Source organism: Micromonospora sp. NPDC049257 (assembly GCF_040678915.1).
Taxonomy (GTDB): Bacteria; Actinomycetota; Actinomycetes; order Mycobacteriales; family Micromonosporaceae; genus Micromonospora; species Micromonospora antibiotica.
On record NZ_JBFAQU010000010.1, the window covers coordinates 1 to 111,722 of the forward strand.

The window sequence follows — 111,722 nt, forward strand, 5'->3', positions numbered from 1 at the left end:
CGCGTACTGGATCTTCGCCGACCGGTTCGTCGCGGTCGACCACCGGGACCGGCAGACCTACCTGGTGGCCCTCTCCGACGGCAGCGAGGGCAGCGCCGGGCCGGAGACTGGGCGCGGGACCGTCGTCGACGACGTCAGTGCATCGCGGTCAGGGCCGCCGCCTCCTGCTCGGCCCGTTCGTCGCCACTGACCTCGTGCAGCGGCTTCTCCCGGATGAACAGGACCGCGATCAGGGCGAGCAGGGCGATCGGGGCACCGATGAGGAACAACTCCGAGGTGGCGGTGGCGTACGCGTCCCGCACGATCGCCAGGACCGGGGCGGGCAACGCGGACAGGTCGGGCACCTCGGTGGTGCCACCGCCGGTGGCGCCGGCGGCCGGGCCGAGCCGCTCGATCATCAGGCCGGTGACCCGGTTGGCCAGCACCGCGCCCAGGGCGCTGACCCCGATCGCCCCGCCCATGCTGCGGAAGAAGGTCAGCACCGAGGTGGCCGCGCCCAGCTCGTGGGCGGGCACGTCGTTCTGCGCGGCGAGGACCAGGTTCTGCATGAGCATGCCCACGCCGGTGCCGAGCACCGCCATGTAGAGCGAGAGCAGCGGTACGCCGGTGTCGGCGTCGATGGTGCTCAGCAGCAGCATCCCGACGGTCATCACGGCCGCCCCGACCACCAGGTAGACCTTCCACCGGCCGAACCGGGTGATGAGCTGACCGGCGACGGTGGAGGAGACCAGCAGGCCGAGGATCATCGGCAGGCTCATCAGGCCGGCGACGGTAGGCGACTTGCCCAGCGAGGTCTGGAAGTACTGCGACAGGAAGACCGTGCCGCCGAAGAGGGCCACCCCGACCAGCACGCTGGCGACCGTGGTCAACGTGACGGTACGGCTGCGGAAGATGCGCAGCGGGATGATCGGCTCGGGCACCCTCGACTCGACCCAGACCGCCAGGGCCAGCAGCACCAGCCCACCGACGACCATCAGCGCGGTCCAGCCGGAGGCCCAGGCGAACCGGTGCCCGGCCAGCGACGACCAGACCAGCAGGGTGGACACGCCTGCGGTGATCAGCAGGGCGCCCCACCAGTCGATGCGCGCCTTGCGGCGGACCACCGGCAGGTGCAGGGTGCGTTGCAGCAGGACGATCGAGATGAGGCTGAACGGCACGCCGATCAGGAAGCACCACCGCCAGCCCAGCCAGGAGGTGTCGACCATGACGCCGCCGATCAGCGGGCCGGCGATCGTGCCGACGCCGAACACGGCGCCGAAGATGCCGGCGTACCGGCCCAGTTCCCGGGGCGGGATCATGGCAGCCATCACGATCAGCGCCAGGGCGGTCATCCCGCCGGCGCCGACGCCCTGCACGATCCGGCTGGCGAGCAGGGTCTCCACGTTGCGGGCGAGCCCGGCGATCAGCGAGCCGAGCACGAACAGGCCGAGCGACAGCTGGATGAGCAGCTTCTTGCTGTAGAGGTCGGCCATCTTGCCCCACAGCGGCACGGTGGCGGTCATCGCCAGCAGCTCGGTGGTGACGATCCAGGTGTAGACGGTCTGGCTGCCGTGGAGTTCGGCGATGATGCGTGGCAGCGCGTTCGCCACCACCGTCGAGGCGAGGATCGCCACGAACATGCCCACCATCAGGCCGGAGAGTGCCTGGAGGATCTCCCGGCGGGACATCCGGCCGGCACCCGCCCCGGTCGGCGGGATCGGCTCGGCAGTTGCGGTCATGACACGTTTCCTCACGGGGTGCGGTGCACGCCCGGCGCGGTCGCGCCGGGCTGGTCGGTGGCACGGGGGTCGGGCAGCCCGGCGGCGACGGCGGCGAACGCCTCGTCGAGCAGTTCGGCCAGGGAGCGGGACCCGCCGCCGGTGGCCCAGCGGACCATCGCGGTCCGCAACGCGGCTCCGGTGACCGCCACCACCAGGGCGGGATAGCCGTCGTCCGGCGAATGGCCGGTGCGCGCCGCGAGCGCCTCGACCATGGCCTGCTCGGTTGCCGCGTTGCCGGAGACCAGCCGGGCCAGCAGCACCGGGTGCTGCATCACCACCTGCATCCGCAGCAGCCACAACGCGGCGTCACCCTCCACCTCGTCGATCACGCCGGACAGGGCCGACCGGATCGCCGTCAGCGCCGGCACCTGCGCCGGTACGGTGGCCAGCGCCCGCAGCACCCGTTCCCGGTCCCCCTCGGTGTCGCCGACCAGCGCGTCGTCCTTGGTGGCGAAGTAGTTGAAGAAGGTCCGGGCGGAGACGTCCGCCGCCTCGCTGATCTCCTCGACCGTGACCTGGTCGAGCCCCCGCTCGGCGACCAGGCGCAGCGCGGCGGCGGCCAACGCGGCGCGGGTCTGACGCTTCTTGCGGTCCCGCCGCCCGAGCCCTTCGTCGATGGTCATGTGCTGGAGCCTAGGAACAAAGATGCAGCCACTGCAAACTTGCATGGTGTGACATGAAACTCGGCCGGCCGCAGGTGAGCTTCCCCGTCCGGCGGTCCGGCGGTCGGCGGCATCGGTCGGCTGGCCGACTCGGGAACCCGCCGGGCCGGTGCCGCGACATAGCCTCGACGGCACCACATCACGGCGGACAGGGACCGGAATGCTCCTCGCGAACGACATAGACGACCTGGCCGGCGCCGCCGCCCGGGGCGAGCCGGGTGCCCTCGACGCGCTGCTGACAGCGGTGCGCCCCGAGGTGCTGCGGCTCTGCGGCCGGCTGCTGCCGCACCGGGAGGACGCCGAGGAGGCCTGCCAGGACGCCCTGCTCGCGGTGACCCGGGGCATCGACCGGTTCGAGGGCCGGTCGTCGTTCCACACCTGGCTCTACCAGCTCACCGCCAACCGGGCCCGCTCCACCTACCGGGCACTGCGTCGACGCTGGCAGGTCGAGGCCGATGGGGTGCCGCTGCCCGACCCACCCGACCCCCGGCGCACCAGCGTGGTCGCCGGCACCCGGCTCGACCTGCTCGACGCGTTGGACGCGGTCCGCCCCGAGGTCGCCGAGGCGCTGACCCTGCGCGACGTGCTCGGCCTGCCCTACCGGGAGATCGCCACCCTGCTCGACGTGCCGGAGGGCACCGTGAAGTCCCGGGTCCACCTGGCCCGCCGGCAGGTCCGGCAACGGCTGACCGGTGAGTGAGCGCCCCTGGCCGGGCCGGCTGCTGATCACCCTGCTGGCGCTCGTACCCGTGACGGCCTGCGGACCGACCCCGGTCGCGCCGCTGCCGGTCCGGTCGGCGACCCCGACGGTCGCCCCCGCGACCCCGACCGCCCCGACCGCCCCGGCCACGGCGGTACCCACCTCGGCCGGCCCGGTCGTCAGCGCCGTCAGCGCGCCGTCGGCCCGGCACACCCCCTCGCCGCCACGCCGGACCCCGACCGCCGGCACCCGCCCGCCGTCGACGAGCCCCCGGCCGCAGGCCTGCCTCGGCCCGGTCCGCTACGACCTGGTGGTCTCCGACACCGAGTTGGCCCTGTTGAAGTCGCTCTGCCTGAGCGTCGGTGGGGTGCTCCGCATCCAGGGGATCGGGCCCGGCGAGGTCGAGGTGGACCGGGAGGACCTGGTCTCCAGCCACTACGAGGCCGGGGTGGTGGACATCCGCTTCGTCCACTCCGGCACGGTGCAGGTGACCATCCCGCAGGGCGGCAAGACATATCCGGTCACGGTGGTGGTGGTCTAACCGTCGGCCGGGCGGACCCGTACCCCGGCCAGCAGCGTGTCGACGAACTCCGGCCCGCCGCCCGGGGGCGGGACGATCTGCGCATAGAGCAGGCCGTCGCGGCCGGCGCGGGCCGCCGCCTCGACCAGCACCGGACGCCCCGCCGGGCAGCTGAACCCGGCGACCACCCACTCCACGCCGCCCCGCCGGGTGCGCCGCACGGGCCCGGCCACGCAGTCGGCGTGCGGGCGTTGCGCGACGAAGTCCGCCGGGGTGGTCTGCCGGGCCAGGCCGGCGGAGAGCCCGACGAAGGCCCCGGGCACCGTCGGGTCGGTCGCCCACCGGCCGGGGTCGGGCGAGACGACCAGCGCCGGTTCGAGCCGCCCCCGCTCGTCGTACCGGCCGGCCCAGCCCGTCCCGGCGGCCCGCCAGCCGGCCGGCAGGGTGACGCTCACCGGGCCGCTGCGACCCCGCCCGGCGTCCGGCGCGGGGGCGCCTGCGTCGCCGGCGGTCACCCCCACCGCGACGAGCACCAGGGCAGCGGCCCCGACCAGGCGGAGCCGGTGGGCCGCTCCCCGCCGGAACCCCGACGGCCCCGCCACCACCCGATCTGCCCGACCCGCCCGATCCGCATGGTCCGCGCCGACCGCGCGACCCGCGCGACCCGCGCGGTCGGCGCGGTCACGGTGGAGAGCGCGGCCGGCCCGGCCGGGGCGGGGAGCGTCGTCGGCGGACCCGGTCCCCGGTGGCAGTGCTCCCGCCGGGCCCGGGTCGCCGGGCCGGCGGATGGCTTGGCGCAGCGCCGCCCGGAAGGCGTCCGCGTCGCAGTGACGGTCGGCGGGGCGGGGTGCGGTGGCCCGCCGCAGCACCGCCGCCACCGGCGCGGGCACCCCGGCCACGCGCTGGTCGGGGCCGCCGAGCAGCCGCAGGCCGAGCCGGCCCAGCCCGAACACGTCGCTGCGGGTGTCCACCACGGCGAGGGGATCGTCCTGCTCGGGCGCCATGTAGCCGGGGGTGCCGGCGCGGGCGGTCAGCCCGGAGGCGGCGGCGAGCGCCTTGGCCAGCCCCAGATCGGCGATGACCACCCGCTCGCCGTCGGCGGTCGAGGTGAAGAGCACGTTGCCCGGGGTGAGGTCGCGGTGCACCACCCGCTGGCGGTGCAGCACGGCGACCCCGGCGGCGATCTCGTCGAGCAGGGCCAGGGCCACCGGCACCGGCAGCGGTCCGGCGGCCAGCCGGTCCCGCAGACTGCCGCCGTCGGCCAGGGCCAGCACCGCGTACGGTCGGCCGTCGGGCAGTTCACCGACCGCGTGCACCCGCGCCAGCCGGGGGTGGTCGAGTCGCCGCAGCAGCCGGGCCTCGTCCCGGAATCGTTCCCGTACCCGCAGGTCGTGGCTCCAGTTCTCGGCGAGCACCTTGATCGCCACCCGGGAGTCGAGGACCGGGTCGTGGCCGAGCCAGACGGTCGCGAAGGAGCCCGCGCCGAGCAGCCGCTCGATCCGGTAGGAGCCGATCCACGCCGGAGTGCTCATCGCCCCACCCCCACCGCACGGTAGCCGGCATCGACCGCTGTCGGCGTCCGGGGCATCCGGGACCTGTCAGGAAACCGACGAACGGAATCCGGCCGGGCGGAGACCAACAGCACGACAGACCCGTACCTGCGAAGGAGTGCCGTCATGCGTCGTCTTCCCACCATCCTGCTCACCGGCGTGCTGGCCGTGGCCGCCGCCGTCGTCCCGGCCGGGCCGGCCGGGGCCGCCGGGCCGGGCCCCGGGGTCCGGCCCGGCGCCACCGTGGCCCTCTCGCCGGACCGCCCGGCCGGCAGCACCGACCTGCTCAGCGTCCGGGGGGCGGGACCGTTCCGGATCGGCGCGTCACTGACCCGGCTCACCTCGGCCGGACTGATCGACTGGACGGCCCTCGACTGCGAGGGCGTGGTCACGGCCGGCGTCACCGGTGAGTGGGCAGGTGTGATCATGGTGGCCTTCCGCAACGGGCGGCTGGTCGAGGTGGGCACCGCCACCGCACCGCCCCGCTCGCCGGCCGGGGCGAGCGTGGGCATGTCCTGGGCCGAACTGGAGCAGATCTACGGTCCGCGGGGCGCGCTGATCCACAACGACGCCGGGGACGCCACGGCCTACCTGGTGCGGTTCGGCAACCGGGTCGAGCTGTTCACCGGGCACCCGATCCGGCCGGGTGTCGGCTACTTCCAGGTCGGGCTGGCGGATCACGTCGAGCGGGCCTTCCGCCAGGGCCACTCCTGCTGACCGCCGGTCCGGGCCGGGGCGTCGGGGGTTCTCCCCGACGCCCCGGTTCGCATGGTGGCATCGCCAACATTGCTGTCGTCCTCGACATTAGTGTGTGTCACACAGTATGGTGTGACACATGATTAGCGAGGAGGTCCTGCGGACCCATCTCCAGGAGCTGCGTCGCGGCACGGTGGTGGTGGCCAGCCTGCTGGCCCTGCGCCAACCCGGCTACGGCTACGCGCTGCTGCAACGCCTCACCCGGCACGGCTTCCCGGTCGACGCCAACACCCTCTATCCCCTGCTCCGACGACTCGAGGAGCAGGGGCTGCTGACCAGCGAGTGGAACACCCAGGAGAGCCGACCGCGCAAGTTCTACCGCACCAGCGCCGACGGAGAGACGGTCCTGGCCCGCCTGCTCGACGACCTCGCCGCCGTACAGACCTCCGTGACCGGGCTGATCGAAGGAGCCGACCGATGAACACCCTGACCGACCGCTACCTCGCGGCGACGCTCCGCTCGGTGCCCGCCGAGCGTCGGGACGAGATCGCCACCGAGTTGCGCGCCTCGATCGAGGACATGATCGAGGACCGGAGCGGCGGCGGCCAGCACACCGCCACCGCCGAGCGGGAGGTGCTCACCGAGCTGGGCAACCCGGACCTGCTGGCCTCCCGGTACGCCGACCGCCGGCTCCAGCTCATCGGCCCGACCTACTACCTCGTCTGGCTCCGGCTGCTCAAACTGCTGCTCAGCTTCATCCCGGCGATCGTCGGCACGGTCGTCGTGGTCGTCGAGGTGGCACAGGGCAACGGCTTCGGCGCCATCGGCCGGGGGATCGTCGTCGCCATGCAGGTGGGCGTGCAGATCACCTTCTGGCTCACCCTGACGTTCGCCCTCATCGAACGCTGCCAGCCGGGCACCACGATGCCCGGCTGGACCGTCGACCAGCTCCCCGACGTACCCACCCACCGGGACGTCTCCCTCGCCGACACCGTCGCCTCGGTGGCCATGCTGGCGCTGACCATCGGATACCTGCCCTTCCAGCACTACCAGTCGTGGGTGCACGACACCGACGGCGGCAACATCCCGATCCTCGACCCGGCGCTGTGGTCGTTCTGGCTGCCGGCGCTGATCGTGGTGCTGGCCGCCAGCATCGGGTTCGAGATCGTCAAGTACCGGACCGGACGCTGGACCTGGCCGCTGTTCGGGGTGAAGGGCCTGCTCGACGTGGCGTTCGCGGTGCCGGTGGCCTGGCTGGCGCTCTCCGACCGGCTGCTCAACCCGGCCCTGGCCGACCGGCTGAGCTGGCTCGCCGACCAGGACAACCGGGACACCCTCGGAGTCGTCATCGCGCTGAGCGCCGCCGGGGTGGTGGTCTGGGGGCTGATCGACAGCGCCGTGAAGACACGCCGCCAGACGCGCTGAAAGAACCAGCACCCGACGGGCCCGGCGTACCCACGCCGGGCCCGTCGCACGGTCCGGGAACCCCCGGCCCGCGCGGGGGCGGGTCAGGTCAACACGGCACGGCAGCCCAGCCGGGCGGCAGCTGCGGCACCGGCCAGGACGGCTCCGGCCGCCAGTGCGCCCAGCCCTCGTCCCACCACCGCTGCCCCGCGTCGAGCAGCGCGGCGATCCGGTCCCCCTCGGCCCGGATCGCCTGTGCCATGCCCGGGTAACGCCCCTCGACGAGGCGCTGGGCGAACAGCTCCACGTCCTTGAAGACGTACCGGTCGGCGTCCGCCGCCCACCACAGGTCCAGCTCGTGGTCGAGGGTGTCCACCCCGATCGGGGTACGCCGCAGCGGGTCCTGGAGGTTGAAGTACCAGCCGGCGAAGGTGCGGTCCGGCCCGGTCCAGAAGACGTCGACCGAGTGCGCCTCGCCCGGGCGGTGCAGCATCAGCTTGCCGTGCCCGGACCACGCGGTGTGCCCCGCCGTCTGCCACGGGTGCCGGCCGCAGGGGAATTCGCCGTGCTCCGGGAAGCCGAACTCGGCACCCGGCGGCAGATAGAGCGCCAACAGGTCGTCGGTGTCCGCCACGCAGATGGTGGGGCAGCCGAACCAGACCTCACCACGCAGGATCTCCCGCCGGACGACCACGTCGCCCGGCGGGAACCGGTGTGCCGGCACGACCGTCAGGCGTCCACCGCCGCCATCACGTCGTCCGAGACGTCGAAGTTGGCGTAGACGTTCTGCACGTCGTCGCAGTCCTCCAGCACGTCGATCAGCTTGAAGATCTTGCGTGCGCCGTCCTCGTCCAACGGCACGTTGACGCTGGGGATCAGGGCGGACTCGGCCGACTCGTACTCGATCCCGGACTCCTGCAGGGCGGTGCGGACCGCGATCAGATCGGTCGGCTCGGAGACCACCTCGTACGCCTCACCGAGGTCGTTGACCTCCTCGGCCCCGGCGTCGAGGACCGCCATCATCACGTCGTCCTCGGTGGTGTCGGCCTTGGGGACGATCACCACGCCCTTGCGGGAGAACATGTACGACACCGAGCCGGCGTCGGCGAGCGAACCACCGTTACGGGTCAACGCCGTGCGGACCTCGGTGGCGGCCCGGTTGCGGTTGTCGGTCAGGCACTCGATCAGCATGGCCACGCCGCTCGGGCCGTACCCCTCGTACATGATGGTCTGCCAGTCGGCGCCACCGGCCTCCAGGCCGGAGCCGCGCTTGACCGCGCGGTCGATGTTGTCGTTCGGGACCGAACTCTTCTTGGCCTTCTGGATGGCGTCGAAGAGGGTGGGGTTACCGGCCGGGTCACCGCCGCCGGTGCGGGCCGCCACCTCGACGTTCTTGATCAGCTTGGCGAACATCTTGCCGCGCTTGGCGTCGATGACGGCCTTCTTGTGCTTGGTGGTCGCCCATTTAGAGTGGCCGGACATCTCGTACCTCCGTCTGTTGACTCACGCCTCGCGTCGGCTGGCCGCGCCGACTCCGGGCCAGCACCGGCCGCGTTGGAGGGCTGCGACGGGCAGTGCCCGCGCCGAACCGCGGCAATCCTACCGAGAGCACCCACCCCGCCGTCACACCCGGCGCGGCACCGCCACCAACCCGCGCGGAATTGCCCCTTTCGCCGGGAGATGGGCGGCTCAGTGGGCGGCCCCGACCAGGTCGGCGAAGTAACGGTGCAGACGCAGGTCCCCGGTCAACTCCGGATGGAACGACGTCGCCACCAGGTTGCCCCGGCGGACGGCGACGATGCGGTCGACGGCCGGACCCCCGGTGACCCGGCCCAGCACCTCGACGTCGGCATCGACCCGCTCGACCCAGGGGGCGCGGATGAACACGGCGTGGAACGGCCCGCCGTCGATCCCGGTGATCTCCACCGGCGCCTCGAACGAGTCGACCTGCCGACCGAACGCGTTGCGTCGCACCGTCATCGCGATGCCGGCGAAGCCCCGCTGGTCGGGACGGCCGTCCAGCACCTCGGTGGCCAACATGATCATCCCGGCGCAGGACCCGTAGACCGGCATCCCGGCGGCGATCCGCTCGTCGATCGGCGCGCGCAGCCCGAAGATGTCCACCAGCCGGCTCATGGTGGTGGACTCCCCACCCGGGATCACCAGCCCGTCGACCGCGTCCAGCTCGGCTGGCCGGCGCACCGCACGGGCGTCCGCGCCGACCCCGGCGAGGGCGGAAACATGCTCACGGACGTCACCCTGGAGGGCGAGCACCCCGATCACCGGTCCACCCACGTCCCCTCCTCCCGCGCCACCGGCAGCAGCCCCGACCCAAGCCTCACCAACCGCGCTCGGCCAACCGGTGCGGCTGGGGGATCTCGTCGACGTTGATGCCGACCATCGCCTCACCCAGGCCCCGGGACACCTTCGCCAGCACGTCCGGGTCGTCGTGGAAGGTGGTCGCCTTGACGATCGCGGCGGCCCGCTGCGCCGGGTTGCCGGACTTGAAGATGCCGGAGCCGACGAAGACGCCCTCCGCGCCGAGCTGCATCATCATCGCGGCGTCGGCCGGGGTGGCGATGCCCCCGGCGGTGAACAGCACCACCGGCAGCTTGCCCGTCTCGGCGACCTCCTTGACCAGGTCGTACGGGGCCTGCAACTCCTTGGCCGCGACGAACAGCTCGTCGGCCGGCAGGGAGCTGAGCCGGGCGATCTCCTGCCGGATCCTCCGCATGTGCATGGTGGCGTTGGAGACGTCCCCGGTGCCCGCCTCGCCCTTGGAGCGGATCATGGCCGCGCCCTCGGTGATCCGGCGCAACGCCTCACCCAGGTTGGTCGCGCCGCACACGAACGGGACGGTGAACGCCCACTTGTCGATGTGGTTGGCGTAGTCGGCCGGGGTGAGCACCTCGGACTCGTCGACGTAGTCGACGCCGAGGGACTGCAGGACCTGTGCCTCGACGAAGTGACCGATCCGGGCCTTGGCCATCACCGGGATGGACACGGCCGCGATGATGCCGTCGATCATGTCCGGGTCGCTCATCCGGGACACGCCACCCTGGGCGCGGATGTCGGCCGGCACCCGCTCCAGCGCCATGACGGCGACCGCACCGGCGTCCTCGGCGATCCTGGCCTGCTCGGCGGTGACCACATCCATGATCACGCCGCCCTTGAGCATCTCGGCCATGCCGCGCTTGACGCGGGCGGTGCCCCGGACCTGGGGGGCATCGGCGCTCGGGGACGTCGTTTCGGACATGGTCCATCACTCCTCGGACGTGCTCGGGGGCTGGCTCCGGCTGATGCTATGACGCCCCGGACGCCGCTCCGACAGCCAATCGGCCCCACGGTGGCCTGCCCTGTGGCCCCCGTCACCCCGGCTCGACCCGGGCCGGTGCCGCCCGCCCCGGCGACCCGCCCGCCACCGCGACCCGAGCCGCCACCGCGACCCGAGCCGCCACCGCGACCCGGGGCCGCCACCGCGAAAGGGGCCGCACCGTCGGGCAGCAACCGGTCGGCAGCCCCGGTCAGCCCGCCGGGACGTCGGCGGGCAGGGCCAGGGTGGGGTCGTCGATGTCGAAATACCGCGGCCAGGGGTGGCGGCGGCCCATCCGGCACACCCGCACCAGCGGTCGGCTCCGCGCGCTACGCGCGTCCCGCACCAGGTCGGTGTGCACCTGCCGGGACAGCGCCAGCCGCCGGCTCGCCGCGATCACCGCCCCGCAGGAGGGATCGGCCGGGTCCAGCCGGGCCGCCCGCAGTTGCCGGGTGAGGTCGTTCTCCGCCGCCTCCCGCTCCTCGGGGACGGCGTCCAGGGCGATCCGCGCCGCCGCGTACAGCTCCACGCCGTGGCGCTGCTCGGCCAGCACCGCGGCGGCGGCGGCCCGGCGCAGCAGATGGGCGTCGAGCGCGCGGGCCGCCGACTCCGCCCGGGTCTGCAACCGCTCGACCCGGCCCGCCGTCCAGACCAGGTAGACCACGACCAGGGCGACGACGACCACGGCGACCGACACCGCCCACAGCTGCGGCACCGTCGGGGTCACCGCGGACCACCCAGCCCCGCCCACTCCTGGTCGATGACCCGACCGTCGGTGGCCTCGATGGCCGCCGCGTAGACCTCCACCACCCGACGGGCCACCACCGGCCAGTCGTAGTGGGCCACCACCTGATCGCCGCAGGCGCTCAACGCGGCCCGCTGCGCCGGGTCGTCGAGCAGCTCCGCCAGGACGGTCCGCAGGCCGGCCGGGTCACCGGTCGGGAAGAGGCGACCGGCCCGCCCGCCGTCGAGCACCCGCCGGAACGCGTCCAGGTCGCTGGCGACCACGGTCGCGCCGGCCGCCAGCGCCTCGGTGAGGATCATGCCGAACGATTCGCCGCCGGTGTTCGGGGCGACGTAGAGGTCGACGCTGCGCAGCATCCGGGCCTTGTCGACCTCGGAGACCAGACCGAGGAACGTCACCCGGTCGCGTAGCTCCGCCGGGAACCGCCCGAACAGGTCGTCCGGGTCACCCGGTCCGGCCACCAGCAGGCGCAGCCCCGGCCGGTGCGCGGCCAACGCGACGAAGGCGTCGCGCAGGATCGGGAAACCCTTGCGGGCCTCGGTGAACCGGCCGAGGAAACCCAGCGTCCCGCCGCTGCCGGTGGCGCACTCCCCCGGCCAGCCGGGCAACGGCTCGACCCCGGCGAACTTCGCCACCGCCACCCCGTTGGGGATCTCCACCGCCCCGCCGTCCATGTGCTCGACCTGCACCTTGCGGGCCAACGCGCTGACCGCGATCCGGGCGGTGATCCGCTCCAGCAGGATCTGGAGCACCCCCTGGGCGGCGGCGAGCACCCGGGACCGGGTCATCGCGGTGTGGAAGGTCGCCACCACCGGCCCCCGGGCGGAGAGCACCGCCAGCATCGACAGGCTCGGGGTGAGCGGCTCGTGCACGTGCAGCACGTCGAACTCGCCCCGGGTGAGCCAGCGCCGCACCCGGGCGGTGGAGACCGGCCCGAACGCGATCCGGGCCACCGAACCGTTGTACGGCAGCGGCACCGCCCGCCCGGCGGAGACCACGTACGGCGGCAGCGTCGACTCCTCGTCGGCGGGGGCCAGGACACTCACCTCGTGCCCCAGTCCGAGCAGCGCCTCGGCCAGGTCCATGACGTGGTTCTGCACCCCGCCCGGGACGTCGAAGGAGTACGGGCACACGATGCCGATCCGCACTGGCGCCCCCTCCCCTCAGACCGAACCGGCGCTGGCCGGGGGCGGCGCCGCGGTGGACCCGCCGTCGGTGGAGCCCCGCTGGTCCAGCCACATCCGCTGCAACATGTGCCAGTCTTGCGGATGACGGGCGATGCCCGCCGCCAGACAGTCGGCAATCCGCTGGGTCAGCACCCGGACCCGCTCGTCCAACGGTGCGCTGTCCGGGTCGGGCACCGGCAGCGGGCCCTCCAACTGCGCGCGCGGCATCTCCGGTTCGTACCACAGCGACGCCACGTAGAGCGGGGCGCCGGTGCGGATGGTCAGCAGGGCGGGCCCGGCCGGCATCCGGGTACGGCCGCCGAAGAAGTCCACCTCGATGCCCCGGGCGGACAGGTCCCGGTCGGCCAGCAGCGGCACCACGGTGCCCGCGCCGAGCCGGTCCACCAGCACGTCGAAGGCGGGCCGGGCACCGCCGTGGGTGGGCAGGATCTCCATGCCGAGACCCTCGCGGAAGGCGAGGAAGCGCCGGTAGACGCCCTCCGGCTTGAGCCGCTCGGCGACCGTGGTGATCGGCAGGCCGGCGGCGGCCACCCAGGCGCCGGCGGCGTCCCAGTTGCCGGCGTGCGGCAACGCCACCACCGCGCCCCGGCCGGCCGCCACGTCGGCGACGAGCAGCTCCGACCCGCCGAGGTCGAACCCGTCGAGGATCTGCTGGCGGCTCAGCGAGGGCAGCCGGAACGCCTCCATCCAGTACCTGGCGTACGACCGCAGACCCTGCTTGACCAGTGCGTCCAGCTCCGCCTCGGGCAGATCGGGGCCGACCACCCGGCGCAGGTTGGCGCGCAGTCGGGTGGCGCCCTTGCCCCGGGCGCGGTGGGCGCGGTCGGCGCCCGCCTGGAAGGCCGCGGCGACCACGGGCCGGGGCAGCGCGCGGGCCAGCCGCCAGCCGGCGACGTAGCCGAGTTCGGTGAGGTTCACTCGGGGCCGGCCAGTTGCGCCTGCCGGTAAACGTGGGCCACCCGCTGGCCGACCGTGAAGATCGACACGGCGGCGAGCAGCCAGAGCGAGATCTCCAGGGCCGGGCCGACCCCGAGGCCGGTGAGCAGCCCACCGACCCCGACGATCAGCAGCCGTTCGGTGCGTTCCGCGACGCCCACGTTCCCGCTCATCCCCAACCCCTCGGCGCGGGCCTTGACATAGGAGACCAGCCCTCCGGCGGCCAGGCAGATCAACGCGGCGGCCACCCCGGAGTGGTTGCCCTCGGTGGCCAGCCAGTAGGCGACCGCGCCGAACACCGCACTGTCGGAGACCCGGTCCATCGACGAGTCGAGGAACGCGCCGAACCGGGTCGAGCCGCCGCTCATCCGGGCCATCGTCCCGTCGAGCATGTCGGTCAGCGCGAAGAAGGTCACGATCAGCGCTCCGGCCACCAGCTGGCCGCGGGCACCGAACCCGAGCGCGCCGACGAGCACGCCGACGGTGCCGGCCACGGTGACCGCGTTGGGGGACACACCGGCGCGGAGCAGACCGCGCGCGACCGGCTCCACGACGCGGGTCATCCCCGCGCGGGCCGTCACTTGGAAGATCTTCGCCATGGCGGTCCCACGATAACGGCCGGCAGTGCCGCGCGATACGGCCGGTCGCCCGACCCGCCCGACGAGACTTGTGCGGGGTCCGTCGACGGGTGTGGGATCGGGGCGGAAGGTGAGCCAGCTCACCACCTCGCCCGTTGACCGTTCGCCGGTCGCCGGGCCACCGGAGGATATCGCCGCGGCACCCGACCGGGCCGCTCCCCGTCGTGCGCGGCGGTCGCCACCCACCACCGGCTCAGGGAGGTGCGCCGCGATGGCGCAGAAGAACCAGGACCAGGGCGCCACCGGTGACACGCCGGTGGTGACCACGCCCGACCGGGTACGCAACGTGGTGCTCGTCGGACACTCCGGCGCCGGCAAGACGACCCTGGTCGAGGCGCTGCTCGCGGCCACCGGCACGATCGACCGGGCCGGCACCGTCGCCGCCGGCACCACCGTCTGCGACCACGACCCCGCCGCGGTACGCCAGCAGCGCTCGGTAAGCCTCGCCTGCGCCCCGCTGGTGCACGCCGGGGTGACGGTCAACCTCTTGGACACCCCCGGGTACGGCGACTTCGTCGGCGAGCTGCGGGCCGGGCTGCGGGCCGCCGACGCGGCGCTGTTCGTGGTGTCCGCCGTCGACGGGATGGACGCCGCCACCGCCGCCCTCTGGGAGGAGTGCGCCGCCGTGGACCTGCCGCGCGCCGTGGCGGTCACCCGGCTGGACCACCCGCGCGCCGACTTCGACGAGGCGGTGGCGCTGTGCCAGCGGGTCTTCGGAGACAACGTGCTCCCGCTGCACCTGCCGATGCTCGGCGACGACGGCGAGGCGGTCGTCGGGCTGCTCGCGTTGATCACCCGGCGGGTGCACGACTACTCGGCCGGGCTGCCCGCCGACGTCCGGGAGCCGGACCCGCAGCACCTGCCGGCGATCACCGAGTCCCGGGGTGAGCTGATCGAGGGGATCATCGCCGAGAGCGAGGACGAGACCCTGATGGACCGCTACCTCGACGGCGAGGAGATCGACACCGACGTGCTGGTCACCGACCTGGAGCGGGCGGTCGCCCGGGGCCACTTCCACCCGGTGACGCCGGTCTGCGCGGCCACCGGCGTCGGGCTGGACGTGCTGCTCGACGCCCTGGTGTCGGCCTTCCCGTCGCCGCTGGAACGCGAGGTCCCGGCGGTGACCGGGGTGGACGGCTCCCCCCGCCCGCCGCTGGACTGCGACCCGGACGGCCCGTTGGTCGCCGAGGTGGTCCGGACCACCGTCGACCGGCACGTCGGCCGGGTCTGCCTGGTCCGGGTCTTCTCCGGCACGCTGCGCCCCGACCAGACGGTGCACGTGTCGGGGCACGGGCTGGTCGAGCGCGGCCACCCCGACCACGACGCCGACGAGCGGGTCGGGCACGTCTACCGCCCGCTCGGGGCGGCCCTGCGCGAGGTGGACGCGTGCGTCGCGGGCGACATCTGCGCGATCACCAAGGCGGGCAGCGCGGAGACCGGCGACACCGTCTCGGCGAAGGGGGAGCCGCTGCTGATCGCGCCCTGGGAGATGCCGGAGCCACTGCTGCCGGTGGCGGTGGCCGCCCGGAGCCGGACCGACGAGGACGCCCTGGCCCGCAACCTGGGCCGGTTGATCGTCGGCGACCCGACGCTACGGCTGGAGCGCAACCCGGACACCCACCAACTGGTGCTCTGGTGCATGGGCGAGGCACACGCCGACGTGGTGCTCGACCGGCTCCGGGCCGGCGGGGTGGAGCTGGACACCGAGCCGGTGCGGGTGCCGTTGCGGGAGACGTTCACGGCCGCCGCCACCGGACACGGCCGGCACGTCAAGCAGTCCGGCGGGCACGGTCAGTACGCCGTCTGCGACATCGAGGTGGAGCCGCTGCCCCGGGGGGCGGGTGTCGAGTTCGTCGACCGGGTGGTCGGCGGGGCGGTGCCGCACCACTACGTACCGGCGGTGGAGAAGGGTGTCCGGGCGCAGCTGGCCCGCGGGGTGGTCGCCGGGCATCCGGTGGTGGACGTGCGGGTGACCCTGGTCGACGGCAAGGCGCACAGCGTCGACTCCTCCGATGCCGCGTTCCAGGCGGCCGGCGCGCTCGCCCTGCGCGACGCCGCCGAGCGGGGCGCTCCGACCCTGTTGGAGCCGGTCGACGAGGTGGTGGTCCGGGTCGCCGACTCCTCGGTCGGTGCGGTGCTGGGTGACCTGTCCGGCCGGCGGGGCCGGGTGCTCGGCACCGAGGTCGACCCGGACGTCGAGGGCCGCACCCTGGTCCGGGCCGAGGTCCCCGCCCAGGAACTGCTGCGCTACGCCGTGCAGTTGCGGGCCCTGACCGCCGGCACCGGCACCTTCCGCCGCACCTTCGCCCACTACACCCCCACCCCCACCCCGAAATAACCACCCCACCCACCCCCAACCCCCCACCGCCCACCGCCCACCGCGTCGATCATGGAGTTGTGGTGGGGGATAGGCCCCATATGTCGCTTACGCGGGGCCCCACAACTCCATGATCGACGGGGGTGGGAGGTGGCGGGGGTGGGGGACGGGAGGTGGAGGGGTCAGGGGCGGGCGGCGGGGACGGGGGGTAGTGGCCAGTGGGGGCGGTCGGCGTCCCGGAGGGCGGCTGTACGCAGGGCGGCGAGTTGCCGTTCCACCTCGGCGAAGTGGTCCGGGGTGAGCGGGCCGAGGCGCAACGCGGCGGCGTTCTCCTCGACCTGGGCGACGGTACGGCAACCGGGGATCGGCACCGTCCGGTCGCTGCGCGCCCAGAGCCAACCCAGCGCGCCCTGGACCAGGGTCCGCCCGTCGGCGGTGAGCGCGCCCCGCACGGCGGTGACCCGACGCAGCCACTCCGGTGCGGGTCGACCGCTGCGGAACCACTCCAGCCAACCCGGCGCCACTCCCCGCACGTCGTCGCGGGGCAGCGTGGAGCCGTTGGTGTACTTGCCGGTGAGCAACCCCATCGCGAGCGGCCCCCGGTTGACGCTGGCCAAGTCGTGCTTGTCGCAGGCGGCCAGCATCACCGGGGCGTCGCGCAGCACCGACAGGCTGTGCTGGATGGCCGTGGCGTGCGGAGCCGCCTGGGCGAACCCGGCGGCCCGGTCGGCCCGGTCGGTGCTCCAGCCGTACGCCCGGACGAGTCCGTCGGCGACCAGTTCCTCGCAGGTGCCGACCAGCGCCTCCACCCGCGGCAGCGGGAGGTCACCCAGGTGCAGCTGGTAGAGGTCGATCCGGTCGGTGTCGAGGCGGCGCAGCGAGTCGACGACCGCCCGCCGCAGGTACACCGGGGAGGCGTCCTCGCCGGTGGCCTGCCGGGACCGTTCGTCGAAGGTGTACCCCCATTTGGTGGCGATCACCGCCTCGTCGCGGCGGCCGGCCAGCGCCCGGCCGAGGACCCGCTCACTGTGCCCCGCGCCGTACGTGTCGGCGGTGTCGAAGAAGGTCACCCCGAGGTCGAGCGCGCGGCGGACGGCCCGCACCGACTCCTCGTCGTCGACCGCGCCCCAGCCCAGCGGTTGGGTGCCCTCGGCCCAGGGGCCGCCGATCGCCCAGCAGCCCATGCCGAGGGCGCTGACCTCGATGCCGCTGCGACCCAACATCCGTGTCGTCACTGCCATCGCCGCATCGTGTCACCTTCGGGACGCGTGGGGAGACGAAGCTGACGCATCGTGCCCGATCGACCACAAGCGACACCGCCGGCACGGCACGGCGGATGGCGGCGCGGACTTCGCCGACCCCGCCGGTCGGCACACGCCGTCGCGGGCGGTGAAGGCGGGCAGGGTGGCACCGGACGACGGCGACCCACCCGGCCCACCGGTGGCGACGCGGACACCGGACGACGGCGACCCACCCGGTGGCGGCACGGACGACGGCGGCCCGCCCGGTGGTGCCGGGGCCCGCCGGGTGATCAGCGGGGCAGGGCTCGGGCCAGCGGCACCGGGGTCGACTGCCCAGGCCAACGGCCGGTAAGGGTGGCGGCGGCCGGCCCGTCTTCGGGCAGTCCGGCACCGGGCAGCCGGCGGGCGACGAGCAGGTCGACGGTGTCGGTGCCGATGCTGGTCGGGTCGTCGTCGCCCACCTGGCGTACCGCGCCGACGACGGGGGCCCCGACGTTGCCGGTGCCGGCCACCGTCATGGACGGCTCGCGGACTTCCCGCACTCCGTCGATCTCGAAGTACTCCTGCGCCTGACCGGTGCCGGTGAGGATGGCGGCGGCCAGGACGGCGGCGTAGACCGGGTCGCCGCACCCGTCGTAGACCCAGCGGGGGCCGAGCACCGAGTGGTGGGTGGTGCCGACCAGCCACTCGTCGGCGTCGGCCAACGGCGCGTCCCGGTAGGTCAGCGGGACCTGGTAGACCGGGCCGGCGTCGACCCGTACCAGGATCGTCTCGATACCGACGGCACCGGCGGGGTCGTCGAACCGGTAGGCGGCCACCCGGACCGGCTCGCCGGCCGCCGGCCCGGAATACCAGCGCCGGCCCGGCAGCCAACCGGCCAGGAGTTCGAGTTTCGTGGGGCGGATCTCCGCCTGGTGCAACAACGCCATGATCACATCCTAGGAGTCGCCACACCGACCGCCGCACCCGTCACGCAGGCCCGGCCCACCGACCCGCGCCCGACCCGGACGTGCCGTCACGCGGCCCCGGCACACCGGCCCGCGCCGGACCCGGGGGTGCCGTGGCGGGTGGCCCGGGCCGCCGGCCGGGACGGCCAGGCGCGGGCGAGCAACTCGCGGACAGCCCGGGCCGCCGCTCAGGACGGCCAGGCGCGGGCGAGCAACTCGCGGGTGTCGGAGAGCAGTTGCGGGAGCACCTTCGTCCGGCCGATCACCGGCATGAAGTTGATGTCCCCACCCCACCGGGGCACCACGTGCTGGTGCAGGTGGGCGGCGATGCCGGCGCCGGCCACCCCGCCCTGGTTCATCCCCAGGTTGAACCCGTGCGCGCTGCTGACCTGCCGGACCACCCGCATCGCGGTCTGGGTGAACGCCGCCAGCTCCACCGTCTCGGCCTGGTCGAGGGCGGTGTAGTCGGCCACGTGCCGGTAGGGGCAGACCAGCAGGTGCCCCGGGTTGTACGGGTAGAGGTTGAGCACCGCGAAGACGTGCTCACCCCGGGCCACCACCAGGCTCCGCTCCGGCGGCAGGCCGGGGGCCAGGCAGAACGGGCAGCCGGCGGGCTTCTCGTAGCCGCCCTCCGGCCGGTCCTCCCCCGAGATGTAGGTCATCCGGTGCGGCGTCCAGAGCCGGTCGAGCCCGTCCGCCAGTCCGTCGTCCGCCGGGCCGTGGTCCGTGTCGCCGTCGAGGTGCCGCTCCGCCCCAGTCACACCGCCGATCCTACGATCTCCCGCGCCGACCGCCACCGGCCGTGGGTACGCGGCCGGTGGCGGGCCGGGGTCAGCTGCCGGCGGACGGCCCCGAGTTGGTACGCGAGGAGACCACGTCGAGCACGTGGGCGACCGCCTCGGCGACCGGCACCCCGTTGCGCTGCGAACCGTCGCGGTAGCGGAACGACACGGTGCCGGCGGCCACGTCGTCGTCCCCGGCGATCACCATGAACGGGATCTTCTGCTGCTGGGCGGTGCGGATCTTCTTCTGCATCCGGTCGTCACCCGCGTCGACCTGGGCCCGGATGCCTTCGGCGCGCAGCGCCGCGACGAAGCCGTGCAGGTACTCGGTGTGGTCTTCGCGGATCGGGATGCCGACCACCTGCACCGGCGCCAGCCAGGCCGGGAAGGCTCCGGCGTAGTGCTCGGTGAGCACCCCGAAGAACCGTTCGATCGACCCGAACAGGGCCCGGTGGATCATCACCGGCCGCTGCCGGCTGCCGTCGGCCGCCTGGTATTCCAGGCCGAACCGCTCGGGCAGGTTGAAGTCGACCTGGATGGTGGACATCTGCCAGGTCCGGCCGATGGCGTCCTTGGCCTGGACGGAGATCTTGGGGCCGTAGAACGCCGCGCCGCCCGGGTCGGGCACCAGGGTGAGGCCGGATTCCTCGGCGGCCGAGCGCAGCGCCTCGGTGGCCCGCACCCAGTTCTCGTCGGTGCCGACCGACTTGTCCGGGTTACGGGTGGACAGTTCGAGGTAGAAGTCGTCCAGGCCGTAGTCGCGCAGCAGCTCCAGGACGAAGGCGAGCAGCGACTTCAGCTCGCCGGCCATCTGCTCCTCGGTGCAGAAGATGTGCGCGTCGTCCTGGGTCATGCCCCGGACCCGGGTCAGGCCGTGCACCACGCCGGACTTCTCGTACCGGTAGACCGTGCCGAACTCGAACATCCGCAGCGGCAACTCCCGGTAGGAGCGGCCCCGGGACCGGAAGATCAGGTCGTGCATCGGGCAGTTCATCGGCTTGAGGTAGTAGTTCGCCCCCTCGACCTCCATGGGGGGGAACATCCCGTCGGCGTACCAGTCGAGGTGCCCGGAGACCTCGTACAGGTGGCCCTTGGTGATGTGCGGGGTGTTGACGAACGAGTAGCCGGCCTGCTCGTGCTTGATCCGGGAGTAGTTCTCCATCTCCCGGCGGATGATGCCGCCCTTGGGGTGGAAGACCGCCAGGCCGGAGCCCAGCTCGTCGGGGAAGCTGAACAGGTCGAGGTCGACGCCGAGCTTGCGGTGGTCGCGCCGGGCGGCCTCCTCCAGCAGCTTCAGGTACGCCTTCAGCTCGTCGCGGGTCGGCCAGGCGGTGCCGTACACCCGCTGGAGCTGCGGGTTCTTCTCCGACCCCCGCCAGTACGCGGCGGCCGAACGCATCAGCTTGAACGCGCCGATCAGCCGGGTGTTCGGCAGGTGCGGGCCCCGGCACAGGTCCGACCAGCAGACCTTGTCCTCACCGGCGGCGAGGTTGTCGTAGATGGTCAGCTCGCCGCCGCCCACCTCCATCACCTCGCTGGTGTCCAGCCCCTCGCCCTTGACCTCGATCAGTTCGAGCTTGAACGGCTCAGCGGCCAGCTCGGTGCGGGCCTCGTCCAGGCTGTCGAAGCGGCGGCGGCGGAACCGCTGGCCGGACTTGACGATCTCCTGCATCCGCTTTTCCAGCTTGGCCAGGTCGTCGGGCTGGAACGGCTTGTCGACCGCGAAGTCGTAGTAGAAGCCGTTCTCGATCGGCGGGCCGATGCCCAGCTTGGCCTCGGGGAAGACGTCCTGCACGGCCTGGGCGAGCACGTGGGCGGTGGAGTGCCGCAGCACGTTCAGGCCGTCCGGCGAGTCGAGGCTGACCGGCTCGACGGTGGTCTCCTCGGCGGGTGCCCAGTCCAGGTCACGCAGCTGGCCCTGCGGGTCGCGGACCACCACGACCGCCTTCGGGCCGGCGGCGGGCAGCCCGGCCGCGGCCACCGCGTCGGCCGCCGTCGTCCCGGCGGCCACGACGACGGGGTCGGCCACGACGGGGGTACGGGGTGCGGACACGGTGAACTCCTCAACGGCAGGCGGCACGGATGGGCCGGACGCGCCGGCTGCTTCGATGCTATCGGTCCCGCCGTCGCCCCCGGTCGCCGGGAAAGGAAGCCCGGTCGCGGTATCGACCCGCACCGGCGTTGAACCTTTCCGGCCCGCCGTCCGAACTACCAGGTGTGGCCGGAGCCGGTGTCGGCCGCGGCGAGACGGATGGGGGCGGAAGATGGCGACGACCCGTGGTGGCGCCCGGCGGCGTCGGACCGTACTGGTGCTGGCGGCGGTGGCGGCCGGGGTGTTCGGCGCCCCGACCGCGGCGTCGGCGGACGGGGTGACGTCCAGCCCGGGTCAGGCGGTGCAGGGCGACGCGGTGGAGTTGACCTTCGTGGTGCCCGAGGAGCGGCCTGGCGCGCGCACCGAGAAGATCGAGTTCAGGCTCCCGCCGGATGCCCCGATCGGCGAGGTCTACCCGCTGTCGGTGGACGGCTGGGCACCACTGATCACCTCCCGCGACCTGGACGCGCCGGTCGCCGGGATCCACGCCCCGTCGGTCAGCACGGTGACCTCGGCGGTGGTCTGGACCCGGGGTGCCGGACCGGCGGTGTCGGGTCCGGCGCGACTCTCGGTGGCCATGGGCCCGCTGCCGCAGCTCGACCGGATGACCTTCGAGGTGGTGCAGACCTACTCCGACGGCACGGTGGTGCGCTGGGCCGACCCGGTGGGGGGTGGGCATCCCGCCCCGACGCTGGCACTGGTGCCACCCGCCCCCGGTGCCGCCCCCGGGCACCACGGCGGGGCGGCCGACGCGACGGACGCCCAGTCCGCCCCGGACGCCGCCGCACCGACGGAGGGCGACGGCGGCCCCAGCGCCGACCTGCTGCTCGGCGGTGGCCTGCTGGTCGGGTTGGGCGGCGGCGCGGCGATCGGCTGGGTGGCGAGCCGCTCCCGCCGTCGGGCCGCCGCCGACACGGAGCCCACCGGGGACACGGAGCCCGCCGGGGACACGGAGCCCGCCGGGGCCGACGACCCGACGTCGGACACCGACCGCGCCCCGGTCGGGCGCACCCCTTCCGACCAGGGCTGGCGGCTCGACGAGCACGTCCCGACCGACCACGCCGACACCGACGCCGAGCAGGTGGCAGCGCGCTGAGCAGGTGGCAGCACGCTGAGCAGATGCCAGCGCCGAGCTGGTGGCAGCAGCTGGCGGCGCGCTGAGCACCGACCGGGTGGCAGCACGCGGAGAGCCGAGGGACCCGCCGCAGGCCGAACGCGGAGCGGGCGGTCTCAGTCCAGCCAGGTGGGGAGCGCCTCCCGGGCGGCCACCCAGTCGGTCGGCACCCCGCCGGGCGTGCCGACCCCGGTGTGGCCGCCGATGATCCCGCCGACGATCGCTGCGGTGGTGTCGACGTCCCCGCCCGCCTCGACGCAGGCACGGATGGCGGCCGGGTAGTCGGCCAGGTGGGTGGCGACCACCCAGAGGGTGAAGGCGACGGTGTCCTGGGCGGTGACCCGGGAGCCGTTACCCAGGGCCGCGACCGCTTCGTCGAGGGGGCGGCCGAGCAGACCGGCCGCCCGGCGTGTCCCCCGGTGCACCTCGGTACTCGGGTCGAGGGCCCCGGCGACGGTGGCGAGCAGCCGGGTGACGTCGGGACGGTGCTCCCCCTCAAGCCGGGTCCGGGCGGCGAGTGAGGCGGCGACGGCCACCGCCACCGCTCCCGCGACCCCCTCCGGATGGGCGTGGGTGACCTCGGCGCTGGCGCGGGCCCGGGTCGCCGCCCGGGTGGTCGAGTCGGCAAACCACGCGCCGAGCGGGGCGACCCGCATCGCGGCGCCGTTGCCGCAGGAACCCTGACCGTCGAAGGCCGACGCGGCGGCCACCGGCCACGGGGTGCCGGTGCGGATCAACCGCAGGATCGTCACCGCACCCGGGCCGTAGCCCCGGTAGGGCTCGGCCCGGGTGGCGAAGGCCAGCGCCAACCGGTCGGGGTCGACGTCGCCGTGGGTGGCGAGTTCGGCAAGTACCGAACAGGCCATCTCGGTGTCGTCGGTCCACTGCCAGGGCGGCGGGGGCAACCGGCCGGCCGCGAGGTCGTCGGGCCGCCGGCCCGGGACGAAGAACTGGGAACCGAGGGCGTCGCCGACGGACAGCCCGGCCAGGCTGTCCCGGGCCAGCGCCAGCCGTGCGTCGGGAAAGAGGGTGAACGGCATCGTCGTACCAGTTTGCCCGGTTCACGGGTCCGTCGCAACGCACCCGACTTGCCACGGGCAGTACGGTGCTGACGTGGCCACCGTGCTCCTGGTCGAAGACGACCACGTCGTCCGCGGCGCGATGCTGCGCTCGCTCAGCGAACGGGGGCACGCGGTGCACGCGGTCGGGACAGCCCTGGACGCGTTGCGCCGGGTCGCCGCCGAGACCCCCGATCTGGTCGTGCTCGACCTGGGCCTGCCCGACCTGGACGGTTCGGACGCGTTGCGGATGCTGCGCGGCATCACCGACGTACCGATCATCATCGCCACCGCCCGCGACGACGAGCAGTCGGTGGTCCGGTTGCTGCGGGCCGGCGCGGACGACTACATGGTCAAGCCGTTCACCGGCGCCCACCTGGACGCCCGGATCACCACCGTGCTGCGCCGGGTCGGCCGGGCCAGCCGGACGGTGGCCCCGGCCGTGCACACCGTCAGCGGCCTGCGGGTGGACGTGGGCGAACGCAGTGCGGTGCTCGACGGGGAGCCACTGGCGCTCACCCGCAAGGAATTCGACCTGCTGGCGTACCTGGCCGCACGACCTGGCCGGGTGGTGTCCCGGCGGGAGCTCTTGGAGGAGGTATGGCGCCAGCCGTCGGTCGGCGAGGACCAGACCATCGACGTGCACCTGTACTGGCTGCGGCGAAAGATGGGCGAGTCCGCGGCGAAGCCGCGCTACCTGCGCACCGTGCGGGGGGTGGGGTTCCGGCTGGTGGCCCCCGACTGAGGACGGCGCTGGCCGCCCTGACGGCCGGCATGTGCGCGCTGGTCGCGTCGGCGTTCCTCGTTCCGCTCGGGCTGACCCTGCGCGGTGAGGTCCGGGAGGAGGCGCTGGCCGACGCGGCGCGACGCGGCGCGATGGTCACGGGCGCGCTCGCCGTCAGCACCGCCCCGGCGACGGTCCGCCGCGCGGTCGAGGCCACCGGTGACGACCCGGCGACCCGCCCGGTGGTGCACGGCCTGGCCGGGGAGCAGCCCGCCGGCCGGGCCTCCGCCGAGGATGTGGAGCGGGCCCGCGCCGGGGAGCAGTCGCGGGTCGTCGACGTCGACGGTGGGCTGGTGCGGCTCGACCCGGTGGTGCTCGACGGCCGGGTCGCCGTGGTCGAGGTCTTCGTGCCCGCCGCCGTCCTCGACGAGGGGGCGGGTGGCACCTGGCTGCTGCTCACCGGGGTGGCCGTGGCACTGGTCGGCGCGGCGGTGGTCGTGGTGGACCGGGTCGCCGCGCGCGCCGTCGACTCCACCAGGGGGCTGGTCCGCGCCGCGCTCGCCGTCGGCGACGGTGACCTGGGGGTACGGGTCGAGCCGAGCGGTCCCCGTGAGCTGGCCGAGGCCGGGTACGCGTTCAACCGGATGGCCGACCGGCTGGTGGCGGCCCGCACCGACGAGCGGGAACTGGTGGCGGACCTGTCGCACCGGCTGCGTACCCCGTTGACGGTGTTGCGGTTGGACGCCGAGGGGCTGGACTCCGACGACACCAGTGTCGGCTCGTTCAGCCCGGCGGAGCTGGACCGGCGGCGCACGATCCGGCGTATCCGGCAGGCGATCGTCACCCTGGAGGGCGAGATCGACGTCCTGATCAAGACGACCCGTAAGTCCGTCGCGCACGAGGCCGGGCCGGCCGAGTGTGACGTCAGCGAGGTGGTCCGGGACCGGATGGTGTTCTGGGCGGCGCTGGCCGGCGACCAGAACCGCCCGCACCGGGTCAGCGGCGCCCAGTTCCGGATTCCGGTGCTGGTGCCCCGGGCCGAGCTGGCCGCCGCCCTGGACGCGGTGATCGGCAACGTCTTCCGCTACACCCCGCAGGGCACCGCGTTCGAGGTGGCCGTCTCCCGTCGGGACGGTTACGTGGCGATCCGGATCGACGACGCGGGGCCGGGCATCGCCAACCCGGACCGGGCGTTGCGGCGTGGTGCCAGCGGCCAGGGCTCGACCGGGCTGGGGCTGGACATCGCCCGGCGGGTGGCGTTGCAGGCCAACGGCTCGGTGAGCCTCGACCGGGCCCGGCTGGGCGGGGCGAGTGTGGTGATGCTGCTGGCCGATCCGCAGGCGACGCCCCGGCAGGTCAACCGGTTCGGTCTGGTGGGCCGGATGGCACGCGAGGCACGCGAGCAGAAGGGTGGCCGCCGCTGGCCACGGCCGCGTCCGACCGACGACTGAGCGCCGCCTGCGGGCCGGGTCGCGCCGGCCGTGACTGTGCTGCGGCGCAAGGTTTCCTTAGATCCGGATTAACGACGGCGACGCGGGACGTGCCGGCTGACAGGATCTGTCCGAACCCATCAGTTCCACCGGCCTGTCGCCCCTGACACCCACCGGCCGGTGGATCGGTACGCGCGGCGGGGGCACGGTCCCCCACACCAGCTCCCGCCGCGTGTACACCACTTCTCCCGACCCCGTGGTGGGTCAGTGGGCCGCCACGAAGGCGTCGATCTCGGCGATGATGCGGGCTTGGCCGGCCGGGTCGAGGAACGAGGCGGACACCGCCTGGCGGGCCAGCGCGGCGAGCCCGTCGGGGCCGGTGTCGAGCAGTCGGGCGGCGACCGCGTACTCGTCGTTGAGGGTGGTGCCGAACATCGGCGGGTCGTCGGAGTTGATGGTGACCCGCACCCCCGCGTCGACCAGTTGCCGCAACGGGTGCTCCTCGATCCGGGCGACGGCCCGGGTGCGCACGTTGGAGGTCGGGCAGACCTCAAGCGGGATGCGCCGCTCGGCCAGGTGGGCGAGCAGCTCCGGGTCCTGCGCGGCGGAGATGCCGTGGCCGATCCGCTCGGCACCCAACTCGCGCAGGGCGTCCCAGACGGTCTGCGGGCCGGTGGTCTCCCCGGCGTGCGGGACCGAGTGCAGCCCGACCGCCCGCGCCTGGTCGAAGTACGGCTTGAACTGCGGCCGGGGTACGCCGATCTCGGGGCCGCCGAGGCCGAAGGCGACCAGCCCGTCGGGGCGCTCGTCGAGGCTGATCCGCAGGGTCTCCTCGGCTGCCGGTAGGCCGGCCTCGCCGGGGATGTCGAAGCACCAGCGCAGCGCGATGCCGAAGTCGGCCTCGGCGCGGCGGCGGGCGTCCTCGATGGCCTCGCAGAACGCCGGTGCGGGGATGCCCCGGCGCACGTGCGAGTAGGGGGTGACGGTCAGCTCGGCGTAGCGGACCTGCTGGCGGGCCAGCTCGCGGGCCACCTCGTGGGTGAGCAGCCAGACGTCGTCGGGGTCGCGGATGAGGTCGACGACGCTGAGGTAGACCTCGATGAAGTGGGCGAAGTCGCGGAACGCGAAGTAGTCGGCGAGGGCGTCCGGGTCCGCCGGGACGGGGCTGCGTCCCTCGTGCCGGGCGGCCAGTTCGGCGACGATCCGGGGGGACGCGGAGCCCACGTGGTGCACGTGCAGCTCCACCTTGGGCAGTTCGGCGATGAAGGCGGACAGGTCGGTCACTGCTGCTCCTCTTGACGGGCACCCGTACGGGCGACCACGAAGATCCGACGGAACGGGAAGTACACCTGACCCTGCCGTACCGGGTACGCGCGGGCCAGCAGCATTCCCAGCGCGGCGCGGAAGTCGGCCAGGCCGGTGTCGTCCAGCACCGCCCGGACGGGGCGCAGGGCGGTGCCGTCGAGCCAGCTCAGCACGGGGTGCTCGGCGTCGACGGGGGCGGGCAGCCGGTGCAGGTAGGTGGTCTCCCAGGCGTCGACGGCGCAGCCGGCGGCGGTCAGCGCGGTGGCGTACCCGGCCGGGTCGTCGACCGGCGCCTCGCGCAGCAGCGGCCGGACGGTGGCCGCCCAGCGGCGGTCGGCGGCGACCTCGCGCAGCGCCCGGTGCGAGGGCCCGGCGAAGTTGCCGGGGACCTGGAAGGCGAGCCACCCGCCGGGCGGCAGCTCGTCGGCCCAGCGGCGTAGCAGGGCCGGGTGGTCGGGCACCCACTGGAGCACCGCGTTGGCGACCAGCACGTCCACGTCGGGGGCGGGCCGCCAGTCGGCGACGTCACCGACGGTGAAGTCGACGGTGGTGTCGAGCGTGCGGGCCCGGTCGATCATCTCGGGGGACGAGTCGAGGCCGGCGATCCGGGCGGCCGGCCAGCGGCGGGCGAGGGTCGCGGTCAGGGTGCCCGGCCCGCACCCGAGGTCGACGACGGCGCGTGGGTGCTCCGCCCCGACCCGGGCGAGCAGGTCGTGGAACGGCCGGGACCGTTCGTCGCCGTAGCGTAGATAGCTGGTCGGGTCCCACATGACTACCCCCATACCGTACGTACGTTTTGTTGCGACGGTACGGCCCACGCTGCGCCCCGGCAACCTGGTCACTAGGCTTCACCACATGGAACAGCGCAGCTTCGACCGGCTCGGCCGGCAGGTGGGTGTGGTCGGTCTCGGGGCCTGGCAGCTCGGCGCGGACTGGGGACAGGTCAGCGAGAGCGACGCCCTGGCCGTCCTCGACGCCGCCGTGGAGTCCGGCGTCACCTTCCTCGACACCGCCGACGTCTACGGCGACGGCCGCAGCGAACAGCTGATCGGGCGGTTCCTGCGGGACAACCCCGGGCACGGGCTGACCGTCGCCACCAAGATGGGCCGCCGGGTCGAGCAGACGCCGCAGGCGTACACCCTGGACAACTTCCGGGCCTGGACCGACCGGTCCCGGGCCAACCTCGACGTGGACACCCTCGACCTGGTGCAGCTGCACTGCCCGCCGACCGAGGTCTTCGCCGACGACCGGGTCTTCGACGGTCTCGACACCCTGGTCGCCGAGAAGCGCATCGCCGGGTACGGCGTCAGCGTCGAGACCTGCGACCAGGCGCTCACCGCGATCGCCCGGCCGGGGGTGGCCAGCGTCCAGATCATCCTGAACGCGGTCCGGCTCAAGCCCCTCGACGAGGTGCTGCCGGCCGCCGCCGCGGCCGGCGTCGGGATCATCGCCCGGGTGCCACTGGCCAGCGGCCTGCTCTCCGGCCGCTACGACGAGCACACCACCTTCGCCGCCGACGACCACCGCACCTACAACCGGCACGGGGAGAGCTTCGACGTCGGCGAGACCTTCTCCGGCGTCGACTTCGACCTCGGCCTGACCGTGGTGCGTCGGCTCGCCCCGCTGGTCGGCGACGGACGCACGATGGCCCAGTTCGCCCTGCGCTGGATCATCGACCAGCCCGGGGTGACCGTGGTAATCCCCGGTGCCCGCAACCCGGAGCAGGCCCGCGGCAACGCCGCCGCGGCCGGCGCCCCCGCGCTGACGGCGACCGAACTCGACACCGTCCGGTCGGTCTACGACGAGCTGGTCCGCCCCCGGGTGCACGACCGGTGGTGAGCCACGCCGGCCGGGTCGTCGCATCGGCCCGGCCCGGCCCGCATCCTGGTGACCGGGTCGGCTCCGACCCGGGGAGGGAGGACCGGTGAGAGGGTGGCTCACGCTCACCCTGGGCCTGCTGGCCGTGGTGGTCGGTGCCGTCTGGACCGTCCAGGGCCTCGGCTATCTCGACGGCAGCCTGATGAGCGACCAACGGTTCTGGGCCGTCGCCGGAGTGCTACTGGTGCTGGCCGGGCTGGTGCTGCTGCGGCGCGGCCTGCGCGCCCGCCGGCTGCCCTGATCCGGGCAGCCGCGCGATGCGGAAAGCCCCGCGTCCTGAGGTGGACACGGGGCTTCTCGTTGATCCGGCTGGCCGGATCACCCGGGCTGGCGTTAGCCGACCGGCTTCGCTCAGAGGGGGCGGACCTGCTCGGCCTGCGGACCCTTCTGACCCTGGGCGATCTCGAACTCCACCCGCTGGTTCTCCTCCAGCGAGCGGTAGCCGCTGGACTGGATCGCCGAGAAGTGGACGAACACGTCAGCACCCCCGCCATCGACGGTGATGAAGCCGAAGCCCTTGTCAGCGTTGAACCACTTCACGGTTCCCTGCGCCATGTGTATCTCCTTCTAAAACTGGCGGCCGAGCACGCCGTGCGGCCGATTGGCCGTTTCGAGCAGCGGTGACCCGGGCAGCCACCCACGAGGGGAAGACCGCTCCGTGCCGACGCCGTCTCGCAACAGCGGGGATCAGCAAACCACGTACCCAAAAACTCTGCACAGCCTAATCGACGAAATTCTTCGACATGTGACCTGACGGATGCCCGACGATTGCTGACCGGCTCGGCAAAGCCAGGCAAAAGGGCCCCCCGCCCATCGATGGGTCGGGGGGCCACAGGTCGTCGTCACCGGACCGGAGGGCCGCCGTCGTGGCCGGCGCGGTCGCCGCGCCGGCCCCGGTGGCGCGCGCCGGGACGGGTCAGTCGGGCCAGCGCCCGGTCAACCGTCGTACGCCGACCGCGCCGCCCCGGTCCACCGCCGCCCGGACGACGGAAAAGATCGCCCCCTGCAACGCCGCCGCCGCGAGGATCTCGCCCCAGCGGCGGTCCTCGTCGGTCGGGTCGGGCGCCTCACCGTCCCCGGCGGTCGCCTTCCACACCTGCCGGAAGATCGTTCCGGCCAGCGCGCCGGCCGCCAGTCCCAGCAACACCCCGACCGGCTTGTACGCGGTCCTGCTGATGCCCTTGCTCACCTGCGCCTCCCCCGAATGATCAACAACACCACCACCGCGGCCACCGCACCGGCCGCTATCGTCGCCCACGGCACCGGATCGCGCCGCACCGCCACCGAGGTGTCGTACGCCTGGGCCCGCGCGAGGTCGACACCCTGCGCCGCCTGGCCCCGCACCCGGGCCACGGTCAGCGCGGCCTGCTCACGCACCCGCTCCTTCGCCTGCTCCGCCGAGTCCTTCAACCGGGCCTTGACGTCGGCCTTGGCGGCCAGCATCTCCATCGTCTCGCCCAACTCCACCCGGGTCCGCCGGATCTCCTCGCGCAGCGCCTCGGTGTCTCCGGTCCCGTTGCCGTTGCTTCCTGTCGTGCCGGTCATGCCCGTCCCCTGTCCTTCACCGCGGCGGTGACGGTGTCCACGTCCGCGCGGACGCTACGCACGGTCGCCTCCGGCATCGGGGGGACCGCCTGGCTGACCTGCTTCTTCCCGACCAGGGCGAGCACCCCGGCGATGAGGAAGAGCACCACCGCCACGATCAACGCCGCCGCCCAGGCGGGTAGCACCAGAGCCAGCAGCAGGATCGCGGCGGCGACCAGTGCGCCGAGCCCGTACAGGGCCAGCGCCCCGCCCCCGCCGAAGAGGCCGATCCCGATCCCGGCGTGCCTGCCCTTCTGGGTCAGCTCCGCCCGGGCCAGGGCCAGCTCGTCCCGGACCAGTCGGGAGACCTGCTCGGTGGCCCGCTGCACCAGTTCGGCAGTGGACGGCTCGCTCCCGGTCCGGGACGTACGGTGGTTCGCGACGTCAGCCATGCTGTCCTCCTTTCGTCATCACCGCGCTGTATGCCCGGAGCCGCCGTCCGTCAATCCTGCACACGGTGACCAACCACATCTGACCCCAGGTCGGCCCGGATCGTCCGGCGAAACGCGGAAGCGGGACCGACACAGCCCCCGAGACCAACTGTCACGAGGGCTGTGTGACGACCCGGCGGCGGCCGGTGGCACTTCCACCCGGCCCGGCGCCGGCCGGCGGATCGGCTCAGCGCCGGACGGCGGATCGGCTCAGCGCCGGACGGCGGATCGGCTCAGCGCCGGACGGCGGATCGGCTCAGCGCCGGACGGCGGATCGGCTCAGCGCCGGCCGTCGACACCATGGTCGGCACCGACGGCGACGCCGTCGCCACGGGCGTCGCCGTCGGGACCCACGAACGCCTCGCTGCGGGCGTCGCCGTCGTCGCTGCCACCGAAGACCCGGGCGTCGTCGGGCACCTCGCCCTCGGACCGGCGGCGGACCGGCCGGCGCGGCTGCACCCACTGCCAGGGCAGGCTGCCCGAGGAGTCCCCCAGCTCGGTACGGGTCCGGGGCAGCGCGGTGGGGCGGTGGTCGCGGACCCAGCCGACCAGGTGCTCGCGCACCAGGCAGCGCAGGTCCCACAGGCTGCCGGCGTCGGCGGCGCTGACCAGGGCGCGCACCTTGATCGCGCCGCCGGTGGCGTCGGTGACCTGGAGCACGCAGACCCGGCCGTCCCACAGGTCGGTGCTCTCCACCAGCCGACGCAGCTCCTCCCGCATCGACTGCACCGGCACCGACCAGTCGAGGTGGAACTCGGCGGTGCCGAGCACCGCCGCCTCGGTCCGGGTCCAGTTCTGGAACGGGGTGCTGGTGAAGTAGGAGGTGGGCAGGATCAGCCGCCGGTCGTCCCAGATCTGGACCACCACGTAGCTGAGCGTCAACTCCTCGATCCGGCCCCACTCCCCCTCGACCACCACCACGTCGTCGAGGCGGACCGCGTCGCTGAAGGCGAGCTGGAGGCCGGCGATGACGTTGCCGAGCAGGCTCTGCGCGGCCAGCGCGGCGACCACACCGACCAGGCCGGCGCTGGTGAGCACGCCCGCGCCGATGCCCCGTACCGCGGGGAAGGTCATCAGCATCACACCGACGGCGAGCACGACGATCACCACGATCGTCAACCGGCGCAGCAGCACCACCTGGGTGCGTACCCGCCGGACGTGCCGGTTGTCGGGCACGTCGACCCGCAGGAACCGGGCCAACGCGGTGTCCTCCGCCACCACCAGCAACGAGGCGACCAGCCAGGCCACCGCGGCGACCACCCCCAGCACCAGGATGTGCAGCACGGCCTGCCGCCACCCGGTGCCCACCGCGTAGCCGGTGGTCCAGCGGACCGCGAACTGGACGGCCACCACCGTGCCGGCGACCTGCAACGGCCGGTGCACGTGTGCGGTCAACTCGGTCATCAGGTGGGACCGGCGGCCCAGCCGCCGGATCACCCGGTGTACCACCTCGACGAGCAACAGCGCGATCGCCGCCGCGGTGGCCGCGGCGGCGATCGTCTCGAGGTAGTCCTGCACGTGGTTGTCTCCCTCCGGCCGGGCTGATCGCAATCGGGCAAAGGCCCAATGGTGCCCGGCGTTTCCGGTATCGACCAGGCTCAGATCTTGCGGAACCGGGACTGGAAGAAGCAGTAGACCCCGAAGGCGGCGATGCCGAGCGCCATCAGCGCCAGGATGAACGGCCCGTACGGCTGGTCCCGCAGGGTGCGCAGCGCGGCGTCCAGGCCACGGGCCTTCTCCGGGTCGTAGTTGATCGCCGCGACCACGATCAGCAGGCCGGCGACGGCGAACACCGCACCCCGGGCGATGTAACCGGCCATGCCCAGCCGGCGGACCGTCTGCCGGGTCTTGCCGTTCATCTCGTTGGTCTTGAGGTTCCGCTCGAACTTCTTCTTGTAGCCGTAGATCACCATGCCGATGCCGACGGCGGCGAGCACCAGGCCGGCGAACCCGACCAGACCACGGCCGCCGCTGGAGGCCATCAGCTTCTCGCTGAACTGCTCCTGCTGGTCGGCGCTGTTGGAGCTGGCGTCCTGCACCACCTTGATCGAGGTCCAGGCGAGCCAGAGGAAGACGACGGTACGCACGACCGAGGCGATCCGCTCGAAGAGGCGTTCCTTGCCGCGCTTGGCGTGGTGGCCGACGGCCGCCTCCAGGGCCTGCCAGATGGCCATCGCGATCAGGCCGACGGCGATCGCGATCAGCAGGAACTTGCCCATCGGCTGGGCGCCCAGGGCGCGCAGCGCCCCGTTCTGGTTGCCCTCCTCGCCGGAGCCGGCGAAGGCGATCTGGAGGATGACCCAGGCGAAGAGCAGGTGGACGATCCCGTAGCCGATGAAACCGGCCCGGGCGAGGAGTTCCAGCCAGCGGCTGTCCGCGGTGCGGCTAGCGGTGGCTTGGGCGTTCCGGGTGAGAGACATGGGCCCACAATCTCCGTTCGGGAAGATCCCCAAACGTGGTGCCGCCGGCCCGGGGCAGGTCAGCTGCCGGCGTTGCGCGACACCCGGATCTGCACCTGCTGGTCGGTGACGCTGTCCAGGGTGACCGCGAAACCGCCCACCTCGGTGGCCTGCTGGCCGATGGTCAACGAGAGCTGCTCGCCGGCCACCTCGACGGTGACCTGGTCACCCTGCGCGCCGATCAGCTTCGCCTCGACCCCGAGGATGGAGGCGCGGGCGTCGACACCCCGGTCGAAGGTGACCGTGCAGGCGTCCAGCCCGCAGTCGGTGTCGGCGCCGTCCGAGCTGCATCCGGCCAGCACGGCCACGCCGAGCGCCAGGCCGGCCAGCAGGCCGGCGGTCCGACGGAGGGGGGTGGGGGCGGTGGCGCTTCGCTTCGTCACCCCACCAAGGGTACGAGACGTTGCCCAGCCCACCACCCGGGTGGATCTCCGGCCTGGTGGCGGGCGGGCTAGGGTCCCGGCATGCCGATCGACATCACCCGGACCCGGGCCGCGTACCCCGCGCTCGCCGAGGGCTTCGCCCACTTCGACGGTGCCGGTGGCACCCAGACCCCGCAACCGGTGATCGACGCGGTGGCCGACGCCATGCGCCTCGCGGTGGGCAACCGCAGCACCGCCTCCGTGCCCGGCCGGCGTTCGCTGGAGCTGGTGACGCAGGCCCGCACGGCGGTGGCCGATCTGCTCGGCGGCGCACCGGAGGGGGTGGTGCTGGGGTCGAGCGCGACCACGCTGACGTACACCCTGGCCCGGACGCTGGGTGCGGACTGGGGCCCCGGGGACGAGGTGGTGGTCTCCCGGCTCGACCACGACGCCAACGTGCGGCCCTGGGTGCAGGCGGCCGAGGCGGCGGGGGCGACCGTCCGCTGGGCGGAGTTCGACCCGGGCACCGGTGAACTGCCCGCCGGGCAGTTCGCCGACCTGGTCGGCGCGCGGACCCGGCTGGTCGCGGTGACCGCCGGCAGCAACGCCACCGGCACGATGCCGGACGTGGCGGCGATCGCCGCGGCGGCACACGCGGTCGGCGCGCTGGTCTGTGTGGACGGGGTGCACTCGGTGCCGCACGGTCCGACCGACCTGGCCGCCTCGGGTGCCGACTTCCTGGTCACCAGCGCCTACAAGTGGTCCGGGCCGCACCTGGGGGCTATGGTGGCCGACCCGGCCCGCTGGGCGGGGCTGCACCCGGCCAAGCTGATCCCCTCCTCCGACGCGGTGCCCGACCGGTTCGAGGCCGGCACCCCGAGCTTCCCGCTGCTCGCCGGGGTGGCCGCCGCCGTCGACCACCTGGCCGGGCTGGACCCGACGGCGACCGGGGACCGCCGGTCGCGGATCCGGGCCGGCCTGGCCGCCGCCCAGGCGCACGAGGGGTCGGTCTTCGCCCGACTGGCCGCCGGGCTGGCCGCCCGCCCGGCGGTGACCGTCCTGCCGGCCGGGGCACGCCGCTGCCCGACCGTGTCGTTCCGGCTGGCCGGGTGGACGCCGGCCGGGCTGGCCGCCGCACTCGGCGCCGCCGGGCTCTGCCTGTCCAGCGGCGACTACTACGCCTACGAGTACTTCCAGGCGCTCGGGTGGCGCGACAGCGGCGGTGCCGTCCGGGCGAGCGTCTACCACTACAACACCCTCGACGAGGTGGACCGGTTGCTGGCCGAGCTGGACCGGCTCACCGACCAGGGGGAACCGGCGGCCCGCTGAACCGCCGGGGGCCGACCGGCCTGGCCGCTGAACCGGCGGTTCGGCCGGGTGGTTCGGCGGAGCAGCGGGTCAGCGGGGCGGGGCGGGCCGGCGGGGCCGGGTCAGCGGGCTCCGGTGAGCAGTTCGGCGGCGGCCCGGGCGGCGGCCCGGGTCGCGCCGTGGGTGGCCAGGTGCAGCCCGCCGGTGACCAGCTCGGGCAGGCCCAGTTCGACCACGACGGCGTCCGGCCGGGTGTCCAACGCCCGGTCGACCGCGGCCCGCATCCAGGGGTGCCGGTGCAGGTCCCGTACCACCAGCACCAGCGGTCGGCCGGCCGCCGCGGCGGTCGGGTCGGCGGGCAGGTCGGCCTCGGTGAGCCGGACGGTGGTGGTGCCGGGAATCAGGTCGGCCAGGGGTGCCCCGAGCCCCCACGGGGTCTCCGCGCCGATCGCGATGTTGTGTGGCGCGGCGAACTCGACCACGTGCGCGGCGGCGGTCAACGGCAGCCGGCCGACCGCGTCGCCGCTGACCCGTACCGCCCGCCGGGCGGCGGTCAGGCCGACCGGTGAGCCGTCAGCGGGGCGTGGGGCGTGGGCGGGCCGGCCGGCGCGGGCGGCGGTGCTCCACTCGGCGAGCTGACCGACCCGCTTGGCGGCCTCGGCGAGGCGCTCCTCGGGCAGCTCACCGGCGAGGACCGCGGCCACGATCGCGTCGCGCAGGTAGCGGGCGGTGGCCTCGTCGGCGCGTTCGCCGCCGACGCAGATCGCGTCCGCCCCGGCGGCGAGGGCCCGTACGGCGGTGCCGGCGAAGCCGTACCGGTCGGCGACGGCGCGCATCTCCACCGCGTCGGTGACCACCACGCCGGAGAAGCCCAGCTCCTCGCGGAGCAGGTCACCGAGGATGCGGGGGCTGAGGGTGGCCGGCAGGTCGGGGTCGAGGGCGGGGACCAGCAGGTGCCCGGTCATCACCGCCTGCACCCCGGCGGCGACGGCGGCCCGGAAGGGGACCAGCTCGCCGGCGTCGAGCCGGGCCCGGCTGGCGGCGATCCGGGGCAGGTCGTGGTGGGAGTCGACCCGGGTGTCGCCGTGGCCGGGGAAGTGCTTGGCGCAGGCAGCCACCGCGGCGGACTGGAGGCCGCGTACCCAGGCGGCGGTGTGCCGGGCCACCAGCTGCGGGTCGGCGCCAAAGGAACGCACCCCGATCACCGGGTTGGCCGGGTTGATGTTGACGTCGGCGTCCGGCGCGTAGTTGAGGGTGATGCCGAGGTCGGCGAGTTCGACGCCGAGGTCGCGGGCCACCTCCTCGGTGAGGGCGGGGTCGTCGACGGCGCCGAGGGCGAGGTTGCCGGGCCGGGAGCTGCCCCGGCCGGACTCGATCCGGGTGACGTCGCCGGCCTCCTCGTCGATGGCCACCAGCACGTCGGGGCGCTCGGCGCGCAGCGTCGCGGTGAGCGCGGCCACCTGCTCGGGGTCGACGACGTTGCGGGCGAACAGCACCACCGCGCCGAGCCCGTCGGCGAGCCACCGGCAGACCCAGTCGGGCGGGGTGGTGCCGACGAAGCCGGGTTGCAGGACGGTGGCGGCCAGCCCCGCCAGGTTGCGCTCGTTCATCCGGCCCCGGTACCCCCGTCGCGTGTCGACGGCCCGGTGCCGTCGCGGTGCTGCCATGGTCACACCGGGCGACGTAATAGTCAATAAACCTTACTGTTACTGTCTGGCGTCGGTCGGGGAGGCGTGCGACAGTGCGGGGATGGACCTGCCGCCGCTCGCCGACGCCACCTCACCGGCCGACATCCCCGGCGTACGCCTGCTCGGCCTGGTGGTCGGCGGGTTGCTGCTGCTGGCCGCGATCCGCGCCATGTTCGGCCGCCGCTGACCGACTGATCCCCCACCACCCGGGGTACCGCTAGCGGAGGTCGCGCCGCACCCGGCGGCGTCCCGGCGAGGGGACACCATGAAGATCGGTTACTTCCTGTCCAGTGAGGAGTTCACCCCGGCGCAACTGCTGGAGCAGGCCCGGGGTGCCGAGCGGGCCGGTTTCCAGGCACTGTGGATCTCCGACCACTACCATCCGTGGACGGACGCCCAGGGGCAGAGCCCCTTCGTCTGGTCCGTCATCGGGGCGCTGAGCCAGGTCACCTCGTTGCCGGTGAGCACGGCGGTGACCTGCCCCACGGTCCGCATCCACCCGGCGGTGCTGGCGCAGGCCGCGGCGACCAGCGCCGTCATGCACTCCGGCCGGTTCGTCCTCGGCGTCGGCACCGGCGAGGCGCTCAACGAGCACATCCTCGGCGACGCCTGGCCGCAGACCGACGTCCGGCTGGAGATGCTGGAGGAGGCCGTCGCCGTGCTGCGGGAGCTGTGGCGGGGCGACTTCGTCAACCACCACGGCCGGCACTACACGGTGGAGCACGCCCGTATCTACACGCTGCCCGACACACCCCCGCCGGTGTACGTCTCCGGCTTCGGGCCCAAGGCCGTCGACCTGGCCGCCCGGATCGGCGACGGCTACGTGAGCATGATGCCCGACGGCGACCTGGTGAGCCGGTTCCGGGACAACGGCGGCGGCGACAAGCCGTGCCAGGCCGGCTTCAAGGCCGCGTACGCCGACACCGAGGACGAGGGCGCCCGGATCGCGTACGAGACGTGGCCCAACGCCGGGGTGCCGGGCGAGTTGTCCCAGGTGCTGCCCTCCCCCCGGCACTTCGAGCAGGCGGCCCAACTGGTCACCCCGGAGCAGGTGCGGCAGGGCTTCGTCTGCGGCAACAGCGCCGACGCCCACCTCGAGATGATCGACCGGTACGCCAAGGCCGGCTTCGACGAGGTCTACGTGGGCAACGCCGGCCCGCACTGGCAGGGCCTGTTCGACCTCTACCAGCGTGAGGTGCTCCCCCACCTCCGCTGACCCCTCCCCCACCGACCACGATCGACCACGGGTCACCGACGCACACCGCCGTCGGTGACCCGTGGTCGATCGCGCGTGCGCGCCCGGTCACGACGCCTGACCTGCGACGTACCGGCCCCCGTGGGCGGTGGGTCCGATCCGGTGGGAGCGGTTTCGGCATTGATGCCCCCGGGTACCTCCGGCCCTCGATGAAGCTGTCCATGCACTCGACGACGTTGCGCCGCGCGGCGCGCAGCCTGTTCGGCTGGAAAGCGCTGCGGCCCAACCAGCTCGCCGCCATGCGCGCGGTGATGAAACGACGCGACGCCCTGGTGGTACTCCCCACCGGAGCCGGCAAGTCGGCGATCTACCAGATCCCGGCCAGCCTGATCCCCGGGCCGACGGTGGTGATCTCCCCCCTGCTGGCCCTCCAGCAGGACCAGATCGCCGCGCTCAACGAACGCCAGCGGCCCGAGCTGCGCGCGGTGCGGATCAGCTCCGACGAGAGCGCGGCCCAGCAGGCCGAGGCGATCACCGAGATCCGGCAGGGGCGGGCGGAGTTCCTCTTCATCACCCCGGAGGCGCTGGCCAACCCCGACCGGATGGCCGAGGTGCGGTCGCTGGAGCCGGCCCTGGTGGCGATCGACGAGGCGCACTGCATCTCGGCGTGGGGGCACGACTTCCGCCCCGACTACCTGGCGTTGGGCCACCTGATCGACGGTCTCGGCCGCCCGCCGGTAGTGGCGTTGACCGCCACCGCCTCCCCGCCGGTACGCGACGACATCATCGCCCGGCTGCGGCTGCGTGACCCCGAGGTGGTGGTCTCCGGGCTGGACCGGCCGAACCTGTTCGTCGAGGTCGCCCACTGCCCGACCGACGACTACCGCTGGCGACGGCTGATCGCACTGCTGCGCGACGACGTACGGCCCGGCATCATCTACGTGCCGACCCGGCGGGCCGCCGAGGAGTTGGCCGAGCGACTGACCACCGCCGGATACCCGGCGGAGTTCTACCACGGCGGGATGCCCACCGCCGCCCGGCACCGGCTGCACGAGGCGTTCCTCGCCGACCAGGTGCCGATCATGGTGGCGACCTCGGCGTTCGGCATGGGCATCGACAAGCCCAACATCGCCTGGGTGGTGCACATGGCGCTGCCCGACTCGCCGGACAGCTACTTCCAGGAGATCGGCCGGGCCGGGCGCGACGGTGCGCCGGCCCGGGTGCTGCTGCTGTGGCGGGCCGAGGACGTCGGCCTGCAACGCTACTTCTCCGGCGGCCTGCCCGACGAGACCGAGCTGCGGGACCTCGCCGCGCTGCTGCGTCGTCGACCGGCCACCAAGAAGGCGCTGCGCGAGTCGACCGGCCTCGGGCCGCGCAAGCTCGGCCAGTACCTGGCCCTGCTGGAGCAGATCGGCGCGGCCGAACCCCGGGCCGGGCAGAAGATCGGTGCCCCGCGCTACGCCCCCACCCCGGCGGAGGCCGGCGCGGCGGCCCTGGCCGAGGCGGAACGGCAGCAGACCGTGACCCGGTCCCGTACCGACATGATGCGGGCGTTCGCCGAGACCACGGGCTGCCGGGGGCAGGTGCTGCTGGCGTACTTCGGTGAGCAGATGTCGCACATCTGCGGGCACTGCGACAACTGCCACGCCGGCACCAGCGCCGCCAACGACGGCGCGGTCGGCCCCTTCCCGGTGCACAGCCAGGTCCGGCACCCCGAGTGGGGCTCCGGCCTGGTCCTCAACTACGAGGACGACCGGATGACGGTGCTCTTCGACGAGGTGGGCTACAAGACGCTCTCCGTGCGCGTGGTGTCCGAACAGGGTCTGCTGACGCTGGACTAGCCTGACCCGGGCGACCGCCCGGGTGCGGTGCCCGCAGTGAAACGAACCGAGAGGGGCTCAGTCGTGATCGAACAGCCGGCGTACACCGGGTTCGGGTTCTCCGACGAGGAGTGGGGGCTGCTGGTCGGCCTGCCGCAGTCGGTCCTGACCGCGGCGAGCGCCGCCGAGTCGGACGGCGCCCGGCGGACCCGGGCCGAGAACGCGGCCGGGTTGGAGACCATCGCCACCGGTCGGGAGTCGGCCAGCCCGCTGGTCGCCGCCGTCGCCGGGGAGATCGTGTCCCGGGTGGGCGACCCGGAGGCCGGCGAGGAGTTGCCGGTGATCTCGCCGGCCGACCCGCAGGCGCTCATCGACGACGTGCTGGTCCGGGCCGGGGAGGCGGCCGCCCTGCTGGCCGCCAAGGTCGACGAGGGCGAGGGCGGGGCCTACCGGCACTGGCTGGTGGAGATCGCCGAGCAGGTGGTCGGGGCGGCGTCCAGCGGAGGGCTGCTCGGCATCGGCGGCGACCAGGTCAGCGACTCGGAGCGCAGGTTCCGCGACCGTCTCTCCCAGGTCCTCAACGACTGAACACCGCACCGCGTACGGCTACGGGGCCGGGCCGCCGTCAGGCTGGCCCGGCCCGCGCTGTCGTCAGCGTCGTCGAGCCGCGCCGACCGCACCGCGCGTACGCGGGTTCCTGCCTCAAGGTCACGCTCGAACATGGTTGTAGTGGCATCGCCACGCCCGGAGGCCACACCAACCATGAAGCAGCACGATCTTGCCGGGGCACTCGGGGTGCTGGCCTCTTCGTCCACAATGGTGGGGTGATGCCCGCCGACGGGGAGGCCGGACATGGTGCACCGCACAGTGATCGACACCGAACAACTACCACCCGCGGAACGGTTCGGGATGTGGCTGGACCTGGTCGCCCGGACCGCCGCGCCGTTGCGGATCCGCTCCGCGCACCAGCACGACTTCCGGGCCCGCGCCGAGTTCGTCGAACTGGGTCCGCTCCGGTTGGTGCGGTACCGCTACCCGTCGTTGGAGGCGGTCCGCACCGCGAAGCTGGTCCGCCGCACCGAGGTGGACTTCCACATGCTCGCCCTCACCACCAACGGCACCGGCATCGCCGGGCAGGCCGGGCGGGAGAGCCGCCTGGGCGCGGGCGAGTTCACCTTCTACGACGGCTCCCGGCCGCACGAGGTGAGCCACCTCGGCGACGGCAACGGCGCGGAGCACGCCGCCTCGATCGTCGCCCTGATCCCGTACGGGTCGATCCCGCTGACCCCGGATCGGCTCACGCCGCTGCTGGCCGGCCGGATGTCGGCCAGCGAGGGGATCGGCGCGCTGGTCGCCCAGTACCTGACCCGGATCACCTCGTACCCCGAGCAGTACCGGCAGGCCGACGCCGAACGGCTGGGCGGGGTGGCGCTGGACCTGGTCTCCACCATGTTGGGCCGGTACCTGGTCGCCGAGGACGAGCTGCCCCGCGAGGTACGCCGTCAGGCGCTGCTCGCCCAGGTGCGGGCGTACGCCCAACGTCGGCTGGGCGACGCCGGGCTGACCCCCGCCACCATCGCCGAGGCGCACCACGTCTCCGTACGGAGCCTGCACCGGCTCTTCGAGGCGGAACAGACCACGGTGGCGGCGTACATCCGGGAACTGCGGTTGGAGCGCTGCCGGCGGGACCTGGCCGATCCCGCGCTGGCGCACCGGCCGGTCCAGGCCATCGCCGCCCGCTGGGGTTTCCGGGACAAGGCGCACTTCAGCCGGGCCTTCCGGGCCGCCCATCAGCTGACCCCCCAGGCGTACCGGACGCTCCACCTGCAACAGGCACGGATAGTCAACAGCCCGGCGTCCGAAGTCAACCCGGGGCCGACATACTGACCGTGGGCCGACGGTCACCCGACCGTGCGGCCCGACGGTAACGGGGGACCGCGGTGGCGTCCGTGACCCCCGGTCACGGACGACCGCCCCGGTGCCGCATCCACCCGGCGCGACCGACATCGCGCGGTGGGCTCCCCGGCCGCACCGACCCCGGCCCCGTCGCCCTTCCCCCCAGGACTCGCGGCGGGGCCGGTCAGGCCTCCTCCAGCAACTCCAGCACCAGCCGCTCGACCTGCTCCTGCGGGGAGCCGGCGGCCACGGGCAGCACCACCCCGTCGTGGTAGAGGTCGACCACCCGGGGGTCCACGTACGACGTACGGGCCACCGTGGGGGTGTTGCCGAGCAGTTCGGCGACCTCCCGCATCACCCCGGCCACCGCCCGGCGACGGGCCGTCACGGAACGCTGCGCCCCCACGGTCGCCAGTTCCGTGGCCGCCCGCACGGTGGCGTGCCAGGTGCGGAAGTCCTTGGCGGTCATCTCGCCGCCACTGGCGTCGCGCAGGTAGCCGTTGACCTCGTCGCTGCGCACGTCCCGCCAGGTCCGCCCGTCCCAGTAGCCGAAGAGCCGTTCCTCGGTCCGCCGCCGCCGACGCAGGTGGGTCAGCACCCGGCACAGTTGCGGGTCCTCGATCCGGCGGACCTGTTCGATGCCGCCCTTGGCCGGGAACTCGAAGACCACGCAGCCGCCCCGGGACCGGGCGTGCTCCGGGCGCAGGGTGGACACGCCGAAGGTGGCGTCCTCCCCGACGGCGTACTGCTCGTTGCCGACCCGGAAGGTGCCCATGTCGAGCAGGCGGGCGACGGTGGCGAGCACCCGGTCCCGGTTCAGCCCCCGGCCGGCCAGGTCACCGGCGATACGCTCCCGCAGGCTCGGCAGCCGCCGGGCCACCTCCAGCACGTGGTCGAACTTCGCCTCGTCCCGCTTACGCCGCCACTCGGGGTGGTAGAGGTACTGCCGGCGCCCGGCGGCGTCGGTGCCGGTGGCCAGGATGTGCCCGTTGGGGTACGGCGCGATCCACACGTCCGACCAGGCCGGTGGGATCACCAGGTCGCCCAGCCAGGCCAGGGTGTCGGGGTCCCGGACCCGGGCACCGTGCCGGTCCAGGAAGGTCCAGCCCTTGCCACGTCGGCGACGCCCGTACCCCGCCCGACCCGGATCACTACGCCGCAGTCGCACCTCAGACCCGTACCGTTTCCTCGGCCTCGTCCACGGCGGCCAACACCCGGTCGACCGGGAGCGCCGCCCATCTCGACGCCGGTGGTACCCCGGACGAACCGTCGCAATCCTCGCCCGACGCCCAGAGCACCCGGTGCCACGGCCGGTCCGGCGGCGGCCCCCACCGGGCCGGAGGCACCGGGCCGAACAGCAGCACCGACGGCACCCGGTAGGCGGTCGCGAGGTGGCCGACCCCGGTGTCCCCGCTGACCACCAGCCGGGCGGCGGCCACCAACGCGGCCAACTCGCCCAGGTCGGTCCGGCCGGCCAGCACCGCCGACCCCGGCAGGCCCGCCTCGGCCGCCACCAGGCCGGCCAGCTCCCGCTCGCCGGCCGAACCGGTCACCACCACCCGGTGCCCCCGGTCGGTCAGCTGCCGGGCCAGCGCGGCGAACCGGTCCGCCGGCCACCGCTTCGCCTCGACCTTGCTGCCGGGATGCACGACTGTCGCCCCGGTCGGCATCCGCCCCGCTGCCGGCCGCCGCAACGCCAGGTCGGTGCGGTCGGCCGTGACGCCGTACCAGGCGAGCAACCGGCACCACCGGTCCACCTCGTGTTCGTCGTCGCGCCAGCCGGGGCCGGCGCAGTGCCCGGCCGGCGGACACCGGAAGGCCCACAGCCGGCCCGCCCCGGCCAGCATCCGGTGCGAGCCCGGTCCCCGCCCGTGCAGGTTGACCGCCACCTCCGGCGGCGGCCCGGACCACCCCGGCGCACCCGACGGCGACGACCCGAGCCAGGGCGGCGCACCACCGGACGACCGGTCGGGCCACCCGGTCGTATCGGGCCAGGGTGGCCGGCCGAGGTCGTCGGTGGGCAGTAACCGGTCGATCCCGCCGACCAGGTCGACCAGCGGGCCCAGCCAGGCCGGCGCGGCCAGCACCAGCTCCTCGTCCGGGTATCCGGCCCGCAGCGCCCGCAGCGCGGGCACCGCGGTGGCCAGGTCACCGACGCCGAGCGCCCGCAGCACCAGGATCACGGGTACGAGGTCTCCTGTTCGGCGCAGACCACCAGTTCCCGCACGGCACAGCCGGGTGGTTGGGACAGCGCGAACATGATCGCGGCGGCGGTGTCGGCCGGGTCGTTGAGCTTCGCGTCCGGCCCCGGTCGGTACTGCGGGTCGCGGTCGTCGAAGAAGGCGGTCCGCATCCCGCCCGGGATCACCAGGGTCACCCCGACGCTGCCGGCCAGCTCGGCGGCGAGCGACCGGGTGAACCCGACCACCCCGAACTTCGCCGCGCAGTACGCGGTGGCGTCCCCGACCGCCTTGACGCCCAGGGTGGAGGCGACCGTGACGACGTTGCCCCGGGACTCCGCCAGGTAGGGCAGCGCGGCCCGGATCACCGCCACCGTGGCGAGCAGGTCCACCACGACGATCCGCTCCCAGGTGTCGCGGGGGACGTCGGCCAGCCGGCCCGGCACGTCCATCCCGGCGGCGGTCACCACCGCGTCCAACCCGCCGGCCTGCTCGGCCAGCTCCCGGGTGGCCTCCTCGGCGGCCCGGGTGTCGGCCAGGTCGCACTCGACCCACGGCACCCCGTCGCCGGGGCGGCGTCGGTCCAGCACGAGTGGTCGTCCGCCGGAGCCGGCCACGGCGGCGACCACCGCCGCGCCGAGCCCGCTCGACCCGCCGGTGACCAGGACGGCCGGACCGGCACCGGGTGGACTGCTGCTCATCGTGCTCCCTCCGCTGTCGTACGTGCCGGGCCCGCCGTCGAAGGCGCCGGGCCGGCCGGGGTACCCGCCGGCCCCGGCTGCGGGGCGGCGGTCCGGCGTCCACCGCGGGCCGCCGCGATCATCTCGGTGGTGGAACGCCCGGCGAGGTACGGCACCACCACGCTGTCCCCACCCCACCGGCGCAACAGCTCGGCCTCCGGCAGGGCCGGTCCGTCACCGACGCCGGTGGCGTAGTCCCCGCCCTTGACCCAGATGTCGGGCCGCAGCCAGCCCAGCGCCGCGTGCGGGGTGGTCTCGTCGAAGACCACCACCGCGTCGACGCAGCCCAGCGCGGCGAGCAGCCGGGCCCGGTCCCCCTGCGGGATCACCGGCCGGTCCGGGCCCTTGAGCGCGGTGACGCTGGCGTCGGAGTTCACGCACACCACCAGGCAGTCGCCGAGCTGCCGGGCGGCCTGGAGGGTCGCCACGTGCCCGGCGTGCAGCAGGTCGAAGCAACCGCCGGTGGCCACCACCGTCCCGCCGGCCGCCCGGACCTCGGCCACCACCGCACCGGCGGCGGCGGCCCCGATCCGCTCCCCGCCGCCGACCAGCACCGGCGGGCAGGCCCGCACCGGTGCGGGCAGCGCGGTGGCCACTCCCCCGTCCGCCACGTACGCCGATGCCGCGCCGACCGCCGCCTGGACCGCCTCGGAGACCAGCGCACCCTGGGCCAGCGCCAGCCCGGCCGCCGCGGCGAACCGGTCCCCCGCCCCGCAGGTGTCCCCCTCCGCGGACAGCGGCGCGGAGACCATCAGCGGGGTCGACCCGGCGGAGCAGAGCAGCGCGCCGTCACCGCCGAGGGTGACCACCACCGCCCCGGCCCGCCACCGGTCCCGCAGCCCCTGCCCGGCACGGGCCGCGACCGCCAGCCGTGACCCGCCCGGCGGCACCTTGGCCAGGTCCCGGGCCTCCGCCTCGTTCGGCGTGACCAACTGCACCCCGGGCACGGCGACCGGGCCACGCGGATGCGGGTCCCACACCACCGGGGCCCGGGTCGCGGCCAGCGCCGCCCGCAGCGCCGGCTGCCGGGCCACCCCCCGGCCGTAGTCGCTGACCAGCACTGCGGACGCCCCCGCGAGCAGCCGGAGGACCGCCTCGGAGGGTGGCCCCGGTTCGCCCGCCGCGCCGCCCCGGTCGTGGCGCAGCAGCACCCGGCCCCGGGCCCGCAGCCGGATCTTCTCCGGCGTGGTCCCGGCCAGCGGCAGGCCGTACACCTGCACCCCGGCGGCGGTCAGCAGGCAACTGAGCCGGGCCGCCCCGGCGTCGTCGGCGAGGGCGGTCACCAACGCCACCTCGGCACCTGCGGCGGCGGCGAAGACGGCGGCCAGGCCCGCCCCGCCGGGCCGGTCGGCGTACGCCGTCTCGTCCAGCACCGGCACGGGTGAGTCGGGGCAGAGCCGGTTCACCACCCCCTCGACGTCCCGGTCGAGCAGGGTGTCCCCGACCACCACCAGTGGGCCCCTCACGCCGGATCCTCCCGGTGCCCGTCGGCCGCCGGGTCGATCCCGTCGACGACCACCTCCACCCCGGCCCGCACCGGACCGGGATCCGCCAGCGGCGGCACGGGCCGACGATCCCCCGCCGGACCATCCACCAACGGACCGTCCACCGGCAGGGCGTCCACCGACGGGTCGGGCAGGGCGTCCACCGACGGGTCGGGCACGGCGTCCACCAGCGGATCGGGCAGTTCGTCGGCCGGCGGGCCGTCGACCGGCAGGTCCGGGACGCCGCCCGGGGGGGCGGGCGGCTGCCCGGTCGGGGCGACGCCACGGTCGGCGGCCACGGCGGCCGACTGCCCGGCCAGGGCCGCCAGCGCCGTGGGCAGCGCCCGGTCGACGTACTCGCAGAGCACGTGGGTGGAGACCAGGTGCAGCTCCTGCACCACCTGGCTGTCCGGGGAGGCGACGGTCAGCGCCTCGTGGCAGGCCCCGGCGAGCGGGTTCGGCGCGGGGCCGGTGAACGCCCAGCAGCGCAACCCGGTCTCCCGGGCGGCGTCGACGGCGGCGAGCAGGTTGCCGCTGGCCCCGCTGGTCGACATCAGCAGCAGCACGTCACCCTGCCGGCCGTGGGCCCGCACCTGGCGGGCGAAGACCTCGTCGTAGCCGTAGTCGTTGCCGATCGCGGTCAACGCCGAGGTCTCGGCGTGCAGGGCGATCGCCGACAGCGGCTGCCGGTCGTCACGCAGCCGGCCGACCAGCTCGGCGGTGAGGTGCTGGGCCTCGGCGGCGCTGCCCCCGTTGCCGGCGACCAGCAACCGCCCGCCGCCGGCCAGGATGCCGGCCAGCTCGGTGCCCCAGCGGGCCAGCAACGGCTCCGCCGCGCGGTACGGCAGCATCGCCTCGACCAGCAGGTCGAGGTGCGCGTCCAGCAGGCCGGCCCGCGCCGCCCGGGTCGACGTCGTCATCAGGCGACCACCCGACTCGGCCGGTGCACGGCGGCGACCTCGGCGTACACCTCGGCCAGCCGGTCGGCGGCGGTCGCCCAGGAGTAGCTGTGGCGGGCCCGCTGCAACGCGGCGGTGGCGTACCCGAAGCGGCGGATCCGGTCGCCGAGCAGGCTGCCCAGCGCGGCGGCCAACGCCTGCGGGTCACGGGCCGGGACCAGGTCGCCGGTCACCCCGTCGACCACGGTGTCGCGGATGCCGCCGACCGCGGTACCGACGACGGGCACCCCGCAGGCCATCGCCTCCAGCGGGGTCAGCCCGAACGGTTCGTACCAGGGCGCGGCGACCAGCACGTCGGCCGACCGGTACCAGCGGCCCATCTCCTCCCGGGGCACCGCCCCGACCAGCCGGACCCGGTCGGCGACCCCGCAGGTGCCGGCGAGCGCCCGCAGCCGCCGGGCGTACGGGTCGGTCTCCAGCAGCCCGGCGGGCGGCCCCCCGACCACCAGGCACTCGGCGTCGGGCACCAGTGCCATCGCCCGGATCACCGTCTGGAAGCCCTTACGCTCGACCAGCCGGCCGACGGTGAGCACCCGGGGACGGTCGGGTTCCCGCTCGACGGCCGGGCCGAGCGGGGCGAAGGTGTCCAGGTTCACCCCGGACGGCACGACGGTCATCCGGGACCGGGGGACACCGAGGCGGACCAACTCCCCGACCTCGTCGCGGCACTGGGCGACGACCCGGTCGACGGCGCGGCCCAGTTCCCGTTCGTAGCCGATCCGCCGGGCCGGGCTGGTGTCCTGCACCCCCTGGTAGCGCTTCTTGACGGTGCCCAACGCGTGGTAGGTCTGCACCACCGGCACCCCGGTCTGCCGGCTGGCGGCGAGCGCGGCCAGCCCGCTCATCCAGAAGTGCGCGTGCACCACCTCGGGTGTCCAGTCCCCGCCCCGCCACCGGGCGGTGAGCCAGTGGCTGAACTCCTTCATGTGCGGCAGCAGGGCGTCCTTGGCGACCGGCTCGGCCGGACCGGCGGGCACGTGCACCACCTCGTACCCGTCCGGGGCCCGGACGGTGACCGGCAGGTCGACGGCGTCGCGCCGGGTGTAGACCCGGACGTCGTGGCCGGCCGCCACCAGCGCGGCGGAGAGTTCCGCGACATGCGTGTTCTGCCCACCGGCGTCCTCACCGCCCAGCACGGCGAGCGGGCTGGCGTGCTCGGAGATCATCGCGATGCGCATACTTCCTCCTCCAGCAGGCGGTCCCAGTCGGCGAGGAAACGGTCGAGGCCGTAACGGCCCAGCGCGGCGGTACGCGCCTGCGCACCCACCCGGCGGGCCTCGGCGGGGTCGGCGACGAACCCGGCGGCGGCGGCGAGCAGGGTGTCGACCCGGGTGGACAGCGCCCCCGCCCCCGGTGGCACCGCCTGTACGGCCTCGGTGGTGGCCAGCGCGACCACGGGCATGCCGATGGTCATCGCCTCGATCAGGCTCAGCCCCAGCGAGGTCCACCGGCACAGGTGCAGGTAGGCCCGCCGCCGGGCCAACTCGGCGTGCATCCGGTGCTGCGGGACGTCGTCGTGGCTGGTCAGCCGGTCGGCCGGCAGTCCGAGGTGGTCGGCGAGCCCGGCGACCTTCATCCCGAAGACGTCCAGCGGGGCGATCTCGGCGAACCGGGCCAGCAGGTCGGTGCCGGTGATCCGCCCCCGGCGTACCGGCTCGTTGATCACCACGGCGAGCCGGTCCAGCTCGCCGGTCCAGGTGACGGCGGGGGGCACCACCCCGTGCTCGACGACTGCGGTGCGGGTGCTCCCGTTGTCCCAGAACAACTCGTTGAAGTGGGTGACGTGGGTGAGCAGCAGGTCGTCCCGGTCGGCCATCGGGTGCCGGGTGTTCGGCACGTCGCCCTTCGGGGTGTTGTGTTCGACGTAGACCGCCGGCACCGCCCGGCCCACCGGCCGGCCGAGCCACTCGCCGGCCAGGTCGTACTCCTCGGGGCGTTGCAGCAGCACCACGTCGACGTCGGCGTGGCGCAACTGCTGCGGGGTCACCTCGACGGCGCTGTCCGGCCACGGGTAGGTGCGCGCCCGGCCCAGCCCGTACGCGCCCCGGTCGGGGGTGACCGGCACCAGGTAGCGATGCTTGCCGTGCACGAAGGACGTGGTCCACGACCCGTGTACGTGCCAGAGCAGGATGTTCATCGGTGACTCCCCCGCCCCACGGTCACCGGCGACGCCCCGGCCGGCGAGGGTCCGGCCGGTGACTCGGCCGGCGACGGTCCGGCCGGCGACGGTCCGGCGGGGCCGAGGAGTGGCACGCCGACCGGGCCGGTCGGGGCGTCGGCGGGAACGCCCAGCAGGCGTACCGCGTCGAGGACCCGGCCCGGCTCGACGGCGGCCAGGCAGGGGTGGCCCGGCACCGGGCAGACCGTGGCCCGGGTGTCCCGGCAGGGCGCGGCGGCGTCGCCCAGCCGGACCGTCGGCACCCGGTACGGACCCCACTGTCCGTAGGGGACGGTCGGGGCGAACAGGCTGACCACCGGCACGCCCAGCGCGGCGGCCAGGTGCGCCGGCCCGGTGTTGCCCACCACCAGCGCACCGGCGTCGGCGAGCACCCCGGCCAGCTCGGCCAGCCCGGTCCGGCCGCCCAGGTCGATGCCGGTGTCGCCGGCCACCCGGGCGGTCAGCGCGGCCTCGTCGGGTCCACCGGTGACCGCCACCCGGTGCCCGGCGGCGGTGAGCACCCGGACGATCCGGGCGGCCAGGTCGGGTGGTACGGCCCGGCTCGGCACCGCCGAACCGGGATGCAGCACCAGGTAGCCGGGGCCGCCGAGCCCGGCCGGTGTGGGCGGCAGCCGGTCGGTGCGCACCCGCAGCCGCAGGTCGTCGCCGTCGGGCAGGGCGAAGCCGGCGGCGACGGCCAGCGACAACGCCCGTTCCGGCTCGGGCAGCCCGGCGGGGACCCGGTGCCGGACGTCGAGCAGGGAGCCGGGGTAGTCGTCACTGATCGCGCTGACCCTCGGGACACCGGCCATCCGCAGCAGCAGGGCCAGCGGCAGCGGTGACTGGTGGAAGGAGGTGAAGACGACCGCCTCGTCGGCGCGTACCGCCCGCAGCCGGGCGGTGAGCCGGTCGATGTCCTGCGGGTCGACCGGGGCGGGTGCGCCGTCGATCCAGGGCAGCGGCCACTCGACGATCTCGTCGACACCGGGCAGCAGGGCGGCGGCGTCCCGGCCCCGGGGGCCGCAGAGCAGCACGACGCGCCCGGCGTGACCGGCGACGGCGCGGATGGCGGGGCCGGTGACCAGGACGTCCCCGGCGGAGTCGCTGCGGACCACCAGCACGGTGCCGGTGCGGCGCGGGGACGGGGCGGCGACCAGGGCGGCCCGGCGCAGGATCAGGTCCACGGCGGCGGGCAGGTCGGCGGCGACGTGTCCGGCGGCGGCCACCTCGGCGGCCCGGGTGGTGGGGGTGGGCACCAGGATCGCGGCGGCACCGGCCGCAGCGGCGGCGGCCTGGTCGGCGTCGATGTCCCCGACCAGCACGCAACGGTCCGCGGTGGTGCCGAGCGCCCGCGCGGCGGCGTGCACCATGCCCGGGGCGGGCTTGCGGCAGCCGCAGCCGGCGCGCTCGTCGTGCGGGCAGTGCTGCCAGGTATCGAACGGGCCGAGCAGTTCCTCCACCCGGGCGTTGACGGCGCGCAGCTGTGCGGCGGTGAACAGCCCCCGGGCCAGCCCCGACTGGTTGGTGACCACCCCGAGGCGCAGGCCCGCGGCGCGCAGCCGGTCCAGTGCCGCCCGGGCCCCCGGCACCGGCCGGACCTTGTCCGGGTCGCCGTTGTAGGGGACGTCCTCGATCAGGGTGCCGTCCCGGTCGAGCAGCACCGCGTCGTACAGCGCGGGACGGCCCCGGCCAACGCCCGGGTCAACCCGGCCTGGCCTGCACTGATATGGCTCCGCGTCCCGTGGCACGGGCGGCGGGTTCCCGAGGCCCCGGGGAGTAAACCTGACCCTGTCGGCAGGTGGGTCGGGTCGCCGGTGCAGCGTTACCCGTCGGCCCGGAGAAGCTAACGCGCCGGGTTAGGCCGGGACGACCCGGGTACAGGGCAGCGATGGCGATCGTGGAGAGAGTGGTCGATGCACCCCCGCAGCAGGTCTTCGACGTGCTGGCCGACGGGTGGACGTACAGCGACTGGGTGGTCGGCACGGTGCACGTGCGCGACGTCGACGCGCAGTGGCCCCGGGTGGGCACCCGGCTGCACCACCGGGCCGGGCCGTGGCCGTTCTCGCTGGAGGACGCCTCGACGGTGCTGGCCTGCGACCCACCGCACCGGCTGGTGCTGCGGGCCGGCCTGTGGCCGGCCGGGGAGGCGATCGTGGTGTTCACCCTGACCCCGACCGGTGACGGTGCGACCCGGGTCCGCATCGGCGAGGACTTCGCCGCCGGCCCGTTGCGCTGGTTCCGCACCAAGCTCAACGACCTGGTGCTGCACCAGCGCAACAAGGAGACCCTGCGTCGGCTCTCCGACATCGCCGTACGGCAGAAGGCCGACACGCACGCCGATCGGTGACCGGGCGGTCGCGGGGAGCCTCGGCGGGGTCCCGCCGGGCTTTTGGCTACCCTGTGGGGGAATGCCGTCCGCCGACTGAGGATGTCCGACATGATCGAACCCGTGGAGCTGCCGTCACCGTGGCGGGACGCACGCCTGACCGTCGTGGTCCCCACCTACAACGAGGCGGGCAACCTCCCGGTGTTGGTCGACCGGCTGCTGGCCCTTCCGCTGCCGGGGTTGAAGGTGCTCGTCGCCGACGACAACTCGCCGGACGGCACCGGCGAGGTGGCCGACAAGCTGGCCATCGAGCACCCGGACAAGGTGCAGGTGGTGCACCGGGCCGGCAAGGAGGGCCTGGGCCGGGCGTACGTCGACGGCATCGGCCGGGCCCTGGACGGCGGCGCGGAGTACGTGGCGCAGATGGACGCCGACCTGTCGCACCCGCCGGAGGCGCTGCCCGGGATGCTGGGGGCGTTGCTGTCCACCCAGGCCGGCGTGGTGATCGGGTCCCGGTACGTGCCCGGCGGCCAGCTCGACGAGGCGTGGCCGCTCTACCGGCGGGCGCTCAGCGGCTGGGCCAACCTGTACGTGCACACGCTGCTGCGGGTGCGCATCCGTGACCTGACCGCCGGCTTCAAGATCTGGCGGGCCGACGCGTTGCGCGACATCGGCCTGCACCGGGTGCAGTCGAACGGTTACAGCTTCCAGGTGGAGATGCACTACCTGGCCACCAAGCTGGGGCACACCATCCTGGAGGTGCCGATCCGGTTCGAGGAGCGTCGCGACGGCCTGTCCAAGATGACGACCGCGACCAAGGTGGAGAGCGCGCTGATGCCGTTCAAGCTGCGTACCCGGCACCGCAACCTGGACTCCTGACGCGGGCGCCGGTGACCGGGGTCGCCGGTGCCCGCCGCAGGGCCGGTTCCGCCCGGTTCAGTGGTCGGCGCGGTAGAGCGTCCGGTGCGCGGCGTCGATCATCCCGGCGTACAGGCCGCCGGTGACGGCACGGTCGCGGGCCAGCGCGGCGCGGGCGGCGTTCGCGCCGGGTGCGCCGTGCACCCCGCCGCCGGGGTGCGCCGACGCGCTGGCCAGGTAGAGCCGGTCGATGGGGGTGTCGGCCCGGCCCAGGCCGGGGATCGGGCGCAGGAACAGCTGCTGGTACGCCGCCGCGGTGCCACCGCCCAGCGCCCCGCCGACCAGGCTCGGGTCGCCCTGCTCCAGCTCGGCCGGACCGGCGACGTGCCGGCCGACGATCCGGCTGCGAAACCCGGGGGCGGCGGCCTCCAGCACGTCCTCCATCCGGTCCACCTGCCGGGCGATGTCCTCGGCCCGCCAGTGCCGCCGGAACGGCAGGTGGGTGTATGCCCAGAGCGACTCGGTGCCGGCCGGCGAGTGCGTCGGGTCGGCGGTGCTCATCTGCCCCACCAGCAGAAACGGCTGCGCCGGGATCTCGCCCCGGGCCAGTTCGGCGGAGTACGTGGTGAGCCCGTCGAGATCGGCGCCCAGGTGCACGGTGCCGGCGCCGGCCACCGCCGGGTTGGTCCACGGCAGCGGGGCGGACAACGCCCAGTCGACCTTGAGGGTGGAGCCGTCCCAGCGGAAGTGGGCCAGGTCCTCCACCAGCCGGGGTGGCAGCAGAGCGGCACCCACCAGGTCCAGGTAGAGGGCGGGAGCGGGCACGTCGGCGAGCACCGCCCGGCGGGCCCGAAAGGTGGCCCCGCCGACGGTGCGCACCCCCATCGCCCGGCCCCGGGCGGTGAGCACCCGGTCGACCTGCGCCCGGTAGGAGATCCGGCCGCCGCGTTCGGTGAGCCGGGCGACCAGCGCGTCGGTGATCCGCTGCGCGCCGCCCACCGGCACCGGCCAGCCGACCTGCTGACCCAGCATGGCCAGCAGCCAGCCGTACACGCCGGAGCCGGCCTCCTCGGGGGACAGGTCGGTGTGCAGGGCGCAGCCGGCCAGCAGCGCGGGGCCGCCCTCGCCGGTGAACAGTTCACCGCCGAGTTTGCGTACCGGCAGGACCAGCCGGCGGGCCAGGCGCAGCGCGCCGCCGACCCGCAGTTGGCGTAGCAGACCCAGCCCGCCGCGTACCGGGGGGAAGGGGGTGGTGATGGCGTCGAGCATCGGCCCGGACACCTGCGCCCAGTCGGCGTACGCGTGCCGCCAGCGGTCCCCGTCGCCGGGGGCGAACGTCTCCAGCGAGGCGGCGGTGCGGTCCAGGTCCCGGTTGATCACCGCGGCCCGTCCGTCGGGCAGCAGGTGGGCCAGCACGTCGGGGGCGTGCGTCCAGGTCAGCCCGTAGCGGGGCAGGTCGAGGCCGGCCAGCACCGGGGAGGCGTACCCGAGGGGGTAGAAGGAGCTGTAGAGGTCGCTGAGGTAGCCGGGGGCGGTGACCTCGGCGGACTGGACCGCCCCACCGGGCATGGCGGTCGCCTCCAGCACCACGACGTCCCAGCCGGCGTCGGCGAGCAGGTTGGCGGCCACCAGGCCGTTGTGGCCGGCGCCGATGACGACGGCGTCCGCGCTGTCCGTGCCGGGCGAGATCATCAGATCCGGCTACCCGGCCGGCAACCGGGCGAAACGCGTTTGCTTCGCCGGGAGCCGGGCATCCCGCCGCATGTACCGGGTGGAGCAGCTCATCGGTGGAGTATGGGGCGCGGGCGGTGCGGGCGGTGAGTTGACGGTCCACGATCCGGCCGACGGCTCCCCGTTCGGCACGGTGCCGGTGGCGACGGCGGACGAGGTGGCCAAGGCGGTCGAGGCGGCCCGGGAACTGGCCACCGAGTGGGCGGCCACCCCGACGGCGCAGCGGGCGGAGCTGCTGGCCCAGGCGGCGGACGCGGTGGCCGCGGGGGCGGAGGAGTTGGCCGCCGCGACGACGGCGGAGATGGGCAAGCCGCTGGGTGACGCCCGGGGCGGGGTGGCGGCCGGCGTGGGCACCCTGCGCCAGTACGCCGAGCTGGGCCCGCTGCGGGGCGGCCGGACGCTGCACGGCGGCCTCGACGCGATCGACTTCATGACGCCGCAGCCGCGCGGGGTGGTCGCCGCGATCACCCCGTGGAACGACCCGGTCGCGGTCTCCTGCGGCCTGCTCGGTGCCGCCCTGGTCACCGGCAACGTGGTGCTGTTCAAGCCCAGCGAACGGACCCCGGTGACCGGTTGGCTGCTGGCCCGGCTGCTCGACGGGGTGTTCCCGGCGGGGGTGCTGTCCCTGCTGACCGGGGGCGCGGAGGTGGGTGCGGCGTTGGCCGCGCAGCCGGTGGACGTGGTGGCGCACGTCGGTGCCACCAAGACCGGCCGGGCGATCGCGGCGGCCTGCGCCCGGACCGGGGCCAAGGCCCTGCTGGAGAACGGCGGCAGCGACCCGCTGGTGGTCGACGCCGGGGTGGACCCGGGCTGGGCGGCCGAACAGGCGGCCCTCGGGGCGTTCGCCAACGCCGGGCAGCTCTGCGTGGCGGTGGAGCGGATCTACGCGCACCGGGACGTCGCGGAGGACTTCGTCGACGCGCTGGTGCAGCGGGCCGGGGCGCTGGTCGTCGGGCCGGGGCGCGACCCGGCCACCGAGCTGGGCCCGCTTGTCGACCGGCGGCACCGCGACCAGGTGCACGGGCAGGTCACGGCGGCGGTGGCGCAGGGGGCGACGCTACGCGCCGGTGGGGTGCTGCCGGACGGGCCGGGGGCGTTCTATCCGGCGACGGTGGTCACCGACTGCCGGCACGAGATGACGCTGGTCCGGGAGGAGACGTTCGGGCCGGTGGCGGCGGTGGTTTCGGTGGATTCGTTCAGCGAGGCGCTGCGGTGTGCCGCCGACTCGCCGTACGGGCTGGCGGCGACGGTGCTGACCGGGTCGATGAGCCACGCCCAGCGGGCCTGGCGGGAGCTGCCGGTGGGCACCGTGAAGGTCAACGCGGTGTTCGGGGGCGCTCCGGGTGGTGCCGCGCAGCCACGCCGGGGCAGCGGCCAGGGCTTCGGGTACGGCCCGGAACTGCTGGACGAGTTCAGCGCGGTCAAGGCGGTCCACCTGGAACCGCCGGCCGGCGGGCACTGGTGAGCCGGGCCGCCCCGAACCGGAGCGGCCCGCGTACCTCACCGGATCCGGCGGTCAGTCGCCCCGGGCCTTGCGGGTGGCCCGGTCGTTGGCCTTCTCGATGGCCTTGACCAGTTCCGGCTTGGTCATCCGACTGCGGCCGGGCACGTCGAGTTTCTTCGCCACCTGCATCAGGTGGTCCTTGGTGGCGTTGGCGTCCACTCCACCGGCGGTGGGTGCCCGGCGGGCGGGGCCACCGCCTGCGGCCTGCCGGTCGCTGGGTCCCTTGCGTCCCTTGGGTTCCCAGTGGTCGCCGACCTTCTCGAAGCTGTGCTTGACGGCGGCGAAGGCGGCGCGGTGCGCCCGTTCCCCCTCGCCGTAGGTCTGCACCGCCGAGTCGTGTGTCTTCTCCCAGGTGCGTTGCGCCTTGTCCGGGGAGCGTCGCAGCGTGCTGGGCAGTACCTCGCGCCCGGGCATCTCGTCCTCCTCCGCGTCGACTGTCTGGCTGTCTGCACGGTTCCCTGCGCCCGCACCGGCAAACACGGGCGTCGGGTTTGTCGATTTCCGCCGTCGGGTACCGCCCGGCCCAGGCGCGCACCGGACGTCGGGTCCGCGGGTCGCCGGGCGACGAGGAGCCGAGCATGGCAGCGACGACGGAGCCGACCGCGGTCGCCGAGGACGGACCGCAGCTGCGGATTCCCCGGCGGATGCGCCAGTTGAGCTGGTCCACCTGGCGGGGGGTGCTGATCCGCAGCGGGCAGGGTTTCGTGAAGGACAACTGCGCCGACTGGGCGGCGGCGTTGACCTACTACGGGGTGCTCGCCCTCTTTCCGTCCACGGTCGTGGTGGTCGCCCTGGTCGGTCTGGTCTCCGACGGCGAGCGCACCGTGGACACGGTGTTGGATCTGGCCCGCGACATCGGGGCCGGCTCGGTGGTCGGCAACGAGGGTTTCGTCTCGGTGGTCCGCACGGTGGTCGACCAGCAGAGCGGCACGAAGGTGCTGCTCAGCTTCGGGTTGGCGGGCGCGTTGTGGTCGGCGTCCGGGTTCATCGGCGCGTTCACCCGGGCCTCCAACGCGATCTACGGGGTCGAGGAGGGCCGCCCGTTCTACCGGCTGCGCCCGTTGCAGATCGCGATGGCCGCGTTGTCGCTGGTGCTGCTCGCGGTGGTGGCGCTGGGCCTGATCGTCAGCGGGCCGGTGACCGACGCGGTGGGCGACCTGGTGGGGGCGGGTGGACTGGCCCGCACGGTGTGGAGCGTCGCGAAGTGGCCGGTGTTGGCCATGGTGATGATGACACTTTTGTCGCTGATGTTCTGGATAGCACCGAACGTCCGGCAGCCCCGGTTCCGCTGGCTCACCCCGGGCGGGGCGGTGGCCCTGCTGTCCTGGATCGTCGTCTCCTTCGGTTTCGGCCTCTACGTGGCCAACTTCGGCTCGTACGACGTCACCTACGGCAGCCTGGGCGCGGTCATCGCCTTCCTGGTGTGGCTGTACCTGTCGAACTCGGCGCTGATGTTCGGGGTGCAGATCAACGCCGAGTTGCAGCGGGGACGCCGGTTGCAGGCGGGCCGGGACGCCGCGGCTGAGCCGGCGTTGCCGCCGAAGGCCACCGCCGGTTCGTGACCGGTCGGGTACCCGTCCGGCCCGGCGTTTCCCCGCACCGACTGCGGGTAGCACACCAGACATGGAACGTGGCAGCAGCAAGCACGCACCGAGGGTCGACGACCAGATGAGCCAGGAGGTCAGCGGCCTCGTCCAGGGGCCGGGCACCGCGGGCTCGCGGGTCGAGGAGTTCCGCGAGGCGGAGCCGGCCGGCGAGGACCAGCCGGGCGCCACCACGGCCCCGGCGGGCGACCTGCGGACCGGCACCCCCCAGGGGATGACCTCGGAGGACGTGGAGGCGCGCAGCCGGTTGGGCCGGTTCATCACGATGGCGGCCCTGCCGGGGGACCGCCTGGCCCTGATCGCCAACGCGCGGGAGAACCAGGCGCCCGACGACCTCGTGGCCGCCCTGGAGCGGCTGCCGGAGGGCACCCGTTACCAGACGATTTCCGAGGTGTGGGCCGCCCTCGGGCACCGAAACGAGACGACGCGCTGGTGACCGGATCGGCCCACGATCCGGACGACCACCAGCGGGCAGAGGAGGACTTCCAATGAGCGGCGTTATCGAACATGTGGACGTGTCCGTACCGGTACGGACCGCCTACGACCAGTGGACCCAGTTCGAGGAGTTCCCCCACTTCATGGAGGGGGTGCAGGAGGTCCGGCAGCTGTCGGACACGATGACCCACTGGACGGTGGAGATCGCCGGGGTCAAGCGCGAGTTCGACGCCGAGATCACCGAGCAGCTGCCCGACGAGCGGGTGGCCTGGAAGTCGACAGGCGGCACCCAGCAGGCCGGCGTGGTGACGTTCCACCGCCTCGACGAGGACAACACCCGGGTGACCCTGCAGATGGACTTCGAGCCGCACGGCGTGGTCGAGCAGGCCGGCGACAAGCTCGGCGTGGTGGACCGGCGCACCAAGGGTGACCTGGAGCGGTTCAAGCAGTTCATCGAGCGTCGCGGTCAGGAGACCGGCGCGTGGCGCGGGTCGGTCGACCGCCCGCAGCCCTGATCCACACCCACGCACGTACGTCAGGCGCTCCACCGACGGCCGCCGGCTCCCCCGGCGGCCGTCCGCGGTGCCGGGGTGTTGCGGTCCGCCCCCGGGTTGGCCGTTTGCGATCATCTGGTCGGGGTACCGCGAAGGGATGACGGACAACGACGGCAGGGTCTGGCGGGACGAGGAGAAGACACCGCTGGAGGAGTTGGACCGGGCGATCGCGCGGTCCACCATCGACGGGCAGGCCGACGATCCGACCGGCAACGACGCGGGTGAGGAGGCGGCCTTCGGGCACGGCCCCGAACCGGTGGACCGGGGTGCCGGCCCGGCCGCCGAGCGTCGGGAGATGACCGACACCGAGCGTGCCTACCGCCCCTCCACGACGGGACGTACCGGCCCGGACACCATGTGACCCAACGGCCCGCTCAGTCGGCCGGTGCGGCGGTGCGGCGGGCGGCTGCCGCGTGCGCCACCAGCAGGGCCACCGCCAGCACCGTCAGCACCGGGCCGAGCAACCGCACCGACGTGTCACCGAGCAGCACCCCGAGCCCGGCCGGGATGAGGGCGGCCCCGATCCCGGCTGCGCCGATCTGCACGCCGATCACCCGGTCCGCGTGCTGCCGGCCGACCCGCTCCGCCGTGCTCAGGGTGAGCAGCGGGAACACCGGCGCGGCGGCGAAGCCGAGCACGACCAGGCCGGCCACCGTCACCCAGCCCGGGGCCGGCAGCGCGATCAGCACCGCCCCGACGGCCATCCCCAGCAGGCTGCCCCGCAGCACCCGGGCGGTGCCGAGCCGTTCGGCGACCAGCCCCTGCACCACCCGGCCGACGAACAGGCTCCCCCAGTAGGCGGAGACGCTCAGCCCGGCGACCGCGGCGGACAGCCCTCGCCCCTCGGTGAGCAGCAGGAACGCGTAGAGCCCGGCGGACACCTCGATGGCCACGTAGATGGCGAAGGCGAGCGCGCCGAACCAGACGGCGGGCAGCCGCAGGGTCTCGGCGATCCGCACCACGGCCGGCTCCGCCGCCCCGCCCGGCGTCGCCACCCCGCCCGGCACAGCGTCGTCGACCGGACCACGCTGCGGGGGCCCGACCGGCGCGGCGGCGACGGCGTCGACCGGTGCACTGGCGGCGGTCTCCCCGGCCGGCCCGGCGCGCTTCGGCGACCCCGGGCCGCCCGCCCGGTCCCGCCACGCGCCGACGGTGAGCGCGAACGCGGTGGCCAGCGCGAGCTGGGCGGCGGCGGTGACCGCGTACCCCCAGCGCCAGCCCGCGCCGGTGCTCAGCATGGCGGTCATCACCAGGGGGCCGATCGCCACGCCGAGACCGAAGAAGGCGTGCATCCAGTTCATGTGCCGGGGGCCGAACGCCCCGGCCGCGTACGCGTTGAGGCCGGAGTCGATGGCTCCGGAGCCGAGGCCGAGCACCAGCGCACAGCAGATCAGCACGGTCAGCCCGGGTGCGCTGGCGTACCCGGTCAGCGCCAGGCTGGCCAGCAGGGTGCTGCCGGCGAGCAGCCGGCCCACGCCGAGCCGGGCGAGGGTGAACCCGGCCAGGACGCTGGAGGTGAGGTAGCCGATCGTGCCGGCGGTGAGCACCAGGCCGACCGCTGCGGTGGGTACGCCGAACTCGGTGCTGATCGAGGGCCAGCCGACGCCGAGCAGGCCGTCGGGCAGGCCGAGGCTGACGAAGGCGAGGTAGGCGAGCAGGAGCAGGGAGGTACGGGGCGGGGCGACGGGCACGGAGGCTCATCCTGCCGCATCATCGAGAACGGGTCGACGTGATTGTCGCCTCCCCCGAACCGGTGGTTTGGAACGCCCGGACGGGCAGGAAAGCGGACAGGTAGTCCAGAATCCACCGTTCGGCTGACGGTAATCCGCAGGGGGCGCGCAAGACTTTCGGGATGCAACAGGGCTCCGGTTTCCTCACCCCTCGTCAGCGTCGCCTGGCCTGGCTCGGCTTCCTGCTCGCCGCGCTCCAGGCTCCGGTCTCCGCCAAATTCTCCTCCGACGACTCGTGGCTGTTCAGCCTCTGCGTCGCGCTGATGGTGGCCACCGTGATCATCGCCGACGACGCCGGCCGTCGTCGCCCGGCCGACGCCACCCCCGCGGAATGACACCCGCCCGGCCGCACCGCTGATCAGGGGGTCGGGCCGGGGAACTCCCGCTGCGGGCAGCTGAGCGGACGGGCCGGGTCGACCCGGTGCAGGGCGTACCCGGTCCCCTGGGTCGGGACGTGCGTGCTGGGTGCCCGGTCGCCGAGCTGGACCAGGGCGTGCCAGCCGGTGCGCTGGGCGGTATAGAGCGTGCAGCCGTCGAGGACCTGGGTGTGCTGCCGGGCGGCCACGGTGGCCCGGCCCTGGGCGAAGGTCGCCGGGTCGGCCGGGTCGCTCTCCGCCAGCAGCAGCGACGACGCGGCGGTCGTGGTGTTCGCCCAGAACGACTCCCCCGCCGTCAGGTAGAGGTCGGCGACGGTGATCACGTCGTGGTCGACCAGGCTGGAGAAGGTCAGGTCGGGGTCGGCCGCTCCGGTGGTGCCGGAGTGGGTCACCGGCGGCAGGGTGATCGTGGTGGTGTCCGTGCGCTGCTGCACCCAGTACGGGCCGGCCGTGTACGCGCTCACGGCGGCCGTGTACGCGCCGAACGGCCGGTGCCCGGCCGTGGAGTCGACCACCACGAAGTCGGTGCGCCCGACGCCGTACCAGCTGGTGGCCAGGGTGGTGCCGGCGGCGTCGCGCAGGGTCAGGTCCCAGTCGGCGGTCGCGCCGGGCTGGACGGCGACCACCGACCAGCGCCGCTGGTAGGTGCGGTAGACGTAGTCCTGCGCGGTGCGGGCGACCAGCACGTCGCCGTCGCCGAGTCCGGTGCCGGCGACCGCCGCGCCGGGGTACGGCAGCGGTGCGACGAGGGTCACCGCGAGGAGGGCGGCGAGGTGCGCGCCGCACCACCGGCGGCCGGTTCGGGACATTGCCATCGGTGGGATTCCTTCCAGGCGGGATCTGGACTGTAGCGACGTCGGGGCGCCACGGGGCGCTACCGCGCTGTCGGATATCGGCCCCACCGCGCCGGCCGTCCCTGTGCGACCTTGTCCCCAGCCGCACCCGGCACCACGACCAGCCACGTCGGCTGCCGCCCCGGGCAGCGACCGACGCAGGTCGACTGCCGCTCCCGGGCAACCGGACCACCGTGCGCCCGCCGGCGGCACCCGGACCACCGCCGACCCGACCGCTGAGGAGCACCGACCGTGACGAGACGACCGACGGTGTGGACCTGGTTGCTGAGCCTGCTGGCAGCCGTGCTGCTCGCCCCGACGCCCGCCCCGGCCGCCCCGGCCGCCCCGGCCGCCCCGGCCGGCGCTGAACGGGACGCCCGCGACCGGGCCACCACCCGCAGCGCCGCGCAGCAGGCGTCGTGGTCCACCGGCCCGGTCGCCGCCGGCGCCACCCAGGGCTGGGTGTGGAACAACGCCAACCCGCTCAACGCCGCCTACCAGGTGGGCTTCTCCCCGACCGGGGCGAACTCCACGACCCCGTGCGAGTTCGAGGTGACCCGCAGCTGGTACTCCCGGCAGCCCAGCGGCGAGCGGCGCTTCCACTTCGTGATCCGCAACAGCGGTACGACCAGCTGTGGGGCCACCGTCCTGCTGTCCTGGCTGACCCCGACCCACGACTGGTCGACCGGGGCGTTGGCCCCCGGGGCGAGCGGCAACTACGGCTGGGTTGAGCAGATCGCGCCGACGGTGTCGTACCTGCTGGGGCTGACGCCGACCGGGGCGACCGCGACGGCCGCCTGCCAGCTGGAGATCACCCGCACCTGGTACCGGCAGGAGCCCGACGGGGTCCGGAAGTTCTACTTCGTGCTGCGCAACATCGGCACGATCACCTGCTCCGGGCAGTTCCAGCTCGCCCAGACCAGCCCGGCGGCCTCCTGGTCGACCGGCACCCTGGCCGTCGGCGCCTCGGCCAGCTGGACCTGGACCAACGCCAACCCGCTGAGCGCGGTCTACCTGCCCGGGGCGTCCCCGACGGGTGCCGGCGGCGGCACCGCCTGCCAGTTGGAGGTGACCCGGAGCCGGTATGCGCAGCGGATCAACCCGGACGGCACCAGCCAACGGCAGTACCTCCTGACCGTCGGCAACGTCGGGCAACTGCCCTGCGCCGGCACCGTCCTGCTCGGCTCGCTGACCCCCTGAGGCGCGGCCCCGGGCCAGCCTGGGACGGGCCCGGGGCCAGCCCTGGGACACGCCCCGGGCCAGCCCTGGGACGGGCCGGGGGACCCGGATCGGGTGTCCGGGTCGTCCCGTTGCCGCCCGTCCCGGCCGCGCAGGTGGCCGGTGAGCGCGGTGTTCCCTCTGCCCGCCGGGGACCGGGTCGGTCCGCGTGGCGGAGGCCGGCCGGCCGCAAGGGTGCGCCGGGACCGGCCGGGCGGCCGACCCCGCCCCGGTCAGCCGGTGGCTAACCTCGGTCCTCATGCGAGTGCCGTACCCCCAGGGAGCGACCGGGACCGCCGTGCGCGCGGCACGCTCCCGGCTGGCCCTGCTCACCGCCTCGGTCGGTGCTCCCGGCCTCGCCGCCGCGCGGGCCCGGCCGGGCCTGCTGGCGCTGGTCGACCAGCACGCCGCAGCCGTCCGGGACAGCCTCGACGGTGACCGCCGGCCGCTCACCCCGGCGGCCCTGGCCGGCTATGCCGAGGGGATCCGGGACACCGCCGGCGCGCACGGCCTGCTGCCCGTCGGCGCGGCCGACTTCGCCGCGCCGGACTGGGTGCTGACCCGGCTGCTCGCGGTCTGCGCCCTGGCCCGCACCCTCGACCCCCGGCACCTCGACCCGGCCTGACCGACCGCGGCGGGGACGGCCCGGCGCAGCGCGAACGGGAGGGCGTCCGCGTCGCGCGGACACCCTCCCGGTGGTACGTGCCGACTCAGCTGCCCGGACGACCGAACTGCTGGGTCTCGTCGCCGGACTGACCCGACTGGTAGGTGCCCCGGCCACCGGCCATCGTCCGGGCCTCGTCGACGCGCGGCATGGTCTGCGTCCGCTCGCCGCCCCGGTCGGCCATCTGCCGGCTCATGTCGCCCTGCCCGGCCGCGCGGGCCCGCCGGTGCTCCTGGACCGCCCGCGACTCCTCGGCCGCCCGGTCCAGCCAGCCGTCCCAGCGGGACTGCATCGGCTTCACCAGACCACCGCCGACGCCGACGATCAGGATGCCGGCCACGGTGGCGAGCACCGCGATCAGGACCGGCGTGGTGACCGTGGTGGCGATACCGACCTGGTTCAGCGCGGCGATGACGCCCAGCGCCAGGATGAAGACCGCCACCAGGTCGGCGAGCACCTTGCCGTACGACAGGCCGCCGAGCGCACCGGAGACCAGGTCCCGGACGGCGTTGGCGATAGCGGCGGCCACCACCACGATGACGATCGCGATGAACGCCCGTGGCAGCCAGGCCACCACCCCCCGGATGAGGTCGCTGATCGCGTTGGGCCCCCACACCCCGAAGGCGAACTGCAGGGTGAACAGCAGCACCGCGTAGTACGCCAGTCGGGCCAGGATGTCACTGGCGTCGTACTTGGTGCGTTCCAGCGCCCGTCTGATCCCGCCCCGTTCGACCGCCCGGTCGAAGCCCACCCGTTCCAGCGCCGCGTCCACGATCTTGAGTACCGCGCGGGCGATGAGCCAGCCCACCACGAGGATGACGATGAACGCGATGGCCCTCGGCACAAAGAGCAGCACCGACCGCCACATGTCGGTCAAGGCGCTACCGATGTCGACCTGCCTGACCGCAAGGGTTTCCGGCATGATGTCCCTCCTGTCCAATGGACTGCGCCGCCCGGTTACCCGTCCGTCGCACCAGCACGCCGCAGAATCCGTACGGATTTTTCCGACATGTTTTTAGAAAAGCCCCTGACCTGCACGAACATCTCCGGCGGCGGCGTCGGGCAGGCGGCACGGGGCACGATCGGTTCGCCCCGGGACGCCGCCGGATAGGCTGCGGACATGCCAGGCACGGTCGGGCGGGTCCCGACGTCACCAGCCCCCGTACCGGGACCGGACGGGGTCTCACCGGCGGTGGCTGCCGTGCGGGCCCACCCGTGGGCCGACACCCCGCTGGGCCCGCAACAGGGCTGGGACGTGACGGTCCGCGTGCTGGTCGACGTGATCCTGTCCTCCCCCGTACCGATGGCGCTGCACTACGGCGACGACTTCGTGCTGCTCTACAACCAGGCGTACGCCGAGGTGATCGGCGACCGGCACCCCGGCGCGCTGGGCCGGCCGGCCCCCGAGGTGTACGCCGACCTGTGGCACGCCCCCGGCGTCGGTGAGGTGATCGAGCGGGCCTACCGGCACGGGGAGTCGTTCCTGCAGAAGGAGTCGGTGCTCCCGGTCCACCAGCACGCCACCGGCGAACACGCGGTCTTCACCCGGGGGCACTCCCCGGTGCGCGACAGCACCGGACGGATCGTCGGCGTGCTCACCGTCGCCGCCCAGACCAGCCAGCTCACCCAGCAGTTGCAGAGCCTGTCCGACTTCGCCGCGGCACTGTCGGGCACCCTCACCCTGGACGACGTGGCCCGGGTGACGTTGCGCTACGCGCTGCACTCCTTCGACGCCGACCAGGTCTCCTTCGCGGTCGACGACGGCCCGGCCTGGCGGCTGGTCCGCCGGATCCGGGGCGAACTGCTCGACGAGGCCGACGAGCGGCTGCCCCCGCTGTGGCGGCCGGTCCCGGCGGACACCAGCGCGCCGGTGGTGGTCGGTGCACACAGCGGGGTGCCCTTCTTCGCCGGGGACGGCCAGCCGCTGCGGGACACCGCCGTCGACCGGCACGACCAGAAGATTCGCTCGCTGGCCGCACTGCCGCTGCGCTCGTCGGTGATCCGGGGCGGGATCGCCGTGGGCTACCAGACCCCGCACGGCTGGTCGGCGGCGGAACGGGCACTGCTGGCCGCCTCGGCCGAGCTGGTCGGCCAGGCGGCGGAGCGGGCCCGCCGGTTCGAGACCCAGCACGGCACGGCGCAACTGCTGCAACGCAGCATGCTCCCGGAGCAGTTACCGGCCCTGCCCCGGCTGCGCATCGCCGCCCGCTACGACCCGGGTGTCGACGGCAACGCCGCCGGTGGTGACTTCTACGACGCGTTCCTGCTGCCCTCCGGCGACCTGGGTGTGGTGCTCGGCGACGTCGCCGGGCACGACGTGCAGGCGGCGGCCCGGATGGGGCAGGTCCGGGCGGCGCTGCGGGCGCTGGCGCTGACCGACCCGCGACCGGACGCTGTCCTGGCCGGGCTGGACCGGCTGGTGGCGAGCCTGGGCACCGAGACGGGCACCCACGAACTCTTCGTCACCGTGGTCTTCGGGGTGGTCGACGCCGACCGGAGTGAGATCACCCTGGCCAGCGCCGGGCACCCCCCGCCGCTGATCCGGCGCGGCGGGCCGGACGGCGTCGCCACCGCCACCTTCGTCGAGCTGCCGACCGGCGCACCCCTCGGGTTGGGCTGCCGACCCCCGACCGCCACCGTGCCGCTCGCCCCCGGCGACACCCTGCTGCTCTACAGCGACGGGGTGGTCGAGCGGCGACGGCAGAGCCTCACCGCCGGCCTGGCCGGGTTGGCGGCGGCGGTGGCCGGGGCGGCCAGCGGTGACCCCCGGGCGCTCTGCGCCGTCGCCACCGGCGCGGTCCCCGGCGCCACCGAGGACGACGTGGCGGTGCTCGCGGTGGAGCACGCGCTCAAGCCGAGCCGCTCCGCCGGGATGGAGATGCCCGCCGAGCCGACCGCACCCAGCCGGGTACGCCACTGGATGACGGCACAACTGGGCGAGTGGCAGGTGCCCGACGCGGTGATCGGCGCGGCGGTGCTGTGCACCAGCGAGCTGACCACCAACGCGTTGCTGCACGCCGGCACCGCCGCCCGGGTGGAGATCGACCTCAGCCCCGAGCGCCTGCTGGTGTCGGTGGCCGACTCGGGCACCCGGGGCACGGTGACCCGGGCCCAGACCGACACGCTGAGCAGCCGGGGCCGGGGCCTCGGGTTGATCGAACAGCTCTCCGACGCCTGGGGCACCGACCCGACGGTGCGGGGCTCGACCGTCTGGTTCGAGATCCTCCTTCCCCCGACCTGACCGGAGTCCCGCTGGGGGCCACGCTTCAAGGTCACGCTCGAACCATGTTGTAGTGGCCTCGCTACGGGTCGTAGACCACTACAACCTGGAAGTAGCGCGATCTTGCCTACCTGGGTACGGGTCCGGAGACAAGCCGGAGACCCAGGCTTAGCCCGGCCATCGACGGGGCACAGTCCCACCCCCGCCCACATCCGTGGCCGGGGGTGAGAGGTGGTCGGGGTGGAACTGGTCGATGTCGAGTTCGCGCTGGTGGGCGCGGGAGCCCTGCTGGCCGGGGTGCTCCCCCGACTGCTGGAGCGCCGCCCGCTGTCCATGCCGATAGCGTTCCTCGGCCTCGGGATGCTGGTTTTCGCGCTGCCCATCGGCCTGCCCTCCCCGGACCCGCTGCGCTACCCGCAGGTCGCCACCCACCTGACCGAGATCGGCGTGATCGTGGCGCTGATGGGCGCCGGGTTGAAGATCGACCGACCGTTGAGCTGGAAACGCTGGTCGTCGACCTGGCGGTTGCTGGCGATCGCGATGCCGATCTGCATCGCGGCGGTGGCGCTGCTCGGCTGGTGGTGGGCGGGTCTGGTGCCGGCCGCCGCGCTGCTGCTCGGTGCGGCCCTGGCCCCGACCGACCCGGTGCTCGCCTCGGACGTCCAGGTCGGCGAACCCACCGACGCCGAGGACTCCGAGGACGAGGTGCGCTTCGCGCTGACCTCCGAGGCGGGCCTCAACGACGGCCTGGCGTTCCCGTTCGTCTACGCGGCCATCGCGATCGCCAGCGTCGGGCTGGCCCCGTCGGGCTGGTTCGCCGAGTGGTTCGCCGTCGACGTGCTCTACAAGCTGGCCGTCGGCGTCGGCGGTGGCCTGCTGATCGGCTGGCTGCTCGGCAAGCTCTTCTTCCGCGCCCCGAGCGAGTTGCGGCTGGCCCGGCACGCCGAGGGGTTCCTCGCGCTGGCCGCCACCTTCCTGGCGTACGGGCTGGTGGAGGTGGTCGGCGGGTACGGGTTCCTGGCCGTCTTCGTCGCCGCGCGGGCGATCCGGGCCGCCGAGCGGACCCACGAGTTCCACGCCGTGCTGCACGACTTCGCCGAGCAGACCGAGCGGCTGTTGACCGTCCTGCTGCTGCTGCTCTTCGGTGGCGCGGTGATCACCGGTCTGCTCGCCCCGCTCACCTGGCAGGCGGCGACGGTCGGGCTGGCCCTGGTGTTCGTCATCCGGCCGCTGGTGGGGTGGCTGTCGCTGCGCGGCGCACCGGGTCGGCCGGCCGAGCACTGGGTGATCTCGTCGTTCGGCATCCGGGGCGTCGGCTCGTTCTACTACCTGGCGTACGCCACCACCAAGGCGGACTTCGCCCAGGCGGACCTGATCTGGGCGACGGTCGGCCTGGTGGTGGTCGTGTCGGTGGTGGTGCACGGGATGGCCGCGACCCCGGTCATGCAGTTGCTGGACCGGGCCGGTGAACGCACCGGCGACCCGTCGGAGCAGGGTCGACGCGACGAGCCGGCCCTGGACGGCGCGCGGGGTTGACCGGTGGCCGGGTGGCTGGTCAGGTCAGTCGGCGGGCCAGCTCCCGGCCCAGGTCCCGGCCGGAGCGCCAGGCGCTCTGCACCCGGGGCTTGCCGAAAGCGTCCCCGGCCAGCCCGACCAGGTCGTCGTCCAGGAAGAACGTCCCGTCGGGGTCCGGCTCGACCGGCCGGGCATACGTCCAGCGGTGCACGTGGACCAGTTCGGCCGGGTCCGGCAGGCCGAGCAGGTCGCGGACGGCCTCCTCGATCGCCGGGCCGGCCGCCCCGGGCTGGGCCAGGTGCCGGGCGGCGAACTCCGGCGTGGTGTGGGCGACCAGCACCGGGGCGGCGTCGCCGCGCCGGTCGCCGTCGTCGCAGACCAGGGCGAGCACCGGGTGCCCGTTGACGAACGCGCCCCGGAAGTCGGCCCACCGCCGGCCGGGGAAGCGCAGCACCGCCGCGAGCACCGGCGACCACCCCTGCCGTACGGCGGCCCCGGTGACCCCGGTCAGCGCCGGGTCGAGCAGCAGGGCGGCCTGCGGACCCGGGGTGCACAGCGCCACGGCGGCGGCGGACTCCCCGTCCACCACCGGGCCCGGTGCGACGCCCGACACGAACCGGTCCACGGTCACCGGCAACTCCCGGGCCAGCTCCTCGACCAGGGAACGCAGGCCGCGCGGGGCGGCCCAGCGGACCGGTCCGGGCACCTCCCGCCGGCCGTCCGGGCCGTACGCGACGAAGGTGTCGGTCCACTCCCGCACCAGCCCGGCGGCCTGCCAGCGCCCGACCACCTCGACGAAGTCCGGGTCGTCGGCGGTCAGGTACGCCGCACCCAGGTCGGCGGGGCGGCCGTCGAAGCGTCGGCTGGCCATCCGGCCCCCGGCCACCCGACCGCGTTCCCGGATCTGCACCGGCACGCCCGCCCGCACCAGTTCTGCGGCGCACGCCACCCCGGAGATGCCGGCACCCACCACGATCACATCCGCGTCCACCCGGTGATCGTATGCGCCGCGACCGGCATGACCGGGCGACCGGCGGGGTATTGGCACGGCTGTTCGAGGAGAGGTGAACCTGATGACCGACCGCAACGACCAGCAGCCCGACCCGCGTGGGGCGATCAAGGATCCGCAGGAGTGGGTGACCGGCGACGAACCGCCGACCGCCGCCCAGGAGTCGTACCTGCACACCCTGGCCCGGGAGGCCGGCGAGGAGGTGCCGGACGACCTGACGAAGGCGGAGGCGTCCCAGCGGATCGACGAGTTGCAGGAGGAGACCGGCCGGGGCCGGTGACCTCAACGGGGTGGCAGGCGGTGCAGCACGACCCGGTCGAGTTGCCCCGCCACCACCTCGGCGGTCAGGTACGTGGCGTACGGCTGGGACCGCCGGTCGGTGGGCGAGCCGGGGTTGAGCAACCGCAGGCCGCCCGGTGCGACGCTGTCCCACGGGATGTGCGAGTGGCCGAAGACGAGCAGGTCCCGATCGGGGAACCGGGCCGCGCATCGCTGTTCCCGGCCGGTCTTCGGCCCGGTCTCGTGCACCACGGCCACCCGCAGCCCGGCCAGCTCCACCTCGGCCACCTCGGGCAGCCGGGCCCGCAGGTCGGGGCCGTCGTTGTTGCCGTACACGCCGACCAGCCGACGGGCCCGGCCGACCAGCCGGTCGAGCAGTCCCACCTCGACCCAGTCCCCGGCGTGCAGCACCACGTCGGCGGCGTCCACCGCCGCCCAGACCTCGTCGGGCAGGTCCCGGGCGCGGCGGGGCAGGTGGGTGTCGGCGATCATGAGCAGCCGCATCAGGCGGACCTTCCGGGCGGGGGCCGGGCGCGGCCGGCCGGCTCAGGCGCCCTGGCCCTGATTCTGCATCAGGCCGCCGTCCATGAAGTACGTCGACCCGGTCACGTAGTCGGCGTCGTCGCTGGCGAGGAAGACGGCCAGCCGGGCGATCTCGACCGGCTCGGCGGCCCGCTTCCACGGGATGCTCTGCACCTGCTCCGCCAGGTACTTCGGGTCGTCGATGGCCTCCTGGTTGAACGGGGTGAGCACCATCCCGGGTCCGATGTTGTTGACGTTCATCCGCATCGGGGCGACCTCCAGGGCGAGGCTCTTGGCCAGTTCGAGCATGCCGCCCTTGCTGGCGTCGTAGTCCGCCCCGCCGGCCCGGGCGACCTCCTGGTGGATCGAGGTGATGTTGATGATCTTCCCGCCGCCGCCCTGGTCGCGGCGGTGCCGGACGAACCGCCGGCAGCAGAAGAACATCCCGTACAGGTTGGTACGGATGCACCGGTCCCAGGTTTCGGTGTCCAGGTCGGCCACGCCGATGCCGGAGGCGTCCACCCCGGCGTCGTTCATCAGCACGTCCACCGTGCCGAACGCCGTCAGCGCCTCGTCGAACATCGCCTCGACCTGGTGCTCGACGCTGATGTCGCCCTGCACGACCACCGCCCGCCGGCCGGCCTTCTCGATCTCGGCCCGGGTGTGGTCCGCGCCGGCGTGGTCGTGCAGGTAGTGCACCACCACGTCGGCGCCCTCCCGACCGAACTCGATCGCGGTGGCCTGCCCGATGCCCGAGTCCGAGCCGGTGATCAGGGCGGTGCGGCCGGTCAGTCGTCCACTCATCAGCGTGTTCCCTTCGTCGGTCCCGTACCGGTCGGCACGGCTCAGGTCGACGTCGGCACGATGTCGGTGCCGGTCGTCACGAAATGCGGTCGCTCCGTGGCGAGGTCGCGTCGTCGTTCGGCGACGTCGGTGAGCAAGCCGGCCGCGTTGATCAGGCCGATGTGCGAGAAGGCCTGCGGGAAGTTGCCCACCTGCTCGCCGGTGGCCTGGTCGATCTGCTCGGCGTAGAGGCCGAGGTCGTTGACCCGGCCGGCGAGTTGCTCGAACAGCCGGGTGGCCCGCTCCTGCTCGCCGGCCAGGGCCAGGCAACCGGCCAGCCAGAACGAGCAGATGACGAAACCGGCCGGGTCGCCGTCCCAGCGGCGCAGCAGCCCGTTGCGCGACAGCCGCCGCTCCACCACGTCGATGGTGGAGCGCATCCTCGGGTCGGCGGCGGGCAGGAACCCGACAAGCGGCATGAGCAGCACCGAGGCGTCCAACCGGTCGGAGTCGAAGGCCCCGGTGTACGCGCCGAGCCGGTCGTTCCACCCCCGCCGCAGCACCGCCGCGCGGACCTCGTCGCGGGCCCGCGCCCACCGCCCGATGTCGGCCGGATCGCCGAGGCGAGGACCGAAGCGCACCGCCCGGTCCAACGCCGTCCAGCACTGGACCTTCGACGACACGTAGTGCCGTTCGGCGTCGCGGGACTCCCACATGCCGGAGTCCGGCAGGTGCCAGGCCCGGACCGCCTGGTCGGCCAGGGCCCGCAGCAGGTGCCGTACGTCGGGTGACATCGGATCCAGGTAGTGCCGCATCAGCCAGGCGGCGTCGAGGATCTCGCCGAGCACGTCGTTCTGCCGCTGGGTCCAGGCGTCGTTGCCGACGAGCACCGGCCGGCTGTCGGCGTACCCGCGCAGGTGGTCCAGGGAGTGTTCGGTGAGGTCCCGCTCGCCCTCCACGCCGTACATGATCGGCACCCGGCCGTCGTCGATGCGGCCCATCGCCCGCGCCACCCAGGAGAACTGCCGGTCGGCCTCGTCGGGGCAGGCCGACCGCCACAGCGCCTGGAGGGTGAGGCTGAAGTCGCGGACCCAGACGTAGCGGTAGTCGTAGTTGCGGTCGCCACCCAGCTGTTCGGGCAGCGAGGTGGTGGCCGCCGCGACGATCGCGCCACTGGGCTGGTAGGTCATGCCCTGCACCACCATCGCGCTGAGGCGTACCTGGTCGCGGTAGAGACCCTGGTAGTCGTGCAGGTCGGCCCAGGAGCGCCAGCCGGCCACCGCGTCGGCCACCACCCGGTCGGCGGCGGGCAGGGCCGGCTCGCCGCCGCCGTAGGTCGGGGCGTACCCGAGGGTGAACCGCAGGGTGTCCCCGGCCCGGACGGTCGCCCGGCCGACGGCGTCGCCACGGCGGCAGGCCAACGGCACGTCGGAGCGCAGGCTGAGCCGGCACGCGCCGGCCCGCGCGTCGATCACCCCGGCGGCGTGGGTCAGGTACGCGGTGACCCGGCCGTACTCGAACCGGGGAGCGAACTCGACGCGTACCGGCACCTCGCCGGAGATCCCCTCGACCAGCCGGGCGAGCACCCGGGGCGAGCGCAGGCCGATGTCGTGCCCGCGTGCGTCCGGTTCCAGCGCCAACGCGTCGGTGACGGCCACCGACCCGGTGCCGGTGTGGAATACGGTACGCAGCACCAGCGAGTCGTCCAGATAGGAGCGCGACACCCGCACGTCGTCGCCCTCCGGGGCGATCGACCAGTGCCCGGCCCGGTCGTCGAGGAGCCGCCCGAAGACCGACGGGCTGTCGAACCGGGCAGGGCACCACCAGTTGACCGAGCCGTGCCGGTCCACCAGCGCGGCGCTGCGACCGTCGGCAAGGAACCCGTGCTCGCTGATCCGTCCGCTGTCCACGGGCCGGGTTACCCGGGCACCCCGGAGCGCATTCCTCGACCACACCGTCTTCTGTCTGTCCGCCCGTGACCGTCACCCCGGCCGCCCGGCGCGGATTGCCGGAGCTGCCGGCGTTACCTCGGCGGGCCGGCGGGAACGCCGGTCGTTGACGAAGGAGGATGCCATGACCAGAGCAGCGAACCCGACCGCCACTTGGCGACCCGGGATGCCGGGCGGCGACAACCTCCCGTCCGGTCCGGCCGGCCGGCCGGCGACGCCCCCGGGGGACGGGCACGGCCCGCAGGCCGGAGCGCCGGCGGTGACGATCGGCGCGTACCCGGACTATCCGTCCGCGCAACGGGTGGTGGACTACCTGGCGGACAACCGGTTCCCGGTGGAGCACAGCGCGATCGTAGGGACCAACCTCACCCTGGTGGAGACGGTGCTCGGCCGGCTCACCACGGGACGCGCCGCCCTGCTGGGTGCCGGCACCGGCGCGTGGTTCGGGCTGTTCATCGGCCTGTTGTTCGGCATCTTCACGGTCGGCAACTGGCTCGCGGTGATCCTGGTCGGGCTGGTGATCGGCGCGATCTGGGGTGCCGTGTTCGGCGCGGTGGCGCACGCCATGTCCGGCGGCCAGCGCGACTTCACCTCGGCCAGTTCGTTGCGGGCCGGCCAGTACGCGGTGACCGTGGACGCCGGCTTGGCCGACCAGGCGCGGCAGATGCTCGGCCGGATGCACCTGACCCCGACCGGGGCCACCGCCCGCTGACCCGTCCGACCCAGCCGCCGCCCCGACGCGCCCAGCGCCGGGGCGGCGGTCGCGTCGTCGGCCCCTGACCGGGGCGGGCGGCCCGACCACGACAGGCCCGGGGAGCACCCGCCGCTCCGGTCGACGGCGACGGCCACGGCCACGGCCACGGCCACGGCCACGGCCACGGCGACGGCGAACCGGAGGTGACGATCAGGACGAAAAGGCCCCGGCCGATCGGGGCCTTGAATGTTGTCTGACTAGCGGGACGTCCTCGCGAAGTCCACGAACCCCCGCCACGCGCCCGGCGCGAACGCCAGCGTCCCGCCGTCACGGTCCTTCGTGTCCCGCACCAGGACGACGCCGGGCAGGTTGTCGGCGACCTCGACGCACGCGCCGCCGTTGTCCCCGCTCTTCGTGCTCTTGCGCCACCGCGCGCCGGTCAGGTCCATGCTGCCACCGCTTTCCTGATGAGGTCGAGAGACTGCGACCGGGGTAGGGCCTCGCCGACTATGCGAGCCCACCTACGTTCAAGGCTAGCGATCTCTGCCGCGTCGTCGGTGACGTGTGCGCTGGCCGGACCGTCCTGGTGCGCCATCCGCGCACCGTCCGGCAGCTCGGCCAGGATGAACGGACCGCCCATGCCCAGGTAGATGGGCGTGTCGAGCGGTACGACGTGCACCTGCACGCACGGCAGTTCGGCGCAGGCCGCGAGGTGTTCGCACTGCTCGCGCATCAGCTTGCCGTCGCGGCCTGCGCGCCGCCGGAGGACCGCTTCATCGATCACCGCGACGACGAGCGGAGGCTGCGGCCGGTGGAGGATCGCCTGCCGCTGCATCCGTGCCGTCACCAGTTCGTCGACCTCTTCGGGGGTGGGTGTAGCCAGCGCCAGCGTCGCCCGCGCGTACGCCTCCGTTTGCAGGAGCCCCGGCACCCACGCGAGTTCGAACCATCGCAGCTCGACCGCTTCGCGCTCGATGTCCGCCCATCGTCGGAACCAGACCGGCTCGTGGCGCTTCAGCGCGTCCGGCCAGAGGTCCAGGACGTCGCGGCCCAGGACCGCCGCGACCTTGGCGCGATGCCGGGTCTGCGGGATGCTGCCGTGGCGTGCCCACCTGGCTGCGGTTTTCGGGTCGACCCCGACCTGAGCTGCCAGGCTCTCGGCGGTCTCCCCGGTCTGCGCCATGGCCTCCTTGACTGCCAGATTCATCCCGCTCCCTCCCCCGTTCCGACCGAACGTTCCGAACGTCTGCCTCCATATTGCTACGCGGTGTGTTCGCTCCACAACCCTCGGCAAGGTGGAGCCAGAGCGGCGCCGCCGGTCGGAGGGGAGATCCGCCGGCCGCGCCTGCTGCGGGGGCCGTCTCCTGTGGAGGGGCAGGAGGCGGCCCCCGTTCCATCCACCGCTACCAAGGGGGAACACCGTGCCGGACACGCCGGAGCCCGACAGCCCACCGCCGCCCGAGCCGCACCGCAAGCCTGACGACGACCCACCACCGGCACGCCCGTCGGTGCCCGGCCCGATCGGGCCGTTCATCCCACCATGGCGGGGCCCCGGCCGGCTGGGGAACGCCGTCCCCTGCCACCGCCGGGCCCACTGCCACCGCCGGGCCCCCCGGCTGGAACGGGAGCTGGCCCGGTGACCCCGCACACGATCCGCCCCGGTGACGTGCTCCACCTGACGCGCGCCGCGAGCGTGCAGTTCATCCGGCCGACCACGGTACGGGTCATCCGGGTGCTCACCGACCGGCACACGTACGACTGTTGGTTGTGGATCGACGCCTACGAGCTGGACGCAGCCGGCGACGCGGTCCGGCGGCGGACCCTGTTCCTGATGCCGGCCGGAGCGACACGTCTGGAGCCCGGCCCCCGTCGACCGGCTCCACGCAGGCCGATCCCGGGAAAGGTCGTGGTGGCGTGACCGAGCTGCTTCCCGGCCGGCACACGCCGCTACCACCCACCTGGCTCTGCCGGATCGACGCCCACCCGTGGCCCTGCGGGGAAGCGAAACTCGCGCTCATCGCGGCGTACGCCGACGACCGGCCGGGCCTGCTGACCCTGCTGTCGACGCTCAAGGAGGAAGCCGAAGACCATCTCACGCAGCTCGACGGCGGCAGGCCCGTGGACGCCACCGACCGCTTCCTGACCTGGACATACCAGGCCGGCCGCTGACCTCACCTCTCTCCGAGCGGCGAGGTGGGTGGGGCGGGGACGTGGCAGGGTCAGCGGTCGCGGCGAGGATAGACCAGTTCACCGGCCCGAATCGGCACCTTGACCCGGTTCTCCGGGGGTGCCAGCGGGCAGGCCCAGGTGTCGTCGTACGCGCAGCTGGGGTTGTAGAGATAGTTGGCGTCGAGGCGGACCCGGTGCCCGGGGAGCACGGTGAGTCCCCGCCCGAAGGTGCCCTTGACCGTGTCGGTGAGGTACCGACCGCCGCCGTACGTCTCCCGGCCGCTGGTGCCGTCGCGGACCGGCACGAACAGTCCACCGCCGTACGCCTCGATCCACCACAGGGTCAGCGGCCCCCACGGGGTCTCGGCGACCGCCACCCGCCGGTAGCGCACCACCCCGTCGGGGCCGCCGGTGTCGATGGTCTCGGTGCCGGAGGCGGGACGCCGCGGGGCCTCGACCACCGCCGCCGGATCCGCCGGGAACCAGCCCAGCCCGGGGAAAGCGGCCCGGTCGGCGGCCGGCAGCGGGCTGGCCGGGTGGCTGCGGAACAACTCGTCCCGGGCGGCCCGGAAGCCGGCCAGGTCGGTGTCGGACAGGTAGAGCGCGGCGGTGCGTTCCCGCCAGTCGAGCACGTCGAGATCGTCCACCCACCGACCCTAACCACCCAACCGAACCCGACCCACCCCTCTCCCGCCACCCCAGCCGCTCTCCCCTCCCCCACCCTGAGCCGCTCTCCCCCGACCCCCCGCACCCTCCCCCGAGCCGCCGTCCCCGGTGATCAAGAGGTTCGCGTCAGTATCGGGCTGAACGATGACGCAAACCTCTTGATCACCGGGGACACCGCCGGGACACCGCGCCGAAGGGGCGGTGATCAAGAAGTTTGAGGCGGAAATCGGGCTCAACGGTGACGCAAAGCTCTTGATCACCCGGGACAGGGCAGGGCCGCGACGGGTGAGCGGGAGCGGAGCGGGTCAGTCGTCGGTGGCGAGGCGGGCGTGCAGGTGTTCGTCGTGCCGGTGGCCGTCGCCGTAGCGGTGCGACTCACGCAGCGTGCCCTCCCAGCGGTAGCCGGCACGGGTGGCGACCCGGCAGGAGGCGGGGTTGTCGACCGCGTGGCACAGTTCGATCCGGTGCAGGTCGAGGTGGGTGAAGGCCCAGCCGGTGAGCGCCCGCAGCGCGCCGGAGGCGACCCCGCGTCCGCGCGCCGGCCCGGCGGTCCAGTAGCCGACGGCGGCGTTGCCGTCCCGGATCTGGTGCACGGAGACCGCGCCGAGCAGCGTCCCGTCGGTGGCGTCGGTGACCGCGACGGAGACGTGGCTGCCGTCGCTGCGGTCGGACCGCCGGGTGATCCACGCGGCGGCCTGCGCCAGGTCGGTCACCCCCTGCCCGTTCCACCGGACGATGTCGGGGTCGACGAGGGCGGCCAACACGGCCGGCGCGTCCGCCGCCCGCCAGGGACGCAGCACCAGGCCGGGTGCGGTGATCTGTACGGGTTCCACCGGGGCAGTCTGCCAGCTCACCGGCCACCCTTTCCTTTCAAATCCTGAATTTCCTCCCGTCAAGGAGAAGTGTCTCGCTGCTCACAGGCACATTAGAGAGCTTGTTTAAATTTGAAGGAGTGCTACTGTTCGGGCATGACGGAGAGCCTGGACAGCGAGCGGATGGCTTGCTGGCGTGCCTACATCGAGGCCAGCCAGCGGCTGTTCACCCAGCTGGAGGACGACCTGCGTGCCGACGGGGAGCTGAGCTTCGCCGACTACCACGTGCTGGTCCTGCTCTCCGAGGCGCCGGGCCAGCGGCTCCGGATGGGTGAGCTGGCCGGCCGGCTGGTCTTCTCCCCCAGCCGGCTCACCTACCAGATCTCCACCATGCAGCGGCGGGGCCTGGTCTCCAGGCAGTCCTGCCCCGGGGACCGTCGGGGCAGTGAGGCGGTGCTCACCGCCGCCGGGTTGCTGACCCTGCGCGAGGCCGCGCCGGGGCACCTCGCCTCGGTCCGCCGGCATTTGATGGACGACCTCGACGACGCCGAGGTCACCACCCTGACCCGGGTCTTCGATCGGCTCGGCCGGCGGCTGCGCGCCGACCGGGACGCGTCGTCCACCCACCGCGACACCTGAGGAGAGCCGAGATGCCCGCGATCACCGTCGACGACGTCCTCGTCCTGCCCCGCCTGCCCCGGCTCGACGAGACCACCAGCTACCGGCCGGTCCGCCGGCTGACCACCGCCCCGAGCGGCTACGAGGGTGAGGGTTTCCCGGTCCGCCGGGCCTTCGCCGGGGTGCCGATGCAGGATCTCGACCCGTTCATCCACCTCGACCAGATGGGCGAGGTGGACTACGCGCCGGGCGAGCCGAAGGGCACCCCGTGGCACCCGCACCGGGGCTTCGAGACGGTCACCTACATGATCGACGGGATCATGGACCACCAGGACTCGCAGGGTGGCGGCGGCACCATCACCGACGGCGACACCCAGTGGATGACCGCCGGCAGCGGCCTGCTCCACATCGAGGCCCCACCGGAGCACCTGGTCGCCAGCGGTGGCCTCTTCCACGGCCTCCAGCTCTGGGTCAACCTGCCTCGGGTGGCCAAGATGATGCCGCCGCGCTACCAGGACATCCGGGGTCGGGAGGCGGCCCTGCTGACCACGCCGGACGGCGGCGCGCTGATCCGGATCATCGCCGGTGAGATCGCCGGGCACCAGGGGCCGGGGTCGACCCACACGCCGATCACCATCGCCCACGTCACGCTGGAGCCCGGTGCCGAGTTGGACCTGCCCTGGCGGGCCGACTTCAACGCGCTGGTCTACGCGCTCTCCGGTCGCGGCACGGTCGGCACCGACCGGCGACCGTTGCAGGGCGGCCAGTTGGCCGTGCACGGTCCGGGCGACGCGCTGCGGGTGACCGCCGCCGGCAAGCAGGACGGCAACACCCCGGGCCTGGACCTCTACATCATGGGCGGAAAGCCCATCCGGGAGCCGGTGGCGCACTACGGGCCGTTCGTGATGAACACCCGCGCCGAGCTGATGCAGGCCTTCGAGGACTTCCAGGCCGGCAAGCTGGGCGTCGTGCCCGCCCAGCGGCTGCCGCACACCGGCGGCCAGGGCGACCGCCCCTGACCGGGCGTACGCCGGTCTGAAGCCGGTGACCCGTCCACGGGCGTCCCGGGACATCCCGGGACGCCCGTTTCGGGCGCGGTGACCGGCGCGAAGGGGAGGCCCTCGTGCGCCGAGGTGTCCTTTTCCCGGTGTCCGTTCCGGTGGACCGGGGCGGGCGGTGGTGGCAGGTGGGTGGCGGCCGTCAGGAGACCGCGAAGATCCCGGCCACCCCGAGAATCACCATGAGCAGCACCGCCAGGATTGCGCCGCGTTCGCTCTCGACCGCCTGCGTACGGTCCTCGGTCGCGGAATTCGTCGTCTCGGCGGGCATTGCGGTGCCTCCTCGGCGTTCGCGGCTCTACGGGGTGCGGTAGGCCACCGTCCGGGCGTCTGTCGTGCTACCCGGAATGCGCATTCGCGGCGGGGGTCCTACCGTGAGGACGTCGTCGACCTCGGGAGGTGGAGCGTGGCGATCGAGGACTGGTTCCTGACCGCTGAGGAACGCGCCAACCCGGTGTCGGGGATACCCGTCTGGACGACCGGAAACCTCGCCGAGCCACTGATTCACGGTGCGGCGTACTTCGACCGCCTGGTCAGCGCGGTGGAGGCCCTCGGCGCGGGTGACCACCTCTTCTTCACCGACTGGCGGGGCGACCCGGACGAACGGATGCGCCCGGACGGCCCGACGGTGGCCCAACTCTTCGCGCAGGCCGCCCAACGTGGCGTGGTGGTCAAGGGGCTGCTCTGGCGCTCCCACCTCGACGCGCTGTCCTACAGCGAGGCGGAGAACCGGGACCTGAGCGAGACGGTCAACGCCGCCGGCGGTGAGGTGCTGCTCGACCAGCGGGTGAGGCGGGGCGGGTCGCACCACCAGAAGCTGGTGGTGCTGCGCCACCCCGACGCGCCGGAACGGGACGTCGCCTTCGCCGGCGGGATCGACCTGTGCCACAGCCGCCGCGACGACGCCGACCACCACGGCGACCCGCAGCCGTTGGCCATGTCGCCCCGGTACGGCCCGCGCCCGCCCTGGCACGACGTGCAGCTCGCCGTCCGGGGGCCGGTGGTCGGTGCGTTGGACACCACGTTCCGCGAGCGGTGGACCGACCCGATGCCGTTGGACTCGGAGAACCCGCTGGCCTACCTGCGGGACCGGCTGCGCGGCTCCGACCTCCGCCCCGATCCGTTGCCCGCCCAGCCGGCCGACCCGCCGCCCTGCGGGCCGCACCGCATCCAGGTGCTGCGTACCTATCCTGCGGTCCGCCCCCGCTACGCGTTCGCGCCGGACGGCGAGCGCACGGTGGCCCGCGGCTACACCAAGGCGGTACGCCGGGCCCGCCGGCTGATCTACCTGGAGGACCAGTACCTCTGGTCGACCGAGGTGGCGGAGCTGTTCGCCGAGGCGCTGCGGGCCAATCCGGACCTGCACCTGGTCGCCGTGGTGCCGCGTCATCCGGACGTCGACGGCGCGTTGGCGCTGCCGCCGAACATGGTGGGCCGGGAGCAGGCGCTGTCGCTGTGTGAGCGGGCCGCCCCGGAACGGGTGCACGTCTTCGACGTGGAGAACCGGGCGGGCGAGCCGGTCTACGTACACGCCAAGATCTGCGTGGTCGACGACGTCTGGGCGAGCGTGGGCAGCGACAACTTCAACCGCCGGTCCTGGACGCACGACAGCGAGCTGTCCTGCGCGGTGCTCGACGACACCCGCGACCCGAGGGCCCCCGCCGACCCGGCGGGTCAGGGTGACGGTGCCCGGGTGTTCGCCCGGGACCTGCGGCTGCGGTTGTGGCGTGAGCACCTGGACCGCGATCCGGACGGGGCCGACGACGTCGACCTGCTGGATCCGGCCGACGCGGTGGCGGCGATCACCTCGACCGCCGACGCCCTGCAACGGTGGTACGACACCGGTCGGCAGGGTCCCCGGCCACCGGGCCGGTTGCGTCCGCACCGGCCCGAGCGGTTGCCCTGGTACACCCGGCTCTGGGCGTTGCCGGCCTACCGGCTGGTCTACGACCCCGACGGCAGGCCGCTGCACGCCCGGCGCAAGGGCACCTGGTGAGCCTCCGACGCGGTCGGCCCGCTGGACGCGGGCCGGGCGGGTGCGGTGGCTGACGTCGCCGGGGGCGGCGGGGAATACCGGGTCAGTCCGCCCGGGTAGGCGAACGAGGTACGCGGGGCGTAGCAGCCACCGACGATGAGCAGGGGGTTCTCCGGGCGCAGCGCGTAGCTCGGGTGCACCGGGTCGAAGAACTCGACCGACTCGATCTCGAAGGGGCTGACCGGCTCCGACACGTACGGGTAGACGCCGCTGACCAGGTCGCCGTCGCGGAGGGTGAAGTAGCGGTGGTGTCCGGCGCGTATCTCGTGGCCGGTCTGGCCGACCCGGGCCCGGGTCCGGATCAACGGGGCGCCGCCGATCTCGGTGTCGGCGACCAGCACGTCACCGCGTACCCGCAGGGTGGTGCGCCCCAGCACGGCGGGGGCGCCCCGGGCGGCGGCGTAGTCACGCACCCGGGGGCTGCAGGTGACGTAGTGGGTCCACCAGCCGCCGGGGGTCACCCCGTCGGGCGCGTCGACCCCGGCGAGGGCCACCCCGAGGTAGGTGAGCGTGTAAGCGCCGAAGCCGGAGGTCTGGGCGGCGTCCTCGACGACCTGTTGGTTCATGAAGACCTGGCGGTCGGGCCGGGGGCGCAGGCCCGGGGGGACCAGGGCGGCGACCGCGTCCGGGTCGGCCGGCAGCCAGCTGAAGTGCAGCGTCCGGCTGTCGACGACGAGTTGCGGGTCCGCGGGGTCGAGCACGGTGTTTCCTCCGTACGGGGTGGTCCCCGCGACGGTACGGGCGGGCTCGGCGGCGGGACAAGGACGGAAACCCGACACGGCACCGTGGTGTCGGGCTCCCGGTCGACGGACCGGTCCACCGGTGGGCCGGGCGGGGCGACCCGGCGGGGCCGTGCCGGCTCCGGTCCCCGGATCGGACGACGTTGCGTGGTGGGGATCACCGTCATCGGTAATCTATGACCGTTTCGGGGCTTTGGTGAAGCAAAATCACTTAAGTACATCAGCCTTTCGGCTAGATTTCCCTTCACCGATCAGGCTATGGTGGCTTCCGAACGGCCCATCTGAAGCTAAACCAAAGCGTCACGCCTTTTTCCGCGGACGAGGTGCAGGGAGGACCACCAATGACCGCGTCAACCATGAGCGAGCAGGCGACCACCACGCCGACCACCACCGAGAAGCTCGACCCGCGCGCCCTCACCGACAGCGCCGCCGACCTGCTGAACGCGATGGCCGCACTGCCCGCCAACCACCCGTCGCGGGCCGCGCTGCGGGACCGGGCGATCGAGGCCTGGCTGCCGCTGGCCAACCACCTGGCCCACCGCTACAGCGGCCGGGGCGAGCCCACCGACGACCTGGCCCAGACCGCCGCCGTCGGCCTGATCAAGGCGATCGACAAGTTCGACCCGACGCGCGGTGTCGACTTCGCCGGCTACGCCATCCCGACCATCATCGGTGAGCTGAAGCGGCACTTCCGCGACCGCACCTGGGACATCCGGGTGCCCCGTCGGCTCCAGGAGCTGCGGCTGGCCATCTCCGACGCCAACAGCTCGCTGCTGCAGACCCTCGGCCGCTCGCCGACGGTCGCCGACATCGCCGCCCACCTCAAGATCACCGAGGAGGAGGTCCTGGAGGGCCTGGAGGGTGCCCGCGCCTACAACGCGGTGTCGCTGTCCACCCCGACCGGCGACGGCGACCGGGCCACCGAACTGGGCGACATGCTCGGCGGCGAGGACAACGAGTTCGAGCTGGCCGAGCTGCGGGTCGCCCTCGGCCCCGCGCTGGCCACCCTCGACGAGCGCGAGCAGAAGATCCTCACCCTGCGCTTCTACGGCAACCTGACCCAGTCGCAGATCGCCGACCAGATCGGCGTCTCGCAGATGCACGTGTCGCGGCTGCTCGCCCGGGCCCTGACCAAGCTGCGCGGTCAGCTCGACGGCACCTACTAGGGGGTGGCGGCGGTCACCGACCCGGCGGGTCGGTGACGGCCACGACCACGAGGCCCGGCCGGCGGTTCGCCGGCCGGGCCTTCCCCATGTCCGGAGCCGCCGTGCCCGACCCCGCAACCCCGTGCCCGACCCGCAACCCCGTGCCCGACCCGCAACCGCCGTGCCCGACCCCGCAACCGCCGTACCCGACGTAGGAAGCGCCGCGCCCGACTCCGCACGGCGTGGCTCCGAAGCGGAAAAGCCGTGGCCCCGACGCGCGTGCGTCGGGGCCACGGTCTCGTCGGTCCGGTCAGCCGGCCGCCGGGTCCCGCCACATCGGATAGAACGGCGTGCCGTCCGGCAGTCGGAAGACCTCCCGCAACCGGTAGCCGTGCCGGGCGTAGAGGTCCCGCCCGGCCTCACTGCTCGCCTCCAGGTAGCCGGGCACCCCATGGGCGTCCAGCCAGGCGTGGTGGTGCCGCAGCAGCGCGGTACCCAGCCCCTGGCCCTGCCGCCCCGGCCGGACGGCCAGCAGCGCCAGGTGGTGGTGGTCGGGATGCGGATGGTTGGCCGCGAACAGCTCGTCGAGGTGCTGGAACCGGGGGGTCCACTCACCACAGGCGGCGGCCAGCCGGTCGTCGTAGTCCACCGGGGCCGGCGAATCGCCACCGACCTGCGGCAGCCAGACCGCCACCCCGTCCCGGTCCGCGGTGCCGAAGACCAGGCCGTGCCGCATCGCGTGGTCGACCAGGATCTCGAAGTTGTCGGCGAAGACGGCCTCCCGCTTCGCCTCGTCCGGCACCAGCCACCGGGTCGCCGGGAGCACCAGGAACGCCTCGGCGATCCGCTCGGCGACGAGCCGGGTGTCGGCGGCGTCGAGTCGCTCGACGGTGACCGTGTTCACCGCCGGGCCTCCACCGGCACCGGGCCGTCCACCGGCGGGTCGAACAGTGAGGTCGCCGCGCTCTCCGCACCGCGCCCGATCCGGGCGTAGACATCGGGACGGTTGGACCGCAGCACCATGCCCCAGAGGAAGCCGATCAGCGCGGCCACCGGGTAGACCCCCGGGATGATCCAGCGCAGCGGCGAGTCCGGCGCCACGCCGAGCAGGGTGGCGAAGTTCGTCACCGCCACCGCGACGACGGCCGCCAGCGCGACGGTGGCCAGTGCCGGGGCGATCGCCCGCCGCCACAGCGACTCCGAGGTGTCGGACCGGGCGAAGTAGACGATCACGGCGACGCTGGTGGTGGCGATCAGCAGCAGTACGCCGAAGCCACCGCCGGTGCCGGCGTAGTAGAAGAGCTGCACCACCGGGTCCCAGCCGTTGACCGCGTACAGCACGATCACCAGCAGGCCGAGCAGGCTCTGCGCCAGCGACGCCACCCGGGGTGCCCCGGTTCGGGGCGAGGTCTGCCCGAAGGCGGCCGGCAGCACCCGCTCCCGGCCCAGCGCGAAGGCGTACCGGGCGGTGGTGTTGTGGAACGAGATCATCGCGGCCAGCACCGAGGTCATGAAGAGCGCCTGGCCGATGGTGACGGCGGTGTCGCCGAGGTGCGCGGCAGCCAGGTTGAAGATCAGTTCGATGCTCTGCTCACCGGCGGCGGCGGAGATGTTCTCCGGCCCCACGGCCACGGTCATCGACCAGGAGGAGAGGGCGTAGAGCCCAGCGATGATCGCCACCGAGAGGTACGTCGCCAGCGGCACCGTCCGCTTGGGGTCCTTGCTCTCCTCGCTGAACACCACCGAGGACTCGAACCCCACGAAGCCGGTCATGGCGAGCACCAGCAGCGCACCCGCCCCCGGCACCAGCAGGTTGGACGGGGCCAGCGCGGCGAAGCTGGTCGTGCCGCCCGCCGGGTTGCTGAGCTGACCCAGGTCGAACACGACGATCACCACGATCTCGGCGATCAGCAGCACCGCCAGGACCTTGCCGTTGACGTCCACCCGCAGCAGGCCGAGGAAGGCGACCAGCGCCCAGGCCACCAGGGCCACCACGGCCCAGTGCGGCTCGACGCCGAAGAGGGTGCCGAGCACCGGCGCGGCGGCGGCGCCGATGGCGCCGTACAGACCGACCTGGAGCGCGTTGTACGCGATGAGGGCGACCCAGGCCGCGCCGACGCCGGCCGGCCGGCCGATGCCACGCGCGACGTAGGCGTAGAACGCGCCGGCGTTCTCCACCCGGCGGGCCATCGCCACGTAGCCGACGGAGAAGAGCGCCAGCACGGCGCCGACGGCGAGGAAGGCCAGCGGCATCCCGGTGATGCCGGTGACCGCGTAACCGGTGGTGACCACGCCGGCCACCACGGTCAGCGGGGCGGCGGCGGAGAGCACGAAGAAGATGACCGACGGCACGCCGAGGCGGCCACGGGCCAGGGCGTCACTGACGTTGCTTGGTCGTACGACTGTCGGATGGGGGGGCATGGGGCTGCTCCGGAAGAGGGGGAGATGAGGGGGAAGGTGGTGGCGCGGCGAGATCAGGGGATGCCGCGCAGCACCGCGGCGCCGACCGCGGCCTCGGTGTGCACGACGAGTTCCTTCAGCGGCGGAGGCAGCGACTGGACGAGGGTGGCCAGTCGGTGGTGGGCGCGCGGGCCGGCGCTCCACAGCACCTCGCGGGTCAGCCCGGCGGCGGCCACCAGCCCGAGCAGCGTGGTGTCCGACACCAGGGGCTGCTCCGGCCGCTCGACCAGGGCCCGCAGCCGGGTCGCCGGCCAGGCTGCGGCGTTGAGGTCGATCGGCAGGTAGCTGACCGTGGTCCGCAGCAGCCGGCGGTTCTCCTGCCGGCGCAGCACCCCGGCACGGGCCAGCCGCTCCCCCACCGAGGTGGTGGACGACTGGGCCAGGAAGGCGAGCCAGGTGCGCACCGCCTGGTGCTGCGACTCACCGATCAGTTGGTCGAGCACGGTGTGGGCCAGCGCGTCGGCCGGGGGACGCCGGTCGATCACGCTGACCAGTCCACCCGAGACGGTGATCTGTCCGAAGAGGATTAACTCGGCCAGCAGACCGGCGGCGAGACCGAGGCCGGTGGCGCTCGGATGCAGCTTGGCCTTGCCCCGGCTGTCGTTGTGCGCAATCAGAAAAAACTCGTCGGCGATCAGCAAACGAGCCTCCAACGCATTGTCCACAGGTGATCCACGCCGGGTGACAGGATGCCCCCAGACCTCCAGCTTTGCAACTCCCAGATTCGATGGTTGCACTCCGTACTCATGCGACCTGCGGATCTTGTCGTGACAGACTCGGAGGGTGACTGCCAGCCCCACCGTTCGCCGCCGCCGCATCGCCCGTGAACTCCGCCAACTGCGGGAACGCGCGGGCATGACGCTCGACGTGGCCGCCCGCCAACTCGACATGTCCAAGAGCAACCTGTCCCGGATCGAGAACGCGCAGATCGGGATCAAACCCCGTGACGTCCGCGCCGCCCTGGCCCTCTACGAGGTGACCGGCGTCGATGCCGAGGCGCTCATCGAGATCGCCCGGGGCGCGCAGCAGCGCGGCTGGTGGCAGAACTACAGCGACGTGCTGCCGGAGTGGTTCGAGTTCTACGTCGGCCTCGAGGCGGAGGCGGAGAGCCTGCGCACCTACGAGGCGGAGTCCGTCCCCGGCCTGTTGCAGACCGAGGCGTACGCCCGGGAGATGTTCCGCCGTACGGCCGGCGAGGAGGGGTTGGAACGCAAGGTGGCCGCCCGGCTGCGCCGGCAGGAGGTGCTGCACCGGGAGTCTCCTCCGGTCGAGCTGTCGGTGGTGCTCAACGAGGCGGTGCTGTTGCGCCCGGTGGGCGGACCGGCCGTCATGGCGGAGCAGCTGACCCACATGGCCCGGATCGCCCAGTCACCGAACGTGACATGCCACGTACTTCCGTTCGCGTCCGGCGGGCACCCGGCGATGAGCACTCCGTACGTGATCATCACGTTTGCCGACGCGGCCGACAATTCCGTGGTTTACCTGGACAATCTCACGCTGGGTCTGGCGCTGGAGGAAGCGGGACACGTGCGCGGGTATACCCTTGTGCACGAGGAGCTGTGCCGGATGGCACTGGATCCGGCGGCGTCTTTGGCCCGCCTGGAGGAGGCTGCTCGTCACTTTGCGTGATCGCATTGCGGCACGCCCGGGGGGAACGGAAGGTATGGGAATGCAGGCGCTGCCTCTGTCCATGATGGACTGGCGGACCAGCAGCCGCAGCAGCGGCAACGGTAACTGTGTGGAGATCGCCACCACCGACGACCGGATCGCGGTGCGCGACAGCAAGGACCGGTGCGGTCCCGCGCTGGTCTTCTCCGCCCACGCCTGGACAGCCTTCGTCACCGGCATGGAGGCGGTACGACCGGGCTGACCCCCGGCGTGCCACAGTGGCAGCCGTGCTCCGTGACGTACCACTCGACCTGCCGGTCCGGCCGGCGCTGCCACCGCTGCTGCGGGCGCTGACCGGCACCGGCAGCGCGGTCCTGGTGGCCCCGCCCGGCACCGGCAAGACCACCCTCGCGCCGCTCGCGGTGGCCGACGGGGTGCCCGGTCGGGTGCTGGTCGCCCAGCCCCGCCGGGTGGCCGCCCGCGCGGCGGCCCGACGGATCGCCGACCTGCTCGGCGAGCGGGTCGGCGACCGGGTCGGGTACGCCGTGCGCGGCGACCGCCGGGTCGGCCCGGCCACCCGGATCGAGGTGGTCACCACCGGCCTGCTGGTCCGCCGGTTGCTGCGCGACCCCGAGCTGCCCGGGGTGGACGCGGTGCTGCTCGACGAGTGTCACGAGCGGCAGCTCGACGCGGATCTCGCGTTGGCCTTCACCGTGGAGGCCCGCGCGGCGCTGCGGCCCGAGCTGTGGCTGGTGGCCATGTCGGCGACCCCGGAGGCGGACCGGTTCGCCGCGTTGCTCGGCGGCGACACGCCGGCCCCGGTGGTCCGCGCCGACGCCGCCCTGCACCCGGTCGCCCGGGTCTGGACGCCGCCGCCGCGCCCGGTCGCGCCGCCGGGCGCGGGACGGGTCGATCCGCTGCTGCTCGACCACGTCGCCGCCACCGTCCGGCGGGCCCTGCACGAGCAGGACGGCGACCTGCTGGTCTTCCTGCCCGGGGCGGGCGAGATCGGGGCGGTGGCCCGCCGGTTGGCCGACCTGACCGACCGGGTGGCCGTCCTGCCACTACACGGGCGGCTGCCCGCCGCCGCACAGGACGCCGCGTTGCGCCCGGCCGCACGACGTCGGGTGGTGCTCGCCACCTCCGTCGCGGAGAGCAGCCTGACCGTGCCCGGGGTCCGGGTGGTGGTCGACGCGGGCCTGGCCCGGGTGGCCCGCACCGACCTGTCCCGGGGGCTGGGCGCACTGGTCACCGTGGCGGTGTCCCGGGCCGCGGCGACCCAGCGGGCCGGGCGGGCCGGCAGGCAGGCCCCGGGGGTGGTCTACCGTTGCTGGTCCGAGGCCGCCCACGGCCGGCTCGCCGCCCAGCCCGAGCCGGAGATCGCCACCGCCGACCTGACCGGCTTCGCCCTGGACCTGGCCGCCTGGGGCAGCCCCGACGGCGTCGGCCTGGCACTGCCCGACGCACCGCCGCCCGCCGCGCTGACCGTCGCCCGGGAGACGTTGACCAGCCTCGGCGCGATCGACGCCGACGGTCGGGTGACCGCCCGGGGACGGGCCATCGCCGCCACCGGCACCCACCCCCGGCTGGGTCGCGCCCTGCTCGACGGCGCCGCCCGGGTCGGCCGGGACCGGGCCGCCGAACTGGTCGCCCTGCTCGCCGAGGACGGACTGGCCGGGCGGCACGACGACCTCACCGCCGGGTGGCGGCGGCTGCGCGACGACACCGATCCCGGTGCCACCGCCCGCTGGCGTGCGGAGGTACGCCGGCTGCGCGCCGCCCTGCCCGCCACCACCGAGCGGGGCGACATCGGCGCACGGCTGCCGGACGACCTGGCGGCGGGGCTGCTGGTGGGGCTGGCCTATCCGGAGCGGCTGGCCCGGCTGCGCCGGGCCGGCGGGACGTCGTACCTGATGGCGGGTGGGACCGGGGCGGAGCTGGCGGCCGGGTCGGCGCTGGCCGGGACGGACTGGCTGGCCGTCGCCGTCGCCGACCGGTCGCCGGGCGCACCGACCGCCCGGGTCCGGTTGGCCGCCCCGGTCGACGAGGCGACCGCCCGGGAGGTCGGCGGTCCGCTGCTGACCGAGGTACGCGAGGTCGGCTGGGTCGACGGCGACGTGCTGGCCCGGCAGGTGACCCGGCTCGGGGCGATCGAGCTGGTCAGCCGCCCACTGGCCCGGCCGGCGTCGGAGCTGCTGGCCGCCGCCCTCGCCGACGGGCTGCGCCAGGTGGGCCTGGACCTGCTGACCTGGACCCCGGCGGCCCGGACGCTGCGCCAGCGGCTGGCGTTCTGCCGGCAGGCGTTGGGGGCGGACTGGCCGGAGGTCTCCGACGCCGCGCTGCTCGCCGCCGCCGACCGGTGGCTCGGGCCGGAGCTGGCCGCCGCCCGTCGCCGTGCCGACCTGGCCCGGATCGACGTGACCGGGGCGCTGCGTCGGCTGCTGCCCTGGCCGCAGGCGGGCCGGCTGGACGAGCTGGCCCCGGAACGCATCGAGGTGCCCAGCGGCTCCCGGGTCCGGGTCGACTACGCCGATCCGGCGGCGCCGGTGCTGGCGGTGAAACTCCAGGAGACGTTCGGCTGGGCGGACGCGCCCCGGCTGGCCGACGGTCGGGTGCCGGTGCTGCTGCACCTGCTCTCCCCTGCGGGCCGGCCGGTCGCGGTCACCGCCGACCTGGCGTCGTTCTGGCGCACCGGCTACCCGCAGGTGCGCGGGGAACTACGCGGGCGCTATCCGCGCCATCCCTGGCCGGAGGACCCGACCACGGCCACCCCGACCCGGCACACCACGCACCGCCGACGCTGAGCCGACGCACCGCCGGACGACGCCGGGCCGACGCACCGCCGGACGACGCCGAGCCGACGCCGCAGGGCGGCGGAGCTGTCACTCGTCGACGACGTCGGCGATGAGCACGGTGATGTTGTCGGGGCCGCCGGCCCGCAGCGCCAGGTCGATCAGGCGGCGGGCGCACGCCTCCCGGTCGGGGGTCTCCCGGAGCACCTCGGTGAGGGTCTCCAGGCGGACGACGTTGGAGAGGCCGTCGCTGCACAGCAGCCAGCGGTCACCGGCCCGGGGCACCATCGTCGCGTACGACGGGGAGACCTGCTCGCCCTGCAACGCCTGGGTGACCACGGCCCGCCGGGGGTGGCTGGACGCCTCCTCGGGGCTGATCACGCCCTGGTCGACCAGCATCTGGACGAAGGTGTCGTCCCGGGTGACCTGCTTGAGGGTGCCCTCGCGGAACAGGTAGGCCCGGGAGTCACCGACGTGCGCGAGCGCCAGGCAGCTGCCCGTGCGGGAGAAGAGCAGGGCGGTCAGTGTGGTGCCCATGCCCTGCCGCTCCCGGTCCTCCTCGACCGCCTGGTGGATCCGCGCGGTGGCCAGCTCGATGCCGGTCTGCAACGCCGCCACCAGGGCGTCCTCGGGGGTCTCCACGTCCAGTGGGGCGACCGCGTCGATGGCGATCCGGCTGGCCAGGTCGCCGGCCGCCATCCCGCCCATGCCGTCGGCGACGGCGACGAGCCAGGCACCGGAGTGCAGGGCGTCCTGGTTTCCGCTGCGGATCAGCCCACGGTCGCTCGTCCCGACGGAACGAAGCTTCAGGGTCATGGGTGGCAGCCTGCCAGGCGGAGGGCGTTGTTGTCTCTAGGAGATCAGGACGACTGCGCGTGGCGCGGCGAATCTCACTACCGCAGGCGTCGATCCGGACGGCTGCGACCAGCCCGAAGGTCATCCAGTCGAATCGATTGACAGGGACGAGACGCGCTGGAAACATCTGGCTGATAGCTGGGAGCGCTCCCAGTGATGACCATCTACGGCACACCCCACCACTGTCCTTCCGCCCGGAAAGGAATCCCGTGATCCTGACCCGACGACGTCGGCGGCATCTCGCGGTATTGGCAGCGACGACCCTGATCCTCACCGGCGCCGGCACCGGCGTGGCCCACGCCGAAGTCCCGCCGGACGCGCCCGAGCAGATCAGCAACGGCGACTTCAGCGAGGGCGTCTCGCCCTGGTTCTCCTACGGCACCGGCCCGCTCGACGTCGTCGACGGCCGGCTCTGCGTCACCGTCCCCGCCGGCCTGGCCAACCCGTGGGACGCCGGCATCGGCCACGACGGGGTCCGGCTCAACGCCGGGGCCGAATACAAGCTCAGCTTCGACATCTCCGCCACCCCCGGGTTGAGCGTCAACGCCGTGCTCCAGCTCGGCAGCGCCCCCTACACGTCGTACGCGAGCGTGCCGGCGGTGGCCGCCCCGACGAGCAAGCGGGTCGAGCAGACGTTCACCGTCCCGGACGACAACCCCAACGCCCAGCTCATCTTCCAGGTCGGCGGGGCCGCCGCCGAGCAGCGGATCTGCCTGGACAACGTCTCGCTGCGCGGTGGCGAGGCCGCCCCGCCGTACGTGCCGGACACCGGCCCCCGGGTCCGGGTCAACCAGGTCGGCTACCTGCCCGGCGGCCCGAAGAACGCCACCGTGGTGACCGAGTCGACCGGGGCGCTGCCCTGGCAGCTCAAGTCGGCCGCCGGCACGGTCGTCGCCAGCGGCCAGAGCACCCCGCGCGGGGTCGACGCCGCTTCCGGGCAGAACGTGCAGACCGTCGACTTCTCGTCCTTCCGCACGCCCGGCACCGGCTACACGCTGGTCGCCGACGGCGAGACCAGTCACCCGTTCGACATCTCCGGCGACCTCTACGACCGGCTGCGGGCCGACGCGATGCAGTTCTTCTACGCCCAGCGCAGCGGCATCGAGATCGACGGTGACCTGATCGGCGAGGAGTACGCCCGCCCGGCCGGCCACCTCGGCGTGGCCCCCAACCAGGGCGACACGCAGGTGCCCTGCCAGCCCGGCGTCTGCGACTACTCGCTGGACGTGCGCGGTGGCTGGTACGACGCGGGCGACCACGGCAAGTACGTGGTCAACGGCGGTATCGCCGCCTACCAGCTGCTGAGCGCCTTCGAGCGGACCAAGACGGCGGAGACCGCCGCCGGTGGCGCCGCACTGGGTGACTCGACGCTGCGGGTGCCCGAGCGGGGCAACGCGGTGCCGGACATCCTCGACGAGGCCCGCTGGGAGATCGAGTTCCTGCTCCGGATGCAGGTGCCGGACGGCAAGCCGCTGTCCGGGATGGTCCACCACAAGATCCACGACAAGGCGTGGACCGGCCTGCCGCTCGCCCCGCAGGACGACGCCCAGCCGCGTGAGCTGCACCCGCCGACGACCGCCGCCACCCTGAACCTGGCTGCCGTCGCCGCGCAGTGCCAGCGCCTGTTCGCCCCGTACGACGCGGCGTTCGCCGCCCGCTGCGGCACCGCCGCGTCGAGCGCGTACGCCGCCGCGAAGGCGCACCCGGCGGTCTACGCCGACCCGAACGACGGCATCGGCGGCGGCGCGTACGACGACACCAACGTCACCGACGAGTTCTACTGGGCGGCCGTGGAGCTGTACCTGACCACCGGCAAGAAGGCGTACCTGGACGACCTGACCGCCTCGCCCCAGCACACCGGCGACGTGTTCGCCACGGGCGGCGCGTTCAGCTGGCAGAGCGTGGGCGCGGTCGGCCGGCTCGACCTGGCCACCGTGCCGAACGGCCTGCCGGCCGCCGACAAGACCCGGGTCCGCGACTCGGTGACCGCCGCCGCCGACAACTACCTGACCACCCTGCACGCCCAGGCGTACGGCCTGCCGGTGCCGGGCGAGGCGGCAAGCTACGTCTGGGGCAGCAACAGCAACATCATCAACAACATGGTCGTGCTGGCCACCGCGTTCGACCTGACCCGGGACGCGAAGTACCGGGACGGCGCCGTGCAGGCGACCGACTACCTGCTCGGCCGCAACGCGCTGAACATGTCGTACGTGACCGGCTGGGGCGAGCAGAACGCGCGCAACCAGCACAGCCGGATCTTCGGCAACCAGCTCAACCCGGCCATGCCGAACCCGCCGGTCGGCTCGCTCGCCGGTGGCCCGAACGCCGCCCTGCAGGACCCGTTCGTCGCCCAGCTGCTCAAGGACTGCGCGCCGATGTTCTGCTATGTCGACGACATCAACTCGTACTCGACCAACGAGGTGGCGGTCAACTGGAACTCGGCGCTGGCCTGGCTCGCGTCGTTCCTCGCCGACCAGGGGGAGGCCAAGGCGGTGGCCCCGCGCACCTGCGCGGTCAGCTACCAGGTGCACGGCACCTGGCCGGACGGCTCCAACACCCAGGTCGTCCTGCGCAACACCGGTGACACCGCGATCAACGGCTGGACCCTGCGGTACGCCTACAACGGCGACCAGAAGGTCACCCAGGCGTGGACGGCCAAGGTGACCCAGTCCGGGGCCACCGTGACGGCTAAGAACGAGTCGTACAACGCGAAGATCGCGCCGGGCGCCGGCATCACCTTCGGTCTGCTCGCCAAGACCGGCACGCTGGCCAACCCGTCGCCGGACCTGATCACCGTCAACGGCGTCGCCTGCACGGTGTCCTGACCGGCACTCCCACCCTCGGGCCCCGGGCTGCCACCCGGGGCCCGAGCGCGCCGGGCGGTCGTCCCCCGACCGCCCGGCGCTCCCCCTCAAGCCCTCACCACGCCCCACCCGTGACGTCCCTCCGGTCCAGTAGTGGAGACGAGTTCCATGCCCGAGCTGACCACGATCTCCGACGCCGAACGTCGGCGCATCGTCCACGAATTCGTCGACGAGACCGTCGGCGACGCCCACCCCGAGGTCGTGGCGATGGTCCGTGACCTCACCTTCCGGGTCCGCGACACCGTCGAGCTGGCCCGCGCCGCCGGCATCACCCCCGAGTCGCCCCGCGCCGGCCACGTGGTGGCCGCGCTGGTCGCCGCGTACGGCGAGGTCTTCGACCGGGTCGACGACGCCGGTTACCGCAGCGCGCTACTGGCCCGCCTGGAGGTCGCGAACGACCCCCGGACCGAGCGCTACTTCCAACTCCTCGCCACGGTCAACGGCTGGACCCCACCCCCCACACTGACCCCCGTCGTGGACTGGTTCATCGCCGCGCTGCGCCAGCACCCCGCACCCTGACCATCCCCTCGCGCCCTACCCCAGCCAGCCGCGCAGTGCAGTGCGATCCGAGCGGTGGACTGCCGTCCGAGCGGTTCCGTCTGGTGCGGGCAAGTCGGGCGGGACAGCGTGCGGTCAACCGAGACCTGACTGCTACGGGCCGGGCATGCACGTCTCCTCCACCCACACCTTGGCCCGAGACGTATATGCCTGTCCGTCATATTTATGACCGACAGGCATACGTGTTCCAGGACAGTCATACTCACCTAAAGCTCACGCAGGGTGACGATCAGCGCTACGCCCGAGTGGCTCAGCCTGGCCTCGTCGAGGACAGCGACCAGCAGCAACGACCACCAGCGGCAGGCCGTCGCGTAGAGGTCGGACCAGAAACTCCAGGACGTCCCGCTTGGGTAGCGCGGCAACCTCGGCACGATTTCTCGTCTGCGGGATTCGCTCCTGCTGGCCCACCGCCGCGGCGGCGAGCAGGGCCGAGCAGGGCCGAGCGCCCGCTGTCACGGCACGACAGGCGGGCGCTCGAACCCGGCCGGACTCAGCCGGGCAGGCCGCTGACGGCGGCGGGCACGGCGACGTCGCCGCCGGTCCAGACGTAGCTGGCGTCCACGTCCGGTGCGGCGAACCCTCCGGCGAACAGCGAGTTGACCCGGGACGCCTCGGCGGCGCTGGGCTTGGCGTTGCGGCAGGAGACCGGGGCGCTGCTGCCCGACATGAGGTCGGTGCACAGGCCGGTCCGGTTGTCCGGCAGGCCGAGGATGTGGCCGATCTCGTGGGTGGCGATCCGGGTCCGGTCGTAGCCCTGGTCGACGGCCTGGGTGCCCATCCAGACCCGACCGTTGCCGAGGCTGGTGGTCTGCGCCCGGGGCCAGCCCGTGTCGACGTAGATGGTGATGTTGCCGGGCGTGCGGGCGACCAGCCGGACGTTGCCCACCGAGCTGTTCCAGATCGTCGCGGCCTGGTCGAAGTTGGTGCGGAACTCGCCGGCCCGGCTCGCGTCGTAGTAGACCGTCCGGACGGCCGCCGACGCGGTGGTGCCGACGGAGGTGACCGCGCCGGTCGCCGCGAGCACCAGCGCCAACAGGGTCCCGGCGGTACGCGAGAACTGTCGTCGTCGAATCATCCGACCTCCATCGATAGAAGTTCACCGATGTTATGTGGTCGGTCGGACCCGGGTCGAATAGCGGTTACGTCATACCGCCGCGACCACCCGCCCAGCCGCTCCCGCTTCAGCCACCCGGTCAGCCGATCTCCTCGTCGAGGAAGCACCAGCGCCAGGACTCCCCCGGCTGGATCGAGCGCATCACTGGGTGCCCGGTCGACTCGAAGTGCTTGGTCGCGTGCTGGTACGGCGACGAGTCACAGCACCCCACCTGCCCACACTCCACACACGACCGCAGGTGCACCCAGTTGTCGTTGCCGACGGCCACGCACTCCGGGCAGGCGTCGGTGACGGTCGGCTCGGCGGTCCCCGCCCCGGTCAGGTGCGCACAGCTCATCAGTCGCTCTCCCGTCGCAACAACGACTCCTCCAGGTCAAGGTCACGGTAGGCCCGCACCAGCACCTCCTCGGGAATCCGTCCCTCGTCGCGGGCGGCCCGGAAGACCTCCCGCTCGGCGTCGATCATCTCCTGCCGCAGCCGACCGTACGCCTGCGACGGGGTCTCCCGGTCGCTGCCACCGAGCCGTTCCCAGGCCAGGTTGGTGCGGCTCTGCACCAGCCCGCGTAACCGCTCCACCACGGCCGGCGGCGCACCGTCGGCCAACGCGTCCAGCTTCTCCCGGGCCGCCCGCCCGGCCTGCTGCTGCACCGTCGCGGCGGAGAGCGCGTCGGCCACCGGGTCGTCCGGGGGCAGTTTCAACCGGCGGGCCAGCCACGGCAGGGTCGCGCCCTGGCCGAGCAGGGTCGCCATGATCACCGCGAAGGCCAGCCAGATGAACAGTGCCCGCTGGTAGGGCTGTTCCCCGGCCAGGGTCAGCGGCAGACCCAGCGCGGCGGCCAGGGTCACCACCCCGCGCATCCCGGCCCAGCCGATGACGATCGGAAACTGCACCGGCGGGCCCGGGTCGCGCTGCCGGACCCGGGGCACCAGCCGGGCCAGGTAGGTGGCGGGGAAGACCCAGACGAACCGGGTCAGGAAGACCGCCGCCAGCACCGCCGCGGTGATCCCCACCAGCCGCCCGGTCGGCTCGTCGAGATCCCGCAGCACCTCGGGCAGTTGCAGGCCGACCAGCAGGAAGACCAGCCCTTCCAGCAGGAACTGCACCAGCCGCCAGAACGCGCCGGTCTGCAACCGGGAGGCGGCCGACAGCAGCAGCGGCATCTTGTGGCCGATCCCCAACCCGGTGACCACCACCGCCACCACCCCGGAGGCGTGGATCTCCTCGGCGGCGAAGACCACCGCGAACGGCACGATCAGCGACAGCGCGTTGTCCAGCAGCGGGTCGGTGGTCCGCTTGTGCAGGTAGCCGAAGACCACCACGCCCAGCAACCCGACCAGCACCCCGCCGCCGGTGGCGACCACCACCTCCTGCGCGACGTACCCGAAGCTCACCGAGCCGGCGCTGGCGGTGGCCGCGACGATCGCCACCCGCAGCAGCACCAGCGCGGTGGCGTCGTTGACCAGGCTCTCCCCCTCCAGGATGGTCACCACCCGCCGGGGCAGACCCACCCGCCGGGCCACCGCGGTCGCGGCGATCGCGTCCGGCGGGGCCACCACCGCACCCAACGCCACACAGATCGCGTACGGCAGGTCGGGCAGGAACAGGTGCACCACCGTGCCCACCACGAAGGCGGTGAAGATGACCAGACCCACCGCGAGCAGCAGGATCGGCCGCAGGCTGAGCCGGAACGCCGGCACCGACGTGCCCAACGCCGCCACGTAGAGCAGCGGCGGCAGGATGCCCACCAGCACCAGGTCGGGGTCGAGCCGGACGTGCGGGAACCCCGGCAGGAAGGACAGCCCGAGGCCCAGCACCACCAGCAGGATCGGCGCGAGCAGGCCCAGCTTGCGGGCCAGCGCGGCACCGAAGGTCGCGATGGCCAGGAAGACCACGACCTCGAACAGAGCTTCCATGGGGTACGAGCCTAGGGGTACGACCCGGCCGGGGTGATCACCCGGCGGCGCGCAGCTTCGGCAGCACCTCCGCGCCGAACGTGTCGATGAAGGCGCGCTGCTCCTGCCCGACGTGGTGCAGGGCGATCTGGTCGACGCCCAGCGACAGGTACTCCTCGAGCCAGCCCACGTGCCGGCCCAGATCCGACGACACGTTCACCACCTCGGTGACCTGCTCCAGCGGCACCCGCTCACTGACCGCGTCGAAGTGCTCTGCGGTGTCCAGGTCCCAGCAGACCGGCGGCGGGAAGATGTTGCTGCGCCACTGCTCGTACGCGATCGCCTCCGCCTCGGCCTGCTCCGGCGCCCAGCTCACGTGCACCTGCAGGTGCACCGGTCCCCGCCCACCGGCGTCCCGGTAGGCGTCGATCATCTCGCGCAGGTGCGCGGTCGGCGCGTTCACGGTGATCAGCCCGTCCGCCCACTCGGCGCACCACCGGGCGGTGGCCACGCTGACCGCCGCCCCGATCAGCGCCGGGGGTTCCTCGGGCCGGGTCCACAGCTTCGCCCGGTCCACCCGGACCAGGCCGTCGTGGCTGACCTCCTCGCCGGCCAGCAGCGCCCGGATCACCTCGACGCACTCCCGCAGCCGGGCGGTACGCACGTCCTTACGCGGCCAGCCGTCGCCGGTGATGTGCTCGTTGCTCGCCTCGCCGGTGCCCAGCGCCGCCCAGAACCGGCCCGGGTACATCGCGCCGAGGGTGCCGATGGCCTGCGCGATGATCGCCGGGTGGTAGCGCTGGCCGGGGGCGTTGACCACCCCGAACGGCAGCCCGGTGGCCTGCAGCGCGGCCCCCAGCCAGGACCAGGCGAACCCGGACTGGCCCTGCCGGGTGCTCCACGGCGAGAAGTGGTCCGACGACATCGCGGCGTCGAATCCGGCGCGTTCGGCGTGCACCACCGCCTCCAGCAGGCGACTCGGATGGATCTGCTCGTGGGAGGCGTGGAAGCCGAACACCGTCATGGCGTCCTTCCGTACCCATGACGGTGCCCGGTTAAAGCTCACCCGCGCCGACTTGGCCGGCGCAGGCTTCCGCCGCCCGGCCCGGGTGGCGGCGACGCGGGGTCACTCGGCGTGCGCGCCGGCCCCGGCGGTGGCGGCACCCTCCCCCACCCAGACGGTCTTGGTGTTGCAGAACTCCCGCATCCCCAGCGCCGACAGCTCCCGGCCGTAGCCGGAGTTCTTCACCCCGCCGAAGGGCAGCTCCGGGTACGAGGTGGTCATGCCGTTGACGAAGACGTTGCCGGCGTCCAGGTCGGTGGCGAACCGCTCCTGCTCGGCCGGGTCGGTGGTCCAGGCGTTCGCGCCCAACCCGAAGGGCGTGCCGTTGGCCACCTCGACCGCCTCGTCGTACGACGACACCCGGTAGAGCCCGGCGACCGGCCCGAAGACCTCCTCGGCCCACATCCGCATCTGCGGGTTCAGGTCGGTGACCACGGTCGGCGGATAGAACCAGCCGTCGCCGGTCGGCTTCTCGCCGCCGCAGAGCACCGTCGCGCCGTGCGCCACCGCGTCCTGCACCTGGGCGTGGATCTCGTCCCGGCCGCTCTCGCTGGCCAGCGGGCCGACGTCGGTGTCGGCGTCCATCGGGTCGCCGACCCGCAGCGCGGCCATGTTCGCGGCGAACTTCCCGGCGAAGGCGTCGAAGACGTCGGTGTGCACGATGAACCGCTTGGCGGCGATGCAGGACTGGCCGTTGTTCTGGCAGCGGGCGGTGGTGGCCACCTCGGCGGCCCGGTCCAGGTCGGCCGAGGGCATCACCACGAACGGGTCGCTGCCGCCCAGCTCCAGCACGGTCTTCTTCAGCTCCCGGCCGGCGATCTGGGCGATCGAGCGGCCCGCGCCCTCGCTGCCGGTCAGCGTCGCCGCCCGGACCCGGGGGTCGGCGAGGATCCGGTCGACGGCGTCGGAGCCGACCAGCAGGGTGGTGAACGCGCCCTCGGGGAAGCCGGCCCGGCGGAACACGTCCTCCAGGTAGAGCGCGGTCTGCGGCACGTTGGAGGCGTGCTTGAGCAGGCCGGTGTTCCCGGCCATCAGGGCCGGCGCGGCGAACCGCAGCACCTGCCAGAGCGGGAAGTTCCACGGCATCACCGCGAGCACCGCCCCGATCGGCTGGTAGCGGACGTACGCCCGCCTGGCCTTCACCGCGGCGGCGTCGGCGGGCTCGTCGGCGAGCATCCGTTCCGCGTGCGCGGCATAGAACCGGCAGGCGGTCGCGCACTTGGTGACCTCGGCCTTCGCTGCCGTGTAGGTCTTGCCCATCTCGGTGGTCATCAGCCGGGCGGTGTCGTCGCGTTCGGCGTCGAGCAGGTCCGCGGCGGTGTTCATCCACTGCGCCCGCTGGGCGACCGTGGTGCGGCGCAGGTCCCGGAACGCCAGGTCGGCCCGGTCGATGGCGGCGTCGATCTGCTCGGCCGACATCGGCTCGTACGACTTGAGCACCTGCCCGGTGGCGGGGTTGGTGGTGGCGATGGGCATCTCGTACTCCTGTCACTCGAAGAGTGAGTGCCGCGCGCCCGGCTGCTCTTGGCGGCGGGCGGCACGGCGGCGCTGGATGACGACCAGGTCGACGACCGCCACGACGGCGAACAGCGCGCAGAGCACACCCAGCCAGGCCAGCCCGGCCCAGAACGCGCCGACCGCGAAGACGGCCATGCTCACCAGGCCGAACAGGGCAAGCGTCAGTCGGAGGTTCAACGCGCTGTAGGCGTGGCCGACCGTGCCACGGGCACGCCGGGGCTGCGATCTCGTCATCGTCTGGGGCTACCCCGGCACGGACACCGTTAACCGGCCCCGACGCCCGGATCACGACGGGTGTCTTACACACTCGTACCAGATTCATGTTTCCAGCTATTTAATCTGCCCGGAAGTCGACACGACCGGGCCGTAGCACCGCACCTGGCCCGTAGAGTGACCGGGCTGTCGCTCTGCGCTGTCTGACCGGGGGAAGACGCATGCCTCGACGCTGGGTCGCCGCCGTGGCCTGCCTGTTCGCGCTGGTCGCGCTCGCCTGCGAGGAGGGTGGCGGGGCGTCGCCCCGCCCGACGAAGAGCGGGTCGACACCGACCGGCCTGCCCACCACGATGGCCGCTCTCGGTGACTCGATCACCACCGGTTTCGGTTCCTGCCTGGTGCTCACCTCGTGCCAACGCAACTCCTGGTCCACCGGGGACGGCATCCGGGTGGAGAGCCACTACCGGCGGCTGCTCGACGCCGACGCGTCGATCCGCAACCGGGCCCGCAACCACGCCGTGCCGGGTGCCCGTGCCGAGGCCCTCGCCGGGCAGGCCGGCGCCGCCGTCAAGGACAAGGCCGACTACGTGACGGTGCTGATCGGCGCCAACGACGCCTGCCGCGACGACATCGACGCGATGACCTCCACGGCCACCTTCCGCAGCCAGGTCGACCGGGCGCTGCGGGTGCTGCGCGAGGGCCGCCCCAAGGCCCGGGTGCTGGTGGCCAGCGTCCCCGACCTGAACCGGCTCTGGGAGATCGGGCACACCGAGTCCCGCGCGGTGCGGATCTGGAAGACCGGCATCTGCCCGGCCCTGCTGGCCAACCCCACCTCGGACGCCAAGGCCGACCGGGACCGCCGGACCCGCTTCGCCGAACGGATCGACGCGTACAACAGCCAACTCAAGGCGGCCTGCCGGGCGTACGGGTCGCGGTGCCGCTACGACGGCGGCGCGGTGCACCGGGTGCGGTTCAGCCTGGACGAGGTCAACGCGCTGGACTGGTTCCACCCCAACGTCGCCGGGCAGAACCGGCTCGCCGACGCGACCTTCCCGGCGGCCGGCTGGCGACTGTGAGCCACCCGGGCAGCCGCCGGGCCGGACCCGGTATGCCCACTGATCAGGGGCGACGCGGTTGGGGCACCCCGCCCCGGTGTTCCCGGTAGAGCGTCTGGGCGCGCTCGGCGAGATCCTTGGTGGCCGACGAGTTGGCCCAGGTGCCGAGGATGATCGCGGCCCCGGGGACGACCTTGGCGAAGACCCGCTTCGCCGCCCGCACCCCGGCCATCCGGGCCAGCCGGACGCCCAGTTGCAGCATCACCCGCCCCAGCGGGTTCTGGGCCGCGTGGCCGAACAGCGCACCGGCCCGCTCCCGACCGGCCGCGACGCCCAGCGCCAGCCGGGCCGTCTCGGCCGCCTTGTGCACCTTCTGCAGGACGAGCAGGTCGGTGGCCCGGTCCGGGTGCTCAGGGTCCACCCCGTACGCGGCGGCGACGTGCAACACCAGGCGGGCCTGGGTCCAGGCCAGCACCCCGACGTCGATGACGGCACCCGGTAGCCCCGCCGCGCCGGAGACCGCCCCGGAGAGCCGGGCCCGGTTGACGAAGCGCCGGATCGCCTGCTCGGCCAACTGGTCGGCGGTCGCGTCGGGTCGTCCCGCCCGCGCCCTGGCGAGCCACTGCGCCGCCTCCGGGCCGAGCCGGCGGACCGCCTCCAGGGCCAGGTGCTCCGGGGCGTACTGCGGATCTTCCCGCATCCGGTCCCAGAGCCGGGCCGGCGGCGCCTCGGGGGCGTCACCCGGGTCACCCGCCGGTGCTCCCGGCACCGCCGTGACAGCCACCCCCGGCACCGCTGCGACAGCCGTTCCCGGGGCCGCCGGTGGTGGCGCGGCCGTCGGGGCGGCGGGCGGCGGCGCGGGGACCGCCGGTGTGTCGGCCCGGACCGGCGGCGTGGGGACGGTCGGTTCGTCGTCGACAGGCACGGCGTCGGTCACAAAGGCTCCCGGGGGTGGAATCGGTTCAGGGGCGGTCAGCGGCGGCGACCCGACAGCTTGCTGGCAGCCTGCTTGAGCCGCGCCTGGTTCTCCGGCTTGGCCAGCTCGCGCCGACCCCGGTCGACCAACTGCTGCCCCTTGGGCGAGCGCAGGAAGGCGCTGATCCGCTGCATCAGTGCTGACATGTCGTCCTCCGATCGGGTGTCCTGCGTCATGTGTACCCGATTCGAGCAACCGCCAACCGTCCACTGTGTCCGGTCGAGGATAACCACCGACCGGTTTCGCCCCGAACGGACCCGACCGCCCCGCACGGCCCGGGCCCGCAGGACGGGACGAACGGGACCGGCCCGCCCGAGCCGGGCTCGGGCGGGCCGGGTCACCGGGGCGGATTCCGCTCCGGCCGGACGGGGGTGGCTCAGACCAGGATGGCGCCGACCACCTCGGTGGCCCGCCACTCGTGCTGGGCGTAGAGGTCCGGGTAGGCCGAGATCTGCACGGCCTGCGCGGCGACGGTCAACGGCAGGTCCTCCCAGCCGGGAATCGCCAGCAGCGCGGTGAGGAACGCCCGGGTGGCGAACGCCGGGTCCATCAGCTGACCGACCTCGCCCCAGCCGCTGCTGGGCCGCTGCTGGAACAGCCCGACCGAGTCGTGGTCCCAGCCGATCGCCTGGTGCGGGTAGTTCTGCGACTCGGGCAGCACGCCGCTGGCGTAGTTGTAGAGGTTGCTCTCCTGCATCGCGGTGGCCACCGCGATGATCAGGGCCCGGCGGGGCACACCCATCGCCCGCCCGGCCTTGACGATCTCCTTGGCGTTGTCCATCTGGGCCTGGTCGAGACCGGCCACCGGGACGATCCGCTTCGGTTTCGGCTTCGGCGTGGGCTTGGGGCGGGGCTTGGGCCTGATGGTCCTGGTCGCGGTCGGCGTCGGGGCGGCGGCCGTCGGGCTGGCGACGGTCGGGCTGGCGGTGGGGGTGCCGGGAACGATGGTGACCGGGGTACGGATCTCGGCGCGGGAGGCGGCCTGCCGGCTGCGCTCGGCGAGCGCCGCCTCGGTGCCGGCCCGGTCGGCGGTCGGCTCGTCCGGCAGGGCCTGTGCGCCGGCGACGGCGGTCGCGCCGAGGCAGCAGAGCACCCCGGCGGCGAGGGCCACCCGGGTACGCACCGGGCGGCGTCGGAGGTTAAGGAGCCCGCCGAGGCGGGTACGGAAGGAGCGGGGTTCATCGAGAACGCCGACCTGAACGGACGAGGGGGTGTCGTCCGAACGGCCAGTCATGCCCTTGGGGGCGACCTGGTCGTCGATGGTGTCGTCGTCACGCATCCGCCGAGGCTAGACACGCTCCTATCCGGTGACCCACCGTCACAGGGTGGCCCTCATCACAATCGCGCACCTACGGGTGGGACACCCGTCGTGGACGCGCGGCCAGGGTGACAGACCTCCCGCAACAGGCATTACGGTCAGGAAATCCGGGCAACGTCGTCCCGCGTGGTCAACCGCCCAGAGCGCCGCGGCCGGCCGCATGATCCACTATGTCCGCCTTTCGGGTGACAGGCCGGAACCATCCGACCGAGTCGCCCCGGCACTATCGGCGAATTGGTGGCTTCCTCCGGGTTTGATAGCCGGATCGGTCACGACACGCCCAGTGCTGGAATGGATGACGCCGACAGGTACGTTCCCCGAACCGGGTGCCGTCCGCGCACGGTCGCCCGTACGCGCGTGTTTCCTCAGGAGGTCCGACCGGTGCTCGACCCACACGAGCTCTACGAGCTCACCGACGATCTGCCCGACCTCGGCCAGCCGGTGCTGATCCAGGCGCTCACCGGCTTCGTCGACGCCGGCAACGCCAGTCGGCTGGCCCGCGAGCAGCTGCTCACCTCGCTGGACGCCCGCACGATCGCCACCTTCGACGTCGACCAGCTCTTCGACTACCGGTCCCGCCGCCCGGTGATGACCTTCGTCGAGGACCACTGGGAGGACTACGACGCCCCCGAGCTTGCCCTGCACCTGCTGCACGACGACGACGAGACACCGTTCCTCCTGCTCACCGGCCCGGAGCCGGACCTGCAGTGGGAGCGTTTCGTGGCGGCGGTCAGCGCGGTGGCCGCCCGACTCGACGTCCGGCTCACCGTCGGGCTCAACTCGATCCCGATGGCCGTGCCGCACACCCGACCCACCGGGGTCACCGCACACGCCACCCGCCGGGAACTGATCTCCGGCTACGAGCCGTGGTTGCAGCGGGTGCAGGTCCCGGGCAGCGTCGGGCACCTGCTGGAATACCGGCTCGGCCAGGCCGGCCGGGACGCCCTCGGGTTCTCCGCCCACGTGCCGCACTACGTCGCGCAGACCGAGTACCCGGCCGCCGCCGAGGTGCTGCTCTCCTCGGTGTCGCGCAGCACCGGCCTGCTGCTGCCCAACGACAGCCTCCGCTCCGCCGCCGAGGTGGTCCGGGTCGAGATCGACCGGCAGGTCGCCCAGACCGACGAGGCCGCCGCACTGGTCACCGCCCTGGAGGAGCAGTACGACGCGTTCGCCCGGGGACGGGGCGAGAAGAACCTGCTGGCCGCCGAGACCGGCCCGCTGCCCACCGCCGACGAGCTGGGCGCCGAGCTGGAACGCTTCCTCGCCGAGCAGACCCGACCGGGCGACACCCCGGGCACCTGACCCACCCGTACCACGGCGGCGGCGACCCGACCCGGGACGCCGCCGCCCGGTCATCCCCGAGGTACCGGCACGCCGAGGGCGGCCCGGCGAGCCCCCGCGCCGCCAGGATCGGCGAGCCCCTGCGCCGCCAGGATCGGCGGTGCGCGGAGCCCGCAGCGGCGGGGAGCCGGTGACCACGCCGACTCCGCTGCCCGGCGGGGCGGGCCGGGATGCGGCAGGCTGGGCACATGCGCCTGGCGACCTGGAACGTGAACTCGGTGAAGGCCCGCCTCCCCCGGCTGCTGGACTGGCTCGCCGGCACCACCCCCGACGTGGTCTGCCTCCAGGAGACCAAGTGCCCGGACGGGGCCTTCCCGGTCGCCGAGGTCGGTGAGCTGGGCTACGAGGTGGCCAGCCACAGCGACGGCCGGTGGAACGGGGTGGCGATCCTGTCCCGCGTCGGCCTGACCGACGTCACCGTCGGCTTCCCCGGCGAACCGGGCTTTCCGCAGCCCGAGGCCCGCGCCATCTCCGCCACCTGCGCCGGGGTCCGGATCTGGTCGGTGTACGTCCCGAACGGCCGGGCGGTCGACGACCCGCACTACGCGTACAAGCTGGCCTGGTTCGCGGCGCTGCGGGACGCCCTGGAACCGGAGGTGGCCGCCGGTGGGCCGGTCGCCGTCTGCGGGGACTTCAACGTCGCCCCGACCGACGCCGACGTCTGGGACCCGGCGCTCTTCGTCACCTCCACGCATGTCACCCCCGCCGAGCGGGCCGCCCTGGCCGCCCTGCGCGACCTCGGGCTCAGCGACGTGGTGCCCACCCCGATGAAGGGCCCGCACCCATACACCTACTGGGACTACCGGGCCGGCATGTTCCACCAGAACAAGGGCATGCGCATCGATCTGGTGTACGCGTCCGCGCCGCTGGCCGCGACGGTCCACGCCGCGTACGTCGACCGGGAGGCCCGCAAGGGCAAAGGCCCCTCCGACCATGCCCCGATCGTGGTCGACACCGACCAACCAGCTGTCGACGCACCTTGACCCGCCCCGGGGCAGCGCCGCCAACGGTTCCGGCTCCCGCCTATGGGGGCGCCCCCTCCTGTCAGGGCGTGCCCCGCCCGGGGCGTCCCTGCGTGCCGCTGCCGCCTATCGGGGGTGGGATGTCTTGGCGCGGTCGACGAAGCCACGCCACGCTCCAGGCCTACCGGGGGCCGGGCCGGATCACCGGCGCCGGGTCGCCGCACGGCCCTGGCCGTGCGGCGAGGCGAAACTCGCGCTCCTCGCGAGGTACGACGGCGACCGGCCGGGCCTGTTGATCCTGCTGTCCCGGTTGTCGGTGGAGGCGACCGACCACCTGACGCGACTCGACAGCGGTCGCCAGGCCGACCTGACCGACTGCTTCCTGACCTGGGCCCGCCCGCCCGCCGACTGACCGTCCCGCGCCGGCCGCGCCTCTCCCCCACCACTCTGCCGGCGGCTGCCCGCCCCCGCCCGCCATCCGGCCGGCCGGCGACCGGGCGACGCAGGCGGATTGTGGAGAGTTGTTGCGCCCCTGGCGACAACAACTCTCCACAAAGCCGCGTGCGCTCCGCGCTCCCCCCGCCGGAGGCGCGTCTCCCCGCGCTCGGCATGCGCCCACGCCCCGCAGCCCGCGCGCCACGCGCCGCCCCGGGTCCGCCCGCCGCATCCTGCACGGCAACTCCGCGTCGCGCGGGCACCACCGACGGCGTACGGCCAGGCTGGCCGCCGGACGGTCCGGCCGCAGGGGCGGGGCTAGGGTGGTGGGATGGCAGTCGTGAAGATCAACGCGATCGACGTCCCGCCCGGTGCCGGCGAGGAGTTGGAGAAGCGGTTCGCCGCTCGGGCTGGCGCGGTGGAGAATTCCCCGGGTTTCCTCGGCTTCGAGCTGCTGCGCCCGGTCGCCGGGGAGAGCCGCTACTTCGTCTACACCCGGTGGGAGACGGAGGAGGCGTACCAGGCATGGGCCGCCGGGTCGTCCCGGGCCGCACATGCCGGCGAGGGCGGCGAGCAGCGGCGGCCGGTCGCCTCCGGCGCGACGCTGCTGGAGTTCGAGGTGGTCCAGCAGGTGACCGGCAAGGGCTGACCGGCGATACCGCCCGCGGCGGTCGCCGGCGGGCGGCTCAGATCCAGGGCAGGACGGGGGCGGTGGCGGGGGCGGCCAGCCGGGCGAGCCAGCCGGCGATGCCGGCGGCACCCTGCATGAAGCCGGGCTCCGGCGGCAGCTGCGGCGGGGTCCTGGTGTGCTCGGTGTTCGACCAGGTGACGCCCGCCGAGGTGGACACGGTACGGGCGAGAACGTCCTCGGCGAGCGTGTCGGCCCAGGTGAGCAGGGCGGGGTCGCCGGCATCCTGGAAGCGGTCGACCAGCATCTGGCCGACCCCGGCGGTGCCGCAGCAGCGGGCGAGATTGTCCCAGTACCCCGGGTAGAGCCGCTGCGGGAGACGGCTGTCGCGCAGCGCCCCCAGGCATTCCTCGACGGCCAGCCGCCAGCGGGGCTGCGGGTCGACGGCGTCGAGGAGGGCGAAGAGTCGTACCGTGCCGGTCGGGCCGTGGCACCAGCCGAAGGTGACCGCCGGACGGTCCGGGCGGGGCGGAACCAGCAGCGGCAGCGCCCACCCGCCGGGGCGGCGCCCCAGGGCCAACAGTCCGTCGGCGGCGCGCACGGCGATATCGCGCAGATCGTCGCGACGCAGGGAGTCGCCGGCTGTGGCCAGGACGTAGGCGACGCCGGCCGTGCCGTGGGAGAAGCCGGGCATGAGGCGCTCGTCGCCCGCCCGCATCCGCCAGTGCAGGCCGTCGGGCCGGTCCTCGGCCAACCCCACCAGCCCGTCGGCCAGGACGTGGGCCGCCTGCGCCACCACCGGATCGGCGTCATCGTCGAGGGCGTCGAGGAGGGCCAGCAGGATGCCGGCGTCGCCGGAGATGACATCGGAACACCGGCCCGGGTCCACCGGACGGCGCAGCAGCCGCTCGGCTATCCGGACCGTCACCGATGCGGCGGTGTCGAGGGCCACCCGGTCGCCGGAGACCCGGCCCCAGGCGCGCAACGCGACCGCCACCCCGGCCCAGCCGCCGAACAGCCCGTCGTCGGGCATCGTCGCGGCGTCCGGCTCGTGCCGGGCAAGATGCACCAGCCGACCCCGGGCCCCGGCCGCGACCCGGCCGAGCGCCGACCCCGCTGCGGTGGCGACGCCGTCGGTCGTGGTGACGACGGGCCCATCGGCCGGGTGGCGGCCGGTGGCCGTGGCCTCGGCACAGCCGAGCAGCACCCCGGCGGTCCCGGCATAGAGGTCGTCGAAGCGTTCACCCGCCTCCTGCCACCCCAGACCGCCCTCGGCGGGCACCGCCACCGACTCGATCCACCTGAACGCCTGCCGCACCACGTCCGCCGTCACCGCGCCGATCCTGCCACCGCCGCCCGACGGCGTCCCCGCAATATCGGGCGCACACCCCGGCCACGACCGGTCGGGGTGGGCGGTCCCGGCCGTGCCCCGGTCAGGCGGCGGACCCGGCCGGCGCGGCGGGGCGCGGGGGTCAGGGTGAGCGGGGGTCAGGGTGAGCGGGTCTCGGCCAGCGAGGCGAAGGCGATGACGTTGTCGGCGTAGCCGGTACGCCCGCCGATCCACTGGCCACCACAGGTGATCAACCGCAGGGCCGGCGCTCCGCTGTCGCCGTAGACCCGGTCGGCGGGCAGGGCCGACTTGTCGAAGAACTCCACCGAGTCGACCCGGAACACCACCACCCGGCGGTCGTCGCGGGTCACCTCGATCCGATCACCTGGCTTGAGTTTGCGCAGGTCGTAGAAGACCGACGGCCCGTCCTTCGAGTCGACGTGGCCGACGATGATCGCCCGGCCCGGCTCGCCGGGGGTCGGACCCCGGTCGTACCAGCCGGTCTCCTGGTGCCGGTCCAGCGGCGGGACGTCGATCGACCCGTCCCGGGCCTGACCGACCGGGGCCACCGGGGCGGCCACCTTGATCGTCGGAACGGTGAGCCGGACCGGTCGGCTGGCCGGCAGGCCGCCCGGCGTGGGGCTCTGCCGGGCACCGGCCGCCGGACGCTGCGCCGTCGTGTCGGTCCGGTCCAGTGGCCCGACCGTACGACCCAGCCCGGCCCCGGTGGCGAAGACACCCAGCAGCACCAGCAGCACGGCCAGCGGCACCGACCAGGGACTGCGGGTCGACGCCGGGCCCCCGGGCGACGCCGCCGGCCCGGGGACGCCCGGCTGCGCCGTCGGCCCACCGGGCGGTGGGAACGGGCCACCACGCGGCGGGAACGCAGCGACACCCGGCGGGATCAGCCCACCGGGTGGCGGGAACGGACCGCTGCGGGGTGGCACCGGGCCGCCCGGCGACGCCTGGCCACCGGGTAGCCGGACCGGGTCGTGGTGCTGCGGGTTCGGGCCGGGGGACGGTCGGAACGGACCGTTACGGGGGCCTGAGGGGACGGGCGGTGGGGGCATGGTCAGCTCCCGGCGACGCCACGCGGCCGGCGGGCCGCCACGATCCCGACGACGGCCCCGGCGATGGTCAGCGCCAACCCGCCGGGCACCAGCAGTCCGCCGGGCAACCCGCCGTCCGCCGCACCGCCGAAGCCGGTGTGCGGACCAGGGCTGGGCTTGACCTTCTTGACCACCTGGAGCGCCGTCGAGGCGGTCGCCCCGTCGGGACATTCCAGCTTGATCCGGTAGTTGCCGGGCCGGACCCGGTCCCTGACCATCGGGGCGGCGGTGAGCCGTCCGTGCTGCGGCTGCACCTGGACCCGACCGAAGGCGTCCGAGACGACTGTCGCCGGGATCGAGTTGTCGTGACAGCTCGCCTCGATGCCGACCAGATAGCCAGGCTCGACGGTGCCCGGGGTCACCTCGACGAAGACCACGCCGGGCGGTGGTTGCGGATCTCCGCCCTGGTCCGGCGCGGGTTGCCCCGGGCCGGGGGCCGCAGCAGCGACCGCCGGGCCGACGACCGGCCCGGCCAACAGCAGGGGCGGACCAGCGAGCAACGGCACAGCCGGCGGGACAGCCGCAACCGGGACAGCGGAGACCGGGACGGCCGAGATGGGCGGAGCAGCGGAGACCGGGGCGGCGTGCCAGAGCGCGGGGGCGAGGGCACCGACGGCGACCGCCAGCGCGGTGCGGTACAGCGCGATCGCCACCATGTCCCCCTCCCGGCGCCCAGGGCAGCGCCGGACGACCCGGACGCCGACCTGCCGTACGGGATGAATCGTCTCACCCCCCGACCGACGGCACATCCGATACGGCGGAACCGTCGCGTACGCTCGGGTCGCTGTGACCTCCATCGACCAGAACCCCGCCGTCCCGGTGGCCCCGTCGGCCACCCGGATCCGCACCTTCCATCCCCGTCGGGGCCGGATGAGCAGCCGGCAGACCGACGCGCTGGCCCGGCTCTGGCCGGCGTACGGGATCGAGATCGCCGACCTCGACGGGCCGGTCGATCCGGCCGGGTTCTTCGGTCGCGGTGCGCCGGTGGTGCTGGAGATCGGCTCGGGGATGGGTGACGCCACCGCGGCGATGGCCGCCGCCGACCCGGACCGGGACTACCTCGCGGTCGAGGTGCACACCCCGGGCATCGCCCACCTGCTCGACCTGGTGCAGCGGGACGGCCTGGGCAACGTCCGGGTCGCCCAGGGTGACGCGCTGGACCTGGTCCGGGCCATGCCGGAGCGCTGTCTGGACGCGGTGCACGTGTTCTTTCCCGACCCGTGGCCCAAGTCGCGGCACCACAAGCGGCGCATCATCCAGCCGGAGCACGTGGCGTTGCTGCGGTCCCGGCTGGCCGGCGGCGGGACGCTGCACTGCGCCACCGACTGGGCCGAGTACGCCGAGTCGATGCGCTCGACGCTGACCGCCGACCCGGAGCTGGTCGACGGGTACGCAGGCTTTGCGCCCCGCCCCGACCACCGCCCGGTGACCAAGTTCGAACGCCGCGCGCTGACCGCCGGGCGTCCCGTCTTCGACCTGATCCACCGCCGCCGCCCCTGAGCCCGTCGGACCGCCCGCCCGGCGGTATCCGACCGCCGGCGACACCGCCTCCTCGGCCATCCGGGAAACCGGGCGGGTGGCGGGGACCGATCGGGGCGGGCGGGTGGCCCGGTTGGCGGGCGGGGTGGTGGTGCGGGCACGATGGGGACGCTATGACGCTGACTGCCGCGCTGCCTCGAAGCGCCGACCCCGACACCCTCTTCGACGCGTTCGCCGGCTGGGCGTCCGAGCGTGGGCTGAACCTCTACCCCCACCAGGAGGAGGCGGTCATCGAGATCGTCTCCGGCGCCAACGTGATCATGAATACGCCGACCGGTTCGGGCAAGAGCCTGGTTGCGATCGCGGCGCACTTCACCGCCCTGGCCGACGACCGGACGAGCTTCTACACCGCCCCGATCAAGGCCCTGGTGTCGGAGAAGTTCTTCGCGCTGTGCGAGGTGTTCGGCGCGGAGAACGTCGGCATGCTCACCGGCGACGCCAGCGTCAACGCTGACGCCCCGATCATCTGCTGCACCGCCGAGATCCTGGCCAACCTGGCGCTACGCGAGGGGGCACGGGCCGACGTCGGCCAGGTGGTGATGGACGAGTTCCACTTCTATGCCGAGCCCGACCGGGGTTGGGCCTGGCAGGTGCCGATCATCGAGCTGCCGCAGGCGCAGTTCGTGCTGATGTCGGCCACCCTGGGGGACACCACCCGGTTCGTCGACGACCTGACCCGGCGTACCGGCCGGTCCACCGCCGTCGTCCGGTCGGCCGAGCGGCCGGTCCCGCTGATCTTCTCGTACGCGATGACGCCGCTGCACGAAACGCTCGAAGAGCTGCTGGAGACCAAGCAGGCCCCGGTGTACGTGGTGCACTTCACCCAGGCCGCGGCGCTGGAACGCGCCCAGGCGCTGATGAGCGTCAACGTCTGCTCCCGGGCCGAGAAGGACATGATCGCCACCGCGATCGGGAACTTCCGGTTCACCTCCGGTTTCGGCAAGACGCTGCCGAGGCTGGTGCGCCACGGCATCGGCGTGCACCACGCCGGGATGCTGCCCAAGTACCGCCGGCTCGTGGAGACCCTGGCCCAGGCCGGCCTGCTGAAGGTCATCTGCGGCACCGACACGTTGGGCGTGGGCATCAACGTGCCGATCCGCACCGTGCTGTTCACCGGCCTGAGCAAGTACGACGGGGTACGCACCCGGCTGCTCAAGGCCCGCGAGTTCCACCAGATCGCGGGTCGGGCCGGACGGGCCGGCTTCGACACCATCGGGCGGGTCGTGGTGCAGGCCCCCGAACACGTCATCGACAACGAGAAAGCGCTGGCCAAGGCCGGCGACGACCCGAAGAAACGCCGCAAGGTGGTGAAGAAGAAACCACCGGAGGGCTCGATCGGCTGGGGCGAGCCGACCTTCCAGCGCCTGGTCGAGGCCGAGCCGGAGCCGCTCACCTCCAGCTTCCAGGTCAGCCACTCGATGCTGCTCAACGTGATCGGCCGGCCGGGTGACGCGTTCGCCTCGATGCGGCACCTGCTCACCGACAACCACGAGGACGCCGCTGCCCAGCGCCGACACATCCGTCGGGCGATCGCCATCTACCGGGCGTTGCGCGCCGGTGGGGTGGTCGAGCAGCTCGACACGCCCGACGAGACCGGCCGGCGGGTCCGGCTCACCGTCGACCTCCAGCTCGACTTCGCGCTCAACCAGCCGCTGTCGCCGCTGGCGCTGGCCGCCATCGAACTGCTCGACGTCGAGTCCCCGTCGTACGCCCTGGACGTGTTGAGCGTGATCGAGTCGATCCTCGACGACCCCCGCCAGGTGCTCTCCGCGCAGCAGTT

General features: G+C 73.7%; 113 protein-coding genes and 2 pseudogenes (1 of these 115 running past the window's edge). 49 read left to right on the top strand and 66 right to left on the bottom strand.

What is annotated here, in order from left to right; genetic code table 11:
* Positions 1–190, top strand: a 190-nt coding sequence (locus AB0K25_RS16610; RefSeq protein ID WP_363820964.1) for a hypothetical protein, incomplete at its 5' end; no start/stop codon positions are given.
* Here the strand turns inward: AB0K25_RS16610 and AB0K25_RS16615 are convergent.
* Complete coding sequence (locus tag AB0K25_RS16615) at positions 135–1,718, bottom strand: MDR family MFS transporter (RefSeq protein ID WP_255597956.1); 1,584 nt, start codon at positions 1,716–1,718, stop codon at positions 135–137. The genes AB0K25_RS16610 and AB0K25_RS16615 overlap by 56 nt on opposite strands.
* 11 nt (positions 1,719–1,729) lie before the next feature.
* Positions 1,730–2,383: a TetR family transcriptional regulator gene (locus tag AB0K25_RS16620; RefSeq protein ID WP_363820966.1), complete on the bottom strand. Its 654-nt coding sequence runs from the start codon at positions 2,381–2,383 to the stop codon at positions 1,730–1,732.
* 199 nt (positions 2,384–2,582) lie between these two features.
* On the opposite strand from AB0K25_RS16620, the gene AB0K25_RS16625 reads away from it, so the two are divergent.
* Together AB0K25_RS16625 and AB0K25_RS16630 are read left to right on the top strand one after the other, a co-directional pair.
* Positions 2,583–3,122, top strand: a complete 540-nt coding sequence (locus AB0K25_RS16625) for an RNA polymerase sigma factor (protein ID WP_363820968.1) — start codon at positions 2,583–2,585, stop codon at positions 3,120–3,122.
* Positions 3,115–3,663: a hypothetical protein gene (locus AB0K25_RS16630; protein WP_219469602.1), complete on the top strand. Its 549-nt coding sequence runs from the start codon at positions 3,115–3,117 to the stop codon at positions 3,661–3,663. The genes AB0K25_RS16625 and AB0K25_RS16630 overlap by 8 nt, the downstream gene beginning before the upstream one ends.
* On the opposite strand, the gene AB0K25_RS16635 is transcribed toward AB0K25_RS16630, so the two are convergent.
* The gene (locus tag AB0K25_RS16635) at positions 3,660–5,174 is read right to left on the bottom strand and encodes a protein kinase (RefSeq protein ID WP_363820972.1); all 1,515 of its coding nucleotides are present in this window, start codon (positions 5,172–5,174) and stop codon (positions 3,660–3,662) included. The two genes, AB0K25_RS16630 and AB0K25_RS16635, sit on opposite strands and share 4 nt — an antisense overlap.
* A gap of 144 nt (positions 5,175–5,318) precedes the next feature.
* Here AB0K25_RS16635 and AB0K25_RS16640 point away from each other — a divergent pair, with 144 nt between their 5' ends.
* From AB0K25_RS16640 to AB0K25_RS16650, 3 genes are all read left to right on the top strand, one after another.
* Positions 5,319–5,909 carry a hypothetical protein gene (locus AB0K25_RS16640; RefSeq protein ID WP_357535884.1) on the top strand — a complete coding sequence of 197 codons (591 nt, stop codon included), beginning with the start codon at positions 5,319–5,321 and terminating at the stop codon, positions 5,907–5,909.
* 118 nt (positions 5,910–6,027) lie between these two features.
* Positions 6,028–6,369 carry a PadR family transcriptional regulator gene (locus AB0K25_RS16645; protein ID WP_219469601.1) on the top strand — a complete coding sequence of 114 codons (342 nt, stop codon included), beginning with the start codon at positions 6,028–6,030 and terminating at the stop codon, positions 6,367–6,369.
* Positions 6,366–7,313, top strand: coding sequence for a permease prefix domain 1-containing protein (locus tag AB0K25_RS16650; RefSeq protein WP_219469598.1), 948 nt, complete (start codon positions 6,366–6,368; stop codon positions 7,311–7,313). Before AB0K25_RS16645 ends, AB0K25_RS16650 begins: the two co-directional genes overlap by 4 nt.
* 88 nt (positions 7,314–7,401) lie before the next feature.
* Here the strand turns inward: AB0K25_RS16650 and AB0K25_RS16655 are convergent, their stop codons facing one another.
* The 8 genes from AB0K25_RS16655 to pgsA all read right to left on the bottom strand — a co-directional run bounded on the left by AB0K25_RS16655 (position 7,402) and on the right by pgsA (position 14,072).
* Entirely contained in the window at positions 7,402–8,016 is a 615-nt protein-coding gene (locus tag AB0K25_RS16655; RefSeq protein WP_307799648.1) for a DUF402 domain-containing protein, read from the bottom strand.
* Positions 8,017–8,021: 5 nt separating this feature from the next.
* Complete coding sequence (locus AB0K25_RS16660) at positions 8,022–8,774, bottom strand: YebC/PmpR family DNA-binding transcriptional regulator (RefSeq protein ID WP_208569437.1); 753 nt, start codon at positions 8,772–8,774, stop codon at positions 8,022–8,024.
* 207 nt (positions 8,775–8,981) lie between these two features.
* On the bottom strand, positions 8,982–9,587 hold the full coding sequence (pdxT, locus tag AB0K25_RS16665; RefSeq protein ID WP_357535887.1) for a pyridoxal 5'-phosphate synthase glutaminase subunit PdxT: 606 nt from the start codon (positions 9,585–9,587) through the stop codon (positions 8,982–8,984).
* 43 nt (positions 9,588–9,630) lie between these two features.
* Positions 9,631–10,548 carry a pyridoxal 5'-phosphate synthase lyase subunit PdxS gene (gene pdxS, locus AB0K25_RS16670; RefSeq protein WP_208569435.1) on the bottom strand — a complete coding sequence of 306 codons (918 nt, stop codon included), beginning with the start codon at positions 10,546–10,548 and terminating at the stop codon, positions 9,631–9,633.
* 268 nt (positions 10,549–10,816) lie between these two features.
* On the bottom strand, positions 10,817–11,320 hold the full coding sequence (locus tag AB0K25_RS16675) for a hypothetical protein (protein ID WP_208569492.1): 504 nt from the start codon (positions 11,318–11,320) through the stop codon (positions 10,817–10,819).
* A gap of 8 nt (positions 11,321–11,328) precedes the next feature.
* Positions 11,329–12,498: a glycosyltransferase family 4 protein gene (locus tag AB0K25_RS16680; RefSeq protein WP_208569434.1), complete on the bottom strand. Its 1,170-nt coding sequence runs from the start codon at positions 12,496–12,498 to the stop codon at positions 11,329–11,331.
* Between the two features lie 15 nt (positions 12,499–12,513).
* Positions 12,514–13,455, bottom strand: a complete 942-nt coding sequence (locus tag AB0K25_RS16685) for a phosphatidylinositol mannoside acyltransferase (RefSeq protein ID WP_219469593.1) — start codon at positions 13,453–13,455, stop codon at positions 12,514–12,516.
* The gene (gene pgsA, locus AB0K25_RS16690) at positions 13,452–14,072 is read right to left on the bottom strand and encodes a phosphatidylinositol phosphate synthase (protein ID WP_219469589.1); all 621 of its coding nucleotides are present in this window, start codon (positions 14,070–14,072) and stop codon (positions 13,452–13,454) included. The genes AB0K25_RS16685 and pgsA overlap by 4 nt, the downstream gene beginning before the upstream one ends.
* A 250-nt stretch (positions 14,073–14,322) precedes the next feature.
* Here pgsA and AB0K25_RS16695 point away from each other — a divergent pair, with 250 nt between their 5' ends.
* Positions 14,323–16,449 carry an elongation factor G-like protein EF-G2 gene (locus AB0K25_RS16695; protein ID WP_219469586.1) on the top strand — a complete coding sequence of 709 codons (2,127 nt, stop codon included), beginning with the start codon at positions 14,323–14,325 and terminating at the stop codon, positions 16,447–16,449.
* Between the two features lie 161 nt (positions 16,450–16,610).
* On the opposite strand, the gene AB0K25_RS16700 is transcribed toward AB0K25_RS16695, so the two are convergent.
* The 4 genes from AB0K25_RS16700 to thrS form a co-directional block, all read right to left on the bottom strand.
* On the bottom strand, positions 16,611–17,669 hold the full coding sequence (locus tag AB0K25_RS16700; RefSeq protein WP_357535892.1) for an aldo/keto reductase: 1,059 nt from the start codon (positions 17,667–17,669) through the stop codon (positions 16,611–16,613).
* Between the two features lie 290 nt (positions 17,670–17,959).
* Positions 17,960–18,598 (bottom strand): hypothetical protein, encoded by a 639-nt coding sequence (locus AB0K25_RS16705; protein ID WP_357535894.1) that lies wholly within the window; start codon positions 18,596–18,598, stop codon positions 17,960–17,962.
* A 206-nt stretch (positions 18,599–18,804) separates the two neighbouring features.
* On the bottom strand, positions 18,805–19,317 hold the full coding sequence (locus AB0K25_RS16710; RefSeq protein ID WP_357536109.1) for an HIT domain-containing protein: 513 nt from the start codon (positions 19,315–19,317) through the stop codon (positions 18,805–18,807).
* Between the two features lie 130 nt (positions 19,318–19,447).
* Positions 19,448–21,451, bottom strand: a complete 2,004-nt coding sequence (gene thrS, locus AB0K25_RS16715; RefSeq protein ID WP_219469577.1) for a threonine--tRNA ligase — start codon at positions 21,449–21,451, stop codon at positions 19,448–19,450.
* Positions 21,452–21,662: 211 nt separating this feature from the next.
* Between thrS and AB0K25_RS16720 the strand changes: the two genes are divergently transcribed.
* Positions 21,663–22,586 (top strand): DUF1775 domain-containing protein, encoded by a 924-nt coding sequence (locus tag AB0K25_RS16720; protein ID WP_219469575.1) that lies wholly within the window; start codon positions 21,663–21,665, stop codon positions 22,584–22,586.
* A 134-nt stretch (positions 22,587–22,720) separates the two neighbouring features.
* Here AB0K25_RS16720 and AB0K25_RS16725 read toward each other — a convergent pair whose 3' ends face one another.
* A complete protein-coding gene (locus tag AB0K25_RS16725; RefSeq protein ID WP_363820983.1) occupies positions 22,721–23,644 on the bottom strand; it encodes an ADP-ribosylglycohydrolase family protein in 924 nt (307 codons plus the stop codon).
* A gap of 73 nt (positions 23,645–23,717) precedes the next feature.
* Between AB0K25_RS16725 and AB0K25_RS16730 the strand changes: the two genes are divergently transcribed.
* Entirely contained in the window at positions 23,718–24,407 is a 690-nt protein-coding gene (locus AB0K25_RS16730; protein WP_204961325.1) for a response regulator transcription factor, read from the top strand.
* Positions 24,408–24,436: 29 nt separating this feature from the next.
* On the top strand, positions 24,437–25,837 hold the full coding sequence (locus AB0K25_RS16735) for a HAMP domain-containing sensor histidine kinase (protein ID WP_208569425.1): 1,401 nt from the start codon (positions 24,437–24,439) through the stop codon (positions 25,835–25,837).
* Positions 25,838–26,080: 243 nt separating this feature from the next.
* Here AB0K25_RS16735 and AB0K25_RS16740 read toward each other — a convergent pair whose 3' ends face one another.
* Positions 26,081–27,100 carry an adenosine deaminase gene (locus AB0K25_RS16740; RefSeq protein WP_219469569.1) on the bottom strand — a complete coding sequence of 340 codons (1,020 nt, stop codon included), beginning with the start codon at positions 27,098–27,100 and terminating at the stop codon, positions 26,081–26,083.
* Complete coding sequence (locus AB0K25_RS16745) at positions 27,097–27,891, bottom strand: trans-aconitate 2-methyltransferase (RefSeq protein WP_363820986.1); 795 nt, start codon at positions 27,889–27,891, stop codon at positions 27,097–27,099. The genes AB0K25_RS16740 and AB0K25_RS16745 overlap by 4 nt, the downstream gene beginning before the upstream one ends.
* An 85-nt stretch (positions 27,892–27,976) precedes the next feature.
* On the opposite strand from AB0K25_RS16745, the gene AB0K25_RS16750 reads away from it, so the two are divergent.
* Together AB0K25_RS16750 and AB0K25_RS16755 are read left to right on the top strand one after the other, a co-directional pair.
* On the top strand, positions 27,977–28,960 hold the full coding sequence (locus AB0K25_RS16750; protein ID WP_219469563.1) for an aldo/keto reductase: 984 nt from the start codon (positions 27,977–27,979) through the stop codon (positions 28,958–28,960).
* Positions 28,961–29,045: 85 nt separating this feature from the next.
* Positions 29,046–29,240, top strand: coding sequence for a hypothetical protein (locus AB0K25_RS16755; RefSeq protein ID WP_219469560.1), 195 nt, complete (start codon positions 29,046–29,048; stop codon positions 29,238–29,240).
* A gap of 110 nt (positions 29,241–29,350) precedes the next feature.
* Here AB0K25_RS16755 and AB0K25_RS16760 read toward each other — a convergent pair whose 3' ends face one another.
* The 7 genes from AB0K25_RS16760 to AB0K25_RS16790 all read right to left on the bottom strand — a co-directional run bounded on the left by AB0K25_RS16760 (position 29,351) and on the right by AB0K25_RS16790 (position 33,856).
* Positions 29,351–29,554, bottom strand: coding sequence for a cold-shock protein (locus AB0K25_RS16760; RefSeq protein ID WP_067306996.1), 204 nt, complete (start codon positions 29,552–29,554; stop codon positions 29,351–29,353).
* Positions 29,555–29,915: 361 nt separating this feature from the next.
* Positions 29,916–30,188 (bottom strand): DUF4235 domain-containing protein, encoded by a 273-nt coding sequence (locus AB0K25_RS16765; RefSeq protein WP_208569420.1) that lies wholly within the window; start codon positions 30,186–30,188, stop codon positions 29,916–29,918.
* Positions 30,185–30,544: a DUF3618 domain-containing protein gene (locus AB0K25_RS16770; RefSeq protein ID WP_219469557.1), complete on the bottom strand. Its 360-nt coding sequence runs from the start codon at positions 30,542–30,544 to the stop codon at positions 30,185–30,187. The genes AB0K25_RS16765 and AB0K25_RS16770 overlap by 4 nt, the downstream gene beginning before the upstream one ends.
* A complete protein-coding gene (locus AB0K25_RS16775; RefSeq protein ID WP_208569418.1) occupies positions 30,541–30,975 on the bottom strand; it encodes a phage holin family protein in 435 nt (144 codons plus the stop codon). Before AB0K25_RS16775 ends, AB0K25_RS16770 begins: the two co-directional genes overlap by 4 nt.
* Positions 30,976–31,293: 318 nt before the next feature.
* The gene (locus tag AB0K25_RS16780; RefSeq protein ID WP_219469554.1) at positions 31,294–32,532 is read right to left on the bottom strand and encodes a mechanosensitive ion channel domain-containing protein; all 1,239 of its coding nucleotides are present in this window, start codon (positions 32,530–32,532) and stop codon (positions 31,294–31,296) included.
* An 80-nt stretch (positions 32,533–32,612) separates the two neighbouring features.
* Positions 32,613–33,434, bottom strand: coding sequence for a DUF1206 domain-containing protein (locus AB0K25_RS16785; protein WP_208569416.1), 822 nt, complete (start codon positions 33,432–33,434; stop codon positions 32,613–32,615).
* A gap of 59 nt (positions 33,435–33,493) precedes the next feature.
* On the bottom strand, positions 33,494–33,856 hold the full coding sequence (locus tag AB0K25_RS16790) for a hypothetical protein (protein ID WP_208569415.1): 363 nt from the start codon (positions 33,854–33,856) through the stop codon (positions 33,494–33,496).
* Positions 33,857–33,937: 81 nt separating this feature from the next.
* Between AB0K25_RS16790 and AB0K25_RS16795 the strand changes: the two genes are divergently transcribed.
* Positions 33,938–35,164, top strand: a complete 1,227-nt coding sequence (locus tag AB0K25_RS16795) for a cysteine desulfurase-like protein (protein WP_219469551.1) — start codon at positions 33,938–33,940, stop codon at positions 35,162–35,164.
* 101 nt (positions 35,165–35,265) lie between these two features.
* On the opposite strand, the gene AB0K25_RS16800 is transcribed toward AB0K25_RS16795, so the two are convergent.
* Positions 35,266–36,753 carry a glycoside hydrolase family 3 protein gene (locus tag AB0K25_RS16800; protein WP_357535902.1) on the bottom strand — a complete coding sequence of 496 codons (1,488 nt, stop codon included), beginning with the start codon at positions 36,751–36,753 and terminating at the stop codon, positions 35,266–35,268.
* A 139-nt stretch (positions 36,754–36,892) separates the two neighbouring features.
* On the opposite strand from AB0K25_RS16800, the gene AB0K25_RS16805 reads away from it, so the two are divergent.
* The 5 genes from AB0K25_RS16805 (at position 36,893) to AB0K25_RS16825 (ending at position 41,733) form a co-directional block, all read left to right on the top strand.
* Positions 36,893–37,018: a hypothetical protein gene (locus tag AB0K25_RS16805; protein WP_255470159.1), complete on the top strand. Its 126-nt coding sequence runs from the start codon at positions 36,893–36,895 to the stop codon at positions 37,016–37,018.
* 78 nt (positions 37,019–37,096) lie between these two features.
* Positions 37,097–38,047, top strand: a complete 951-nt coding sequence (locus AB0K25_RS16810) for a TIGR03557 family F420-dependent LLM class oxidoreductase (protein ID WP_219469544.1) — start codon at positions 37,097–37,099, stop codon at positions 38,045–38,047.
* 188 nt (positions 38,048–38,235) lie between these two features.
* Positions 38,236–39,867, top strand: a complete 1,632-nt coding sequence (locus tag AB0K25_RS16815) for a RecQ family ATP-dependent DNA helicase (RefSeq protein ID WP_219469541.1) — start codon at positions 38,236–38,238, stop codon at positions 39,865–39,867.
* A gap of 63 nt (positions 39,868–39,930) precedes the next feature.
* A complete protein-coding gene (locus AB0K25_RS16820; RefSeq protein WP_357535907.1) occupies positions 39,931–40,434 on the top strand; it encodes a hypothetical protein in 504 nt (167 codons plus the stop codon).
* A 264-nt stretch (positions 40,435–40,698) separates the two neighbouring features.
* On the top strand, positions 40,699–41,733 hold the full coding sequence (locus AB0K25_RS16825; RefSeq protein WP_363820994.1) for a helix-turn-helix domain-containing protein: 1,035 nt from the start codon (positions 40,699–40,701) through the stop codon (positions 41,731–41,733).
* A 193-nt stretch (positions 41,734–41,926) separates the two neighbouring features.
* Here AB0K25_RS16825 and AB0K25_RS16830 read toward each other — a convergent pair whose 3' ends face one another.
* From AB0K25_RS16830 to AB0K25_RS16865, 8 genes and pseudogenes are all read right to left on the bottom strand, one after another.
* The gene (locus tag AB0K25_RS16830; protein ID WP_363820997.1) at positions 41,927–42,910 is read right to left on the bottom strand and encodes a DNA topoisomerase IB; all 984 of its coding nucleotides are present in this window, start codon (positions 42,908–42,910) and stop codon (positions 41,927–41,929) included.
* Between the two features lies 1 nt (position 42,911).
* The gene (locus tag AB0K25_RS16835; RefSeq protein ID WP_219469518.1) at positions 42,912–43,925 is read right to left on the bottom strand and encodes a glycosyltransferase family 9 protein; all 1,014 of its coding nucleotides are present in this window, start codon (positions 43,923–43,925) and stop codon (positions 42,912–42,914) included.
* Positions 43,922–44,623: an SDR family oxidoreductase gene (locus tag AB0K25_RS16840; protein WP_219469516.1), complete on the bottom strand. Its 702-nt coding sequence runs from the start codon at positions 44,621–44,623 to the stop codon at positions 43,922–43,924. Before AB0K25_RS16840 ends, AB0K25_RS16835 begins: the two co-directional genes overlap by 4 nt.
* Complete coding sequence (locus AB0K25_RS16845; RefSeq protein WP_357535914.1) at positions 44,620–46,128, bottom strand: PfkB family carbohydrate kinase; 1,509 nt, start codon at positions 46,126–46,128, stop codon at positions 44,620–44,622. The genes AB0K25_RS16840 and AB0K25_RS16845 overlap by 4 nt, the downstream gene beginning before the upstream one ends.
* 329 nt (positions 46,129–46,457) lie before the next feature.
* Positions 46,458–46,997 (bottom strand): annotated as a pseudogene (locus tag AB0K25_RS16850) (SIS domain-containing protein); the annotation flags it as partial.
* Positions 46,998–47,065: 68 nt separating this feature from the next.
* Positions 47,066–48,283, bottom strand: coding sequence for a glycosyltransferase (locus AB0K25_RS16855; protein ID WP_208569404.1), 1,218 nt, complete (start codon positions 48,281–48,283; stop codon positions 47,066–47,068).
* Positions 48,268–49,242: a glycosyltransferase gene (locus tag AB0K25_RS16860; protein WP_357024436.1), complete on the bottom strand. Its 975-nt coding sequence runs from the start codon at positions 49,240–49,242 to the stop codon at positions 48,268–48,270. Before AB0K25_RS16860 ends, AB0K25_RS16855 begins: the two co-directional genes overlap by 16 nt.
* A complete protein-coding gene (locus AB0K25_RS16865; RefSeq protein ID WP_357535918.1) occupies positions 49,239–51,011 on the bottom strand; it encodes an HAD-IIIA family hydrolase in 1,773 nt (590 codons plus the stop codon). The genes AB0K25_RS16860 and AB0K25_RS16865 overlap by 4 nt, the downstream gene beginning before the upstream one ends.
* A gap of 140 nt (positions 51,012–51,151) precedes the next feature.
* Between AB0K25_RS16865 and AB0K25_RS16870 the strand changes: the two genes are divergently transcribed.
* Both AB0K25_RS16870 and AB0K25_RS16875 read left to right on the top strand, forming a co-directional pair.
* The gene (locus tag AB0K25_RS16870; protein WP_208569401.1) at positions 51,152–51,610 is read left to right on the top strand and encodes an SRPBCC family protein; all 459 of its coding nucleotides are present in this window, start codon (positions 51,152–51,154) and stop codon (positions 51,608–51,610) included.
* 90 nt (positions 51,611–51,700) lie between these two features.
* Positions 51,701–52,468, top strand: coding sequence for a polyprenol monophosphomannose synthase (locus AB0K25_RS16875; RefSeq protein ID WP_208569400.1), 768 nt, complete (start codon positions 51,701–51,703; stop codon positions 52,466–52,468).
* 57 nt (positions 52,469–52,525) lie between these two features.
* Here AB0K25_RS16875 and AB0K25_RS16880 read toward each other — a convergent pair whose 3' ends face one another.
* Positions 52,526–54,139, bottom strand: a complete 1,614-nt coding sequence (locus tag AB0K25_RS16880; RefSeq protein ID WP_363821003.1) for an NAD(P)/FAD-dependent oxidoreductase — start codon at positions 54,137–54,139, stop codon at positions 52,526–52,528.
* Positions 54,140–54,209: 70 nt separating this feature from the next.
* On the opposite strand from AB0K25_RS16880, the gene AB0K25_RS16885 reads away from it, so the two are divergent.
* Positions 54,210–55,643 carry an aldehyde dehydrogenase family protein gene (locus tag AB0K25_RS16885; RefSeq protein ID WP_363821006.1) on the top strand — a complete coding sequence of 478 codons (1,434 nt, stop codon included), beginning with the start codon at positions 54,210–54,212 and terminating at the stop codon, positions 55,641–55,643.
* A 51-nt stretch (positions 55,644–55,694) separates the two neighbouring features.
* Here AB0K25_RS16885 and AB0K25_RS16890 read toward each other — a convergent pair whose 3' ends face one another.
* Positions 55,695–56,096, bottom strand: a complete 402-nt coding sequence (locus AB0K25_RS16890; protein ID WP_208569397.1) for a ChaB family protein — start codon at positions 56,094–56,096, stop codon at positions 55,695–55,697.
* A gap of 164 nt (positions 56,097–56,260) precedes the next feature.
* Here AB0K25_RS16890 and AB0K25_RS16895 point away from each other — a divergent pair, with 164 nt between their 5' ends.
* The 4 genes from AB0K25_RS16895 (at position 56,261) to AB0K25_RS16910 (ending at position 58,636) form a co-directional block, all read left to right on the top strand.
* Positions 56,261–57,244, top strand: coding sequence for a YihY/virulence factor BrkB family protein (locus AB0K25_RS16895; protein WP_219469504.1), 984 nt, complete (start codon positions 56,261–56,263; stop codon positions 57,242–57,244).
* 61 nt (positions 57,245–57,305) lie between these two features.
* Positions 57,306–57,722, top strand: coding sequence for a DUF2795 domain-containing protein (locus AB0K25_RS16900; protein ID WP_219469502.1), 417 nt, complete (start codon positions 57,306–57,308; stop codon positions 57,720–57,722).
* A gap of 52 nt (positions 57,723–57,774) precedes the next feature.
* Positions 57,775–58,236, top strand: a complete 462-nt coding sequence (locus AB0K25_RS16905; protein ID WP_219469499.1) for an SRPBCC family protein — start codon at positions 57,775–57,777, stop codon at positions 58,234–58,236.
* A 136-nt stretch (positions 58,237–58,372) separates the two neighbouring features.
* Complete coding sequence (locus AB0K25_RS16910) at positions 58,373–58,636, top strand: hypothetical protein (protein ID WP_219469496.1); 264 nt, start codon at positions 58,373–58,375, stop codon at positions 58,634–58,636.
* A gap of 13 nt (positions 58,637–58,649) precedes the next feature.
* On the opposite strand, the gene AB0K25_RS16915 is transcribed toward AB0K25_RS16910, so the two are convergent.
* Positions 58,650–59,966 carry an MFS transporter gene (locus AB0K25_RS16915; protein WP_363821011.1) on the bottom strand — a complete coding sequence of 439 codons (1,317 nt, stop codon included), beginning with the start codon at positions 59,964–59,966 and terminating at the stop codon, positions 58,650–58,652.
* A gap of 161 nt (positions 59,967–60,127) precedes the next feature.
* Here AB0K25_RS16915 and AB0K25_RS16920 point away from each other — a divergent pair, with 161 nt between their 5' ends.
* Entirely contained in the window at positions 60,128–60,340 is a 213-nt protein-coding gene (locus tag AB0K25_RS16920) for a hypothetical protein (protein WP_219469489.1), read from the top strand.
* A 23-nt stretch (positions 60,341–60,363) separates the two neighbouring features.
* Here AB0K25_RS16920 and AB0K25_RS16925 read toward each other — a convergent pair whose 3' ends face one another.
* Positions 60,364–61,197: a hypothetical protein gene (locus AB0K25_RS16925; RefSeq protein ID WP_219469485.1), complete on the bottom strand. Its 834-nt coding sequence runs from the start codon at positions 61,195–61,197 to the stop codon at positions 60,364–60,366.
* Between the two features lie 270 nt (positions 61,198–61,467).
* Here AB0K25_RS16925 and AB0K25_RS16930 point away from each other — a divergent pair, with 270 nt between their 5' ends.
* Together AB0K25_RS16930 and AB0K25_RS16935 are read left to right on the top strand one after the other, a co-directional pair.
* Complete coding sequence (locus AB0K25_RS16930; protein WP_357535927.1) at positions 61,468–62,415, top strand: hypothetical protein; 948 nt, start codon at positions 61,468–61,470, stop codon at positions 62,413–62,415.
* A gap of 277 nt (positions 62,416–62,692) precedes the next feature.
* On the top strand, positions 62,693–63,058 hold the full coding sequence (locus AB0K25_RS16935) for a DUF6401 family natural product biosynthesis protein (RefSeq protein WP_357535929.1): 366 nt from the start codon (positions 62,693–62,695) through the stop codon (positions 63,056–63,058).
* A gap of 85 nt (positions 63,059–63,143) precedes the next feature.
* Here AB0K25_RS16935 and AB0K25_RS16940 read toward each other — a convergent pair whose 3' ends face one another.
* Entirely contained in the window at positions 63,144–64,019 is an 876-nt protein-coding gene (locus tag AB0K25_RS16940; protein WP_208569387.1) for a hypothetical protein, read from the bottom strand.
* Between the two features lie 198 nt (positions 64,020–64,217).
* Here AB0K25_RS16940 and AB0K25_RS16945 point away from each other — a divergent pair, with 198 nt between their 5' ends.
* A complete protein-coding gene (locus tag AB0K25_RS16945; protein ID WP_363821017.1) occupies positions 64,218–66,338 on the top strand; it encodes a SpoIIE family protein phosphatase in 2,121 nt (706 codons plus the stop codon).
* Positions 66,339–66,557: 219 nt separating this feature from the next.
* The gene (locus AB0K25_RS16950; RefSeq protein WP_219469474.1) at positions 66,558–67,853 is read left to right on the top strand and encodes a cation:proton antiporter; all 1,296 of its coding nucleotides are present in this window, start codon (positions 66,558–66,560) and stop codon (positions 67,851–67,853) included.
* Between the two features lie 19 nt (positions 67,854–67,872).
* Here the strand turns inward: AB0K25_RS16950 and AB0K25_RS16955 are convergent, their stop codons facing one another.
* A complete protein-coding gene (locus AB0K25_RS16955; RefSeq protein ID WP_363821179.1) occupies positions 67,873–68,811 on the bottom strand; it encodes an FAD-dependent oxidoreductase in 939 nt (312 codons plus the stop codon).
* Positions 68,812–68,905: 94 nt separating this feature from the next.
* Between AB0K25_RS16955 and AB0K25_RS16960 the strand changes: the two genes are divergently transcribed.
* On the top strand, positions 68,906–69,121 hold the full coding sequence (locus AB0K25_RS16960) for a DUF3072 domain-containing protein (RefSeq protein ID WP_208569384.1): 216 nt from the start codon (positions 68,906–68,908) through the stop codon (positions 69,119–69,121).
* 2 nt (positions 69,122–69,123) lie between these two features.
* On the opposite strand, the gene AB0K25_RS16965 is transcribed toward AB0K25_RS16960, so the two are convergent.
* The 3 genes from AB0K25_RS16965 to AB0K25_RS16975 are packed head-to-tail and all read right to left on the bottom strand — an operon-like array spanning position 69,124 to position 72,335.
* Positions 69,124–69,624, bottom strand: coding sequence for a metallophosphoesterase (locus AB0K25_RS16965; protein ID WP_219469471.1), 501 nt, complete (start codon positions 69,622–69,624; stop codon positions 69,124–69,126).
* Between the two features lie 42 nt (positions 69,625–69,666).
* Positions 69,667–70,446: an SDR family oxidoreductase gene (locus AB0K25_RS16970; RefSeq protein ID WP_219469468.1), complete on the bottom strand. Its 780-nt coding sequence runs from the start codon at positions 70,444–70,446 to the stop codon at positions 69,667–69,669.
* Positions 70,447–70,487: 41 nt separating this feature from the next.
* Positions 70,488–72,335, bottom strand: coding sequence for a glycoside hydrolase family 15 protein (locus AB0K25_RS16975; RefSeq protein ID WP_363821022.1), 1,848 nt, complete (start codon positions 72,333–72,335; stop codon positions 70,488–70,490).
* Positions 72,336–72,498: 163 nt separating this feature from the next.
* Between AB0K25_RS16975 and AB0K25_RS16980 the strand changes: the two genes are divergently transcribed.
* A complete protein-coding gene (locus AB0K25_RS16980; protein ID WP_219469462.1) occupies positions 72,499–73,086 on the top strand; it encodes a general stress protein in 588 nt (195 codons plus the stop codon).
* A 239-nt stretch (positions 73,087–73,325) separates the two neighbouring features.
* Here the strand turns inward: AB0K25_RS16980 and AB0K25_RS16985 are convergent, their stop codons facing one another.
* Positions 73,326–73,517, bottom strand: coding sequence for a DUF397 domain-containing protein (locus tag AB0K25_RS16985; protein ID WP_219469457.1), 192 nt, complete (start codon positions 73,515–73,517; stop codon positions 73,326–73,328).
* A complete protein-coding gene (locus AB0K25_RS16990) occupies positions 73,508–74,275 on the bottom strand; it encodes a DUF5753 domain-containing protein (protein WP_219469454.1) in 768 nt (255 codons plus the stop codon). Before AB0K25_RS16990 ends, AB0K25_RS16985 begins: the two co-directional genes overlap by 10 nt.
* Before the next feature lie 429 nt (positions 74,276–74,704).
* Here AB0K25_RS16990 and AB0K25_RS16995 point away from each other — a divergent pair, with 429 nt between their 5' ends.
* Together AB0K25_RS16995 and AB0K25_RS17000 are read left to right on the top strand one after the other, a co-directional pair.
* Complete coding sequence (locus AB0K25_RS16995) at positions 74,705–74,986, top strand: hypothetical protein (RefSeq protein ID WP_308291079.1); 282 nt, start codon at positions 74,705–74,707, stop codon at positions 74,984–74,986.
* A complete protein-coding gene (locus AB0K25_RS17000; protein WP_308291078.1) occupies positions 74,983–75,237 on the top strand; it encodes a flavin reductase in 255 nt (84 codons plus the stop codon). The genes AB0K25_RS16995 and AB0K25_RS17000 overlap by 4 nt, the downstream gene beginning before the upstream one ends.
* Positions 75,238–75,287: 50 nt before the next feature.
* Here the strand turns inward: AB0K25_RS17000 and AB0K25_RS17005 are convergent, their stop codons facing one another.
* On the bottom strand, positions 75,288–75,884 hold the full coding sequence (locus tag AB0K25_RS17005) for a DUF1684 domain-containing protein (protein ID WP_363821027.1): 597 nt from the start codon (positions 75,882–75,884) through the stop codon (positions 75,288–75,290).
* 324 nt (positions 75,885–76,208) lie between these two features.
* Positions 76,209–76,736: a GNAT family N-acetyltransferase gene (locus AB0K25_RS17010; protein ID WP_219469448.1), complete on the bottom strand. Its 528-nt coding sequence runs from the start codon at positions 76,734–76,736 to the stop codon at positions 76,209–76,211.
* Between the two features lie 135 nt (positions 76,737–76,871).
* Between AB0K25_RS17010 and AB0K25_RS17015 the strand changes: the two genes are divergently transcribed.
* Both AB0K25_RS17015 and AB0K25_RS17020 read left to right on the top strand, forming a co-directional pair.
* Positions 76,872–77,354 carry a MarR family transcriptional regulator gene (locus AB0K25_RS17015; RefSeq protein WP_219469446.1) on the top strand — a complete coding sequence of 161 codons (483 nt, stop codon included), beginning with the start codon at positions 76,872–76,874 and terminating at the stop codon, positions 77,352–77,354.
* Between the two features lie 11 nt (positions 77,355–77,365).
* Complete coding sequence (locus AB0K25_RS17020; RefSeq protein WP_357025267.1) at positions 77,366–78,352, top strand: pirin family protein; 987 nt, start codon at positions 77,366–77,368, stop codon at positions 78,350–78,352.
* Between the two features lie 181 nt (positions 78,353–78,533).
* Here AB0K25_RS17020 and AB0K25_RS17025 read toward each other — a convergent pair whose 3' ends face one another.
* Positions 78,534–78,662 (bottom strand): hypothetical protein, encoded by a 129-nt coding sequence (locus AB0K25_RS17025; RefSeq protein ID WP_255597954.1) that lies wholly within the window; start codon positions 78,660–78,662, stop codon positions 78,534–78,536.
* A 135-nt stretch (positions 78,663–78,797) separates the two neighbouring features.
* Between AB0K25_RS17025 and AB0K25_RS17030 the strand changes: the two genes are divergently transcribed.
* Positions 78,798–80,387 (top strand): phospholipase D-like domain-containing protein, encoded by a 1,590-nt coding sequence (locus AB0K25_RS17030; protein WP_219469440.1) that lies wholly within the window; start codon positions 78,798–78,800, stop codon positions 80,385–80,387.
* Here the strand turns inward: AB0K25_RS17030 and AB0K25_RS17035 are convergent.
* Complete coding sequence (locus tag AB0K25_RS17035) at positions 80,336–81,127, bottom strand: acetoacetate decarboxylase family protein (RefSeq protein ID WP_219469437.1); 792 nt, start codon at positions 81,125–81,127, stop codon at positions 80,336–80,338. The two genes, AB0K25_RS17030 and AB0K25_RS17035, sit on opposite strands and share 52 nt — an antisense overlap.
* Before the next feature lie 380 nt (positions 81,128–81,507).
* Here AB0K25_RS17035 and AB0K25_RS17040 point away from each other — a divergent pair, with 380 nt between their 5' ends.
* Positions 81,508–82,332: a SigB/SigF/SigG family RNA polymerase sigma factor gene (locus AB0K25_RS17040; RefSeq protein ID WP_208568961.1), complete on the top strand. Its 825-nt coding sequence runs from the start codon at positions 81,508–81,510 to the stop codon at positions 82,330–82,332.
* A gap of 289 nt (positions 82,333–82,621) precedes the next feature.
* Here the strand turns inward: AB0K25_RS17040 and AB0K25_RS17045 are convergent, their stop codons facing one another.
* From AB0K25_RS17045 to AB0K25_RS17055, 3 genes are read right to left on the bottom strand one after another with little or no spacing between them, the layout of a single operon-like run.
* The gene (locus AB0K25_RS17045; protein ID WP_208568962.1) at positions 82,622–83,215 is read right to left on the bottom strand and encodes a GNAT family N-acetyltransferase; all 594 of its coding nucleotides are present in this window, start codon (positions 83,213–83,215) and stop codon (positions 82,622–82,624) included.
* On the bottom strand, positions 83,212–84,732 hold the full coding sequence (locus AB0K25_RS17050; protein ID WP_219469431.1) for an APC family permease: 1,521 nt from the start codon (positions 84,730–84,732) through the stop codon (positions 83,212–83,214). The genes AB0K25_RS17045 and AB0K25_RS17050 overlap by 4 nt, the downstream gene beginning before the upstream one ends.
* A gap of 53 nt (positions 84,733–84,785) precedes the next feature.
* Positions 84,786–85,412, bottom strand: a complete 627-nt coding sequence (locus AB0K25_RS17055; protein ID WP_208569071.1) for a GPP34 family phosphoprotein — start codon at positions 85,410–85,412, stop codon at positions 84,786–84,788.
* A gap of 142 nt (positions 85,413–85,554) precedes the next feature.
* Here AB0K25_RS17055 and AB0K25_RS17060 point away from each other — a divergent pair, with 142 nt between their 5' ends.
* From AB0K25_RS17060 to hrpB, 3 genes are read left to right on the top strand one after another with little or no spacing between them, the layout of a single operon-like run.
* Complete coding sequence (locus tag AB0K25_RS17060; RefSeq protein ID WP_208568964.1) at positions 85,555–86,400, top strand: helix-turn-helix transcriptional regulator; 846 nt, start codon at positions 85,555–85,557, stop codon at positions 86,398–86,400.
* Positions 86,401–86,440: 40 nt separating this feature from the next.
* Positions 86,441–86,641, top strand: a complete 201-nt coding sequence (locus AB0K25_RS17065; protein ID WP_208568965.1) for a DUF397 domain-containing protein — start codon at positions 86,441–86,443, stop codon at positions 86,639–86,641.
* Positions 86,642–86,666: 25 nt separating this feature from the next.
* The gene (gene hrpB / locus AB0K25_RS17070) at positions 86,667–89,183 is read left to right on the top strand and encodes an ATP-dependent helicase HrpB (protein WP_357535952.1); all 2,517 of its coding nucleotides are present in this window, start codon (positions 86,667–86,669) and stop codon (positions 89,181–89,183) included.
* A 78-nt stretch (positions 89,184–89,261) separates the two neighbouring features.
* On the opposite strand, the gene AB0K25_RS17075 is transcribed toward hrpB, so the two are convergent.
* Positions 89,262–89,987 carry a protein phosphatase 2C domain-containing protein gene (locus tag AB0K25_RS17075; protein WP_208568967.1) on the bottom strand — a complete coding sequence of 242 codons (726 nt, stop codon included), beginning with the start codon at positions 89,985–89,987 and terminating at the stop codon, positions 89,262–89,264.
* A gap of 254 nt (positions 89,988–90,241) precedes the next feature.
* On the opposite strand from AB0K25_RS17075, the gene AB0K25_RS17080 reads away from it, so the two are divergent.
* On the top strand, positions 90,242–92,851 hold the full coding sequence (locus tag AB0K25_RS17080) for a glycoside hydrolase family 9 protein (protein WP_357536113.1): 2,610 nt from the start codon (positions 90,242–90,244) through the stop codon (positions 92,849–92,851).
* Positions 92,852–92,998: 147 nt separating this feature from the next.
* Entirely contained in the window at positions 92,999–93,409 is a 411-nt protein-coding gene (locus AB0K25_RS17085) for a hypothetical protein (RefSeq protein WP_363821034.1), read from the top strand.
* 245 nt (positions 93,410–93,654) lie between these two features.
* On the opposite strand, the gene AB0K25_RS17090 is transcribed toward AB0K25_RS17085, so the two are convergent.
* From AB0K25_RS17090 to AB0K25_RS17120, 7 genes and pseudogenes are all read right to left on the bottom strand, one after another.
* Positions 93,655–93,810 (bottom strand): hypothetical protein, encoded by a 156-nt coding sequence (locus AB0K25_RS17090; protein WP_357535955.1) that lies wholly within the window; start codon positions 93,808–93,810, stop codon positions 93,655–93,657.
* 218 nt (positions 93,811–94,028) lie between these two features.
* A pseudogene (locus AB0K25_RS17095) lies at positions 94,029–94,520 on the bottom strand (snapalysin family zinc-dependent metalloprotease); the annotation flags it as partial.
* 121 nt (positions 94,521–94,641) lie between these two features.
* Positions 94,642–94,899 (bottom strand): UBP-type zinc finger domain-containing protein, encoded by a 258-nt coding sequence (locus AB0K25_RS17100; protein WP_357535957.1) that lies wholly within the window; start codon positions 94,897–94,899, stop codon positions 94,642–94,644.
* A complete protein-coding gene (locus tag AB0K25_RS17105; protein ID WP_357535959.1) occupies positions 94,899–96,476 on the bottom strand; it encodes a Na+/H+ antiporter in 1,578 nt (525 codons plus the stop codon). The genes AB0K25_RS17100 and AB0K25_RS17105 overlap by 1 nt, the downstream gene beginning before the upstream one ends.
* A 37-nt stretch (positions 96,477–96,513) precedes the next feature.
* Positions 96,514–97,479, bottom strand: coding sequence for a TIGR03885 family FMN-dependent LLM class oxidoreductase (locus tag AB0K25_RS17110; protein WP_219469416.1), 966 nt, complete (start codon positions 97,477–97,479; stop codon positions 96,514–96,516).
* A 102-nt stretch (positions 97,480–97,581) separates the two neighbouring features.
* Entirely contained in the window at positions 97,582–98,994 is a 1,413-nt protein-coding gene (locus AB0K25_RS17115) for an NADP-dependent succinic semialdehyde dehydrogenase (protein ID WP_357535961.1), read from the bottom strand.
* Between the two features lie 12 nt (positions 98,995–99,006).
* The gene (locus AB0K25_RS17120; protein WP_357535963.1) at positions 99,007–99,270 is read right to left on the bottom strand and encodes a DUF6343 family protein; all 264 of its coding nucleotides are present in this window, start codon (positions 99,268–99,270) and stop codon (positions 99,007–99,009) included.
* 200 nt (positions 99,271–99,470) lie between these two features.
* Here AB0K25_RS17120 and AB0K25_RS17125 point away from each other — a divergent pair, with 200 nt between their 5' ends.
* Positions 99,471–100,325 carry a GDSL-type esterase/lipase family protein gene (locus tag AB0K25_RS17125; RefSeq protein ID WP_357535965.1) on the top strand — a complete coding sequence of 285 codons (855 nt, stop codon included), beginning with the start codon at positions 99,471–99,473 and terminating at the stop codon, positions 100,323–100,325.
* Between the two features lie 43 nt (positions 100,326–100,368).
* Here the strand turns inward: AB0K25_RS17125 and AB0K25_RS17130 are convergent, their stop codons facing one another.
* The 3 genes from AB0K25_RS17130 to AB0K25_RS17140 all read right to left on the bottom strand — a co-directional run bounded on the left by AB0K25_RS17130 (position 100,369) and on the right by AB0K25_RS17140 (position 102,559).
* Complete coding sequence (locus AB0K25_RS17130) at positions 100,369–101,088, bottom strand: EcsC family protein (protein WP_357536115.1); 720 nt, start codon at positions 101,086–101,088, stop codon at positions 100,369–100,371.
* Positions 101,089–101,276: 188 nt separating this feature from the next.
* Entirely contained in the window at positions 101,277–101,426 is a 150-nt protein-coding gene (locus AB0K25_RS17135; RefSeq protein WP_172898379.1) for a hypothetical protein, read from the bottom strand.
* A 230-nt stretch (positions 101,427–101,656) separates the two neighbouring features.
* Positions 101,657–102,559: a peptidase M23 gene (locus tag AB0K25_RS17140; RefSeq protein ID WP_357535967.1), complete on the bottom strand. Its 903-nt coding sequence runs from the start codon at positions 102,557–102,559 to the stop codon at positions 101,657–101,659.
* 420 nt (positions 102,560–102,979) lie between these two features.
* Here AB0K25_RS17140 and AB0K25_RS17145 point away from each other — a divergent pair, with 420 nt between their 5' ends.
* The 3 genes from AB0K25_RS17145 to AB0K25_RS17155 all read left to right on the top strand — a co-directional run bounded on the left by AB0K25_RS17145 (position 102,980) and on the right by AB0K25_RS17155 (position 105,985).
* On the top strand, positions 102,980–103,900 hold the full coding sequence (locus AB0K25_RS17145; RefSeq protein ID WP_208568975.1) for a PAC2 family protein: 921 nt from the start codon (positions 102,980–102,982) through the stop codon (positions 103,898–103,900).
* Between the two features lie 227 nt (positions 103,901–104,127).
* The gene (locus AB0K25_RS17150) at positions 104,128–104,922 is read left to right on the top strand and encodes an exodeoxyribonuclease III (protein ID WP_357535969.1); all 795 of its coding nucleotides are present in this window, start codon (positions 104,128–104,130) and stop codon (positions 104,920–104,922) included.
* 745 nt (positions 104,923–105,667) lie between these two features.
* A complete protein-coding gene (locus AB0K25_RS17155; RefSeq protein ID WP_219469403.1) occupies positions 105,668–105,985 on the top strand; it encodes an antibiotic biosynthesis monooxygenase in 318 nt (105 codons plus the stop codon).
* 37 nt (positions 105,986–106,022) lie between these two features.
* Here the strand turns inward: AB0K25_RS17155 and AB0K25_RS17160 are convergent, their stop codons facing one another.
* From AB0K25_RS17160 to AB0K25_RS17170, 3 genes are all read right to left on the bottom strand, one after another.
* Positions 106,023–107,297: a lanthionine synthetase LanC family protein gene (locus AB0K25_RS17160; protein WP_363821042.1), complete on the bottom strand. Its 1,275-nt coding sequence runs from the start codon at positions 107,295–107,297 to the stop codon at positions 106,023–106,025.
* A gap of 155 nt (positions 107,298–107,452) precedes the next feature.
* Positions 107,453–108,064 carry a class F sortase gene (locus AB0K25_RS17165; RefSeq protein ID WP_219469397.1) on the bottom strand — a complete coding sequence of 204 codons (612 nt, stop codon included), beginning with the start codon at positions 108,062–108,064 and terminating at the stop codon, positions 107,453–107,455.
* Positions 108,065–108,366: 302 nt separating this feature from the next.
* A complete protein-coding gene (locus AB0K25_RS17170) occupies positions 108,367–109,059 on the bottom strand; it encodes a hypothetical protein (RefSeq protein ID WP_357535975.1) in 693 nt (230 codons plus the stop codon).
* 214 nt (positions 109,060–109,273) lie between these two features.
* On the opposite strand from AB0K25_RS17170, the gene trmB reads away from it, so the two are divergent.
* Entirely contained in the window at positions 109,274–109,903 is a 630-nt protein-coding gene (gene trmB / locus AB0K25_RS17175; protein WP_219470850.1) for a tRNA (guanosine(46)-N7)-methyltransferase TrmB, read from the top strand.
* Positions 109,904–110,055: 152 nt separating this feature from the next.
* Positions 110,056–111,722 carry the 5' portion of a DUF3516 domain-containing protein gene (locus tag AB0K25_RS17180; RefSeq protein WP_363821045.1) on the top strand. It continues 847 nt past the right edge of the window, so only the first 1,667 of its 2,514 coding nucleotides appear in the window; the start codon lies at positions 110,056–110,058; its stop codon lies beyond the right edge, outside the window.

Bases quoted from the DNA above. Each gene is read 5' to 3' on its own strand.
- AB0K25_RS16615 (WP_255597956.1), bottom strand. From the start codon at position 1,718: ATGACCGCAACTGCCGAGCCGATCCCGCCGACCGGGGCGGGTGCCGGC.
- AB0K25_RS16620 (WP_363820966.1), bottom strand. From the start codon at position 2,383: ATGACCATCGACGAAGGGCTCGGGCGGCGGGACCGCAAGAAGCGTCAG.
- AB0K25_RS16625 (WP_363820968.1), top strand. From the start codon at position 2,583: ATGCTCCTCGCGAACGACATAGACGACCTGGCCGGCGCCGCCGCCCGG.
- AB0K25_RS16635 (WP_363820972.1), bottom strand. From the start codon at position 5,174: ATGAGCACTCCGGCGTGGATCGGCTCCTACCGGATCGAGCGGCTGCTC.
- AB0K25_RS16640 (WP_357535884.1), top strand. From the start codon at position 5,319: ATGCGTCGTCTTCCCACCATCCTGCTCACCGGCGTGCTGGCCGTGGCC.
- AB0K25_RS16645 (WP_219469601.1), top strand. From the start codon at position 6,028: ATGATTAGCGAGGAGGTCCTGCGGACCCATCTCCAGGAGCTGCGTCGC.
- AB0K25_RS16650 (WP_219469598.1), top strand. From the start codon at position 6,366: ATGAACACCCTGACCGACCGCTACCTCGCGGCGACGCTCCGCTCGGTG.
- AB0K25_RS16660 (WP_208569437.1), bottom strand. From the start codon at position 8,774: ATGTCCGGCCACTCTAAATGGGCGACCACCAAGCACAAGAAGGCCGTC.
- pdxS (WP_208569435.1), bottom strand. From the start codon at position 10,548: ATGTCCGAAACGACGTCCCCGAGCGCCGATGCCCCCCAGGTCCGGGGC.
- pgsA (WP_219469589.1), bottom strand. From the start codon at position 14,072: ATGGCGAAGATCTTCCAAGTGACGGCCCGCGCGGGGATGACCCGCGTC.
- AB0K25_RS16695 (WP_219469586.1), top strand. From the start codon at position 14,323: ATGGCGCAGAAGAACCAGGACCAGGGCGCCACCGGTGACACGCCGGTG.
- AB0K25_RS16700 (WP_357535892.1), bottom strand. From the start codon at position 17,669: ATGGCAGTGACGACACGGATGTTGGGTCGCAGCGGCATCGAGGTCAGC.
- AB0K25_RS16705 (WP_357535894.1), bottom strand. From the start codon at position 18,598: ATGGCGTTGTTGCACCAGGCGGAGATCCGCCCCACGAAACTCGAACTC.
- AB0K25_RS16720 (WP_219469575.1), top strand. From the start codon at position 21,663: ATGGCGACGACCCGTGGTGGCGCCCGGCGGCGTCGGACCGTACTGGTG.
- AB0K25_RS16725 (WP_363820983.1), bottom strand. From the start codon at position 23,644: ATGCCGTTCACCCTCTTTCCCGACGCACGGCTGGCGCTGGCCCGGGAC.
- AB0K25_RS16735 (WP_208569425.1), top strand. From the start codon at position 24,437: ATGTGCGCGCTGGTCGCGTCGGCGTTCCTCGTTCCGCTCGGGCTGACC.
- AB0K25_RS16745 (WP_363820986.1), bottom strand. From the start codon at position 27,891: ATGTGGGACCCGACCAGCTATCTACGCTACGGCGACGAACGGTCCCGG.
- AB0K25_RS16750 (WP_219469563.1), top strand. From the start codon at position 27,977: ATGGAACAGCGCAGCTTCGACCGGCTCGGCCGGCAGGTGGGTGTGGTC.
- AB0K25_RS16760 (WP_067306996.1), bottom strand. From the start codon at position 29,554: ATGGCGCAGGGAACCGTGAAGTGGTTCAACGCTGACAAGGGCTTCGGC.
- AB0K25_RS16770 (WP_219469557.1), bottom strand. From the start codon at position 30,544: ATGACCGGCACGACAGGAAGCAACGGCAACGGGACCGGAGACACCGAG.
- AB0K25_RS16775 (WP_208569418.1), bottom strand. From the start codon at position 30,975: ATGGCTGACGTCGCGAACCACCGTACGTCCCGGACCGGGAGCGAGCCG.
- AB0K25_RS16785 (WP_208569416.1), bottom strand. From the start codon at position 33,434: ATGTCTCTCACCCGGAACGCCCAAGCCACCGCTAGCCGCACCGCGGAC.
- AB0K25_RS16795 (WP_219469551.1), top strand. From the start codon at position 33,938: ATGCCGATCGACATCACCCGGACCCGGGCCGCGTACCCCGCGCTCGCC.
- AB0K25_RS16800 (WP_357535902.1), bottom strand. From the start codon at position 36,753: ATGAACGAGCGCAACCTGGCGGGGCTGGCCGCCACCGTCCTGCAACCC.
- AB0K25_RS16805 (WP_255470159.1), top strand. From the start codon at position 36,893: ATGGACCTGCCGCCGCTCGCCGACGCCACCTCACCGGCCGACATCCCC.
- AB0K25_RS16810 (WP_219469544.1), top strand. From the start codon at position 37,097: ATGAAGATCGGTTACTTCCTGTCCAGTGAGGAGTTCACCCCGGCGCAA.
- AB0K25_RS16815 (WP_219469541.1), top strand. From the start codon at position 38,236: ATGAAGCTGTCCATGCACTCGACGACGTTGCGCCGCGCGGCGCGCAGC.
- AB0K25_RS16825 (WP_363820994.1), top strand. From the start codon at position 40,699: ATGGTGCACCGCACAGTGATCGACACCGAACAACTACCACCCGCGGAA.
- AB0K25_RS16840 (WP_219469516.1), bottom strand. From the start codon at position 44,623: ATGAGCAGCAGTCCACCCGGTGCCGGTCCGGCCGTCCTGGTCACCGGC.
- AB0K25_RS16855 (WP_208569404.1), bottom strand. From the start codon at position 48,283: ATGCGCATCGCGATGATCTCCGAGCACGCCAGCCCGCTCGCCGTGCTG.
- AB0K25_RS16860 (WP_357024436.1), bottom strand. From the start codon at position 49,242: ATGAACATCCTGCTCTGGCACGTACACGGGTCGTGGACCACGTCCTTC.
- AB0K25_RS16870 (WP_208569401.1), top strand. From the start codon at position 51,152: ATGGCGATCGTGGAGAGAGTGGTCGATGCACCCCCGCAGCAGGTCTTC.
- AB0K25_RS16875 (WP_208569400.1), top strand. From the start codon at position 51,701: ATGATCGAACCCGTGGAGCTGCCGTCACCGTGGCGGGACGCACGCCTG.
- AB0K25_RS16880 (WP_363821003.1), bottom strand. From the start codon at position 54,139: ATGATCTCGCCCGGCACGGACAGCGCGGACGCCGTCGTCATCGGCGCC.
- AB0K25_RS16885 (WP_363821006.1), top strand. From the start codon at position 54,210: ATGTACCGGGTGGAGCAGCTCATCGGTGGAGTATGGGGCGCGGGCGGT.
- AB0K25_RS16890 (WP_208569397.1), bottom strand. From the start codon at position 56,096: ATGCCCGGGCGCGAGGTACTGCCCAGCACGCTGCGACGCTCCCCGGAC.
- AB0K25_RS16895 (WP_219469504.1), top strand. From the start codon at position 56,261: ATGGCAGCGACGACGGAGCCGACCGCGGTCGCCGAGGACGGACCGCAG.
- AB0K25_RS16900 (WP_219469502.1), top strand. From the start codon at position 57,306: ATGGAACGTGGCAGCAGCAAGCACGCACCGAGGGTCGACGACCAGATG.
- AB0K25_RS16905 (WP_219469499.1), top strand. From the start codon at position 57,775: ATGAGCGGCGTTATCGAACATGTGGACGTGTCCGTACCGGTACGGACC.
- AB0K25_RS16910 (WP_219469496.1), top strand. From the start codon at position 58,373: ATGACGGACAACGACGGCAGGGTCTGGCGGGACGAGGAGAAGACACCG.
- AB0K25_RS16920 (WP_219469489.1), top strand. From the start codon at position 60,128: ATGCAACAGGGCTCCGGTTTCCTCACCCCTCGTCAGCGTCGCCTGGCC.
- AB0K25_RS16925 (WP_219469485.1), bottom strand. From the start codon at position 61,197: ATGGCAATGTCCCGAACCGGCCGCCGGTGGTGCGGCGCGCACCTCGCC.
- AB0K25_RS16935 (WP_357535929.1), top strand. From the start codon at position 62,693: ATGCGAGTGCCGTACCCCCAGGGAGCGACCGGGACCGCCGTGCGCGCG.
- AB0K25_RS16940 (WP_208569387.1), bottom strand. From the start codon at position 64,019: ATGCCGGAAACCCTTGCGGTCAGGCAGGTCGACATCGGTAGCGCCTTG.
- AB0K25_RS16945 (WP_363821017.1), top strand. From the start codon at position 64,218: ATGCCAGGCACGGTCGGGCGGGTCCCGACGTCACCAGCCCCCGTACCG.
- AB0K25_RS16960 (WP_208569384.1), top strand. From the start codon at position 68,906: ATGACCGACCGCAACGACCAGCAGCCCGACCCGCGTGGGGCGATCAAG.
- AB0K25_RS16965 (WP_219469471.1), bottom strand. From the start codon at position 69,624: ATGCGGCTGCTCATGATCGCCGACACCCACCTGCCCCGCCGCGCCCGG.
- AB0K25_RS16970 (WP_219469468.1), bottom strand. From the start codon at position 70,446: ATGAGTGGACGACTGACCGGCCGCACCGCCCTGATCACCGGCTCGGAC.
- AB0K25_RS16980 (WP_219469462.1), top strand. From the start codon at position 72,499: ATGACCAGAGCAGCGAACCCGACCGCCACTTGGCGACCCGGGATGCCG.
- AB0K25_RS16985 (WP_219469457.1), bottom strand. From the start codon at position 73,517: ATGGACCTGACCGGCGCGCGGTGGCGCAAGAGCACGAAGAGCGGGGAC.
- AB0K25_RS16990 (WP_219469454.1), bottom strand. From the start codon at position 74,275: ATGAATCTGGCAGTCAAGGAGGCCATGGCGCAGACCGGGGAGACCGCC.
- AB0K25_RS17015 (WP_219469446.1), top strand. From the start codon at position 76,872: ATGACGGAGAGCCTGGACAGCGAGCGGATGGCTTGCTGGCGTGCCTAC.
- AB0K25_RS17020 (WP_357025267.1), top strand. From the start codon at position 77,366: ATGCCCGCGATCACCGTCGACGACGTCCTCGTCCTGCCCCGCCTGCCC.
- AB0K25_RS17025 (WP_255597954.1), bottom strand. From the start codon at position 78,662: ATGCCCGCCGAGACGACGAATTCCGCGACCGAGGACCGTACGCAGGCG.
- AB0K25_RS17040 (WP_208568961.1), top strand. From the start codon at position 81,508: ATGACCGCGTCAACCATGAGCGAGCAGGCGACCACCACGCCGACCACC.
- AB0K25_RS17050 (WP_219469431.1), bottom strand. From the start codon at position 84,732: ATGCCCCCCCATCCGACAGTCGTACGACCAAGCAACGTCAGTGACGCC.
- AB0K25_RS17065 (WP_208568965.1), top strand. From the start codon at position 86,441: ATGCAGGCGCTGCCTCTGTCCATGATGGACTGGCGGACCAGCAGCCGC.
- AB0K25_RS17075 (WP_208568967.1), bottom strand. From the start codon at position 89,987: ATGACCCTGAAGCTTCGTTCCGTCGGGACGAGCGACCGTGGGCTGATC.
- AB0K25_RS17085 (WP_363821034.1), top strand. From the start codon at position 92,999: ATGCCCGAGCTGACCACGATCTCCGACGCCGAACGTCGGCGCATCGTC.
- AB0K25_RS17100 (WP_357535957.1), bottom strand. From the start codon at position 94,899: ATGAGCTGTGCGCACCTGACCGGGGCGGGGACCGCCGAGCCGACCGTC.
- AB0K25_RS17105 (WP_357535959.1), bottom strand. From the start codon at position 96,476: ATGGAAGCTCTGTTCGAGGTCGTGGTCTTCCTGGCCATCGCGACCTTC.
- AB0K25_RS17110 (WP_219469416.1), bottom strand. From the start codon at position 97,479: ATGACGGTGTTCGGCTTCCACGCCTCCCACGAGCAGATCCATCCGAGT.
- AB0K25_RS17115 (WP_357535961.1), bottom strand. From the start codon at position 98,994: ATGCCCATCGCCACCACCAACCCCGCCACCGGGCAGGTGCTCAAGTCG.
- AB0K25_RS17120 (WP_357535963.1), bottom strand. From the start codon at position 99,270: ATGACGAGATCGCAGCCCCGGCGTGCCCGTGGCACGGTCGGCCACGCC.
- AB0K25_RS17125 (WP_357535965.1), top strand. From the start codon at position 99,471: ATGCCTCGACGCTGGGTCGCCGCCGTGGCCTGCCTGTTCGCGCTGGTC.
- AB0K25_RS17135 (WP_172898379.1), bottom strand. From the start codon at position 101,426: ATGTCAGCACTGATGCAGCGGATCAGCGCCTTCCTGCGCTCGCCCAAG.
- AB0K25_RS17140 (WP_357535967.1), bottom strand. From the start codon at position 102,559: ATGCGTGACGACGACACCATCGACGACCAGGTCGCCCCCAAGGGCATG.
- AB0K25_RS17150 (WP_357535969.1), top strand. From the start codon at position 104,128: ATGCGCCTGGCGACCTGGAACGTGAACTCGGTGAAGGCCCGCCTCCCC.
- AB0K25_RS17155 (WP_219469403.1), top strand. From the start codon at position 105,668: ATGGCAGTCGTGAAGATCAACGCGATCGACGTCCCGCCCGGTGCCGGC.
- AB0K25_RS17170 (WP_357535975.1), bottom strand. From the start codon at position 109,059: ATGGTGGCGATCGCGCTGTACCGCACCGCGCTGGCGGTCGCCGTCGGT.
- trmB (WP_219470850.1), top strand. From the start codon at position 109,274: ATGAGCAGCCGGCAGACCGACGCGCTGGCCCGGCTCTGGCCGGCGTAC.